This window comes from Streptomyces rugosispiralis (genome assembly GCF_024505145.1).
Classification (GTDB): Bacteria; Actinomycetota; Actinomycetes; order Streptomycetales; family Streptomycetaceae; genus Streptomyces; species Streptomyces rugosispiralis.
The window spans coordinates 1-115,343 of sequence record NZ_JANIAA010000006.1; the positions used below are offsets into that span (position 1 = coordinate 1).

General features: G+C 72.2%; 94 protein-coding genes, 1 tRNA gene, 1 pseudogene and 1 riboswitch. Of the genes and pseudogenes, 53 read left to right on the forward strand and 43 right to left on the reverse strand.

Annotated features, from left to right (window positions below):
• Positions 1 to 603: 603 nt before the first annotated feature.
• On the reverse strand, positions 604 to 876 hold the full coding sequence (locus tag NP777_RS12540) for a hypothetical protein (protein ID WP_256650215.1): 273 nt from the start codon (positions 874 to 876) through the stop codon (positions 604 to 606).
• A gap of 149 nt (positions 877 to 1,025) precedes the next feature.
• On the opposite strand from NP777_RS12540, the gene NP777_RS12545 reads away from it, so the two are divergent.
• Positions 1,026 to 1,631 carry an ArsR/SmtB family transcription factor gene (locus tag NP777_RS12545; protein WP_201852468.1) on the forward strand — a complete coding sequence of 202 codons (606 nt, stop codon included), beginning with the start codon at positions 1,026 to 1,028 and terminating at the stop codon, positions 1,629 to 1,631.
• Positions 1,632 to 1,660: 29 nt separating this feature from the next.
• Here the strand turns inward: NP777_RS12545 and NP777_RS12550 are convergent, their stop codons facing one another.
• Complete coding sequence (locus NP777_RS12550; protein WP_256650216.1) at positions 1,661 to 2,272, reverse strand: DJ-1/PfpI family protein; 612 nt, start codon at positions 2,270 to 2,272, stop codon at positions 1,661 to 1,663.
• A gap of 226 nt (positions 2,273 to 2,498) precedes the next feature.
• Here NP777_RS12550 and NP777_RS12555 point away from each other — a divergent pair, with 226 nt between their 5' ends.
• From NP777_RS12555 to NP777_RS12565, 3 genes are all read left to right on the forward strand, one after another.
• On the forward strand, positions 2,499 to 3,284 hold the full coding sequence (locus NP777_RS12555; RefSeq protein WP_256650217.1) for a GntR family transcriptional regulator: 786 nt from the start codon (positions 2,499 to 2,501) through the stop codon (positions 3,282 to 3,284).
• A gap of 2 nt (positions 3,285 to 3,286) precedes the next feature.
• Positions 3,287 to 4,045 (forward strand): glycosyltransferase family 2 protein, encoded by a 759-nt coding sequence (locus NP777_RS12560; protein WP_256650218.1) that lies wholly within the window; start codon positions 3,287 to 3,289, stop codon positions 4,043 to 4,045.
• Positions 4,046 to 4,137: 92 nt separating this feature from the next.
• Complete coding sequence (locus tag NP777_RS12565; RefSeq protein ID WP_256650219.1) at positions 4,138 to 4,752, forward strand: dihydrofolate reductase family protein; 615 nt, start codon at positions 4,138 to 4,140, stop codon at positions 4,750 to 4,752.
• Between the two features lie 21 nt (positions 4,753 to 4,773).
• Here NP777_RS12565 and NP777_RS12570 read toward each other — a convergent pair whose 3' ends face one another.
• The 4 genes from NP777_RS12570 to phoU form a co-directional block, all read right to left on the reverse strand.
• Entirely contained in the window at positions 4,774 to 5,697 is a 924-nt protein-coding gene (locus NP777_RS12570) for an FkbM family methyltransferase (protein ID WP_256650220.1), read from the reverse strand.
• Positions 5,698 to 6,037: 340 nt separating this feature from the next.
• The gene (locus tag NP777_RS12575) at positions 6,038 to 10,183 is read right to left on the reverse strand and encodes an nSTAND1 domain-containing NTPase (protein WP_256650221.1); all 4,146 of its coding nucleotides are present in this window, start codon (positions 10,181 to 10,183) and stop codon (positions 6,038 to 6,040) included.
• 574 nt (positions 10,184 to 10,757) lie between these two features.
• Positions 10,758 to 10,988 carry a hypothetical protein gene (locus NP777_RS12580; protein WP_256650222.1) on the reverse strand — a complete coding sequence of 77 codons (231 nt, stop codon included), beginning with the start codon at positions 10,986 to 10,988 and terminating at the stop codon, positions 10,758 to 10,760.
• A 447-nt stretch (positions 10,989 to 11,435) separates the two neighbouring features.
• Positions 11,436 to 12,113, reverse strand: a complete 678-nt coding sequence (gene phoU / locus NP777_RS12585; RefSeq protein ID WP_256650223.1) for a phosphate signaling complex protein PhoU — start codon at positions 12,111 to 12,113, stop codon at positions 11,436 to 11,438.
• Positions 12,114 to 12,437: 324 nt separating this feature from the next.
• Here phoU and NP777_RS12590 point away from each other — a divergent pair, with 324 nt between their 5' ends.
• Together NP777_RS12590 and NP777_RS12595 are read left to right on the forward strand one after the other, a co-directional pair.
• Positions 12,438 to 13,733, forward strand: coding sequence for a sensor histidine kinase (locus tag NP777_RS12590; RefSeq protein WP_256650224.1), 1,296 nt, complete (start codon positions 12,438 to 12,440; stop codon positions 13,731 to 13,733).
• On the forward strand, positions 13,730 to 14,410 hold the full coding sequence (locus NP777_RS12595; RefSeq protein ID WP_037960596.1) for a response regulator transcription factor: 681 nt from the start codon (positions 13,730 to 13,732) through the stop codon (positions 14,408 to 14,410). Before NP777_RS12590 ends, NP777_RS12595 begins: the two co-directional genes overlap by 4 nt.
• A 370-nt stretch (positions 14,411 to 14,780) precedes the next feature.
• Here NP777_RS12595 and NP777_RS12605 read toward each other — a convergent pair whose 3' ends face one another.
• A complete protein-coding gene (locus NP777_RS12605) occupies positions 14,781 to 15,491 on the reverse strand; it encodes a DUF461 domain-containing protein (protein WP_256650225.1) in 711 nt (236 codons plus the stop codon).
• Between the two features lie 644 nt (positions 15,492 to 16,135).
• Between NP777_RS12605 and NP777_RS12610 the strand changes: the two genes are divergently transcribed.
• The 6 genes from NP777_RS12610 to NP777_RS12635 all read left to right on the forward strand — a co-directional run bounded on the left by NP777_RS12610 (position 16,136) and on the right by NP777_RS12635 (position 22,931).
• On the forward strand, positions 16,136 to 16,618 hold the full coding sequence (locus NP777_RS12610; RefSeq protein WP_009716930.1) for a CarD family transcriptional regulator: 483 nt from the start codon (positions 16,136 to 16,138) through the stop codon (positions 16,616 to 16,618).
• A gap of 351 nt (positions 16,619 to 16,969) precedes the next feature.
• On the forward strand, positions 16,970 to 17,764 hold the full coding sequence (gene ispD / locus NP777_RS12615; RefSeq protein ID WP_256650226.1) for a 2-C-methyl-D-erythritol 4-phosphate cytidylyltransferase: 795 nt from the start codon (positions 16,970 to 16,972) through the stop codon (positions 17,762 to 17,764).
• Positions 17,754 to 18,245, forward strand: a complete 492-nt coding sequence (ispF, locus tag NP777_RS12620; protein WP_256650227.1) for a 2-C-methyl-D-erythritol 2,4-cyclodiphosphate synthase — start codon at positions 17,754 to 17,756, stop codon at positions 18,243 to 18,245. The genes ispD and ispF overlap by 11 nt, the downstream gene beginning before the upstream one ends.
• 167 nt (positions 18,246 to 18,412) lie before the next feature.
• Complete coding sequence (gene cysS / locus NP777_RS12625) at positions 18,413 to 19,810, forward strand: cysteine--tRNA ligase (RefSeq protein WP_256650228.1); 1,398 nt, start codon at positions 18,413 to 18,415, stop codon at positions 19,808 to 19,810.
• A gap of 159 nt (positions 19,811 to 19,969) precedes the next feature.
• Positions 19,970 to 20,920 (forward strand): 23S rRNA (guanosine(2251)-2'-O)-methyltransferase RlmB, encoded by a 951-nt coding sequence (gene rlmB / locus NP777_RS12630; RefSeq protein ID WP_256650229.1) that lies wholly within the window; start codon positions 19,970 to 19,972, stop codon positions 20,918 to 20,920.
• Positions 20,921 to 21,188: 268 nt separating this feature from the next.
• Complete coding sequence (locus NP777_RS12635) at positions 21,189 to 22,931, forward strand: DoxX family protein (protein ID WP_256650230.1); 1,743 nt, start codon at positions 21,189 to 21,191, stop codon at positions 22,929 to 22,931.
• A gap of 355 nt (positions 22,932 to 23,286) precedes the next feature.
• Here the strand turns inward: NP777_RS12635 and NP777_RS12640 are convergent, their stop codons facing one another.
• From NP777_RS12640 to NP777_RS12650, 3 genes are all read right to left on the reverse strand, one after another.
• The gene (locus tag NP777_RS12640) at positions 23,287 to 24,087 is read right to left on the reverse strand and encodes a nucleotidyltransferase family protein (protein WP_256650231.1); all 801 of its coding nucleotides are present in this window, start codon (positions 24,085 to 24,087) and stop codon (positions 23,287 to 23,289) included.
• Between the two features lie 96 nt (positions 24,088 to 24,183).
• Entirely contained in the window at positions 24,184 to 24,603 is a 420-nt protein-coding gene (locus tag NP777_RS12645; protein ID WP_256650232.1) for a hypothetical protein, read from the reverse strand.
• Positions 24,604 to 24,936: 333 nt separating this feature from the next.
• Positions 24,937 to 26,073, reverse strand: a complete 1,137-nt coding sequence (locus tag NP777_RS12650) for an ABC transporter ATP-binding protein (protein ID WP_256650436.1) — start codon at positions 26,071 to 26,073, stop codon at positions 24,937 to 24,939.
• Between the two features lie 176 nt (positions 26,074 to 26,249).
• On the opposite strand from NP777_RS12650, the gene NP777_RS12655 reads away from it, so the two are divergent.
• The 4 genes from NP777_RS12655 (at position 26,250) to NP777_RS12670 (ending at position 29,285) form a co-directional block, all read left to right on the forward strand.
• Positions 26,250 to 26,322 (forward strand) — tRNA-Thr (locus NP777_RS12655).
• Between the two features lie 238 nt (positions 26,323 to 26,560).
• Positions 26,561 to 26,818, forward strand: a complete 258-nt coding sequence (locus tag NP777_RS12660; protein ID WP_069870670.1) for a LysR family transcriptional regulator — start codon at positions 26,561 to 26,563, stop codon at positions 26,816 to 26,818.
• Positions 26,819 to 27,555: 737 nt separating this feature from the next.
• On the forward strand, positions 27,556 to 28,344 hold the full coding sequence (locus NP777_RS12665) for a helix-turn-helix transcriptional regulator (RefSeq protein ID WP_256650233.1): 789 nt from the start codon (positions 27,556 to 27,558) through the stop codon (positions 28,342 to 28,344).
• A 23-nt stretch (positions 28,345 to 28,367) separates the two neighbouring features.
• A complete protein-coding gene (locus NP777_RS12670) occupies positions 28,368 to 29,285 on the forward strand; it encodes a LuxR family transcriptional regulator (RefSeq protein WP_256650234.1) in 918 nt (305 codons plus the stop codon).
• Between the two features lie 312 nt (positions 29,286 to 29,597).
• On the opposite strand, the gene NP777_RS12675 is transcribed toward NP777_RS12670, so the two are convergent.
• The 5 genes from NP777_RS12675 to NP777_RS12695 form a co-directional block, all read right to left on the reverse strand.
• A complete protein-coding gene (locus tag NP777_RS12675; protein ID WP_256650235.1) occupies positions 29,598 to 30,095 on the reverse strand; it encodes a hypothetical protein in 498 nt (165 codons plus the stop codon).
• A gap of 73 nt (positions 30,096 to 30,168) precedes the next feature.
• Positions 30,169 to 30,807 (reverse strand): MBL fold metallo-hydrolase, encoded by a 639-nt coding sequence (locus NP777_RS12680; protein ID WP_256650236.1) that lies wholly within the window; start codon positions 30,805 to 30,807, stop codon positions 30,169 to 30,171.
• Complete coding sequence (locus NP777_RS12685) at positions 30,807 to 31,892, reverse strand: S-(hydroxymethyl)mycothiol dehydrogenase (RefSeq protein WP_256650237.1); 1,086 nt, start codon at positions 31,890 to 31,892, stop codon at positions 30,807 to 30,809. The genes NP777_RS12680 and NP777_RS12685 overlap by 1 nt, the downstream gene beginning before the upstream one ends.
• 131 nt (positions 31,893 to 32,023) lie before the next feature.
• Positions 32,024 to 33,643 (reverse strand): M4 family metallopeptidase, encoded by a 1,620-nt coding sequence (locus NP777_RS12690; protein ID WP_256650238.1) that lies wholly within the window; start codon positions 33,641 to 33,643, stop codon positions 32,024 to 32,026.
• Positions 33,644 to 34,190: 547 nt separating this feature from the next.
• The gene (locus NP777_RS12695) at positions 34,191 to 35,201 is read right to left on the reverse strand and encodes an NAD(P)-dependent alcohol dehydrogenase (protein WP_256650239.1); all 1,011 of its coding nucleotides are present in this window, start codon (positions 35,199 to 35,201) and stop codon (positions 34,191 to 34,193) included.
• A gap of 100 nt (positions 35,202 to 35,301) precedes the next feature.
• Between NP777_RS12695 and NP777_RS12700 the strand changes: the two genes are divergently transcribed.
• Positions 35,302 to 35,883: a TetR family transcriptional regulator gene (locus tag NP777_RS12700; RefSeq protein WP_256650240.1), complete on the forward strand. Its 582-nt coding sequence runs from the start codon at positions 35,302 to 35,304 to the stop codon at positions 35,881 to 35,883.
• Positions 35,884 to 35,970: 87 nt separating this feature from the next.
• Here NP777_RS12700 and NP777_RS12705 read toward each other — a convergent pair whose 3' ends face one another.
• Positions 35,971 to 36,546, reverse strand: a complete 576-nt coding sequence (locus NP777_RS12705; protein ID WP_037956321.1) for a TerD family protein — start codon at positions 36,544 to 36,546, stop codon at positions 35,971 to 35,973.
• Between the two features lie 174 nt (positions 36,547 to 36,720).
• Here NP777_RS12705 and arfB point away from each other — a divergent pair, with 174 nt between their 5' ends.
• Positions 36,721 to 37,158, forward strand: coding sequence for an alternative ribosome rescue aminoacyl-tRNA hydrolase ArfB (arfB, locus tag NP777_RS12710; protein ID WP_391858490.1), 438 nt, complete (start codon positions 36,721 to 36,723; stop codon positions 37,156 to 37,158).
• A 126-nt stretch (positions 37,159 to 37,284) separates the two neighbouring features.
• On the opposite strand, the gene NP777_RS12715 is transcribed toward arfB, so the two are convergent.
• Entirely contained in the window at positions 37,285 to 37,785 is a 501-nt protein-coding gene (locus NP777_RS12715) for a flavin reductase family protein (protein ID WP_308405106.1), read from the reverse strand.
• 405 nt (positions 37,786 to 38,190) lie between these two features.
• Here NP777_RS12715 and cdgB point away from each other — a divergent pair, with 405 nt between their 5' ends.
• Both cdgB and NP777_RS12725 read left to right on the forward strand, forming a co-directional pair.
• Positions 38,191 to 39,882, forward strand: coding sequence for a diguanylate cyclase CdgB (cdgB, locus tag NP777_RS12720; RefSeq protein ID WP_256650243.1), 1,692 nt, complete (start codon positions 38,191 to 38,193; stop codon positions 39,880 to 39,882).
• Positions 39,883 to 40,068: 186 nt separating this feature from the next.
• A complete protein-coding gene (locus NP777_RS12725; RefSeq protein WP_256650244.1) occupies positions 40,069 to 41,061 on the forward strand; it encodes a carbohydrate-binding protein in 993 nt (330 codons plus the stop codon).
• Between the two features lie 46 nt (positions 41,062 to 41,107).
• Here the strand turns inward: NP777_RS12725 and NP777_RS12730 are convergent, their stop codons facing one another.
• The 3 genes from NP777_RS12730 to NP777_RS12740 form a co-directional block, all read right to left on the reverse strand.
• Entirely contained in the window at positions 41,108 to 42,070 is a 963-nt protein-coding gene (locus NP777_RS12730) for a 1-phosphofructokinase family hexose kinase (RefSeq protein ID WP_256650245.1), read from the reverse strand.
• Positions 42,071 to 42,309: 239 nt separating this feature from the next.
• A complete protein-coding gene (gene nagA / locus NP777_RS12735; RefSeq protein WP_256650246.1) occupies positions 42,310 to 43,569 on the reverse strand; it encodes an N-acetylglucosamine-6-phosphate deacetylase in 1,260 nt (419 codons plus the stop codon).
• Positions 43,569 to 44,501, reverse strand: a complete 933-nt coding sequence (locus NP777_RS12740) for an ROK family protein (protein ID WP_256650247.1) — start codon at positions 44,499 to 44,501, stop codon at positions 43,569 to 43,571. Before NP777_RS12740 ends, nagA begins: the two co-directional genes overlap by 1 nt.
• 291 nt (positions 44,502 to 44,792) lie before the next feature.
• On the opposite strand from NP777_RS12740, the gene NP777_RS12745 reads away from it, so the two are divergent.
• The 3 genes from NP777_RS12745 (at position 44,793) to otsB (ending at position 47,414) form a co-directional block, all read left to right on the forward strand.
• On the forward strand, positions 44,793 to 46,076 hold the full coding sequence (locus NP777_RS12745; protein WP_256650248.1) for an extracellular solute-binding protein: 1,284 nt from the start codon (positions 44,793 to 44,795) through the stop codon (positions 46,074 to 46,076).
• Positions 46,073 to 46,411, forward strand: coding sequence for a DUF3263 domain-containing protein (locus NP777_RS12750; RefSeq protein WP_256650249.1), 339 nt, complete (start codon positions 46,073 to 46,075; stop codon positions 46,409 to 46,411). Before NP777_RS12745 ends, NP777_RS12750 begins: the two co-directional genes overlap by 4 nt.
• A gap of 151 nt (positions 46,412 to 46,562) precedes the next feature.
• Positions 46,563 to 47,414 (forward strand): trehalose-phosphatase, encoded by an 852-nt coding sequence (gene otsB / locus NP777_RS12755; protein ID WP_256650437.1) that lies wholly within the window; start codon positions 46,563 to 46,565, stop codon positions 47,412 to 47,414.
• A gap of 396 nt (positions 47,415 to 47,810) precedes the next feature.
• Here the strand turns inward: otsB and NP777_RS12760 are convergent, their stop codons facing one another.
• Both NP777_RS12760 and NP777_RS12765 read right to left on the reverse strand, forming a co-directional pair.
• A complete protein-coding gene (locus tag NP777_RS12760) occupies positions 47,811 to 49,283 on the reverse strand; it encodes an alpha,alpha-trehalose-phosphate synthase (UDP-forming) (protein WP_256650250.1) in 1,473 nt (490 codons plus the stop codon).
• 202 nt (positions 49,284 to 49,485) lie between these two features.
• Positions 49,486 to 50,433, reverse strand: a complete 948-nt coding sequence (locus NP777_RS12765; RefSeq protein WP_256650251.1) for a glucosyl-3-phosphoglycerate synthase — start codon at positions 50,431 to 50,433, stop codon at positions 49,486 to 49,488.
• A gap of 201 nt (positions 50,434 to 50,634) precedes the next feature.
• Positions 50,635 to 50,776: riboswitch (SAM riboswitch) on the forward strand.
• An 18-nt stretch (positions 50,777 to 50,794) separates the two neighbouring features.
• On the opposite strand from NP777_RS12765, the gene thrC reads away from it, so the two are divergent.
• The 4 genes from thrC (at position 50,795) to groL (ending at position 55,021) form a co-directional block, all read left to right on the forward strand.
• Positions 50,795 to 52,093 (forward strand): threonine synthase, encoded by a 1,299-nt coding sequence (thrC, locus tag NP777_RS12770; protein ID WP_256650252.1) that lies wholly within the window; start codon positions 50,795 to 50,797, stop codon positions 52,091 to 52,093.
• A complete protein-coding gene (locus NP777_RS12775; RefSeq protein ID WP_256650253.1) occupies positions 52,090 to 52,368 on the forward strand; it encodes a MoaD/ThiS family protein in 279 nt (92 codons plus the stop codon). The genes thrC and NP777_RS12775 overlap by 4 nt, the downstream gene beginning before the upstream one ends.
• A gap of 408 nt (positions 52,369 to 52,776) precedes the next feature.
• Complete coding sequence (locus NP777_RS12780) at positions 52,777 to 52,983, forward strand: cold-shock protein (RefSeq protein ID WP_009716982.1); 207 nt, start codon at positions 52,777 to 52,779, stop codon at positions 52,981 to 52,983.
• Between the two features lie 412 nt (positions 52,984 to 53,395).
• Positions 53,396 to 55,021 (forward strand): chaperonin GroEL, encoded by a 1,626-nt coding sequence (gene groL / locus NP777_RS12785; protein WP_256650254.1) that lies wholly within the window; start codon positions 53,396 to 53,398, stop codon positions 55,019 to 55,021.
• A 252-nt stretch (positions 55,022 to 55,273) separates the two neighbouring features.
• Here the strand turns inward: groL and murQ are convergent, their stop codons facing one another.
• Positions 55,274 to 56,227: an N-acetylmuramic acid 6-phosphate etherase gene (gene murQ / locus NP777_RS12790; protein WP_256650255.1), complete on the reverse strand. Its 954-nt coding sequence runs from the start codon at positions 56,225 to 56,227 to the stop codon at positions 55,274 to 55,276.
• Between the two features lie 130 nt (positions 56,228 to 56,357).
• Positions 56,358 to 57,296 carry a MurR/RpiR family transcriptional regulator gene (locus tag NP777_RS12795; protein ID WP_256650256.1) on the reverse strand — a complete coding sequence of 313 codons (939 nt, stop codon included), beginning with the start codon at positions 57,294 to 57,296 and terminating at the stop codon, positions 56,358 to 56,360.
• Positions 57,297 to 57,438: 142 nt separating this feature from the next.
• Between NP777_RS12795 and NP777_RS12800 the strand changes: the two genes are divergently transcribed.
• Together NP777_RS12800 and NP777_RS12805 are read left to right on the forward strand one after the other, a co-directional pair.
• Entirely contained in the window at positions 57,439 to 57,795 is a 357-nt protein-coding gene (locus NP777_RS12800; protein ID WP_020870494.1) for a hypothetical protein, read from the forward strand.
• A complete protein-coding gene (locus NP777_RS12805; protein ID WP_256650257.1) occupies positions 57,795 to 58,067 on the forward strand; it encodes a DUF4031 domain-containing protein in 273 nt (90 codons plus the stop codon). The genes NP777_RS12800 and NP777_RS12805 overlap by 1 nt, the downstream gene beginning before the upstream one ends.
• A 386-nt stretch (positions 58,068 to 58,453) precedes the next feature.
• Here NP777_RS12805 and NP777_RS12810 read toward each other — a convergent pair whose 3' ends face one another.
• Complete coding sequence (locus NP777_RS12810) at positions 58,454 to 59,701, reverse strand: Cmx/CmrA family chloramphenicol efflux MFS transporter (RefSeq protein ID WP_256650258.1); 1,248 nt, start codon at positions 59,699 to 59,701, stop codon at positions 58,454 to 58,456.
• 84 nt (positions 59,702 to 59,785) lie between these two features.
• Positions 59,786 to 60,451 (reverse strand): HD domain-containing protein, encoded by a 666-nt coding sequence (locus NP777_RS12815; RefSeq protein WP_256650259.1) that lies wholly within the window; start codon positions 60,449 to 60,451, stop codon positions 59,786 to 59,788.
• A 56-nt stretch (positions 60,452 to 60,507) separates the two neighbouring features.
• Between NP777_RS12815 and NP777_RS12820 the strand changes: the two genes are divergently transcribed.
• Positions 60,508 to 61,230: a copper homeostasis protein CutC gene (locus NP777_RS12820; protein ID WP_256650260.1), complete on the forward strand. Its 723-nt coding sequence runs from the start codon at positions 60,508 to 60,510 to the stop codon at positions 61,228 to 61,230.
• A 73-nt stretch (positions 61,231 to 61,303) separates the two neighbouring features.
• Here the strand turns inward: NP777_RS12820 and NP777_RS12825 are convergent, their stop codons facing one another.
• Positions 61,304 to 63,406, reverse strand: a complete 2,103-nt coding sequence (locus tag NP777_RS12825) for a HelD family protein (protein WP_256650438.1) — start codon at positions 63,404 to 63,406, stop codon at positions 61,304 to 61,306.
• Between the two features lie 307 nt (positions 63,407 to 63,713).
• Entirely contained in the window at positions 63,714 to 65,363 is a 1,650-nt protein-coding gene (locus tag NP777_RS12830) for a DNA repair helicase XPB (RefSeq protein ID WP_256650261.1), read from the reverse strand.
• Positions 65,364 to 65,529: 166 nt separating this feature from the next.
• On the opposite strand from NP777_RS12830, the gene NP777_RS48070 reads away from it, so the two are divergent.
• The gene (locus tag NP777_RS48070; RefSeq protein WP_308405109.1) at positions 65,530 to 66,444 is read left to right on the forward strand and encodes a VanZ family protein; all 915 of its coding nucleotides are present in this window, start codon (positions 65,530 to 65,532) and stop codon (positions 66,442 to 66,444) included.
• A 48-nt stretch (positions 66,445 to 66,492) separates the two neighbouring features.
• Here NP777_RS48070 and NP777_RS12840 read toward each other — a convergent pair whose 3' ends face one another.
• Positions 66,493 to 69,801, reverse strand: a complete 3,309-nt coding sequence (locus NP777_RS12840; protein ID WP_256650440.1) for a helicase-associated domain-containing protein — start codon at positions 69,799 to 69,801, stop codon at positions 66,493 to 66,495.
• Positions 69,802 to 70,110: 309 nt separating this feature from the next.
• Between NP777_RS12840 and NP777_RS12845 the strand changes: the two genes are divergently transcribed.
• Positions 70,111 to 71,388 (forward strand): hypothetical protein, encoded by a 1,278-nt coding sequence (locus tag NP777_RS12845; RefSeq protein ID WP_256650262.1) that lies wholly within the window; start codon positions 70,111 to 70,113, stop codon positions 71,386 to 71,388.
• 109 nt (positions 71,389 to 71,497) lie between these two features.
• Here NP777_RS12845 and NP777_RS12850 read toward each other — a convergent pair whose 3' ends face one another.
• The 3 genes from NP777_RS12850 to NP777_RS12860 are packed head-to-tail and all read right to left on the reverse strand — an operon-like array spanning position 71,498 to position 74,651.
• Positions 71,498 to 72,370 carry an ABC transporter ATP-binding protein gene (locus NP777_RS12850; protein ID WP_256650263.1) on the reverse strand — a complete coding sequence of 291 codons (873 nt, stop codon included), beginning with the start codon at positions 72,368 to 72,370 and terminating at the stop codon, positions 71,498 to 71,500.
• Positions 72,367 to 73,515 (reverse strand): FecCD family ABC transporter permease, encoded by a 1,149-nt coding sequence (locus NP777_RS12855; RefSeq protein ID WP_391858491.1) that lies wholly within the window; start codon positions 73,513 to 73,515, stop codon positions 72,367 to 72,369. The genes NP777_RS12850 and NP777_RS12855 overlap by 4 nt, the downstream gene beginning before the upstream one ends.
• Positions 73,512 to 74,651, reverse strand: a complete 1,140-nt coding sequence (locus NP777_RS12860; RefSeq protein WP_256650264.1) for a FecCD family ABC transporter permease — start codon at positions 74,649 to 74,651, stop codon at positions 73,512 to 73,514. The genes NP777_RS12855 and NP777_RS12860 overlap by 4 nt, the downstream gene beginning before the upstream one ends.
• 65 nt (positions 74,652 to 74,716) lie before the next feature.
• On the opposite strand from NP777_RS12860, the gene NP777_RS12865 reads away from it, so the two are divergent.
• Entirely contained in the window at positions 74,717 to 75,358 is a 642-nt protein-coding gene (locus NP777_RS12865; protein WP_391858492.1) for an HAD family hydrolase, read from the forward strand.
• A gap of 19 nt (positions 75,359 to 75,377) precedes the next feature.
• Here NP777_RS12865 and NP777_RS47740 read toward each other — a convergent pair whose 3' ends face one another.
• Complete coding sequence (locus NP777_RS47740) at positions 75,378 to 75,686, reverse strand: hypothetical protein (protein WP_308405110.1); 309 nt, start codon at positions 75,684 to 75,686, stop codon at positions 75,378 to 75,380.
• Between the two features lie 168 nt (positions 75,687 to 75,854).
• On the opposite strand from NP777_RS47740, the gene NP777_RS47745 reads away from it, so the two are divergent.
• Positions 75,855 to 76,238, forward strand: coding sequence for a cold-shock protein (locus NP777_RS47745; RefSeq protein WP_014177506.1), 384 nt, complete (start codon positions 75,855 to 75,857; stop codon positions 76,236 to 76,238).
• A gap of 144 nt (positions 76,239 to 76,382) precedes the next feature.
• On the opposite strand, the gene NP777_RS12880 is transcribed toward NP777_RS47745, so the two are convergent.
• The 4 genes from NP777_RS12880 to NP777_RS12895 all read right to left on the reverse strand — a co-directional run bounded on the left by NP777_RS12880 (position 76,383) and on the right by NP777_RS12895 (position 80,380).
• Positions 76,383 to 77,249, reverse strand: a complete 867-nt coding sequence (locus NP777_RS12880; RefSeq protein ID WP_256650443.1) for a 1,4-dihydroxy-6-naphthoate synthase — start codon at positions 77,247 to 77,249, stop codon at positions 76,383 to 76,385.
• Between the two features lie 20 nt (positions 77,250 to 77,269).
• Positions 77,270 to 78,055 (reverse strand): futalosine hydrolase, encoded by a 786-nt coding sequence (locus NP777_RS12885; RefSeq protein WP_256650266.1) that lies wholly within the window; start codon positions 78,053 to 78,055, stop codon positions 77,270 to 77,272.
• 151 nt (positions 78,056 to 78,206) lie between these two features.
• Positions 78,207 to 78,713, reverse strand: a complete 507-nt coding sequence (locus NP777_RS12890; RefSeq protein ID WP_256650267.1) for a hypothetical protein — start codon at positions 78,711 to 78,713, stop codon at positions 78,207 to 78,209.
• Between the two features lie 152 nt (positions 78,714 to 78,865).
• Positions 78,866 to 80,380 carry an MFS transporter gene (locus tag NP777_RS12895; protein WP_391858493.1) on the reverse strand — a complete coding sequence of 505 codons (1,515 nt, stop codon included), beginning with the start codon at positions 80,378 to 80,380 and terminating at the stop codon, positions 78,866 to 78,868.
• A 420-nt stretch (positions 80,381 to 80,800) separates the two neighbouring features.
• Here NP777_RS12895 and NP777_RS12900 point away from each other — a divergent pair, with 420 nt between their 5' ends.
• Both NP777_RS12900 and NP777_RS12905 read left to right on the forward strand, forming a co-directional pair.
• Positions 80,801 to 81,706, forward strand: coding sequence for a DUF3027 domain-containing protein (locus NP777_RS12900; protein ID WP_256650444.1), 906 nt, complete (start codon positions 80,801 to 80,803; stop codon positions 81,704 to 81,706).
• Positions 81,707 to 82,511: 805 nt separating this feature from the next.
• Positions 82,512 to 86,093 carry a sacsin N-terminal ATP-binding-like domain-containing protein gene (locus NP777_RS12905; protein WP_256650445.1) on the forward strand — a complete coding sequence of 1,194 codons (3,582 nt, stop codon included), beginning with the start codon at positions 82,512 to 82,514 and terminating at the stop codon, positions 86,091 to 86,093.
• 59 nt (positions 86,094 to 86,152) lie between these two features.
• Here the strand turns inward: NP777_RS12905 and NP777_RS12910 are convergent, their stop codons facing one another.
• Together NP777_RS12910 and NP777_RS12915 are read right to left on the reverse strand one after the other, a co-directional pair.
• Positions 86,153 to 86,971, reverse strand: a complete 819-nt coding sequence (locus NP777_RS12910) for an SAM-dependent methyltransferase (RefSeq protein ID WP_256650269.1) — start codon at positions 86,969 to 86,971, stop codon at positions 86,153 to 86,155.
• 364 nt (positions 86,972 to 87,335) lie between these two features.
• Complete coding sequence (locus tag NP777_RS12915) at positions 87,336 to 87,617, reverse strand: DUF2530 domain-containing protein (protein WP_256650270.1); 282 nt, start codon at positions 87,615 to 87,617, stop codon at positions 87,336 to 87,338.
• Between the two features lie 190 nt (positions 87,618 to 87,807).
• Here NP777_RS12915 and NP777_RS12920 point away from each other — a divergent pair, with 190 nt between their 5' ends.
• The 4 genes from NP777_RS12920 (at position 87,808) to thpR (ending at position 92,141) form a co-directional block, all read left to right on the forward strand.
• Entirely contained in the window at positions 87,808 to 89,274 is a 1,467-nt protein-coding gene (locus NP777_RS12920; RefSeq protein ID WP_256650271.1) for an NCS2 family permease, read from the forward strand.
• 230 nt (positions 89,275 to 89,504) lie between these two features.
• A complete protein-coding gene (locus tag NP777_RS12925; protein WP_044573694.1) occupies positions 89,505 to 89,966 on the forward strand; it encodes a MarR family winged helix-turn-helix transcriptional regulator in 462 nt (153 codons plus the stop codon).
• Positions 89,967 to 90,000: 34 nt separating this feature from the next.
• Complete coding sequence (locus NP777_RS12930) at positions 90,001 to 91,434, forward strand: MFS transporter (protein WP_256650272.1); 1,434 nt, start codon at positions 90,001 to 90,003, stop codon at positions 91,432 to 91,434.
• 113 nt (positions 91,435 to 91,547) lie between these two features.
• Complete coding sequence (gene thpR, locus NP777_RS12935) at positions 91,548 to 92,141, forward strand: RNA 2',3'-cyclic phosphodiesterase (protein ID WP_256650273.1); 594 nt, start codon at positions 91,548 to 91,550, stop codon at positions 92,139 to 92,141.
• Between the two features lie 194 nt (positions 92,142 to 92,335).
• Here the strand turns inward: thpR and NP777_RS12940 are convergent, their stop codons facing one another.
• Positions 92,336 to 93,331: an aldo/keto reductase gene (locus tag NP777_RS12940; RefSeq protein ID WP_256650274.1), complete on the reverse strand. Its 996-nt coding sequence runs from the start codon at positions 93,329 to 93,331 to the stop codon at positions 92,336 to 92,338.
• A gap of 268 nt (positions 93,332 to 93,599) precedes the next feature.
• Positions 93,600 to 94,151, reverse strand: a complete 552-nt coding sequence (locus tag NP777_RS12945) for a hypothetical protein (RefSeq protein WP_256650275.1) — start codon at positions 94,149 to 94,151, stop codon at positions 93,600 to 93,602.
• 339 nt (positions 94,152 to 94,490) lie between these two features.
• Between NP777_RS12945 and NP777_RS12950 the strand changes: the two genes are divergently transcribed.
• Complete coding sequence (locus NP777_RS12950) at positions 94,491 to 95,495, forward strand: hypothetical protein (RefSeq protein WP_256650276.1); 1,005 nt, start codon at positions 94,491 to 94,493, stop codon at positions 95,493 to 95,495.
• Positions 95,496 to 95,580: 85 nt separating this feature from the next.
• Here the strand turns inward: NP777_RS12950 and serC are convergent, their stop codons facing one another.
• Positions 95,581 to 96,699 (reverse strand): phosphoserine transaminase, encoded by a 1,119-nt coding sequence (gene serC / locus NP777_RS12955; RefSeq protein WP_256650277.1) that lies wholly within the window; start codon positions 96,697 to 96,699, stop codon positions 95,581 to 95,583.
• A 281-nt stretch (positions 96,700 to 96,980) separates the two neighbouring features.
• Here serC and NP777_RS12960 point away from each other — a divergent pair, with 281 nt between their 5' ends.
• The 12 genes and pseudogenes from NP777_RS12960 (at position 96,981) to NP777_RS13010 (ending at position 114,105) form a co-directional block, all read left to right on the forward strand.
• A complete protein-coding gene (locus NP777_RS12960; protein WP_256650278.1) occupies positions 96,981 to 100,133 on the forward strand; it encodes an FAD-binding and (Fe-S)-binding domain-containing protein in 3,153 nt (1,050 codons plus the stop codon).
• Positions 100,134 to 100,349: 216 nt separating this feature from the next.
• Positions 100,350 to 101,984 (forward strand): alpha/beta hydrolase, encoded by a 1,635-nt coding sequence (locus tag NP777_RS12965; protein WP_256650279.1) that lies wholly within the window; start codon positions 100,350 to 100,352, stop codon positions 101,982 to 101,984.
• 226 nt (positions 101,985 to 102,210) lie between these two features.
• The gene (locus NP777_RS12970; RefSeq protein WP_256650280.1) at positions 102,211 to 102,474 is read left to right on the forward strand and encodes a hypothetical protein; all 264 of its coding nucleotides are present in this window, start codon (positions 102,211 to 102,213) and stop codon (positions 102,472 to 102,474) included.
• Positions 102,474 to 102,707 (forward strand): PIN-like domain-containing protein, encoded by a 234-nt coding sequence (locus NP777_RS48490; RefSeq protein WP_391858504.1) that lies wholly within the window; start codon positions 102,474 to 102,476, stop codon positions 102,705 to 102,707. The genes NP777_RS12970 and NP777_RS48490 overlap by 1 nt, the downstream gene beginning before the upstream one ends.
• A gap of 191 nt (positions 102,708 to 102,898) precedes the next feature.
• Positions 102,899 to 103,678 (forward strand): annotated as a pseudogene (locus tag NP777_RS12975) (TIGR03084 family metal-binding protein); the annotation flags it as partial.
• Between the two features lie 254 nt (positions 103,679 to 103,932).
• Positions 103,933 to 105,633 carry an acyclic terpene utilization AtuA family protein gene (locus NP777_RS12980; RefSeq protein WP_256650281.1) on the forward strand — a complete coding sequence of 567 codons (1,701 nt, stop codon included), beginning with the start codon at positions 103,933 to 103,935 and terminating at the stop codon, positions 105,631 to 105,633.
• Between the two features lie 79 nt (positions 105,634 to 105,712).
• Complete coding sequence (locus tag NP777_RS12985; RefSeq protein ID WP_256650282.1) at positions 105,713 to 107,311, forward strand: acyl-CoA carboxylase subunit beta; 1,599 nt, start codon at positions 105,713 to 105,715, stop codon at positions 107,309 to 107,311.
• An 11-nt stretch (positions 107,312 to 107,322) separates the two neighbouring features.
• Entirely contained in the window at positions 107,323 to 109,320 is a 1,998-nt protein-coding gene (locus tag NP777_RS12990; RefSeq protein WP_256650283.1) for an ATP-binding protein, read from the forward strand.
• A gap of 270 nt (positions 109,321 to 109,590) precedes the next feature.
• On the forward strand, positions 109,591 to 110,751 hold the full coding sequence (locus NP777_RS12995) for an acyl-CoA dehydrogenase family protein (protein WP_256650284.1): 1,161 nt from the start codon (positions 109,591 to 109,593) through the stop codon (positions 110,749 to 110,751).
• A gap of 86 nt (positions 110,752 to 110,837) precedes the next feature.
• Positions 110,838 to 112,421: a 4-coumarate--CoA ligase family protein gene (locus NP777_RS13000; RefSeq protein ID WP_256650285.1), complete on the forward strand. Its 1,584-nt coding sequence runs from the start codon at positions 110,838 to 110,840 to the stop codon at positions 112,419 to 112,421.
• Positions 112,422 to 112,534: 113 nt separating this feature from the next.
• Positions 112,535 to 113,425: an enoyl-CoA hydratase family protein gene (locus NP777_RS13005; protein WP_256650446.1), complete on the forward strand. Its 891-nt coding sequence runs from the start codon at positions 112,535 to 112,537 to the stop codon at positions 113,423 to 113,425.
• Complete coding sequence (locus NP777_RS13010) at positions 113,422 to 114,105, forward strand: TetR/AcrR family transcriptional regulator (protein WP_256650286.1); 684 nt, start codon at positions 113,422 to 113,424, stop codon at positions 114,103 to 114,105. Before NP777_RS13005 ends, NP777_RS13010 begins: the two co-directional genes overlap by 4 nt.
• 48 nt (positions 114,106 to 114,153) lie before the next feature.
• Here NP777_RS13010 and NP777_RS13015 read toward each other — a convergent pair whose 3' ends face one another.
• Entirely contained in the window at positions 114,154 to 115,257 is a 1,104-nt protein-coding gene (locus NP777_RS13015) for a citrate synthase 2 (RefSeq protein ID WP_256650287.1), read from the reverse strand.
• Between the last annotated feature and the right edge of the window lie 86 nt (positions 115,258 to 115,343).

Below are 115,343 nucleotides of genomic sequence, written 5' to 3' on the forward strand. Positions count from 1 at the left end.
TCCTGTACGGTGTCCCGCCCGGCCCGCTGTTCCGGGTACGGATCGAAGCAGCCGAGGAAGAGGTACGCATCGAAGTGCGCGACTCCGGCCCCGGCCGACCGGCGGCACAATCCCGCGCACGGACAGCGAGAACGGCCGCGGCCTGCTACTCGTAGGCGAACTCGCGGACGCCTGGGGCGACATCGAGCACACGGTCGGCAAGACGGTCTGGTTCACCGTCAAGGCAACGCAAGCCCAGGGGCGGGCCCAATGACGGTCCACTCCGAGACCAGCAGCAGCTCGGATCTCGACCGGCTCCACCGCGATGAGATCACCGTGGCGATGAACTGGGTCATCCGCACCTGCCAGGACATCATCCGCGACCACAGCCACAAGGCCTTCTGGGTCCCCACCGGAACAGCGACCGGCGCCACCCCGACCACGGAGGATTTGATCGAGTCGGCCCGCACCGACGTCCTCAGCAAGCTCAGGCGCCAAATCGATGGCACCGAGGCCATCATCGGCGACGCGGAACATGAACGCACCAGGCGCCGGGGGTGGGTTGCGCCCGCCCCACGCGTTCAAGGCGCCGCGCCATCGGCGCGGCGGTACAACTGCCACACATCAACGGCGGCGGGCGCCCAACAAGAAGGCGACGTCTATCGAGGCGATCGCGCCCCAGATCCAGCAGATCACCGTGACGTCCGCCGGGGCCAAGGCTGTGGTCAGTGCGCCCAGCCCGATCGTGCCCAGCACCACCTTGGTGTTGCGCTTCGTTGCGAGGGCTGTGCGTAGCGGTCCCGGTTCGGCAAGCCGGTCCGCCAGATAGGCGTCGAACGCTTCCGCGACTTGGTCGTCGATCTCGTCGCGTATCCGAGTATCCAGTGAGTTAGACATGGACAACCCCCTGTGTAAGGGCAAGCGGCATCACAGCCTGTGCGTCCGGCCCGCCTGTCCGCACCTTTGTCCTTACGCTAGCTATTGCAGAGGATTTCTGCAAACAACCTCTGCAACTCTGCAGAGACTCTCTGCAGTAGGGTTGCCGCATGGCTGAGCGTCCTGAGACACGGGTTCTCACCGGCCCGGACCTCAAGGCCTTCTACAAGGCGTTGTCCAACCCGGTGCGCCGAGACATCCTGAGCTATCTCGGCGAGCACGGCGAGGCGAACTCGACCAGCGTCGCCAAGGCGCTCGGCGAGAGCACCGGCACCACCAGCTACCACCTGCGCAAGCTCGCGGAACTCAACCTGATCGCCGAGATCGAGGAGAAGTCCAGCGGCCGTGAACGCTGGTGGAAGTCGCTGATGACGGACATCTTCACGCCTCCAGGGCTCGTTATGACGGCCGACGAACGGGAAGCGGCGGTGAAGATCGGCGCGCTCAAGATGACGCAAGATCTGAGTCTCGTCGTGAGTGCGTACACCGGCTATGACAACTCGGCAGGCTGGAACCAGATCCAGCGCTCCGGCCTGTGGATGACCAAGGATCAGGTGGCAGCGTTTGTCGAGGAGTACCAGACGCTGCTGCGCAAGTACGCGACCGAACCGGGGGATCGTCCTTCGGGCTCCCGCAACATGGCCGTCCGCCTTGTTGTGCTGCCCGACCAGGAGCGTCCCCAGCTCACATTGCCCCCTGAAGCGGACGACGACTAGCGCCGTCCGCCAATCAGCTGCGCAGGGTGTCAGCTCAGGGCGGCTTCCCCCGTGTGGACCGCTCGTAGGGCGCGCTCGACGGTCTCCTCGTTTTCGCCGACCGGGGCCACGTAGTCGAGGACGGCGCGGGCGGCGTCATCCCCGAGGGTGCGGGTGATGACCCAGGTGCCGAGGTACTGGGACGCCAGGCAGCCGCCCGCCGTGGCGATGTTGCCCTCGGCGTGGAAGGGGACGTCCAGGACGGTGACGCCGCTGGCTTCGACGAAGGGGCGGCTCTTGATGTCCGTGCAGGCGGGCATGTCGTCGAGCAGCCCTAGCTTGGCGAGGATCAGTGCGCCGGAGCACTGGGCGCCGATCAGCTGGTGTGACGGGTCGAGGGGGAGCCTGGAGATCAGGCGGTCGTCGGCGACGACGTCGCGTGTCTTCACGCCGCTGCCGATCAGTACGACGTCGGCTTCCGGCACGAACTCCATCGGGCGCTGGCCGGTGACCTCGACGCCGTTCATGGAGGTGATGACCGGCGTCGGCGTCGTGATGAACGCTTCCAGGCCGTCCTTTCGGCACCGGTTGATCAGCGCCGAGGCGATGAAGCTGTCGAGCTCGTTGAATCCGTCAAAGGTGACCACGGCTACCTGCTGCATGACATCTCCCTCGACCTTGACGACGGCAGGGTGGCTCAGCCTCTCAGGTGTGCTGTGGTCGGGGCGCGGGCCAATTGGTGGGTGGTGGCCCTTTTGGTGGCGGTCCTGTAGCAGTTCGGGCAGTCCGTGCAGTCCGGCCGGGCAGTCCGGGCAGTCCTTAAGACGTCTTTAGGACTTACGCTGAAAGTGTCCGCAGCGGCCGTACGACCGAGGACGGTGAGCATCCATGGCCAAGTACGAGCAGATCGCGGATGCCCTTCGCCAGAGCATCCGCGCAGGTCAGCTCGGACCCGGGGAGCGGCTTCCGGCCGAGGACAAGCTCGCGGCGCGGTATCGGACGAGCGTGCCGACGCTGCAGCGGGCGCTGTCGGAGCTGGTGGCCGAGGGGCTGATCGACAGGCGGCACGGGGTGGGGACGTTCGTACGGACTCCGCGCCGGCGGGTCGAGCGGAGCAACGAGCGGCACCAGTGGGAGAAGGACCGGGTCCGCCGGTCCAGGGCGGAGCGGCTGCGGACCGGGTCGACCGAGCACGACACTGGGCTGGAGGTCGGCGACCTCGCCTTTCACGCCGAGTACCGGGACGCGAAGGCCGACGCGGATCTGGCGTCGGTCTTCGGGGTCCCCGTGGGTACGCGGCTGCTGGAGCGGATCTACCGCACCAACTGCCGCGAGGAGGACGCGCCGTTCGCCCTGGTGCATTCGTATCTGGTGCATGACGTCGTGGCCGTCAATCCGGAGTTGCTCGACGCCGCCCATGAGCCCTGGCCCGGCGGCACCCAGAATCAGCTCTACACGATCGGCATCGAGCTGGACCGGATAGAGGAACGGATCACGGCTCGGCCGCCGACCGTGGAGGAGGCCGAAGGGCTCGGGCTCAAGAAGGGGGTTTCGGTGATCGTTCTCAGGAAGATCTGCACGGATATCGGCGGTCGGGTGGTCGAGGTCTCCGACGTGACCTTGTGCGGGGACCGTACGGAACTCGTCTTCACCACGCCCCTGAAGAGGTGGTGACCATGCCCAACACCATCACCGTCATCACCGCCGTCCACGCCCCGGGCGCCGTGCATCTGCCGGACGCCCACAAGTCGCTGCGCGAGCAGGAACTGCCGGACGGCTGGGACTGGCAGTGGGTGATCCAGGAGGACGGCGAGACCGACGCCGTACGTCCCTACGTCCCCGACGACGCCCGCGTCAGCTTCGGCCAGGGCCGGGCCGGCCGGGCCGCGATGGCGCGCACGATGGGGCTCGCCCGCGCCGAGGGCGCGTACATCAAGGTGCTGGACGCCGACGACATGCTCACCCCCGGCGCCCTCGCCCGCGACCTCCGCGCGCTCACCGACCACCCCGATCTCGGCTGGGCCACCTCCCGCGCCCTGGATCTGCTGCCGGACGGATCCACCGTCGGCTTCCAGGGCGATCCGCCGCAGGGGCCCATCGCCCGAGGCGCGGTCCTCGAATTCTGGCGGGCGAACGACCACCGCGCCCAGGTCCACCCCGCCACCCTCTTCGTACGCCGGGACCTGCTCCTCGCCCTCGGCGGCTGGATGGCCCTGCCCGCCTCCGAGGACACCGGCCTCCTCCTGGCTCTCAACGCGGTCAGCCGCGGCTGGTTCACCGCCGAGACCGGTCTGCTCTACCGCAAGTGGCCCGGCCAGGTCACCGGCCAGTCCGCCCACACCGACGCGGCCGAGCGCGCGGCACGCTTCGCGGTGGTCGAGGCGCGGGCCCGGGTTCTGGCCGCCATGGACGGCTGGCGCTACGAGGCACACTGAGAGCCCGCTCGGGTCGGCACCGATGAGTTTGCGCGGCCTCCCCGGTCTGAGAGGAGGAAGAGCTCACCGACCGCAGCCCACGGAGGGGCATCATGAGGAAGATCACCGCCAGCCTGTTCATCTCGCTCGACGGCGTCGTGGAGGCGCCCGACCAGTGGCACTTCCCCTACTTCAACGACGAGATGGGCGCCGCCGTCGACGCGGGCATCGGCGCGGCCGACACCCTTCTCATCGGCCGCAAGACCTACGACAGCTTCGCCGGAGCCTGGCCGGACCGCGAGGCGGCGGGCGGTGAGGACGCCCACTTCGCCAAGAAGCTCGGCGACGCCCGCAAGATCGTCCTGTCGCGCCAGAACCTCAGCTTCACCTGGCGGAACACCGAGCAGCTCAAGGGCGACTTCGCCGAGGCCGTCACCGCGCTGAAGAACGAACCGGGCGGGGACATCGCCCTCAGCGGCTCGGTCTCGGTCGTCCGGCAGCTCATGGCGCACGGCCTGCTGGACGAGCTGCACCTGCTGGTCCACCCGATCGCTGTGCGCAAGGGCATGCGGCTGTTCGACGAGGCCGAGACCACGATCCCGCTGAAGCTGCTCTCCTCCGCCACCTTCAGCACCGGTGTGCTGTACCTCGTCTACGCCCCGGCCGAGTCCACCACCGACGCCACCTACGATGACGCCAGGACCCACCTGCCCCAGGACGGCCAGTAGCCGCCTCCCGGACGGCCACTCTCAAGGCAGCGTCTCCGCGTCGACCCGCGAGAAGACCAGGTCGCTTTCCTCCGTGACCGGCGCCCGCCAGCGGATCGGAACCTCCGGCGGGCGCCGCAGGGCGGCCGGGTAGCTGCCCGCCGCGTAGTCGTTGGGCAGGCGGTAGACGTGGAAGCCGTGGTCCTTGAGCGCGGTCAGCAGGTCCTCGACGGAGTCGCCCAGGTCGGCCATGCGCTGGGGGGTGACCTCGACGGTCAGCTCGGCGTCGGGGCGCAGCTTGTCGAGGAGGGGGACGAGGCCGCGCACCACGCTGCCCTCCGCCCCCTCCACGTCGATCTTGATGACCCTGGCGTTGGCGATCTCGTCCTCGGTGAGGAGGCCGGGCAGCGGCTGGGCCGCGATCTCGAAGGTGGACTCGGCGGGGCCGTCGTAGGGGACGACGCTGTTGGCGCCCATGTTGCGGGAGCTGGCGAGGATGAAGGTCAGCAGCTCGTGGCGGTCGGAGACGGCCGCGTTGAGGGCGCGGATGTTGGTGCAGTCGTTGCGCCGGGCATGGCGCTGGAGGAGCTGGTGGAAGGTCGGCGAGGCCTCGATCGCGACCGCCGTCCCGCTGCGCCCGATGAGGCGGGAGGCGAGGACGCTGTAGTAGCCGATGTTGGCCCCGACGTCCACGAAGACGTCCCCGGGCTTCAGCCGGCGCTGGAGCCACCGCGTCATATGGGGCTCCCAGACGCCGAAGAGGTAGAGGTACCGCTGGATGAGGTCCTGGGTGTCGACGGCGAAAGTGGCGCCGAAGCGCGTACGGGCCAGGCGGTGCAGGGGGCGGTCCCGCAGGGCGGCGTTGAGATGGCGCTCGACCAGGGCCCGCTTGCCCGCGCTCCAGGGCGCGTGACGGACGTACTCGCGGCCGAGGTCGAGAGCGGCCTGGTCGAGCCTGCGGATCACGGGGTCTCCAGGTGGGGGAGGCGTCTTCTGGCGGTGCGTGCGGTCTCGTCCGGTGTCGCCGCACCGGTGCCCAGTGTCCCCCGGACATCCCCCGGACATGCCCGCGGACATGCCCGCGGACATGCCCCCGGTCATGCTTCGGAGCCCGCGGACATGCCCCCGGGGCCCCCGGTCGTGCCCGCCGGGGCCCGGACATGGAAGCGCCCGACCGCTGGCGACGGGGGATGCACCAGCGGTCGGGCTGTACCTAAGAGTAACGCGGCCGCCGGGGTGGCGAAGCCGACTCCTCCCTTGCGGTGAGAAGTTGTGACCGCGATCACGCAACGTTCGCGCAACGTCGCTACCGACCGCACGGGGGCGCGTACGAGAGCCGGGAGAGGTATTCATCCCACTTCTCCGGGGTCAGCACACCTCGCGTCATCGAGCAGATGCGACGCACCGCCTCGTCCACGTCCAGGCTCCACAGCCGGACCGTGTCCGCGCCGCTGGACACCCCGAGCATCCGGCTGTGCGGGCTGAACGACAGGAAATTCCCGGTCTTGGCGTTGGGGCTCAGCGACTGGCCGATGGACGTGGCCTTGGACGGGACGGTGACGTCCCACAGCCGGACCGCGTTGTCGTTGCCGCCGCTCGCGAGCGTGTTGCCGTCCTGGCTGAAGGTCAGCGACACGATCGCGTCGGTGTGGCCGGTGAGCGGGGACCGCAGCCGGGTCACCCTGCCCGGGTCGGTGACGTCCCAGAGCCGGACCGTGTTGTCGTCGCTGCCGCTGGCCAGCGTATGGCCGTCCGGGGTGAAGACGAGCGCGTTGACGGGTCCGAGGTGGCCCGTGACCGGCCCGCCCCGCGGGGTGGCGTGGCGCGGGTCGGTCACCTTCCACATCCGGATGGTGTTGTCCGCGCTGCCGCTGGCCAGCGTGCGGCCGTCCGGGCTGAAGACGAGCGCGTTGACGTAGCCCCGGTGGCCGGTGAGCGGTTTGCCGAGCCGGCGGACATGCGACGGGTCGCCGACGTCCCACAGCTGGATGGTGTTGTCGCTGTACGCCGTCGCCATCATGCGCCCGTCCGGCGTGAAGCCCAGCGCGCCCGCGAACCGGGTCCGCAGGGGGAGGGGCGGCTTGTACGGGACGGGACGGGTCGGATCGGTGACGTTCCACAGCCGCACCTGGCGGTTTCCGGTCATCATCGCGAGGGTGTGGCCGTCCGGGGTGAACGTCAGCTCCCGCACCGAGCCCTCCCCGGGGGCGAACGGCTCGCCCAGCGGCACCGGCCGGTTGGGATCGTCCACGTTCCACAGCCGGACCTTCTCGTCGCGCCCGGCCGTGGCGAGCACCCGCCCGTCCGGGCGGAACACCCCCATCCGGCCGACCATGTCCGACGTCGGGATCGTCCACAGCCGGACCGTGTTGTCGCCGCTCCCGGTGGCGAGGGTCCGCCCGTCGGGGCTGAAGCCCAGGGCGTACATCTCGCCGCTGCTCCCCGCGAGCGGCTCGCCGACCTGCGACGGATACGCCGGATCGCTGACGTTCCACAGGCTCGCCGTGCTGTCCTGGCTGGCGACGGCGAGCATGGAGCCGTCCGGGCTGAAGGACACCGACCAGATGGGGCCGATGTGGCCGGTGAGCGGCGAGCCCAGCGGCTCCGCGCGACGCGGATCGCCGACGTCCCACAGCCGGACGGTGTCGTCCGCGCTGCCGCTGGCGAGGGTCCGGCCGTCCGGGCTGAACGCCACCGAGTGGATCAGGTCCTTGTGGCCGGTCAGCGTCTTGCCGATCCGCTTCGGACGGCGCGGCTCTGCCATGTTCCACAGCCTGATCGATCCATCGTCGCCAGCGGCCGCGAGCGTCCGCCCGTCGGGGCTGAACGCCACGGAGCGCACGGCGGCGGTGGCGCCGGTCAGCGCGCCGATCGCCTTCGGCCGGCCCGGCCGCCGCATGTCCCACAGGCGCACCACGCGATTCTCCGTGGCGGTGGCCAGCGTGCGCCCGTCCGGGCTGAAGGCGAGCAGATAGATCGTGCCGTCGTGGTGGGAGAGGGGCGCGCCGAGCGGGCGCGGATGGCGGGGGTCCCGCACGTCCCACAGGCGGATCGTGCCGTCGTCGCCCGTGCTGGCGAGGGTGTGGCCGTCCGGGCTGAAGACCGCGCTGCTCACCCAGCTCGTATGGCCGGTGAGGGGCTTGCCCAGCGGTTTGGGGCGGGTCCGGTCCCGCACGTCCCACAGCCGGACGGTCCGGTCGTAGCTTGCGGTGGCCAGCAGTCGCCCGTTCGGGCTGAACGAGGTGAGGTAGACGGCGCCGGTGTGGCCGTGCAGCGGTGTGGCCAGCGGCGCGTTCACCACCGACAGCAGCCGGTTCCGGGTGGCCTCGTCGTGCGGCCGCAAGTCGTGCGCCACCAGGGCGAGCTGGGCGGACAGCGACGGATCCGTGTTCTGGAAGCGATCGGCCTCGGTGGCCACCTGCTCGAACACCGCGTCGTCCCGCTGCTGCCACGCGACCACCGCCGTACCGGCGGCCAGCACCGCCAGCACGACCAGGGCCGACACCGCGCCCCGGCGGAGCCACACCGTGCGCTTGCGCAGCCGGACCGAAGCGGCCAGGAACTCCACCGCGCTACGGGTCAGATAGGTGCCGCCGGCGGTCTTCGCCCAGGTGTGGGCCTGCTCCAGCCGGGAGCCCCGGTAGAGCAGGGACGAGTCGCGGTTCGAGCCCTCCCAGGACCGGCCGTCCTCCTCCAGCCGCTGGCGCACCAGATGGTCGTTGCGGTCCTCGTCGATCCAGTCGCGCAGCCGTGGCCAGGCGTGGAGCAGCGCCTCATGGGTGATCTCCACGGTCTCGGCGTCGAGCGTCACCAGGCGGGCGCGGACCAGCGTTTCGAGTGATTCCTGGGTCTTGCCCGGGTCCGTCGACTCCCTCGCGAGCTGGTGCCGCGTCCCCCGCCTGCGGGTGGCCTGGGTGTCCTCGCCCAGCCGGACCAGCCGGAGGAGCAGCAGCCGCGCGGCCGTGCGCGCCTCGGAGTCGAGGCTGGACCAGGCCCGTTCGGCGGTCGCCGCCACCGCCCCCTGGATGCCGCCCGCCGCGCGGTAACCGGCCAGCGTCAGCCGTCCGCCCTTCCGCCGCTGCCAGGTGGCGAGCAGGGCGTGCGAGAGGAGCGGCAGTACGCCCGCGTCATGCGTGCCGCGCGGGCCGTCGGCGCTCACCTCCCGGACGATCAGCTCCGCGAGCCCCGGTTCGAGCTCCAGGCCCACGGCCTTGGCCGGGCCGGTCACCGCCTCGCGCAACTCGGCGGTGGTCAGCGGCCCGAGCACCATGTGCCGGTGCTGGAGCGCGTCGGCCAGTTCGGGGTAGCCCAGGCACAGCTCGTAGAAGTCGGCGCGGATGCCGAGGACGACGAGCACCGGGGGCGGCTCGCCGGGGCCGGCGGGGGTGCAGGCGGCGTGGAGGAGCTGGATGAAGGCGCGCCGGCCGGCCTCGTCGGAGCCGAGCGTGAACGCCTCCTCGAACTGGTCCACGATCACGACGGGGCGGGGGCCGGAGGACGACGACGTCTCGCGGTCCGCCCATGCGGTGACGGCCTCGCGGGCCGCTTGGGCGAATTGCGGGGTGCCGGGTTCGGCGGCCGGTTCGGGTGTGGCCGGTTCGCGGGCGGCCGGATCGTTCGCTGCCGGTTTGCCTGTCGTCGGCGCGTCTGCTGGTGGGCCGTCAGCGGCCTGGCCGTCCGGGTCCGTTTCCGGTTCGTCCGCCGCCGACTCGTCCGCCATGGGGACCACGCGGCCGAGTTCGGGGATGTGGCGGGCCAGCTCCGCGAGCGGGTCGCCGCCCGGCACGAGTTGCAGTACGCCCCTCGCCCGGCCGTCCCCGTCCCCGTCGCCCGGCGCCCCGGTGCGCAACGCGGGCACCAAACCGGCGTTCAGCAGCGAGGACTTCCCCGCCCCCGAGGCGCCCACGAGCACGACCAGGCCGCCCGTCCTCTCCGCCGCGTGCAACTGGGTGACGAGGGCGTCCGTGCTCCGCTCCCGGCCGAAGAACCACCGGGCGTCCTGCCGGCGGTACGAGGCCAGGCCCCGGTACGGGCATACGCCGCCGGGGACCGCCGGGCCCTCGGCCGGGGGCCCTTCCTCCTCTTCCGCGGCGGGCGCGGGGCGGTCGCCGACCGGGTCGGCCAGCGCACGCTCCCACAGCCGCTGCCAGCGGGCCATGTCGTACAGGCCCGGGGACACCGGAACGGGCCGCGACCGCCGCGCGTCGGGTATCAGGACGTGCAGGACGGCCGCGAGGGCGGCGAACTGGGCGGGTACGTTCTTTGCTCGCCGCCAGTCGCTGATCCGCTGGGCGGAGACCCGTACGGGACGCCCCCGCTCGTCGGTTCGCTGGAGCCGGACGACCGCCTCTGCCACGCTCTTGAGGGGAGGGTTGCCGGCCTCCCTGTACAACAGCGCGAGGCGTTCCGCGAAGGCTATGCGTGCCCCCGAGTCGGAACTCAAGGTCTCCACTCCTTACTTCCCCCGCGCTGGTCATCCGGACCGGAAAACTCACTTTATATGGCTGACCAGCGACGAAACCGGCAGCGCGAGACCGGAACCTCCTCGGTGGGAGGCGCAGCTGGCAGGATCATGACGCGATAGCGCAGCCACTACGAGCCGTCCAGCCAGGCCATCAGCTCAGCGCACGGAGAGACAACCCATGGCACCGCATGTTCTCGGTCAGCTTTCGCCGCGGTCACGAGATGGCGGTCACGGGCGCGTCGCGTGAGCCCCGGAGATCCGTGAAGCCGCTCCCGTCGGGGACGGCGGTCGGGTCGACCACGGATCCGGCCCCCTGATCCGCACCGGTACGGCGCGGATCGGTACCGCTCCAGCGTTCGGCACCGGTCCCCACGAGGGGAGGGACCGGCGCCGGACGTTGTGGCGGTTCGCCGTCTCCGCTACGTCGGCCGGGCGGGTGCGTCAGCCGGGCGAGTGCGTCGGCTGAGCGCGTGCGTCAGCCGGGCGGGTACGTCGGCCGGGCGCGTACGTCAGCCGGGCGCGTTACGTCAGCCGGGCGGGTGCGTACGCGGGGCGGCGTGCGTCATCTGGGCGCGGCGGGCCAGTCGTCGGGGCCGCCGCCGTTCCATTCGATCAGCTCGGGGTTGTCGAGGGGCGCGTCCTCTTCCGCCACACCCGCGCGGTGCAGGAGCCGCCGGAGCTCGTCCGGGCTCACCACCACTCCGACGTCGGCGCCGTCGATCAGCACACGGCGGCGGCCGTCCAGCGGTTCGTCCACCACGACGCGAGGCGGGGCCGGGGTCTTGTCCTCCATAGGACCAGGCTCGCCGCTTACGGCGCCGACCGCACCTCGGGCGGGACGTCCCGATGAACGGGGGTGCCGACGAAACCGTGGCCTACGCGCGAGGGCCCGGGACCGATGATCGGTCCCAGACCCTCTGTCATACGGGTGTCATACGGGTGTCATACGGTTCGTATCGGTCGCGCCGGTCAGCCGCAGTTGCCGCCGCACTGGCACGAGCCGCCGGACTGACAGCCGCAGCCGCAGCCCGAGCCGCAGCCGCATGCGCCGACGGGTTGGGTCGGAGCGGGTTCGGGCTTCGAGAGGTCCGCCATGCGTCTCCTCCTCCGGAGAGGTGTCACGTCACCTGTGCTCATGGTGCCGACGACCCGGCGGCCGAGCGCAGGGGCGCGTCGACGGCGCTTCGATGCACACCGCCGCGGACGCTCACGCCCCGTCGCCGCTCGCGCCCCTCGACGGTCACGCCCCCTCGACGTCCCCCTGCTGCGATATCTCGTCGGCGTGCTCGCCGGTGACCAGGTAGACCACGCGCTTGGCGACCGAGACCGCGTGGTCCGCGAACCGCTCGTAGTAGCGGCCCAGCAGCGTGACGTCCACGGCCGTCTCGATGCCGTGCTTCCAGCGGTCGTCCATCAGGTGCTGGAAGAGGGTGCGGTGCAGCAGGTCCATCGCGTCGTCGTCCTGCTCCAGCTGGAGCGCGAGGTCGACGTCCTTGGTGATGATGACCTCGGCGGCCTTCGCCATCAGCCGCTGGGCGAGCTGGCCCATCTCCAGGATCGTGGCGTGCAGATCGTGCGGCACGGCCGAGTCCGGGAAGCGGAGCCGGGCCAGCTTGGCGACGTGCTGCGCCAGGTCGCCGGAGCGCTCCAGGTCGGCGCTCATCCGCAGGCTGGTCACCACGATCCGCAGATCGGTGGCGACCGGCTGCTGCCGGGCGAGCAGGGCTATCGCCCGTCCCTCCAGATCCCGCTGCAGATCATCGACCTTCTCGTCGGCGGCGATGACGCTCTCGGCGAGCTTGAGGTCCGCGTCGAGAATGGCAGTGGTGGCACGGCCGATGGCCGAACCGACGAGCCGGGCCATGTCGACCAGGCCGTCCCCGATCGAATCGAGCTCCTCGTGGTACGCGTCCCGCATCACTGACCTCTTTCACTGACTCTCGGTGACGATCTTTGACAGGCTCTGACAGTTTTCCTGGCAGTCCTCCGTGGCTCATGCCCCGGGGCCCCACACTTCCACGCTCCGGCCGAAACGCGTCCGCTTCCGGCATCGGGCGTTAATCACACCTGATGCACAGGTGAACTCTCGGCAACGCGGCCCAGGCCGCCCCGTGTGGCACCCGCTCGACGAAACGTCCGGAGTGAACCGATACCGACTCCTCGGTGAACTCTCGGCAACGTATGACCGAGGGGATCGTCACGGGGCTGTGGAGGGGTCTCGCCGCCCGCATAACCTGGACGCATGAACGTGAACGCGGCGATCGCCGCAGTGGCGGCGCTCGCCGGGTTGTGCACCGGCGTCATCGCCATGCTGGCGTTCCGCTGGAGCGAGCGTGAACAGGCGAAGCCTACGCGCTCCTCGCTGCATACCGACGCCGTGTTGCCGCCCGGCGTGGACACAGTGCTCTCGGTACTGCGTTCCTCGGCCGTCGTCCTCGACGAAGCGGACGCCGTCGTCAAGGCGAGTTCGGCCGCGTACGCGCTGGGCCTGGTGCGCGGCGGCAAGCTGGCGGTCGAACCGATGCTGGCGATGGCCCGCGACACCCGGCGGGACGGCGAGATCCGGCAGATCGAGCTCGATCTGCCGCGCCGTGGCACCGGCCGGGGCGGCGACGCGCTCGCGGTCTCCGCCAGAGTGGCCCCGCTGGGCTCCCGGCTGGTCCTGCTGCTCGTGGAGGACCTCACCGAGGCCCGCCGGATCGAGGCCGTACGACGCGACTTCGTCGCCAACGTCAGCCATGAGCTAAAGACCCCGGTCGGCGCGCTGTCCCTGCTGTCCGAGGCCGTGATGGACGCGTCCGACGACCCGGAGGCGGTCACCCGCTTCGCCGGGCGGATGCAGGTCGAGGCCACCCGCCTGACCAGCCTGGTCCAGGAGCTCATCGACCTCTCCCGGGTGCAGAACGACGACCCGCTGGAGGACGCCGAGCCGGTCCGGGTGGACGAACTCGTCGCCGAGGCCATCGACCGGTGCCGTCACCAGGCGGGTACCAAACAGATCACGATGGCCACGGGCGGCACCGCCGAGCTGCACGTCTGGGGCAACCGAGGCCAGCTGGCCGCCGCACTCGGCAATCTCGTCGAGAACGCGGTCAACTACAGCCCGGCCCGCACCCGCGTCGGCATCGCCGCCCGCCGCATCCCCGCGACCGGCGGCGACCTGATCGAGATCGCCGTGACCGACCAGGGCATAGGCATCTCCGAGAAGGACCGCGAGCGGATCTTCGAGCGCTTCTACCGAGTCGACCCCGCCCGCTCGCGGCAGACCGGCGGAACCGGGCTCGGGCTCGCCATCGTCAAGCATGTGGCCGCCTCGCACGGCGGGGAGGTCACCGTGTGGAGCGCCGAGGGACAGGGCTCCACCTTCACCCTGAGACTCCCGGAAGCCGGTGCGGCGCGGGACCGGGATCGCTCGCGGAGCGAGACGCGCGAGTCGAGCGAGTCGTACGACACCGGAGACCTCGATGGCGAGGACCACGGTCGGCCGTACGAGACCTTCACCAATGAACCACTCTCAGCCCCGGAGGTCCTTCCGTGACCCGAGTTCTGGTCGTCGAGGACGAGGAATCGTTCAGCGACGCGCTGTCGTACATGCTTCGCAAGGAGGGCTTCGAGGTCGCGATCGCGACGACGGGCCCCGAGGGGCTCGATGAGTTCGAGCGGAACGGCGCCGACCTGGTGCTGCTCGACCTGATGCTGCCGGGCCTGCCCGGTACGGAGGTCTGCCGCCAGCTGCGCGGCCGGTCCAACGTCCCGGTGATCATGGTGACCGCCAAGGACAGCGAGATCGACAAGGTGGTCGGGCTGGAAATAGGCGCCGACGACTATGTGACCAAGCCCTTCTCCTCGCGTGAGCTGGTCGCCCGGATCAGAGCCGTGCTGCGCCGCCGCGGCGAGCCGGAGGAGGTCACCCCGGCCGCCCTGGAGGCCGGACCGGTGCGGATGGACGTCGACCGGCACGTGGTCACGGTCGGCGGCGGCAAGGTGGACCTCCCGCTCAAGGAGTTCGACCTGCTGGAGATGCTGCTCCGCAACGCGGGCCGGGTGCTGACCCGGATGCAGCTGATCGACCGCGTCTGGGGCGCGGACTACGTGGGCGACACCAAGACCCTCGACGTCCACGTCAAGCGCCTCCGGGCCAAGATCGAGCCGGATCCGGGTGCGCCTCGGTACCTGGTGACGGTGCGGGGTCTGGGCTACAAGTTCGAGCCGTAAAACCGGGCCTGAGCCCCGGACCGCCGGACGGAGTCCGGCACAGCGTGCCGAAGCCCGTGAGGCCCGCCAGGGCCGAGCGGTGCGAGGGGCGCACGCGGAAGGGGGGGCTCGAGCCGGATCCGGGTGCGCCTCGGTACCTGGTGACGGTGCGGGGTCTGGGCTACAAGTTCGAGCCGTAAAACCGGCCCGGTCGAGCCGTACGGCCTCGTCGAGCAGTAAGTCGAGCAGTAAGTCGAGCCGTGGACAGACCGGCTCGGACGAGCCGGAAACAGACCGGCTCATGCGCGAGGGCGGCCCTGGAAAGGTCCAGGGCCGCCCTCGCGCATGTCCGGGCGGGTCTCAGGGACCCGCGGAGACCCGCGGACGGGTCTCAGTGACCGCCGCCGTTCGGGGTGGGTTCACCGGAGGCGATGCCGTTCGGGGCGCCGCCGCTCTCCTCGCCGCCGGGCTGGCCGCTCGCCGTGCCGGACGGAGTGCCACTGGGCTTACCACTGGCGGTGCCAGTGGGCGTGCCACTCGGCTTGCCGCTGGGCGTCGCCGAGCCCGAGGGCTTGACGGCCGGCAGCTCGGACGGGCCCCAGCCCTTGAAGTAGCTCTTCGCCGGGACCACGAACGCGGTGATCGGGATGTTGCCGGTCGAGCTGAGGTCGAAGACGACCCGCTGCGCGTCGCCGTCCCGGGTGGCCTCGCGCCCGTCGCTGATGACGGCGGAGGCGTTGCCCTCGCCGCCGAAGGCCACCGAGCCGCCGTGCGGGACCACGACCGCACCCTTGCTGCCCTTGGCCGGGGACAGCTTCACCCGGGCGCTGGTGCCGGGGAGGGTGATGGCCTTGACGGTCTGGTCGTTCTTGCCGTTGTTGAAGATCCGGCCGGTGACGACGGCCGGGCCCTTGGCCGTGCGGTCCGGCTGGGTCACCACGGTGGCGTTCTGGATCTTGATGTCCCCGACGGACGTCGCGGCGTTGTCGGGCTTGACCTCCAGCGTCTGCGCGTCGTTCCCGGCTCCGCAGGCGGAGAGCGGGGCGACCGAGACCACGATGGCGGCTGCGGCGAGGGCGCCGCGTCGAAGGCTGCTGCTCACGGCGGCGGCATCTCCTAGGACGAGGTAAAGGTTGGATCAGCGCGCTTAGATTACCGATCCGCCCTCTTCGGCCCGCACCCGACCCGCCCCAAGGCGATCGGCCCCCGGGGCGGCACGCCCGTACGCTGCCGGTTCGGCCGTGGTTCCGGTGTGGTTCCGCCGTGGTTCGGACATGGTTCCGGCGCGCTTCCCGCATGCGTTACGCCGTCCGTACCGCGCCGTGCCGAAGTCCCGAATATCGGCTCGACCGGCCGCGCGGGAGATTATCGGTAAGGAATCCATGCATGTGCGAGAATTGATCACAGACTTGATCCGCTCTGTGTGATCAACTCTGTGATCAATTCGCGAATCGGGGCCGGGTCCCTCGCTCCTGATCCGAACGGAGTAGCGGAAGTCCATCGACTGGACTCCGGCAAAACGGGACGTACGACCACTCGTCCGGGCTTCTTCCGGCACGTAACGGGCGGGTTTCCGGGTGCCCGGACAGCGGCTCCCACCTGCGAATACCCGGTTCCGCGGGCCTCGCGCAGCACGTTCCTGCCGCACTTGTCAAGCCCCGAGATATGCCCTGACCTGCGAAAACGCCATTCAGAAGAAGGCGTTCCCGTGTTACCCTGGATAGCCACGGAAGGGGTACCTGTCACATGACGTTCAAGGTTGGCGACACCGTGGTCTATCCCCATCACGGGGCCGCGCTGATCGAGGCCATCGAAACTCGCCAGATCAAAGGCGTGGACAAGACCTACTTGGTGCTGAAGGTCGCCCAGGGTGACCTGACGGTTCGCGTGCCGGCGGACAATGCGGAGTTTGTCGGTGTGCGTGATGTGGTCGGCCAGGACGGGCTGGACCGGGTCTTCGAGGTGCTGCGCGCACCGTATGCGGAAGAACCGACGAACTGGTCCCGTCGCTACAAGGCAAATCTCGAGAAGCTCGCCTCCGGCGATGTGATCAAGGTTGCCGAGGTCGTGCGTGACCTGTGGCGCCGAGAGCGTGAGCGCGGACTCTCCGCCGGTGAGAAGCGCATGCTCGCCAAGGCCCGCCAGATCCTGGTGAGCGAGCTCGCCCTCGCCGAGAGCACCAACGAAGACAAGGCCGAGGCCCTGCTTGACGAGGTTCTCGCGTCCTGACAAATCAATGCCGTGGTGCCCGAGTGACTCAGACGTGAATTCCCGCTAAATCGTCTGTCGCCGGGCGCTGCGGCATGCGTACACACCGGACGTCGTTGATCCCCTGAGCGATCTCCTTTGATCCCCCGAGCGATCTCCGAGCGAGCGATCTCTGAGACCCTGGTCATCGAGACCCTGGTCATCGCATCTGGTGCCGATGCGCCACCGCGCGCACGGTGCGCGGTGTTGGTGTGCCGGGCCCGGGCAGCTGGCTCGACCAGTCGTCACGGAAGGGGCCGGTCGGGGCATCGCGCCCGGCACGCTGTGGCCATACCCATTTCGGCTGAGGAAGCAAACCTGAACGCCAACTCAATGTCCGCAACACCGGATCACGGCGGCTCCGGCGCGTCCGGGCGAACCGCCCGCACCGCCGCCGTGATCCCCGCCGCGGGCCGCGGAGTGCGGCTGGGTCCGGGCGCCCCCAAGGCGCTGCGCCCGCTGAGCGGCACGCCCATGCTCGTGCACGCGGTACGGGCGATGGCCGGATCCCGCTCCGTCTCCCTCGTCGTCGTGGTCGCCCCGCCGGACGGCGCCGACGAGGTGCGGCGGCTGCTGGACGCGTATCCGCTGAGCGGCAGCCTCGGCGACACCACCGAAGTGGTGGTCGTGCCCGGTGGTGAGACCCGCCAGGAGTCGGTGCGCAAGGGGCTGGCCGCCGTCCCCGAGACCGTCACCACCGTGCTGGTGCACGACGCGGCGCGGCCGCTGGTGCCCGTGGACACGGTGGACGCGGTCGTCGCCGCCGTACGGGACGGGGCGCCCGCCGTCGTCCCGGCGCTGCCGCTGGCCGACACCGTGAAGCAGGTCGAACCGCGTACCGGGGAGCGGGCCGGCGAGCCCGAGCCGGTGGTCGGCACCCCCGAGCGCGCCCTGCTGCGCGCCGTCCAGACCCCGCAGGGCTTCGACCGCGCCACGCTCGTGGCCGCCCACGAGAAGATCGCCCTGGAGGGCGAGGGCGCCACGGACGACGCGGGCATGGTGGAGCGGCTCGGCGTCGGGGTCGTGGTCGTCCCCGGCCACGAGGAGGCGTTCAAGGTGACCCGGCCGCTGGACCTGGTGCTGGCCGAGGCGGTCCTGGCCCGCAGGAGGGCGAACGATGGCTTCTGACGCGGCGATGCTCCCGCTGGTGGGCGTCGGCACGGATGTGCACGCCTTCGAGAAGGGCCGTGAGCTGTGGTGCGCCGGGCTGCTGTGGGAGGGCGAGGAGTACGGACTCGCCGGGCACTCCGACGGCGATGTGGCCGCGCACGCCGCTTGTGACGCGCTGTTCTCCGCCGCCGGGCTCGGCGATCTCGGCGCCCATTTCGGCACCGACCGCCCCGAGTGGTCCGGCGCGGCCGGCACCACGCTGCTCGCCGAGGCCGCCAGGATCGTCCGGGACGCGGGCTTCGAGATCGGCAATGTGGCGATCCAGGTGATCGGCGTACGCCCGAAGATCGGCAAACGGCGCGAAGAGGCGACGAAGGCGCTGACGGCGGCCGTGGGCGCCCCCGTCTCGGTGTCCGGTACGACCACGGACGGGCTGGGCCTGACCGGCCGTGCCGAGGGGCTCGCGGCGATCGCGACGGCGCTGGTGTTCCGGCGGTAGACCGGGAGTAGAGGCGACCGGGTGGTCCGGGCGGTAGGGACGACCGGCAGTCCGCGGGGGGTACGCGGGCGTGTCCGGAGTATCACCCGCGTCCCGAGTGTCACGCTTCTGTGTCCCCGTGCGGGAAGGGGCACGGGGCACCGTTCACTTCCCACTACCCTTGACGCGTGACTATTCGCCTGTACGACACCAGCGCTCGGCAGATCCGTGACTTCACCCCGCTCAAGCCGGGCTGCGTCTCGATCTACCTGTGCGGCGCGACCGTGCAGGCCGCCCCGCACATCGGGCACATCAGGTCGGGGCTGAACTTCGACATCATGCGCCGCTGGTTCGCTCACCGCGGCTATGACGTGACGTTCATCCGCAATGTCACGGACATCGACGACAAGATCATCGCCAAGTCGGCGGAGCAGAAGCGCCCCTGGTGGGCGATCGGCTACGAGAACGAGCGCGCCTTCAACCAGGCGTACGACATCCTCGGCTGCCTGCCCGTGACCTATGAGCCGCGCGCGACCGGTCATGTCCCCGAGATGATCGAGATGATGCGGGAGCTGATCGACCGGGGTCATGCGTATGCCGCCGAGGGCAATGTCTACTTCGACGTGCGCTCGTTCCCCGAGTATCTGAGGCTCTCCAACCAGGATCTGGACGGTTTGCGCCAGCCCTCGGGCGAGGGCGAGACCGGTAAGCGCGACCCACGCGATTTCGCCATGTGGAAGGCGGCGAAGCCGGGGGAGCCCAGCTGGGAGACCCCGTGGGGACGCGGCCGCCCTGGCTGGCATCTGGAGTGCTCGGCGATGGCGCACAAGTACCTCGGGCGCGCCTTCGACATCCACGGCGGCGGCGTCGACCTGATCTTCCCGCACCATGAGAACGAGATCGCGCAGGCCAAGGCGTTCGGCGACGACTTCGCCGCCTACTGGGCGCACAACGCCTGGGTGACCATGAGCGGCGAGAAGATGAGCAAGTCGCTCGGGAACTCGGTGCTGGTCTCCGAGATGGTCAAGCGCTGGCGTCCGATCGTGCTCCGCTACTACCTGGGCACCCCGCACTACCGGTCCATGATCGAGTACAGCGAGGAGGCCCTGCGCGAGGCCGAGTCGGCGTTCGCGCGGATCGAGGGCTTCGTCCAGCGCGTGGTCGAGAAGGCCGGGAACGTGGAGCCCGCCACCGAGGTGCCGCCCGCCTTCGCCGAGGCGATGGACGACGACCTCGGGGTGCCGCAGGCGCTCGCGGTCGTCCACACCACCGTCCGCCAGGGGAACTCCGCCCTGACCGCCGACGACAAGGAGGCGGCCGTCGCCCGGCTCGCCGAGGTGCGGGCCATGCTGGGCGTGCTCGGCCTCGATCCGCTCGATGAGCACTGGGCGGGCGGATCGGATCGCGGTGAGGATCTGCACGGCGTGGTCGATTCCCTCGTCCGGCTGGTCCTGGAGCAGCGGCAGGCCGCGCGGGCCCGTAAGGACTACGCGACGGCGGACGCGATCCGCGATCAGCTCCAGCAGTCGGGTCTGGTGATCGAGGACACCCCGTCCGGGCCGCGCTGGGAGCTGGGCACCCGCTGACCTCGCTTTTTGTGCCGCCCGCCGCGTCGGGCGGCACACTTGTGACCGTACATACGACCGTACGAGCACGAACGTACGACCGTGGACGTGTGTGACGTTCGACGTTTTCCGTTGCCGTTTGCCGAGCAGCGCTGAGCAGTGAAGAGACAGGTGACATTCATGGCCGGCAACAGCCAGCGCAGGAACCGCCGTACCAGCAACAAGAAGGGCGCGACGGTCGGCAGTGGCGGCAAGCGGCGCCGCTCCCTCGAGGGCAAGGGGCCCACCCCGCCCGCCGAGATGCGCAAGGGGCACGCCAAGCAGCGGATGGCCAACGCCCGCGCCCGCCAGGCCGCCAAGCGCCCCGTCCCGCGGCGCGGCGGCAAGGGCACGAACGAGCTGGTGGTGGGCCGCAACCCGGTGGTCGAGGCGCTGCGCGAGGGCGTTCCGGCGAACACGCTGTATGTGCAGCAGTTCATCGACAGCGACGACCGGGTGCGCGAGGCGCTGAAGATCGCGGCCGACCGCGGCGGCATCCACCTCATGGAGGCGCCCAAGGCCGAGCTGGACCGGATGACGAACGGCCTGAACCACCAGGGCCTGGTGCTCCAGGTCCCGCCGTACGAGTACGCCCACCCCGAGGACCTGAGCGCGGCCGCCTTCGACGAGGGCGAGGACCCGCTGATCGTCGCCCTCGACGGCGTCACGGATCCGCGCAACCTGGGCGCGGTGGTCCGTTCGGTGTCCGCCTTCGGCGGCCACGGTGTGGTCGTGCCGGAGCGGCGCGCGGCCGGGATGACCGCGGGCGCCTGGAAGACCTCCGCGGGCACCGCCGCCCGCACCCCGGTCGCCCGCGCGACCAACCTCACCCGGACCCTGGAGGCCTACCAGAAGGCGGGCCTGACGGTGGTCGGGCTGGCGGCGGACGGCGATGTCGAGCTGCAGGACCTCGAGGTGCTGGACGGCCCGGTCGTGATCGTCGTCGGCAGCGAGGGCAAGGGGCTGTCGCGGCTGGTGGGCGAGACCTGCGATCTGCGGGTGCGGATTCCGATGCCGGGCGGCGCGGAGTCGCTGAACGCGGGCGTGGCGGCGGGCGTCGTGCTGTACGAGGCGGCGCGGCGCCGGGCCTGACCCTGGTGTGGGCGGCGCGGCGCCGGGCCTGACCCTGGTGTGGGCGGCGCGGCGCCGGGCGTGAGCTTGGTTGGGCGGTGCGGCGCCGGGCGTGACCCTGCTGGTGTGGGCGGTACCGCCGTCGGGCGTCCCCGGAGTGAGCGGTACCGCCGCCGGGCGTGCCTCTGGCCGATGATCTTGACGGGCCTCGGACAGATCGGGACGTCCCCGGCAGTGTCTTTCCCGTCCGTCACTCGGTTAGTTGGGCGTGGAGACCAGAAAAGCCCGCATGCCTTCGCCCCTGGCGGGACGCGCGGGGGGATTCGACGACGAACCACAGCTGACCATGGCCAAGGTGCCATGCGATCCTGCGCAGGTCGCCGTCAATGCCCCGAGCTTCCGGGTGCAGCTCAGCGTCCCGGTCGTCAGCGACACGCTGACGGACACGGCCCGGCTCGCCCGCGTCCCGGCGCCCGGCCGGCGTCGGCCGCCCGTGGTGTGGAGCGGCCGCACCCGCCCCGGCGGGGACACCGCGGCGACCCGGCTGCTGCAGGCCGTGCGGTACTCCTCCGAGGGTCTGACCGACAGTCTGTCCGATGGCCTGAAAGATGGTTTGGGCCGTTCCAGAAAGGGCGAGGGCGCCGAGGACGTGGGCGCCACGCAGGTGCTGCCGAGGATCGCCTTCGACGACGACACGGCGCCCACCGTCATCGGCCCCCGCAACCCGCGTACGGAGTCCGTGCCCCGGTCGTCCGGCGGGCGGCGGCGTCCGGGCGCGGACGGCCCGGCCGAGGCGGGCGGGGCGCGCGGAGCGGGCGGGGCGAGCGCGGTGGCCAGGGCGGCCGGGGCGGAGCGGCGCGGCGCGTCCTCCGGACGGCCGGGCGCCCTCGACGGCGAGCGGGACGCGTCGCGGCGCGCCGCGGTGCCGCGCCCGCGCCGCCACTCCGAATCCGTACGCCACGCCTACTACCCCGGGCGCCGGATGAACCTCGGCGTCGTGCTGCTCCCGCTGCGCATCTTCCTCGGCTTCATCTCCATCTACGGCGGGATGGGCAAGCTCTCCGACCCCGTCTACTTCGACGGCGGCGAGCGCGGCTCGATGGTCACCTGGCTGCGCAGGCTGCACCCCTGGCCGATCGCCGAGCCGCTGCGCGACCTGGCGCTGGCGCATCCGGTGGGCGCCGGGCTGACCGTGGCGTTCCTGCAGATCGTGGTCGGGGTGCTCACCGTGCTCGGGCTGTGGCAGCGGCTGGCCGCCTCGTTCGGCGCGCTGCTGTCCGCCGCGCTGATCGTCACCGTGAGCTGGCGTACGGTGCCGGTCTACGACGCGCCCGACATCATCTACCTCGCCGCCTGGAGCCCGCTGATCATCGCGGGCGCGCCGGTCTACTCGGTGGACGGCCGCCTCGCGGGCGAGGCGTGGCGGCGGCTCGGCCCCCGGGCCGAACTGTGGGAGCTGCGGCGCCGGGTGCTGCGCCGCGGCGGCGTGATGGCGATGGTGGTCGCCGGGCTGACGCTGCTGGTGGGCTCGATGCTGGGCGCCGCCGTACGGTCCTCGGAGGTCGTGAAGGCGCCGGAGCCGAGCGATCTGCCGACGAACAACCTGCCCGGCTCGCCGCTGCCCAGCAAGCCCGCGGAGAGCCCGCGCGGCGGGCAGCGCGGGACGGTGGGCACGGGCGGCCGTTCGCCGGGCGCGCTGTCGCCGCGCGAGCGGCTGTCGCACCGCCCCGAGCCGTCCGCCTCGGACTCCTCGGCGTCGACGTCCTCGTCCGGGGGGCCGAGCGCGACGGATTCGGCGTCCGGCACGTCCGGCCGCCCCAGCGGCGCGTCCCGGGCCCACTCGGGCCTGGGCACCACCCCCCGCTCCCCGCGCCACCCCCTCGCCCCGACGGCGCCGGGCCCGACCTCGCTGGGCGGCGCCGGCGGTGGCCTCTCCGCGGGTGGTCCGGAGGGCGGCCCCCCGGAGGACAACGCATACAACTACAGCGACCCAGCCGCCGAGGAAGCCGCCCTCGGCGGCCTCCTCGGCTGAACCACGCCCCCGCTCCCGCGCCCCGCGCCAGGGCGCCCACCAACGCCCACGACGGCGCCGGGCCCAGACGTGTGCGGCGGTTGTTTCCGCTCCCCGCCCCTTCCCGCCCCTCCCCGGCACCTGACGGCATGCGGCTCCGCCGCGTGCGGGGCTTCGCCCCAGACCCCGTACCCCAGGGCCAAAACCCCTGCCACGCGGCGAAGCCGCATACCGATACCGCGGTAAGGAACGGGCCGGGGAAGACCGTCGGCCCCGCCGCGGGCGCTGTCGGGATGGGCTCCGACGCCGAGTCCGCAGCCCGGCACCGCCCGCGGCGGACGCTGACCCGCGCCCACCCCTGCCCGTGCCGTGAGGCTCAGTCGTGTGGCACAGGCGTCGTGTCGAAGGGGCCGTGGCCGTGGGGTGGGGGGCCGGCGGCCAGTTCCTTGGCGGCCTCGGTCAGGTCCTTGGCCGTGTCGATGGCCCGCCAGTACGCGCCCTGGGGCAGCGGAAAGCCTGCCAGCCGGCGTTCCCGCGCCAGGCGCGGGAAGGTGGTGCGCTCGTGGTCGCCCCGGTCGGGCAGCAGCGCGGTGAAGGCGGCGGAGAAGACGTAGACGCCCGCGTTGATGAGGTACGGCGAGGGCGGCGACTCGATGAAGTCCAGGACGTGGCCGAACTCATTGGTCTCCACCGCCCCCCACGGAATGCGCGGCCGGGCGAGGGCGAGCGTGGCGGTCGCGCCGCGCTCGTCATGGAAGTCCGCCATGTCGCGGAGCGAGAAGCGGGTCCAGATGTCGCCGTTGGTGGCGTACCAGGGCTGGTCGGGCTCCGGAAGCCGGGCGGCGGCGAACTTCAGGCCGCCGCCGCGCCCCAGCGGCTCCTTCTCGACGACGGTCCGCACCCGCAGCGGCAGATCCGCCGCCTCGAGCCAGTCCTGGAGAACGGCGGCGAGGTGGCCGCAGGAGACCACGGCGTCGGTGACGCCCTCGGCGGCCAGCCAGGCCAGTTGGTGGCCGATGATCGGAGTCCCGGTGCCCGGGATCTCGACCATCGGCTTGGGGCGGTCGTCGGTGTACGGACGCAGCCGTGAGCCCTGGCCTCCGGCCAGGACGACGGCCTGTGTGGGGCGTGCGGTCTGGTGGTGATGCCCGAGCCTGCGCTCGTCGTCATCGCTCATGAACCGCACCATATGCGGTGCGGGGACCGCCGCAGGGGGAGCCGGAGCGGGAACAGGGGCGGGAAGGAAGGGCCCGGCGGTACGGCGGGGGTGCGGTCAGCGGTACGCCTGGGTGGTCCCGGACGCGAACGAGGTGTCGCAGACGGGCCGTGCGTACGCCTGGGCGCGGCTCACACCGCCGTACTTGGCGACCGCGGCGCGCCCGAGCGCTCGGGCGATGGAGGCGCAGTGCTTGGCCAGCGAGGGCCGTTCGGCCGTCGCCACCTGGAGGTGGGTGAGCGCCACGGAGGGGTTCTTCTCCTGGAGCTCGGCGAGCAGCCGGTCGCGCAGCAGCTCATGCGGCGCCCGGTGGGCGGCATGGGTGGACGCCCGGTCGGAGGAGGCGGTGAGGATCTGCGACTCGGCGCTCGGCGAGGCCCAGGGGACGCGGGTGACCGCGAGGGTGCCGGAGAGGACGAGCACGACGGGGAGGACGAGGGCGAGCGTTCTGCCGATGCGGCGGGCTGCGTGGTTCACGGGGTGGTTCCTCGCGGGTGGGTGGTACCGGGTGGGTGGTACGGAACTGCGTACGCGCTGATCGTAGCGAGGAGCGACGATTTGGCGACATTCCGTCACCGGGGCGGGTGATGGAAACCCACTCCTGGCGTTCGGAGGGTTGACGCTCGGGGGCGAAATGCTCGAAATGTCGGGGAATTTATCGACAACGCAACACCGCGACGCGTTCCATGCCCACCCAACGCGACGGCACAACGTCACGACGCGTTCCATGCCCACCCAACGCGACGGCGCCGCCCGTCCGCGGGGAGCGGACGAGCGGCGCCGTCGGGACGAACTGACGGGCCGGTGGCCTCAGTCGCTGAGCCGCTCCCCGGACGAGGTCGAGAAGACGTGCGTCTCACCCGGCCGCGGCACGACGTGCAACTGGGCGCCCTTCTCCGGCACCTGGCGGCTGTCGACCCGGATCACCAGGTCCTTGCTCTCGCCGCCGACGTCGGCCGAACCGAAGATGTAGCCGTCCGCGCCCGTCTCCTCGACGACGTTGACGGTGATCGCGAGACCGGCCGGGGCGTCGTCGGCCGCCTTGGACAGCGTCTTCGCCGCCCCGCCGTTCGCCTCCACCACTTCGAAGTGCTCGGGCCGGACACCCACGGTGACCGTGCGGTCGCCCTTGTCGGACGCGGCGCTCAGCGCCTCACGCGAGACCGGGACGACGCTGTTGCCGAACTTCACACCGCCGTCGGTGATGGGCACCTCGACCAGGTTCATCGCGGGCGAGCCGATGAAGCCCGCGACGAAGAGGTTGGCGGGGCGGTCGTACATGTTGCGCGGCGAGTCGACCTGCTGCAGCAGCCCGTCCTTGAGCACCGCGACCCGGTCGCCCATGGTCATGGCCTCGACCTGGTCGTGGGTGACGTACACCGTCGTGATGCCGAGACGCCGCTGGAGGCTGGCGATCTGGGTACGCGTCTGCACACGCAGCTTGGCGTCCAGGTTGGACAGCGGCTCGTCCATGAGGAACACCTGCGGCTCCCGGACGATCGCCCGGCCCATCGCGACACGCTGCCGCTGACCACCGGAGAGCGCCTTCGGCTTGCGCTCCAGGTACTCGGTGAGGTCCAGGATCTTCGCCGCGTCCTCGACCTTCTGCCGGATCTCGGTCTTGTTGACGCCCGCGATCTTGAGCGCGAAGCCCATGTTCTGGGCGACGGACATGTGCGGGTAGAGCGCGTAGTTCTGGAACACCATGGCGATGTCCCGGTCCTTCGGCGGCAGATGGGTGACGTCCCGGTCCCCGATCCGGATGGCACCGCCGTTGACGTCCTCCAGCCCCGCGAGCATCCGCAGGGAGGTCGACTTCCCGCAGCCGGAGGGGCCGACGAGAACGAGGAACTCGCCGTCCTCGATGGCGATGTCGAGCTGGTCGACAGCGGGCTTCTCGGTGCCCGGGTACACCCGGGTTGCCTTGTCGTACGTGACCGTGGCCATGGTGATCTGTCCCTTCACCGGCAGGAACGTGCCGGACGATCCGAGTAAAGGAGGGGTCTAGTCCACCGGAGGTGGATTGGCGTGACGCTATACCGGCGAGGGCGGCCATGTCTCTAGCCAGGACCCGAGAATTTTCGAACGGATCATCCGCCGGGGCCGGGTACACTGCAGGGGACGCCGACTTAGCTCAGCTGGTAGAGCACCGCTCTTGTAAAGCGAAGGTCGTCGGTTCGAACCCGACAGTCGGCTCTCGAAACCGCAGATCACCCATGTGACTCTGCGGTTTTTCATTGCCGCGAAGCCCTCCGGGGCCGCCCCGGGGCCGTGGGGCGGTGGCCGGTGTGCCGGTCGGGCGGCGAGGGCGGGGCTCGGGGCCGGCTGAGCGCATGGGCTGGTCATGTTGCCCCTTGCAGCTTCCTGCATCCGCTGTTGCCGATCGGGATTCGATCCGTTGATATGGCCTGCACGCGGATATCAGGGGGAAGAAATGCATGAGCGTGAGTTCCGTGCCTTCGTATCCATCGCCGAGATCGGCCGCATGGATGAGGCGGCGAAGGCACTCGACTATTCACAGCCGGCCATCAGCTACCAGATCAAGTGTCTTGAACAAGCCTTGGGCGTGCGGCTTTTCACGCGGGACTCCACCGGTACTCAGCTGACCAAGGCGGGACGTGCGATTCTGCCGTCCGCGCGGGCCGTGCTGGCGCTCATTGATGACATGAAGGACGCGTGTGCGGCGGCCTGAGACGGCTTGTCACCGGAAGCACCGCGGCGTACCCGGTGGGCCGGTCTCGGCCGATACGGGGTGGATCACACCCTTGCGCCGCGTCCGCGACCGTGCATGGACAGCGCTGTCATCGGTGTAAAGCGCGTCACAATCAGGGTGGGGCGATCCGGTGCGGGGTGTGCCGTCGGATGCGATGAAACCCCAAGTGACCTGCCATTTCTTGGCGTTGGATGGTGGTGGGCGAGATTAGCGGACCGTGTCGGGGCGGCGTGAGCATATAGCTGACAGCAAGCGGTCACCGTGCGCCGTCGTGGTTGCGCACCGTGCTCCCGCCGATGCGCTGCGCGCCCGGAGCGCGATCGTCCGAGCTGTGTTTCCGGACGGATCTGCAACTTGATGTCAATCCCGCGACCCGGATGCGGAGCGGGGTCGGTTTCGGCCCCTGACGTGGCCGATTTATCCGAACGTTATCAACTATGATGCGTTGACTGAGGCGCGGTCGGCGAACTAATCTCGCCGCCGCACGGCCTGGGGGGCGGCCTTGCGGAGATAATGCACGCTGGTTAACGCGCACTTGAACGTACGTGAATGTACGGCGATGCAGGGGGGAGCGGGCAGTTCCGATGCCCGTGTCATTCGTGGATTAAAACGCTGGGGAAATCGTCGGGTGTCTCGCGGTCGCGGCTCGGCCGTGCGGCCGCTCGGCGTTCATCGACGGGTGCGCGGCAGGTCTGTCGCGTACCAATGGGGGAGTCATGTCAGAACTGTCGAATTCGAGTGGAAGATCCGACGGCGTAGAAGAGACGCTCAAGCAGGTATGTGAACTCATCGAATCGGCGGTGACCCTGCACCGCAGTATTCCGCCGCAGCCCTCGCCCATGGTGCTCGTCACCGATGGCGTGGCGGTCGCGCAGGCCGTCGGGCCGCTGCTGGCCGGTGCCAAGTACAGCGTCAGCGTGATCGTGCCGGGTGCCCTGGAGCGGGCCAAGCCGATGCTCGCGATGATGGGGCGGTTCGCCGCGGTGGCCAAGTCCGGCGTCACCGTCCGGCTGCTGTGCACTCCGCAGGTGCTCGCGGTCCCGCATGGCATCCTCGCCGCGGTGCGCGCCGGGCAGCTGGGCTTCGACGTCCGGGTCACCGACGCCGAACTGCACGGCACCGTCATCGTCGACGGCAAGGCGGCGTTCGGGCGGTCCGGGCCCGAGCGCGACGGCCGTTACGCGACCGTCAACACCGACCTCGCCTCCGTACGCGCGCTGTATCTGATGTTCGCCGGGGCCTGGGGCAGCGCGATGCCGGTGCGAGAACATCTGCGGCTGGCCGAGCGGCTCCGCTCGGACTCCATGCGAGTGATCCTCGAGCGGCTCAGCGAGGGGCACACCGACGACGTCGCGGCCAAGAAGATCCAGATCTCGCTGCGCACCTACCGCCGCCATGTGGCGACGATCATGCGGGACGTGGGCGCGAGCTCCCGCTTCCAGGCGGGTGTGCGCGCGGTCGAGCTCGGGCTGCTCTCCGCGGCGGACCGCGAGCTGGTGGATTGACCGAATTCACGGGGGTGAGGGCAATGAGGGTTCCCACGTCGGCGGGGGCGGGGGTCCAGCGACAGCACGATGAAGACGACGGGGACGACGGGCCCCGGCACCCGGGGGCCGACGGGGACTCCGGGACCGACAGGGGCTCCGGGGACGACGGGGACTCCGGGGACGACGGGCACCTCGCGGACGACATCACCGAGGAACTCCTCGCGGTTCGCGCGCTCATCGAGTCCACGGTGGTCAAACACCGCGACCGGCAGCTGCGGAACTCATGGGTCGCGGCCGTCGAGGCGGACGACAAGGAAGTGCACGCCGCCGCGCGGGACCTGCTGCGCACGGCCACGGAACGGGTGGACGTGGTGCTGGCGGCGGAGGCCGCGCATGTGCATGTGCTGCACGGTGCGCTCGACGGCTGGCTGCGGTCGGGCGGCGACACCGTGCGCACCCGGATGCTGTGCGCCCAGAACACCGTGGACCGGGGCTTCGTACAGCGCCATGTGGGGGACGAGAACGCCCTGGAGGTCCGGGTGGCGCGCATACCGCTGCTCGCCGCCCTTATCGTGGACGGCCGGGCCGCGCTGGTGTGCGCGGACTCGGCCGCGGGCCGGCGCGCCTCCACCCTCCGGGACTCGGGCGTCATCGAGACCCTCCAGACGCTGTTCGACGGCATCTGGCGGACCGCGCTGTCGGTCAGCGAGCGCATCGAGCTGGGCGAGCGGTCGCGCGGCGAACTGGTGCGGCCGATCCTGGAACGGCTGCGGCTGGGGGCCACCGACGAGGTCGCGGCTCGAGAGTTGGCGGTCTCCGTTCGCACATACCGCCGCTATGTGGCCGAAATCATGGCGTTGCTGGGGGCCAACTCACGGTTTCAGGCGGGGGTACGGGCGGCCGAATTGGGACTGCTGCCCATGACGCCGTCCCAGGACCCGCCGAAGCCATGGCGATGATGGCCGGAAACGGCGAGCGGAGTGGGGCCTCCGGTGGCCGGAAACGCCGGTGATCGGAGAGGTCCCGCTCGGGTCTGGCAGCTTCCTGTAGCGCCCTTTGCGGAGGGTTCTCGGCGGTCGATACATATGGCGACGAGGGAATTCAGCCCCCGTGCCGCGGCGCGGGGGAGTTTCCCCGCCGGCGGCATTCAACCCCCGAGAACGCTGCCGGGGCGGAGGTTCGGCGACGGTTTCCAGCCGCACCGGACCTCCGCGAAGCCTCGCCGGACCCTCCGCGAAGCCTCGTGGGATACCGCGGGACCTCGCCGGTCCTCAGACGCGCGGAAAGCGAAACTGCAAATCCCACACCACGGGGTTGTCACCGAGCCCCTCGTGCAGATCCGTGAGATCGGCGATCAGATCGTGCAGGAAGTCGCGGGCCTCGCGGCGCAGCGCCGCGTGGTTGAAGGTCAGCGGCGCTTCCTCGGCCGGCACCCAGTCGGCGGTGATGTCCACCCAGCCGAAGCGGCGCTCGAAGAGCAGCCGGTCCGTCGATTCGGTGAAATCCAGCTCGGCGTGGACCGGGGTGGCCGAGCGGCTGCCGCGCGGATCCCGGTCGAGCCGTTCCACGATGTCGCACAGCGCCCAGGCGAAGTCGAGCACCGGCACCCATCCCCAGGCTGTGGACAGCTCACGGTCCGTCTCCGTATCGGCGAGGTAGACGTCGCCGCAGAACAGGTCGTGCCGCAGGGTGTGCGGGTCCGCGCGCCGGTAGTCGGTCTGCGGCGGGTCGGGGAAGCGGCGGGAGAGGGAGTAGCCCAGGTCGATCACGCGGTCGATGGTGTCATGGGGTGTGGGGCCGCCCGCCCGGCGGGCGGCCCCACACTCGCCGTTCGAGCGCGGCTCAGTGCCCGCGCGCGATCCACTCCTCCAGGTGCGGGGCCTCGTCCCCGACGGTCGTGGAGTCGCCGTGGCCGGTACGGACCACCGTCTCCGGGGGCAGCGTCAGCAGCCGCTCCCGGATCGACTCGATGATCGTCGGGAAGGACGAGTACGAGCGCCCGGTGGCGCCCGGACCGCCCTGGAACAGGGTGTCCCCGGAGAAGACCGTGGTCAGCGCCGGTGCGTACAGGCAGACGGCGCCGGGGGAGTGGCCGGGGGTGTGCAGCACCCGCAGCCGCGTCCCGGCCACGGTAAGGACGTCACCGTCGGCCAGCGGCTTGTCCGGGGCGCGGTCCGGGTGGCGCATCCGCCACAGCACCTCGTCCTCCGGGTGCAGCAGGATCGGCGCGCCGGTGCGCTCGGCGAGCGCCGGGGCCGCGTCGATGTGGTCGTCGTGGCCGTGGGTGGAGATGATGCCGAGCAGCCGGCGGTCGCCGACGGCGTTCGCGATGGCGTCGGCGTCATGCGCGGCGTCGATCACGTACACCTCGTGGTCGTCGCCGATCAGCCACACGTTGTTGTCCACCTCCCAGGTGCCGCCGTCCAGCGAGAAGGTGCCGGAGGTGACGAGGTGGTCGACGCGTACGGGCGGAGGGGTCATCAGAACATCACCACCGAGCGGAGCACCTCACCGCGGTGCATCTTGGCGAACGCCTCCTCGATGTCCTCGAGCCCGATCGTCTCGCTGACGAACGCGTCCAGGTCGAGGCGGCCCTGCTGGTAGAGGTCGATCAGCATCGGGAAGTCGCGGTCCGGCAGACAGTCCCCGTACCAGGAGGACTTGAGCGCCCCGCCGCGCCCGAAGACGTCCAGGAGCGGCAGCTCCAGCTTCATCTCGGGGGTGGGGACGCCGACCAGGACGACGGTGCCGGCCAGGTCGCGGGCGTAGAACGCCTGCCGGTAGGTCTCGGGGCGGCCCACGGCCTCGATGACGACGTCGGCGCCGTTCCCGTCGGTCAGCTCGCGGACGGCCTCGACGACGTCGGAGCCCTTGGCGTTGAGGGTGTGGGTGGCGCCCAGCGAGCGGGCCCACTCCAGCTTCCGCTCGTCCAGGTCCACCGCGATGATCTTCGCGGCCCCGGCCAGCCGCGCCCCGGCGACCGAGGCGGCGCCGACCCCGCCGCAGCCGATCACGGCGACGGAGTCACCGCGCTGGACGTTGCCGGTGTTGAGCGCGGCGCCGATGCCGGCCATCACCCCACAGCCGAGCAGCCCGGCCGCGGCGGGTGAGGCCGAGGGGTCGACCTTGGTGCACTGCCCGGCGGCCACCAGCGTCTTCTCGGCGAACGCGCCGATGCCGAGCGCCGGGGTCAGCTCGGTGCCGTCGGTCAGGGTCATGGGCTGCTTCGCGTTGTGGGTGTTGAAGCAGTACCAGGGGCGGCCGCGGCGGCAGGCCCGGCACTCATGGCAGACCGCGCGCCAGTTGAGGATCACGAAGTCGCCGGGGGCCACCTCCGTGACGCCTTCGCCGACGGACTCCACGGTGCCCGCCGCCTCATGGCCGAGCAGGAAGGGGAACTCATCGTTGATCCCGCCCTCCCGATAGTGCAGATCGGTGTGGCAGACGCCGCACGCCTGGATGCGCACCACCGCCTCGCCGGGGCCTGCGTCCGGCACCACGATCGTCTCGATCCTGACCTTCTCGCCCTTGCCGGGGGCTACCACGCCGCGTACCTGTTGAGTCATGACAGCAGCGTAAGCGCCGACCAGCGGCTACGACAGGGATGACGAGGCCCGTCCGGAACACGCCGCACCGGTCGGTCGGAACGGGCCGCACCGGTCCCCCGGTGCGGCCCGTCATCGCTGCGGCGGACCGCTTACTTCACGTTGATCGCGGTCCAGGCGGCGGCGACCGCCTTGTACTCGGTGGAGTTGGCCCCGTAGAGGTCGGAGGCGGCGCTGAGGGTGCCGGTGCGGGCGCCCGCGTACTTGGTCGTCGAGGTCCAGTACGTGGTCAGGGCCCGGTACCAGATCTTGATGGCCTTGTCCCGGCCGATCCCGGTGACGGTCGAGCCGTCGTAGGTCGGGCTGTTGTAGCTCACGCCGTTGATCACCTTCGCGCCGCTGCCCTCGGACAGCAGGTAGAAGAAGTGGTTGGCGGGGCCGGAGGAGTAGTGGACGTCGATGTTGCCGAGCGTCGAGGACCAGTAGTCCTTGGACGCCCCGTCCTTGCTCGGCTTGTCCTGGTAGCGCAGCGGGGTGCCGTCGCCATTGATGTTGATCTTCTCGCCGATGAGGTAGTCACCGACGTCCGCGGAGTTGCCCGAGTAGAACTCCACCGCGGTGGCCATGATGTCGGAGGTGGCCTCGTTGAGACCGCCGGACTCACCGCTGTAGTTGAGGTTCGCGGTGGCCGCGGTCACACCGTGGCTCATCTCGTGGCCGGCCACGTCCATCGCGGTCAGCGCGTTGGCGTTGCCCGAGCCGTCGCCGTACGTCATGCAGAAGCAGGAGTCCTGCCAGAAGGCGTTGACGTAGTTGTTGCCGTAGTGGACGCGGGAGTACGAGCCCACGCCGTTGTTCTTGATGCCGTTGCGGCCCAGGAACTCCTTGTAGAAGTCCCAGGTCTCGGCCGCGCCGTAGTGCGCGTCGACGCCGGCGGTCTGGCGCCCGCCGCCCCATACGTCGTCCGCGTCGGTGAACAGGGTGCCGGTTCCCGAGCTGCCCTGGTTCAGGTCGTACGTCTTGTGGTTGCCCCGGGTGGAGTCGGTGAGGCTGTAGGTGGAGCCGCTCTTGGTGGTGCCCAGGGGCACCGTGCCGCTGTACTTGCTGGTGCCGGTGCCGGTCTCGACGCCCTCCCACTGGGACAGCTTCTTGCCCGTGGTGGCGTCGGTGACGACGTGCAGCTCGCTCGGGGTGCCGTCGGCCTGCGTGCCGGTGACGACGGTCTCCCAGGCCAGGACGGGCTTGCCGGTGGCCGCCCAGACCACCTTCCGCGGCGACTTGGCCTTCTCGCCGGTGGTCGCCTTCGGCGCGGCCTTCAGCGCGGTGCCGGAGGCGGCCGAGGAGGCCACGGCGGCGTCGGTGCTCTTGACCGCTATCCGCGCGTCGGTGGCCTTGTTGACGGAGTGCGCACCGCTGGTCTTCTCGTGGACGACCAGGTCGCCGCCGAGGACCGGCAGCCCCGCGTAGGTGCGCTCGTAGCGGGTGTGAACGGTTCCGTCCGCGTCCTTGATGACGTCGCGGACGAGGAGCTTCTCCTTGGCCCCGAGCCCGAGGGACTCGGCCTGCGCGGAGGCGTCGGCCTGGGCCGCCTTGATCGCGGTGGCGCGCTCGCCCACGGTCAGCGGAAGCGCCGTGGCGCCCGCCTCGCGGGAGTGCTCCGGCTGGGCGCTGGCCTGGCCGGTCTGCACGCCGATGACGACCATGGCGGCGGAGGCGACGAGCGCCGCCACGCGGACGGTCTTCTTACGGGGGGAGGAAGCGATGGGTCTCACTCGGTCTCCTTGCCTTGGGGCCGCCGGGTCGCGGCCCTGCGTAGGGGGTACGGCCGGCCATGGGTGGGCCGTCCGGTCGAGCAGGAGTGGTGCGAGCGGTGCGCAGAGAGGTGCATGAGAGCCTTACCGCGGAGTCAGAAGACGCGCGGGCGGGCCGACCAGAGATTGTCATTGAACGATCGATTGGGATAGGCGCGTAACAAGAATTTGACTCGACGTTGTTCAAGTGGGGGCGAATTCGGTCAGCGAGGCATGAGGCAACAACGGCCGGTTGATGCCGACTTATGCCGCTACGTCATGCCCCTGCCGCATCGGTGCCTCCGGCCGGGGGCGGGGTCGGGCCCCGGCCGACCGCCCAGGTGACGAGCGCGGCGGGGCGATCGGCAGGCGCGGCGGGCGGAGTTGCCGTGCGTTGCTGGGTACGCGACGAGAAGGCGATCTGTGCGCGGGGCGCGGGCGCGATCCGGCTTCCCGGGGGCGTGACCCGGCTTCCCGCGGGCGCGACCCGGCTCCCCGGAGGCGCAACCCGGCTCCCCCGGGGGCGCGGTCAGAACTCCAGCACGGCCCGGTAACGCGCGCGTCCGTGGCGGACGTGGTCGAGCGCCTCGCCGATGCGCTCGACCGGGAACGTCTCGACGGCCGGGCGGATGCCGTGCCGCGTCGCGAAGTCCAGCATCCGCCGGTTCTCCTCCGCCGATCCCACGACGCCGCCGACCAGCCGCTTCTCGCCCGGCAGCAGGCTCAACGGGTGGACGCTGAACGGCTCATGGGGAACGCCGACCACGGACAGCGTCCCCTGCGGGCGCAGCGCCGCCAGGTACGCGTCCCACGGCAGATCGGCCGAGACGGTCGAGAGGATGAAGTCGAACGAGCCCGTGGCCCGCTGGAGTCCCTCCTCCGCGACGATGAACTCATGGGCGCCGAACCACCGGGCGTCGTCCGCCTTCGCCGCCGTCGAGGAGATGGCGGTCACATGGCAGCCCCACTTGGCGAGGAACTGGAGCGCGAGGTGGCCCAGGCCGCCCACGCCCACCACGGCGACCCGGTCCGTGGGCCGCACCCCGTTCCGGCTGATCGCCGAGAAGACCGTGATCCCGGCGCACAGGAGCGGCGCCGCGTGCTCGGGGGCGAGGGCGTCGGGCAGGGGCTGGACATACCGCCAGTCGCTCGCCCGTACCCGGGTGGCGAACGCGCCGCGGTCGCCGCGCAGCGCCGTGTCGTCCTTGTGCGGGCACAGATACTGCCGACCGGTGAGGCACCACTCGCAGGTGAAGCACGCCCCGGCCATCGCGCCGACGCCCACCCGCCGGCCGACGGCCAGCCGCGTGCCGTCGACGGCGCTGCCCACGGCCTCGACCACGCCGACCGCCTCATGCCCCGCGACCAGCGGGAACCGGGAGAGGCCGTATACGTCGTCCACCAGGCCGACGTCGGTCTGGCAGACGCCGCAGTGCGTCACGGCGACATCGACCTCCAGGGGACCCAGGGGCTCCGGCTCGTAGTCGAGCGGCCGTACCGGGCCGCCGGCCCGCTCCACCGCGTACGCGCGCACGGTCATGCGTCCCACCTCATTTTCTAACTAACTAGTTGGTTGGATTTTTGGCACGCTACGCGCCCATGGCCGCGCTGGCAACTAACCAGTTGGTAACCTGACCCCCGTGTCTCCCCGGAAAAGCGATGCCACCCGCCGCCGTCTGCTCGACGCGGCCACCGCCGACTTCGCCGCCCATGGCATCGCGGGCGCCCGGGTCGACCGCATCGCGGCCGACGCGGGCGTCAACAAGGCGCAGCTGTACGCCTACTTCGGGGACAAGCTCGGCCTCTTCGGCGCCGTCTTCCGCCTGCACGCCGACGCCGTCGTCAACGCCGTGCCGTTCACGGCGGACGACCTCCCCCGGTACGCCGTGCGGCTCTACGACGCCGCCTTGGAACGCCCGGAGCTGGTCCGCCTGGCCGCCTGGGCGAGGCTCGAAGGGGTGGTCACCGACAACCAGGTGACCGAGTCACCGGCGGTCACCGTCAAACTCCAGGCGATCGCCCAGGCCCAGCGCGACGGCCGTGTCACCGCCTCGATCGAACCCCAGGACGTCCTCGCGCTGGTGCTGGCCATGGCCCTGACCTGGTCCGCCGTCGGCCTGTCCGCCACCGCCGCGCCCGGCGACCCGTCCGCGGCCCACGACCGCCGTAAGCGGGCCCTGGCCCAGGCGATCTCGGGCGCGTTCGGCGCCGGACGGGGCTGACCGGACCGGGTGTGTTTTTCGCCGTGGACACGGCAAGGGCCGCCCCGGGTGCGGGGCGGCCCTTGGTGGTGGTGCGCTGGTGGAACCTCAGACGTTGACGCCGAAGTCCTTGGCGATGCCCACCAGGCCGGAGGCGTAGCCCTGGCCCACGGCGCGGAACTTCCACTCCGCGCCGTTGCGGTACAGCTCACCGAAGACCATGGCGGTCTCGGTGGCGGCGTCCTCGCTCAGGTCGTAGCGGGCGATCTCGGTGCCGCCGGCCTGGTTGACGATGCGGATGAAGGCGTTCCGCACCTGGCCGAAGTTCTGGCTGCGGGACTCGGCTTCGTAGATCGAGACCGGGAAGACGATCTTCTCCACGTCGGCCGGCAGACCGGCCAGGTTGACGTTGATCTGCTCGTCGTCGCCCTCGCCCTGGCCGGTGACGTTGTCACCGGTGTGGACGATGGTCTGGTCCGGCGTGGACTTGTTGTTGAAGAACACGAAGTGCTGGTCGGAGTAGACCTTGCCCTGCGTGTTGACTGCGATGGCGCTCGCGTCGAGGTCGAAGTCGGTGCCCGTGGTGGTGCGGACGTCCCAGCCGAGGCCGACCGTGACGGCGGTCAGGCCCGGTGCCTCCTTGGTGAGCGAGACGTTGCCGCCCTTGGACAGGCTTACAGCCATGGGGAGTCCCTTTCGTGGTCTCGATGGTCCGAGGCGACGGGCGAAGCCGTCGTCACCCTCCACAACGCCATGAATGGCCCGACAGGTTCCAGCTCTCTTTACTTTCTTTGCCAAACCCTGATGTCCGGGTGCGACGAGATAACAAGATGACGCCGCCGGGGTCGTCAGGCGACCATGGGGGACATGCCCGCGCCCTATGTCATCCGAGGTTCGGTCTTCTTGCCGGAGGCCGAGTTGATGTGGCGTTTCTCGCGGTCCTCCGGGCCCGGCGGACAGCACGTCAACACCAGTGACAGCCAGGTCGAACTGCGCTTCGACCTCGCCCGCACCGAAGCGCTGCCGTCCGTATGGAAGGAGCGCGCCCTGGAGCGGCTGGCGGGCCGGATGGTGGACGGGGTGGTGACCGTACGGGCCTCCGAGCACCGTTCGCAGTGGCGGAACCGCGAGACGGCCGCCGTAAGGCTCGCGTCACTCCTCGCGGAGGCGACCGCGCCGCCGCCCAAGCCGCGCCGCCCCACCCGGATCCCCCGGGGCATCAACGAGCGGCGGCTGCGCGAGAAGAAGCAGCGGAGCGAGGTCAAGCGGGGGCGTACGGGGCGGGGCTGGACGTAGCCCCGGGCCGTACGTCAGCCCCGGCCGACCGGCCACCGTTCCCCGGGCCGACCGTCAGGCCCGGCCGACTGTCAGACCCGGCCGCCTCGCCGCCGTTCCCCGGCCCCCATGTGTCTCCGGCGCCCCTCACCCCAGCGTCCGGTAGCGCCCCCTGAAGTACGTCAGTGGCCCGCCCTCCGCGGCCGGTGCCGCCGCGGCGAGTACCCGGGCCACCACCAGGGTGTGGTCCCCGGCCGTCACCCGCTGCTCGGTGCGGCACTCCAGCGTCGCCAGCGCGCCCACCGCGAGCGGCGCGTCCGTATGCTCGCCCCGCACCACGGACATGTCCTGGAACAGCAACTTGTCGCTGATGCGCCCCTTCATGGCGAATCGTCCCGCGAGGTGCCGCTGACCTTCCGACAGGACCGATACCGCCCAGTGGGGCTGTCGCTCCAGAAGCTCGTCCATCCGGGACCCGTTGCGAACGCTCACCATCACCAGTGGCGGGTCAAGTGACACTGACATGAACGCGGTAGCCGTCATGCCGACGTCCTCGCCGCGCGGCCCCTCCTCCGGGTCGTGCGCGGTCACCAGCACCACGCCCGCGGTGAACCGCGACAGCGCGGTGCGGAACTCGTCCTCGCTCACCCCACCAGCATGGGGGACGGCGGGCTCGGCTGGGCTGGAAGGAGTCGTCGTGAACACCCTTCGACGCTAACCGCCCCCGGCCGGTCCCCGCATCGGGCCCGGGGACCACTCCGGGCGTAGGTCGCGGGCCGTAAGCCGGGCGCCGGAACAAGGGGTGTCGGGGCTCCCCGGGAGGCCGCCTTGCAAGGCCAGGCGGCCTCGTTCCGGGATTTGCGATCACAAAATTTTGGAGCGCTCCCATCCGCTCTGTTGAAGAAGTGAACACGGTCTGTGACATGAGTCACAGCAGGCAGTAATTGTTGACCCTGTGTACCGAGTGGGCAGCTCGCTGTGATTCAGTGGCCGTGGCAATCGGACGACAAGACGCCAGGAGTTTGCTGTCGAGGTCTCGGGGGAGTGCGATCGATGGAGACCGAGTCGGAGCCGTATATCCGCCTTTCGACCCTGCGCCGGCTGCACCAGGTGGTCGCCGATCTGAACACCGCCCGCAGCCTCGCGGACACGCTTCAGGCCGTCGCCGACGGTGTCATCTCCGGGCTCGGCTTCGAGCTGTCGGCCGTCAACCTCGTCCGCCCCGACGGGGACCTCGTCGTCGCCGCCGTCGGCGGCAGCGCCGGGGCAGAGGCGCTGATGGCCGGGCGGGTCGGATCGCGCTGCTCCTGGGAACGCCGGCTGTCCATGGGCGAGCGCTGGGGCGATCTGCGCTTCATTCCGTACAGCGAGGGCTGGGTTCTCGACGACGACGACGTCCCGCAGTGGCACACCACGGGACCCGCGCCCCGCTTTCCCGACGAATGGCATCCGATGGACCGCCTGTTCGCCCCGCTCCACGCGGCGGGCGCCTCCGGCGGCGAACTCATCGGCGTCCTGTCCGTCGACAAACCGCGCAACGGCCGCCACCCCGGCGCCTGGGGCCGCGAGGCCCTCCAGATGTACGCCTTCCACGCCGCCGTCGCGATCGGCAACGCCCGGCTGCGCGGCAATATGCAGCGCGCCCTGCTGCGCCTGGAGCGCGAGCAGCAGGCGCTGCGCGCCAGCGAGGAGTCCTTCCGGCAGGCGTTCGAGTACGCGCCCAGCGGCATGGCCATCGCCGAGATGGGCGGCGATCAGCACGGCCGGCTGCTGCGCACCAACGACGCCCTGTGCCGGCTGCTGGGCCGCCCGGCCTCCGCGATGCGCCGCTTCTCCTTCTCCGACCTGGTCCACCCCGAGGACATCGGCACCCTGCTGCGCACCTCCGCCGAGGGCGGCCGCGCCGAGCTGCGGCTGGCCCGCCGCGACGGTTCGTACGTCTGGGTCTCGCTGCGCAACTCGGTGGTGGCCGACGCCGCCGACGGCCCGCGCTTCCTGCTCACCCATGTCGAGGACATCGAGGAGCGCAAGCGCCATGAGCTGCAGCTCGCCCACCGCGCCAGCCATGACTCCCTGACCGGCCTGCCCAACAGCGCCGAGCTGCGCGCCCGGCTCGCCGCCCGGCTGTGCGCCACCCCGCCCCGGCCGGGCGGGGGGTACGAGGGCGGGGGCGCCCCGGACGGCGGTGTCGCGGGCGCCGGCGGGGTCTATGTGGACGCGGCGGGGCATCTGCACGGCTTCGACGAGTTCGAGTTCTTCGGCACCCCGCCCCCGGTCGAGACCGCCCCGTTCGACGGCCATGTGCACACCGTCCCGCCCAACGAGGACTCCGACGTCGACGACGGCCACAAGGGGCTCGCGGTGCTCTTCTGCGACCTCGACGGCTTCAAGTCCATCAACGACCGGTTCGGGCACCACGCGGGCGACGCCGTGCTCATCGAGGTCGCCCGCCGGCTGACCAACGGGGTACGGGAAGGGGACACGGTCGCCCGCCTCGGCGGTGACGAGTTCGTCGTCCTCGCCGACGGCCTCGGCCGGGCCGACGCGGCCGACCTGGCGGTGCGGTTGCGGAACGCGATCATTCCGCCCATCCGGGTGGACGGCCGGGCCGTCCGGGTCGGCGCCAGCTTCGGCATCGGCTGGGCGGGCTGCGGAATGTCGGCCGAAGAGGTGCTGCACTCCGCTGACCAGCGGATGTACATCGAGAAGCGGTCCCGCTCCAAGGAGCGCCGCCGGGCCGGATGAGGTAGGGGGGCGGTCGGTCGCGGTAGGCTGCGCCGATGCGGCCCTGCCGCCCACAGTGAACCGATCGTGAATATTGGCCATCCGGACAGCACACGCCCTGTTGAGGCCCTCTCGACCCTGATATGAGCTGTCGTGGCGCGTTCTGATCCTGCGCCGATGGCCATATGCATAGGGGAGTGACGAGGGATGACGGCCGGCAACAACGGCTCGGGCACACCGGAGAACGACGACCCGTTCGCCTACCTGTATCGCTCGGAGGGCGATCAAGGGAACGAGGGCGGTCAGTCGGGCCAGCCGGGTGCCGCCCCCCGCACCGGCGGCTATGGCTACCCCGGCCCGGCCCAGCCGGGGGTCCCCCGCACCTCGTACAACCAGGTCCGCGCGGTGGGTGAGCGCACCTACGGCCAGCAGATCCCGAACCAGCAGCCGCAGGGGTACGGCCAGCAGGGCGGCTACGGCCGGCAGAACGCGCACTACGCCGCGCCCGAGACCCTGCCCGGCGGCGCGCCCCGCCAGCCCGGTGCGGCCGCCCCGCGCGGCGGCCATGGCGGAGGCGGCCGGGGCCCCAACAACAAGGGGCTGCTCATCGGCGCGATCGCCGTGGTCGCGGTGGTCCTCGTGGGCATCGGCGTCGCCATGATCACCAACGGTGACGACAACAAGGACGACCAGGCCGACCCGACCGGCCAGCCCACGGCGGGCTCCAGCGTCCGGCCCAGCGAGCCCTCCGGGCCCTCCAAGGGTCCGGGCGACGACAAGCTGCCCACCGAGGACGCCGCGAAGATGAAGCTGACCGGGGGCGCGACCGCCGCGAGCGACATCAAGGGCGCCAAGGCCGCGGGCGGCACCTATGTGGGCGGGCTCAACACCCCGGGCTCGTCCGCGACCTGGAGCGTGGACGTGGCCAAGGCGAAGTCCTACCGGCTGTACGTCACCTACGGTGTGCCCGGTGAGGACCAGAGCATGTCGCTGACGATCAACGGCAAGAAGGAGACGCGGCCGCTCAACATGAAGAACTTCTCGGGCGCGTCGAAGGGCGACTACGAGAAGGGCTGGACCGAGACCTGGTCGATCGTCCAGCTCACCGAGGGCACCAACACGATCAGCGTGTCGTGTGACCCCGGTGACAAGTGCGACGCCAACATCGATCAGATGTGGCTCCAGAAGGACAAGGGCTAGGAGCTGTCCGGCGGGTCGTGACGCCTGTGGCGGGCTCGCGGTGGACTCAGGCCGCCGCCGGGTGCTCCGTCACCTCGACCCGCGCCAGCGCCTCGTCGTAGACCGCGCGGTCGAACTCGCCCGCCACCGGAGCCCTTACGGCCGCCGCCGACAGGGCGACCGCGCGGGCCAGCCGGTCCGGCCACGGCGCCTCCTCGACCAGCCCGGACAGCAGGCCCGCGACCGCCGCGTCCCCGGCGCCCGTCGGATTGCCCGTCAGCCGGCGCGGCGGGGTGGCGCGCCAGGCGCCGTGGGCGGTGACCATGAGCATGCCGTCGGGGCCCAGTGAGGCGGCCACCGCACGCGCCCCGCGCCGCCGGGCGTCGCGTGCGGCGCGCAGCGGGTCGGTGGAACCGGTGAGCCCGGCGAGCTCGTCGGCGTTGGGCTTGACGAGATGGGGGCGGGCGGCGATGCCCCGGCGCAGCGGTTCGCCGCTGGTGTCCAGCAGGGTGGGCACGCCCGCCGCGTGTGCCTCCCGGATGAGCTGGGCGTACGTCCCGACGGGAACCCCGGGCGGCAGGCTGCCGCACAGCGCGACCGCCGACGCCTGGCGCAGCAGCCGGCCGTAACCGTCCATGAAGGCGGACCACTCGGGGGTGGTGACGATCGGGCCCGGCTCGTTGAGCTGAGTGGTGTCGCCCGTGGCGGCGTCCACGACGCCGATGGTGCGGCGGGTGGTGCCGGCGATCGGGACCAGCGCGTCGGTGATCGTGCCGCGAGATGCCCCGGGGCCGCCGCCGGGCGTGGCGATGCCGGCGAGCAGCCGCCGCAGCACCTCGCCGGTGACCCCGCCGACGAAGCCGGTGACGACGGCGTCATGGCCCAGCGCGGCCAGCACCCGGGCCACGTTGAGGCCCTTGCCGCCGGGCCGTTCGGTGACCTCGGTGACGCGGTGGGTGGTGTGCGGGCGCAGTTCCGGCACCCGGTAGGTGACGTCGAGGGCGGTGTTGAGCGTGACCGTGAGGATCACCCTGGCATCCCCTCTCCCGTCCCCCCGCCGGACGGAGACTCCTGTGCTGAATGCGACTGTGTGCCGAGCCGTACCCGTGCCGGGCGTACTCGAGTCGTGCGTACCCGAGCCGTCCGTGCCCGTTCCCGTGCCCGAGCGATCATGCCAAAACGAGTGGCTTCGGCACAGACCTCCGCGTCGTTCCGGACAGCGTCGGACCCTGGCGACACTGCGTCACTCCGGCCTGAAATCAGGGCACTTCAGCCCAGTTCGGGAGGGACCACCCAAGTGCCCCGGCGCATCACGCCCCGCAGCCGGAAGTCGTCGTCGAGCACGACGAGATCGGCGTCCTTGCCGGGTTCGAGCGAACCCACCCGGTCGGCGATGCCCAGCACCCGGGCGGGGGTCGCGGACAGCGCCCTTACGGTCGCCTCGACGCCGAGTCCGTCGATCGTGACGGCCCGCCGGAAGGCCCGGTCCAGGGTGAGGGTGGAGCCCGCGATGGAACCGGCCGTCGGCCCGTCGCTGATCCGCGCGACACCGTCCTTGACCTCGACCTCCATGGGGCCGAGTGGATAGCGGCCGTCGTTCATGCCCGCCGCGCCCATCGCGTCGGTGATGAAGGCGACCCGGTCCGCGCCCGCCCGGTGGAACGCCAGCCCCAGGACGGCGGGGTGCAGATGGGTGCCGTCGTTGATCAGCTCGACGGTGATCCGCTCGTCCTCCAGCAGCGCGGCCACCGGGCCGGGGGCGCGGTGCAGCAGCGACGGCATGGCGTTGAACAGGTGGGTCGCCACGGTCGCGCCCGCCTCGACGGCCTCCAGCGTCGCCTCGTACGTCGAGTCGGTGTGGCCGACGGCCGCGAGGACCCCGCTGTCGGCCAGCAGCCGTACGGACTCCAGCCCGCCCGGCAGCTCGGGGGCGAGGGTCATCATCCGCGCGGTGCCGCGCGCCGCGTCCACCAGCTTGCGCACATCCGCCGGGTCGGGTGCGCGCAGCAGCGAGGGCTGGTGGGCGCCGCAGCGGTGGGGGGAGATGAACGGCCCCTCGAAGTGGATGCCCGCCAACTCGCCCTGCTCCACCAGCTCCGAGAGGGCGGCGGCCTGCCGCGCGAGGTCGTCCAGATCGCCGGTGACGGTGGAGGCGAGCATCGTGGTGGTGCCGTGCCGCCGGTGCGTACCGATGGCGGTCAGGGCCTCCTCGGGGGTGCCCGCCGAGAACGAGGCACCGCCGCCGCCGTGCACATGGAGATCCACGAAGCCGGGGACGATCCAGCCGCCCGCCAGGTCGAGCGCCCGCTCGGCGCCGGAATCCGCGAGGCCGGACGCGGAATCCGCCGCGGGGCCGGCCGCCGGCCCGGCCGCCGGTCCCCCCGCCGGTCCCCCCGCGGGTCCGGCCGCGGGTCCGCCCGCCGGTCCCGCCGCCGTGATGCGCGTGCCCTCGACCGTCACCCGTCCGTCGTCGACCACGCCGTCCGGCAGGACCACCCGGGCGCCGGTGAGATGCGTTCGCTGGACCATCAGGCGGTTACCTCCGTGGAGAGTCGGTCCCAGGCGAGCAGACCCGCGCCCAGGCAGCCGGCGGTGTCCCCGAGGGCCGCCGGGACGATACGGGGGAGCTGCTGGAAGGTGAGCCGCTCCTCGACCGCGGTGCGCAGCGGCGCGAACAGCGTCTCCCCCGCCTCGGCCAGCCCACCGCCGACGATCAGCACACCGGGGTCCAGCAGGGTGAGGGCGGTGACCAGGCCGTCGGCGAGCGCGTCCACCATCTCCCCCCACACGGCCACGGCCCTGGGATCGCCGGACCGGACGGCCTTGGCGCAGTCGGCGGCGTCCGCCGCCGGATCCCCGCAGGCGTCGGCCCAGGCACGACCCACCGCGGCCGCCGAGGCGAGCGTCTCCAGGCAGCCGGACTGACCGCAGCCGCAGGCGGCGCCGCCCGGCCGGACGACGATATGGCCGATCTCGCCGGAGGAGCCGTGGGCGCCGGGGTCGATGCGCCCGTCGACGCCGATGGCGCCCGCGATGCCGGTGCCGACGGAGACGAACAGGAAGCGCCGTGCGCCCTCGCCCGCTCCTATGCGCCCCTCGGCCAGTCCGCCCATCCGGACGTCATGGCCGAGCGCGACCGGGATCCCGCCCAGCCGCTCGGTGAGCAGCGCCCGCAGCGGGACGTCGCTCCAGCCGAGGTTGGCGGCGAAGACGGCCACCCCGCGGTCCTCGTCCAGGACCCCGGGCACGCCGACCCCCGCGGCCAGCGGGGGCGCGCCGAACCGCCGCTCGCCGATCTCGCGCAGCTCGGCGGCGAAGTCGAGGATCGCGGCCACGACCGCCTCGGGTCCGCGCTCCCGCCCGGTGGGCCTCCTGGCCTCGTGGAGGAGTGTGGTGTCCGCCCCGACCAGGGCGGCTTTCATACCGGTGCCGCCCACATCCAGGGCGATGACGTGTCTCACATGGACCAGTCTCGCGCGATCCACCATGAGAGGTCTAGTCCACTCGCCGCTTCTCGTTGGGAGATCACGCCGTTGCCCGGAGCGGAGTTGGCATGAACCGATGCTTCCGTTTGTGACTGGGTGACACATCCCACTTACGCGTGTAGCACCCCGCTCACCTGGGCAATTGGGGTCCGATACCGAAGCGATATGCGCGTGGTGTAGACCTTGTGGAGGTTTGCAAGGCAGACTCGCTCGACCTCGGGGGAGGACCCTTGGGTATGAAACAAGCCATAGGGTGGGAAAACAGCGGTGCAGCGGCGACGGTTCTTGGGTCTGACAACGGCGGGGGTCGCGGCGGTGGCGACGGCACCAGGACTCACGGCCTGTGGCAGCGAAGGCTCCGGCTCCGGCGGTGACGTCACCTTGAAGGTGGTCGCGGCCGACTACGGCGACAGCACCGCCAACAGCTCCCAGAAGTACTGGAACAAGGTGACCCGCGCCTTCGAGGCCAAGAACGGCGGCCTCAAGGTCGACGTCGAGGTCTACAGCTGGACCGAGGTGGACCGCCGGGTGGCCGAGATGGTCAAGAGCGGTCAGGCCCCGGACATCGCGCAGATCGGCGCGTACGCCGACTACGCCGCGCAGGGCAGGCTCTACCGCGCCGACGAGATGCTCTCCATCCCCACCCAGGCCGCTTTCATCACCGCGATCGCCCATGCGGGTGAGGTGCGGCGGGTGCAGTACGGGGTGCCGTTCGTGGCCAGCGCCCGGCTGCTCTTCTACAACAAGGAGCTCTTCGACCGGGCCGCGATATCCGCCGCCCCCACCGACTGGGACGAGCTCAAGGAGGCGGCCGTCCGGCTCAAGGCCAATGGGGTGAAGATCCCGTACGGGCTGCCGCTCGGCCCCGAGGAGTGCCAGGCCGAGACCATGATGTGGATGCTCAGCGGCGGTGGCGGCTACACCGACACCAACGGCAGCTACACCATCGACTCCACCGAGAACATCGAAGCCTTCGAATGGCTGCGGGACGAACTCGTCGGCGCGGGCCTCACCGGCCCCGGCTCCCCGGCCCGTACCAACCGCCAGGACACCTTCGACGCCTTCGCCCGCGGCGAGGTCGGCATGCTCAACGGCCACCCGACCCTGATGCAGCAGGCGTCCGGCCGCGGCATCTCGTACGGCACCGCGCCGCTGCCCGGCCGCAGGGGCAAGTCCCCGTCGACGATGGGCGTCGCCGACTGGCTGATGGCCTTCAAGCAGAACGGCCACCGTAAGGAGATCGGGAAGTTCCTCGACTTCGTCTTCACCGAGAACAACGTGCTGGACTTCGTCACCGAGTACGACCTGCTGCCGGTGACCACCGCCGTCGAGCAGACGATGCTCGGCGACCGTGAGTACAAGCGGCTGTGGCGGTTCCTGGACGAGCTGGAGAGCGCGGAGTTCTACCCGGCCGACAAGACCTCCTGGGCGGAGGTCAGCAAGCTGATCAAGCAGAAGATCGGCTCGACGGTGGCCAAGGGCGGCGATCCGGTGAGCGTGCTGGGCCAGATCCAGCGGGAGGCCGACGCCATGGAGAATGCGGGGGCATGACAGTGGACACGCCCGGCCCCGGCCCTTCCGACGACCCCGCCGACAAGGCCGAGGACCATGAGCCGGGTGCGGGTGCGGGTGCGGGTGCGGGTGCGGATGCGGATGCGGATGCCGGGCTGTCCGAGCGCGACCTCGCCGTGCTCGCCGTGGAGCGGCGCGGCTGGCCGGGCCCCGGCGCCAAGGAGCGGGCGATACGGGAGCGGCTGGGCCTCTCCCCGACCCGCTACTACCAACTGCTGAACGCGCTGCTGGACGACCCCAGGGCCCTGGAGCACGACCCGGTGACCGTCAACCGGCTGCGCCGGATCAGGGACGAACGCCGCGAACGCCGCTGACGCGCACCGGCCGGGCACGCGCGAGCCGTTCACCGGCCGGGCATGCGCGAGCCGTTCACCGGCCCGGCGCCCGGGGCGTTCACCGAGGGGACGTCCGGGGGAAGCCCGCCGTGCCCCCGGGCCCGGTAGGGTCACCGCCATGGGCAGCGCTATGGGAAGTCACCCCGTCCCCGTACCCACCACCTCCGCCGGCCGTGAGGGTCTCGCCGCCCTCCTCGAACGGCCCGGACGCGCCATCGTCGGACTCGACTTCGACGGCACCCTCGCCGAGATCGTCCCCGACCCCGACCAGGCCCGCGCCCACCCGGGCGCCGTCCCCGCGCTCTCCCGGCTGGCCCCGCGGATCCGCTCCGTCGCGGTGATCACCGGACGACCGGCCGAGATCGCCGTACGGTACGGCGGGTTCGCCGGGGCCGAGGGACTGGACGGGCTCGTCGTCCTCGGGCTCTACGGCGCCGAGCGCTGGGACGCGGGCAGCGGCGAGGTCCAGGCGCCCGAACCGCACCCCGGCGTCGCCGCCGTCCAGGCCGAACTCCCCGCCGTCCTCGAGGAACAGGGCGCCTCGCGCGGTACGTGGATCGAGGACAAGGGCCGCGCCGTCGCCGTCCACACCCGCCGCGCCGAGGACCCCCAGGCCACCTTCGAGCGGCTGCGCGCACCGCTGCACGCGCTCGCCGAACGCCATGGGCTGATCGTCGAGCCCGGCCGCCTCGTGCTGGAACTGCGCCCGCCGGGCATGGACAAGGGCGTCGCGCTCATCGACCACGTACGGCGGACGGGCGCGGAAGCCGTGCTCTACGCGGGCGACGACCTGGGCGACCTGGCCGCGTTCGCGGCGGTGGAGCGGCTGCGCGAGGAGGGCGTGCCGGGGGTGCTGGTGTGCAGCGGCAGCACGGAGGTGACCGAGCTCGCCAAACGGGCCGACCTGGTGGTCGACGGCCCGGCGGGCGTGGTGGACCTGCTGTCGGCCCTGGCGGACGCGGCCGGCGGCGAAGCCGCCTAGAACTCGGCCGCAGCGCTTGGCCCCCGGGGCCCTGGCCTGGCACCTTGGCCGCGCCTGGCCCCCGGGCCGTGCCCGTACCCCGGGGCGCGCCCGTAACCCCGGGCCGCACCTGGCCCCCGGGCCGTGGTCAGGCCGGGCCGTGCCTGGCACCTTGGCCGCGCCCGTACTTCGGGGCGCGCTCGTAGGCCGGGCCGCGCCCGTAACCCCGGGCCGTGCTCGTAGGCCGGGCCGCACCTGGCCCCCGGGCCGTGCCCGTATCCCCAGGCCGTGCCCGTACCCCGGGCCGTGCCCGTACCCCGGGCCGTGCCCGTAACCCCGGGCCGTGCCTGGCGGGCGGATCGCGTTTGGTGCTCAAGTCGCGGTGGTCACCTGGACCAAGCCGTCATCCCGAAGCTGTCACAGCGCCCGCAGTTGCGCCAGGAACCAGGCCTGTGGCGGTAGCGCGGTCGCCGCGGCGGCGAGTCGCTTGGTGCGGTCCGCGCGCTCGCCGTCGCTCATGCGCAGCGCCTCGTGCAGCGCCCGGACCGTGCCCTCCACGTCGTACGGGTTCACCACCAGCGCGTCCTCGCCCAGCTCGGCGTACGCGCCCGCCTCCCGGGACAGCACCAGCGCGCAGCCCCGCTCGGAGACCACCGGGACCTCCTTGGCCACCAGGTTCATCCCGTCCCGGATGGGGTTGACCAGCGCCACGTCCGCCAGCCGGTAGGCCGCGAGGGACCGGGCGAAGTCGTCCTTCACATGCAGGGCGACCGGGGTCCAGCCCTCCGTGCCGTACTCCTCGTTGATCTCGTCCGCGATCCGTCGCACCCGCTCGGTGTAGTCGCGGTAGACCGCGAGGTCCTGGCGCGAGGGGTAGGCGAAGGCCACGTGCACCACGCGCTCCCGCCACTCGGGGCGGGTCTCGAGCAGCCGCCGGTAGGCCAGCAGCCCGCGCACGATGTTCTTGGACAGCTCGGTGCGGTCCACCCGGACGATCGACTTCCGGTCCGGCCCGATCTGTGCCCGCAGAGCGCTCAGCCGCTCCTCCACATCGGCCTGCCGCGACCGCTCCCGCAGGAAGTCCGCGTCCGCGCCCAGGCCGTGGACGCCCAGCCGGGTCTCCCGGCCCTCGAAGCGCACGGCGGTCGCCATACCGCCACCGTCCCCGTCCCCGTCCCCGTCCCGGATGACCTCCGCGCCCAGCACCGCCGCGCAGCAGTCGGCGAAGGCGTTGGCCCAGCGCTCGGTGAGGAACGCGGCGCGGTCGCCGCCGAGGATGCCGCGCAGCACAGCGGCCGCGACGTCGTCCGGAAGCAGCCGGTAGTAGTCCGGCGGGGCCCAGGGGGTGTGGGAGAAGTGACCGATCCGCAGATCGGGGCGGCGCTCGCGGAGCATCGCGGGCACCAGCGCCAGGTGGTAGTCCTGCACCAGGACGACGGCCTCGTCCACCGCCTCCTGGGCGAGCGCGTCCGCGAAGGCCGCGTTATAGCTTTCGTAGGCCGCCCACTGCTCGGCGAACTCCGCGTCGAAAACCGGCTCGACCGGGGTCTGGTAGAGCAGATGGTGGACGAACCACAGCACCGAATTGGCGACGCCGTTGTACGCGGCGGCGAAGACGTCCGGCGCGATGTCGAGCATCCGCACCTGCTGGCCCCCGGTGTCACCGGGGTTCAGATGGCTGTCCCCGGCGCGCCGGGCCGCCTCGCGGTCGCCCTCGCCCAGCGCCGCGCACACCCACACCGCGTTCGCGTCCGGACCGATCGCGCTGAGCCCGGAGACCAGCCCGCCGCCGCCGCGCCGGGCGGTCAGCGAGCCGTCCTCGCCCAGGGCGTACGAGACCGGGCCGCGGTTGGACGCGACCAGGATCGGGGCGGTGCGCGGAACTGCCATGTCGCGAGCCTAGCCAGGCGCGGCCCCGCGCAAACGTACGTACGGTTTCTTGCCCCGTAGGTGCTATTCCGTTTCCGGCCACGCAAGCGCCAGGACGCGAACCTCCGTGCGCGCCGAGCCGTGCCCGCCGAGCTGTGCGCGCCGAGCCGTGCCCGCCGAGCTGTGCGCGCCGAGCCGTGCCCGCCGAGCCGCTGTCCCGGCGTCACGCCGCGCGCCGCACCGGGTACTCCGGGATCTCGATCATCGGCGGCCGCTCCTCGGTGTCCACCGCCGTGGTGCGCGGCTCGAAGCCGTTCTCGCCCCGGTCGAACTGGGTCAGCCGCGGCCGCACCAAGTGGCCCCGGGCCAGCCGCAGCTGCGCGGTGCGGTAGATCGCGGCCGCCATCCGGCCGAGCGCCTGCCCGTCCTGGTGGCGGTGTTTGCGCACCCCGATGTCCACCTGGCCGAGCGCGTCCAGCCCCACCGTGTGCAGCGCGTCCACCAGCAGCCCCAGCTCGACGCCGTAGCCGACCGGGAAGGGCAGCCGCTCCAGCAGCGAGCGGCGCGCCGCGTACTCCCCGCCCAGCGGCTGGACGAACCCGGCCAGCTGGGGCCAGTGCAGATTCAGCAGCGGGCGGGCGACCAACTCGGTGACCCGGCCGCCCTGGCCCGCCAGCTCGCCCAGCGGGCGGTCGTACATGCCCTTCACCAGCCGCAGCGTGGGGTCGGTCAGCAGCGGACCGACGATCCCCGAGACAAAGCGCGATTCGAATTCCCGCAGGTCGGCGTCGATGAAGCAGACGATGTCGCCGCTTGTGGCGAGCAGGGACCGCCACAGCACCTCGCCCTTGCCGGGCAGCGCGGGCAGCCGGGGCAGCAGCGAGTCGCGGGGGACGACGGTGGCGCCCGCCGCCGCGGCGACCTCGGCGGTGCGGTCAGTGGAGCCGGAGTCCAGCACCACCAGCTCGTCCACCAGCGGCATCGCCTCGCCCATCAGCTCACGCCGGATCGTGTCGGCGATCTCGCCGACCGTGGCCTCCTCGTTCAGGGCGGGCAGGACCACGCTCACCGTCGTCGCCGCGGTCCGCTTCGCGGCCAGCAGGTGATCCAGTGGACGGTCGTCGGCCGACCAGGAGCGATGCTTCAGCCAGCGCTCCACCTCATCCAGCACCTGTGTGTCTCCCCTGCTGTGATCGCTTGTGATCGCTGTGACCCATCTCGCGCATCGGACGGCTAGCTCAACCATCCGGGCCTTCGGTTACAGTCTTGAACAACGCACATGGCCGTCGTATGTCGGGGTCGACCTCGATGTTTACCGACGTACCGATGACGCTCGTGCCGACAAACGCCCCGGGCCCGCCCGGCGCCATACCGCTCATCCAGAGGGGCAGAGGGAACGGCCCGTTGAAGCCCCGGCAACCCTCCAGCTGATCTCGCATTCCGCAGCGAGGCTCCCAGCTCGGGAAGGTGCCAATTCCGTCTTGTGGCGAAATGCGTCACGAGGAAGATGAGGAGAAAGGGCCTCGCCATCCATGGCTGTGCAGTCAGTAGAAAGCTCAACCACTTCCTCCGCCTCCGCCTCCGGCGCCTTCGGTCCCGCCGTCGCATTGTCCTGCCGGGAGTGCGGTGAGCGGTTCGATCTGGGTCCGATCTTCGCGTGTGAGGCCTGTTTCGGGCCGCTCGAGGTCGCGTACGAGCTCCCGGCCGACGACCCGGAGGGGCTGCGCCGGCGCATCGAGGCCGGTCCGAACAGCATCTGGCGCTACGCCCCGCTGCTGCCCGTCCCGGCGGACGTGGCGGATCTGCCGAGCCTGAACCCCGGCTTCACCAAGCTGGTCAAGGCCGACAACCTCGCCCGTGAGCTCGGTGTCACCGGTGAGCTGCACATCAAGGACGACTCCGGCAACCCGACCCACTCCTTCAAGGACCGGGTCGTCGCCATCGCCGTCCAGGCCGCCCGCACCTTCGGCTTCACCACCCTCTCCTGCTCCTCCACCGGCAACCTGGCCGGTGCGGTGGGCGCCGCGGCCGCCCGCGCGGGCTTCCACTCCTGCGTCTTCATCCCGCACGACCTGGAGGCGGGCAAGGTCGTCATGGCCGCGGTCTACGGCGGTGACCTGGTCGGCATCGAGGGCACCTACGACGACGTCAACCGCTTCTGCAGCGAGCTGATCGGCGACCCGGTGGGCGAGGGCTGGGGCTTCGTCAACGTCAATCTGCGGCCGTACTACGGCGAGGGCTCCAAGACCCTGGCGTACGAGATCTGCGAGCAGCTCGGCTGGCGGCTGCCGGACCAGATCGTCGTCCCGATCGCCTCCGGCTCCCAGCTCACCAAGATCGACAAGGGGCTGAAGGAGCTGATCGCGATCGGTCTGGTCGAGGACCGGCCCTACAAGATCTTCGGCGCCCAGGCCGAGGGCTGCTCCCCGGTCTCCGCCGCCTTCAAGGCCGGCCATGACGTCGTCCGGCCGCAGAAGCCGCAGACCATCGCCAAGTCGCTGGCCATCGGCAACCCCGCGGACGGCCCGTACGTCCTGGACATCGCCCGCCGTACGGGCGGCGCGGTGGAGGACGTGAACGACGAGCAGATCGTCGACGCCATCAAGCTGCTGGCCCGCACCGAGGGGATCTTCGCGGAGACCGCGGGCGGCGTGACCGTCGGCGTGACCAAGAAGCTGATCGAGGACGGTCTGCTCGACCCGTCCCTGACGACCGTCGTGCTCAACACCGGCGACGGCCTCAAGACCCTCGACGCGGTGGCCCCCACCACGGGTCCCTCCGCCATCATCCGCCCCACCCTTGACTCGTTCCGAGAGGCTGGCCTCGCATGAGCGTCAACGTCCGAATCCCGACCATCCTGCGCACCTACACCGGTGGCCAGGCCGAGGTCCCGGCCGAGGGCGGGACCCTCGCCGAGGTCCTGGCGGACCTGGAGAAGAACCACGCGGGCATCTCGGCCCGCGTCCTGGACGACACCGGCAAGCTCCGCCGCTTCGTGAACGTCTACGTCAACGACGACGACGTCCGCTTCGCCGACGGCCTGGCCACGGCGACCCCGGACGGCGCCGGGATCTCGATCATCCCGGCGGTCGCGGGCGGCTGCTGACCCCGCGTCCCCCTCCTCACCTTTGGCATCGCCCCGTCCGGGGACAACCGGACGGGGCGATTCCGTGTGTGGAATCGCGATACAGTTGCCCGGATTCCCCGACGGCTCCGGGGTCGGAGCCACATATGAGAACTCGTCAAGTTGTGCGTAAAGTGTGAGCGCGAATTGTCGGGTTGGTTCCTTATGTCCGGCCCGGATTGCCCGAACTTCACATAATTTCTCACTTTTAACCGTTCGGCCGTGCCCAGAATTCTCGTCCGATTGACCTGTTGCAGAGGGCGTTGGGACGGATACATTCAGCGGCGGTCGACGCGTTCCGGCGCACACCCCCCACATCCGGGGGGTGAGGTCTGACCCGGGTCCGCGGAGTGCGGTCCTGCGCAAGGGCCAGCAATAGGGGAGTTAGGAATGGCTCAGGGCACCGTCAAGTGGTTCAACGCGGAGAAGGGGTACGGCTTCATCGCGGTCGACGGTGGTGCGGACGTGTTCGTCCACTACAGCGCGATCCAGATGGACGGGTACCGCACCCTCGAGGAAGGCCAGCGGGTCGAGTTCGAGATCTCGCAGGGCCAGAAGGGCCCGCAGGCCGACATGGTCCGCGTGGCCGTAGGCTGACGCGCCGACGCGACGCAGCTGAAACGAACAGTCAGAAGGGTCCGTGTCCCGAACGGGGTACGGACCCTTCGGCATGCCCCGGGCCATGACCTCCTGCCGCCCTGCTGCCCCTTCGGGCGCTTGCGCCCACCCGTCACCCGGCCGCCACCCCTCGAGGATGCCCTTCGGGCGCTTGCGCCCACCCGTCACCCGGCCGCCACCCCTCGAGGATGCCCTTCGGGCGCTTGCACTCTATAGGTCCGAGTGCTAATCATTGGCGTTAGCACTCTGACGTTGAGAGTGACAGAAGGACCGGGTCGGTGAGGCCCGCCAGGCCATGCGGGGTAAGGAACCGCGCGGCAGGCAGGTCGTCCGTCGCGGGCGCCAGCGCGGTCCGGAGCAATCCACCCCGTCTCTGGGAGGACCACTTCACATGGCCAAGATCATCGCGTTCGACGAGGAGGCGCGGCGCGGCCTCGAGCGCGGGATGAACCAGCTCGCCGACGCCGTCAAGGTCACCCTCGGCCCCAAGGGCCGTAACGTCGTCCTCGAGAAGAAGTGGGGCGCCCCCACGATCACCAACGATGGTGTGTCCATCGCCAAGGAGATCGAGCTCGAGGACGCGTACGAGAAGATCGGCGCCGAGCTGGTCAAGGAGGTCGCGAAGAAGACGGACGACGTCGCCGGTGACGGCACGACGACCGCGACCGTCCTCGCCCAGGCGCTGGTCAAGGAGGGCCTCCGCAACGTCGCCGCGGGTGCCAACCCGATGGCGCTCAAGCGCGGTATCGAGAAGGCCGTCGAGGCCGTCTCCGCCCAGCTTCTCGAGCAGGCCAAGGACGTGGAGACCAAGGAGCAGATCGCCTCCACCGCCTCCATCTCCGCCGCCGACACCCAGATCGGCGAGCTCATCGCCGAGGCGATGGACAAGGTCGGCAAGGAAGGTGTCATCACCGTCGAGGAGTCGCAGACCTTCGGGCTCGAGCTCGAGCTCACCGAGGGCATGCGCTTCGACAAGGGCTACATCTCCCCGTACTTCGCGACGGACATGGAGCGTATGGAGGCGTCGCTCGACGACCCGTACATCCTGATCGTCAACTCCAAGATCAGCAGCGTGAAGGACCTCCTCCCGCTGCTCGAGAAGGTCATGCAGTCGGGCAAGCCGCTGCTGATCATCGCCGAGGACGTCGAGGGCGAGGCCCTGGCGACCCTGGTCGTCAACAAGATCCGTGGCACCTTCAAGTCCGTCGCCGTCAAGGCCCCGGGCTTCGGTGACCGCCGTAAGGCCATGCTCGGTGACATCGCCATCCTTACCGGTGGCACCGTCATCTCCGAGGAGGTCGGCCTCAAGCTGGAGAACGCCGGTCTCGACCTGCTCGGCCGGGCCCGCAAGATCACGGTCACCAAGGACGAGACCACGATCGTGGACGGCGCCGGCGACACCGACCAGGTGCAGGGCCGCGTCAACCAGATTCGCGCCGAGATCGAGTCCTCGGACTCGGACTACGACCGCGAGAAGCTCCAGGAGCGCCTGGCGAAGCTGGCCGGCGGCGTGGCCGTCATCAAGGCCGGTGCCGCCACCGAGGTCGAGCTCAAGGAGCGCAAGCACCGCATCGAGGACGCGGTGCGCAACGCCAAGGCCGCCGTCGAGGAGGGCATCGTCGCCGGTGGTGGCGTGGCCCTGCTCCAGACCGTCTCGGTCTTCGAGAAGCTGGAGCTCGAGGGCGACGAGGCCACCGGTGCCCAGGCCGTGCGCCTGGCCCTGGAGGCCCCGCTGAAGCAGATCGCGGTCAACGCCGGTCTCGAGGGCGGCGTCGTGGTCGAGAAGGTGCGCAACCTGACCCCGGGTCACGGCCTCAACGCCGCGACCGGTGAGTACGTGGACCTGATCGCCGAGGGCATCATCGACCCGGCCAAGGTCACGCGCTCCGCGCTGCAGAACGCCGCGTCGATCGCCGCGCTGTTCCTCACCACCGAGGCCGTCATCGCCGACAAGCCGGAGAAGGCCGCCCCGGCGGGCGCTCCGGGCGGCATGCCGGGCGGTGACATGGACTTCTGATCGACTCGGCGCGTTCGTTCGCCGGTCGGTCATACCGTCCGAGACGTCGGGGCGGCACCCTCTCCCAGGGGTGCCGCCCCGACGGCGTACCCGGGCCCCGACGGCGTATCCGGGCCCCGACGGCGTATCCGGGCCCCGACGGCGTATCCGGGCCCCGACGGCGTATCCGGGCCTTGTGTGGATGCGGGGCCTGTGCGGATGCGGCCCCGTGCGAGTGCGGGCCCCGTGCGGATGCGGGGCCCGGTCCCGGGCTCACGCCGTGGCGGCCTCCAGGGCGGCGCGCAGCCGGCCGTGCGCCTCGGCCAGCAGCTTCTCGGCGGTCGGGGCGTCCACCTCGCCCAGGATGGTGAGGATCGCGTTCTTCACCTCGCCGTCCGTGGCCGTCAGCGCGCTCTCGATCCGTTCGTCGGAGGCGCCGGTCGCCAGGAAGACGATCCTCCGCGAACGGGCCCGCAGCTTGTCGTTGGAGGCGCGCACATCGACCATCAGATTCCCGAAGGTCTTGCCCAGCCGGATCATGGTGATGGTCGAGATCATGTTGAGCACCAGCTTCTGGGCCGTGCCCGCCTTCAGCCGGGTCGAGCCGGTGAGCAGCTCCGGCCCCACGACGATCTCGATGCCGTGGTCGGCCGCGGCGGCGAGCGCCGATCCGGCGTTGCAGGACAGCCCGACGGTGAGCGCGCCGCGCCGCCGGCCGTGCTCGACCGCGCCGACGGCGTACGGGGTGCGGCCGGAGGCCGAGACGCCGACCACGGTGTCGTCGGGGCCGATCCCGAGCAGATCGAGGTCCCGGGCGGCCAGCTCCCCGCTGTCCTCCGCGCCCTCGACCGAGGTCACCATGGCGTCCGGGCCGCCCGCGATCACCCCGACGACCTGCTCGGGCCGGGTGTTGAAGGTGGGCGGGCACTCGCTCGCGTCGAGCACCCCGAGCCGTCCGGCGGTGCCCGCGCCCGTATAGAGGAGGCGGCCGCCACGGGACATCCGTGCGGCGATGGCGTCGATGGCGGCGGCGATGCGGGGGAGCTGACCGGCGACGGCGGTGGGGACGGCGGCGTCCTCCGCGTTCATGATCCGGGCGATCTCGAGGGTTTCGAGCCGGTCGATCTCGGCGAGTTCGGGGCGGAACGCCTCGGTGGTCAGGGTGTCGAGCTGGGCGCGGAGCCCCGCGGAGCCCGCGGAGTCGGCTGCGGAGTCGGCGGTAGTCATGGTGAAGCGGCTCTTTCCGGTACGTCGGCGTGGGGGTGGGGGTGGGGGTGACGGTGACTTGGCAGGGCAGTCACCGGGCGGAACAGTGACCGGTATCGGGGTGGGAGCGCGAGGGCGGGACCGGCCGGGCTCAGCGGTGCCCGGGACGCGGATCGTGGCGGTGCGCGAGCGCCTCGTACGACGCGGCGAGCGCGGGCGCCGCCGATTCGTATGTCCGCTGGGCGACCCCTATGAACAGGCAGTCCACCACCAGCAGTTGGCTGGTCCGGCTGGACATGGCCGCCGGGCGCAGCTCGCTCTCGCGGGCGGTGGAGGTGGTGAGCACCAGGTCCGCGTACTGCGCGACCTCGCCGTCCGGCCGTCCGGTGATCGCGACGGTGGTCGCCCCGTGCTCGAAGGCCACCCGCAGCGGTTCGATGACGTCCGTCGTGCGCCCGGAGTGGGTGATCGCGATGGCGACGTCGCCGGATCGCAGCTGGACCGCGTTGGTGACCGCGAGGTGCGGATCGGCGTGGGCGTGGGCTATCAGCCCGATGCGCAGCAGCTTCTGGACCAGGTCCTGGCCGACGAGGCTGGACGCCCCGATCCCGTAGACATCGATCCGGCGGGCGGCGGCCAGCGCCGAGACGGCCGCCTCGACCTGGCTGGTGTCCAGCCCGGCGGCGGTGTCGGCGAGACACTGCTGCTCCTCCCGCGCCAGCTTGGTGACCACGTCGGCGATCGGATCGTCGACCGCGATGTCCGCGGTGACGGCCGGGGCCCGGCCGGCGGCCTGCTGGGCGGCGAGCGCGGCGAGCGCGAGGCGCAGATCCCGGTATCCGGGGTAACCGAGCAGCCGGGAGGTGCGGACGACGGTGGCCTCACTGGTGCCGGTCCGCTCGGCGAGCCCGGTGACGGTGAGCGCCGCGCAACCGGCCGGATCGCCCGCCACGGCTTCGGCGACGCGCTGCATGGAGCGGGTCATGGAGGGACCTAATGTGCGGACCTTGGCGGCTAGGGCGGCCGGAGCGGGTGGGGCAGGCGGGGTGGGCGGTGTGGGTGGGGTGGCGTCGGGTTGCGGAGGAGGCATGAAAGTTTCCTTCAGGTCGCTTCTCACCAGCGAAAACTATTTCCGGCCACGGTGCCCGTCAACCCTCCGGACGACCACGCGGCGGGTCGGCGTGGCCGAAGCGAACAGGCGACAGGAGGAAGCAAAGGTGACAATGGGACCCATGAAGCTCGAACAGGCACTGCACGCGGCCCGCGCTCTCGTCCTGGCCGACCTCGCGGCGGGGGAGGTCGCCCGCGCCGACATCGTCTCGCTGGTCGAGGACGCGATCGCGCACCGGCGGTGGTGGGTCGAGCAGTGGCCGGAAGGCGTCGCGTATGTGGCCGGTCTGGTCGCCCAGGACGTCCAGGACGCCCTGCTGGAACGGTACGGCCGCTGGCCGCTGTGCCCCGTCTGCACCCAGGGCGGCGACCTCCACGCCCTCGACGTGGAGCCCGAGTTGGGCCCCGACCCGCACTGGGTCTGCGGCAAGACGGCGGTGGCGGTGGCGCCCGTGGGATCGCTGGGCACCACCCTCTGATGGCCGTCCTGATCGACCCGCCCTCGTGGCCGGGCCACGGCCGCCTGTGGTCCCACCTCGTCAGCGATGTCTCCTACGCCGAACTCCACGCCTTCGCCGCCCGCATCGGCGCCCCGCGCCGGGGCTTCGACCGTGACCACTACGACGTGCCGAGCGAGCTGTACGCGAAGGCGGTACGGGCGGGCGCGGAGGAGGTCGGCAGCAAGGAACTCCTCCGCCGCCTCAAGGCCGCGGGCCTCCGCCGCCCCAAGCGGGCCGCGAACGCGGACTGACCGGGGCGGGCGGGCCCATGGGCTGCACTGCCCATGGGCTGCGCTGTTGTCCGGGGGCTGCGTTGCCTGGGGCCTGCCGCTGTTGTCCGCGGGGCTCGCGCTGTCCGGGGGCTGCGCTGCCCACGGCCCGCCGCTGCTGTCCGCGGCCCGCGCTGCTGCCCACCGGCCGCGCTGCCGGCCGCCCGGTGCGGCCGCCCGGTGCGGCGGCCCGGTGCGGTGGCCCGGTGCGGTGGCCCGGTGCGGCCGCCGCGCCCTCGCCGTGCGCGGGTCCGCGCGGTGCCGCGCTGCCGCTCGTGCCCACGAGCGGCTGAGGGCGTGCCCCGCGCGGGCGGAGTGACCGCGCCCGCGCGGAGTGACCGCGCCCGCGCGGCGGAGGCGGGGCCTCTTCAGCGCGCCGTGCGCGACGGGTCGGAGGCCAGGTCGTGGTGGGGGGCTTCCGTACCCGCCGGGGCGGCCGACGTGGCGATCACGCGCGAGGCGCCCGTCGCCCGGTGCAGCCGTATCGCGGCCACCGTCGTCACCGCGCCCGTACCGGCGAGGGCCGCGCCCGTCCAGGCCACGGCCGGGTAGCCCCAGCCCGCGTCGATGACGAGGCCGCCGAGCCACGGGCCCACCGTGTTGCCGATGTTGAACGCGGAGGTGTTGGTCGCGCCCGCGAGCGTGGGCGCGGCGTTGGCGAGGTTGAACATCCGGGCGTTGAGCGCGGGCGCGGTGAAGAAGGCGGTGAAGCCGAGCATCAGCGCCAGGCTCACCGCCGCGACCGCGCTGTGCGCGGTCAGCGCCAGCGCGCTCAGCACGACCGTCGAGGAGACGATGCCCCAGAACATCGTGCCGAACAGATGGGCGTCCGCGATCCGCCCGCCGATCACCGTACCCAGCAGCGCGCCGACCCCGAACAGCGCGAGCACGGTCGGCACCCAGCCCTCGTCCAGCCCGGCCACGTCCGTCAGCAGCGGCCCGAGGTAGGAGAACAGGCAGAAGACCGCGCCACCGCTCAGCGCGGTCGCGGCCAGCGCCAGCCACACCTGCCGGTCGCGGTAGATGCGCAACTCGGCCCGCAGCCGCGGCTGGTCGTCCCCGGTCGGCACCTCCGTACGCGGTACGAGTGCGACGACCCCGACCAGCCCGAGCACCGAAAGACCGGCCACCGCCCAGAAGGCGGCCCGCCACCCCGCGTGCTGCCCGAGGAACGCCCCGGCCGGGACCCCGGCGATGTTCGCGATGCTCAGCCCGCCGACCATCACCGCCATCGCCTTGGCCCGCGCGTTCACCGGCACCAGCGATACGGCCACCGCGGCGCCCACGGCCCAGAACCCGGCGCACGCGAGCGCGCTCACCACCCGGGACGCGAACAGCACCCCGTACGACGGCGCCACCGCCCCCGCGATCTGCCCGAGCCCGAACACCGCGAGCAGCGCCATCAGCGTCGTCCGCCGCGGCAACCGCAACGTGGCCGCCGCCAGCACCGGCGCCCCGACCACCATCCCGATCGCGAACGCCGATATCAGCAGCCCGGCCGTGGGGATCGACACCCCCATGTCCCGCGCGACGGGTTGCAGCAGCCCGGACAGCATGAACTCGGAGGTGCCGAGCGCGAACACGGACAGTCCGAGGACGTAGACCGCCAGGGGCATGCGGGAGCGAGCGGAATCCGCTGAGGAGGAGGGCATGCCGGGCTCAACGTCGTGCGACGCCCCCCGCATTCCTGAGTTCACCCGTCACGCACCGAGCAGCTCCAGCTCAGTGGCCATGTTGTGGCGGGCGGCGGCCTCCCAGCGCTGATGTCCGACGGACGTACGGAACAGCTGGGACAGCCCCAGCAGATGGCGGAGGACATTGGCCCGGCCCTCGCGGAAGGCGTCGTCGGGGACGAATCCGTACTCCTCGCGGACCGCCGCCGCGTAGGCGCCGTAGTCGTCGGGGGAGCCCGCCAGGACGGCGAGGTCGGCGTCGCAGAGGACCTCGCCGTTGGTGTCGCCCTCGGCGGGGTCGTGGTCGCGGGTGACGAGGACGAGGCGGACGGTTTCGGCCACGTGGGGCTCCGGAACGCCGGCCTCCGGGAGGGCGCGTTCGGCGAGGCGGGCGCTGCGTTCCTCGTTGGTGGAGCGGTCGGGGAGGTAGACGGCGTCGTGGAACCAGGCGGCGAGGCGGATCGCGGCGGGGTCGGGGGCCTCGGTGTGCTCCAACAGCTCGTCCACCCGGTCCAGGACCGCCAGCAGGTGATCGGTGGTGTGGTAGCGGCGCTGGGGTTCGGCCCAGCGGGTCAGGAGGTCTTCGCCGTAGGGAACGGGAGACGGGGTCGTGGTGTCGCGGGCGTCGGCGAGGAGGTCCGTCCAGCGGGTGAGCAGGGCGTCATGGGCCGGGTGGCGGCCGGGTGCGGGCATGGGCCAATTGTGGGGTACCGGTTTGCCCTCTTGCACGGTGTGGCAAGCTGTCCTGCATGTCTAGACCATTGCTCGAGGTGATCGCCCTGACCCCTGCGGACGCGATCGCCGCACAGGCCGGAGGGGCGGACCGCCTCGAACTGGTCACCGACATGGCCGCCGACGGGCTCACCCCGTCCCGTGAGACCTTCGCCGCCGTTCGGTCGGCCGTCGATCTGCCGGTGCGGGTGATGCTCCGCGCGGCGGACGGCTTCGCGACCGGAAACGCGTTCGACGCGCTGTGCGAGGCCGCCGTCGCGCTGCACTCGGAGGGGGCGGACGAGTTCGTCCTGGGCTTCCTGACCGACGACGGCGGGGTGGACCTGGCCGCCGTGACCGCGCTGACCGAGGTCGTGGGCGCGGGCGGCGGCGTGGACGAGAGCCGCTGGACCTTCCACCGGGCCATCGACCGCGCCGCCGATCGCGACGGACTGCGCAAGCGGCTCGCGGATATCCCCGGCCTCGACACGTATCTCACCGCCGGGTCGGCGCACGGCGTGGACGATGGTCTGCCGACCCTGACCGACGAGGCGGCGCGGACCGGTACCCCGGGCTATGCGCCGCGCATCATGGCGGGCGGCGGCCTGCGCCTCGACCACCTGCCCGCGCTGCGCGCCGCCGGGATCGACGCCTTCCACATCGGCGGCGCGGCCCGCCCCGGCGGCTGGTCGGGCCCGGTGGACGCCACCGCGGTCGGCCAGTGGCGCATGGCCTTGGACGCACCGGTTCCGGTGGCCTGAGCGGGCGGCCGCTGCCGGACCGCGCCTTATCTCCGTCAGGCCACCGCCGGATCCCGCCCCGCCCCCGGCGACGTCAGGCGGCCAGCCGCTCCGGCAGCGGCGCCCCGTGGATCACCGTCAGCCCGGACACCGCGCGGGTCAGGGCCACGTACAGGCGGCGCAGGCCCGTGCGTTCGTCGGGTTCGCCGTCGACCACGGCGGCCGGTTCGTCCAGTACCACGTAGTCGTACTCCAGGCCCTTGGCCAGCGTCGCCGGGACGAGGGTGAGGCGGGACTCGGCGCTGGTCTCCTCGCCGGGGGTGAGGCGGGGCAGGCCCGCCGCGTCGAGGGCCTGGGCCAGGGCCGGGACGCGGGCGTCGGCCGCGATCAGCCCGATCGAGCCTTCGTGCCGCAGGGCCTCGTGGCAGGCGGCGATCACGGCCGCGTCCAGCTCCGCCGGGTCCACGGCCCGTACGGAGAAGTCACCCGCCGCCTCGCGGATCGAGGTGGCCTCCGACAGGCCGGGGGCGATCGCGGGCAGCAGCCGGGAGGCGTACGCGATCACCTCGCGCGGCACGCGGAAGCCCTGGGTCAGCTCCTCGATCCCCGCTCCCTCCTTGCCCAGGTGGATCAGGGCCTCCTCCCAACTGGCCGTCGCCCACGGGGTGGTGCCCTGGGCGATGTCGCCGAGCACGGTCGCCGAGCCGGTGCTGCAGCGGCGGCCGACCGCGCGGTACTGCATGGGGGAGAGGTCCTGCGCCTCGTCCAGGACCACATGGCCGAGGGACGGGGTGCGCTCGATGAGATCGGCCGCCTCGTCGATCAGCACCAGGTCCGCCGGGGACCACTTCGCGGACTTCACACCGCGCGCCGGCTTCGCCCACAGGACGGTCTTCTGCTCGTCGGCGTCGAGGACGCCGTCCGCGTGCTCGGCCAGGAAGTCGGCGTCGGAGAGCAGCCGCAGCACCAGCTTGGCCGGGTCGACCGGCGGCCAGATCGCCTTGACCGCCGCCTTCACGGCGGGGTTACGGGCCACCGAGTCCTGGACCCGGTCGTCGGGCGCCTCGCCCGCCTGCTCCATCCGGACCAGCACGGTGTGCGCGATGCGCCGCGGAAGCGCCTCGCGGGCCGCGCCGTAGCGGATGTCGCGGGTGAGCAACTCCTCGACGATCTCCTCGAGTTCATACGCGGGCACCCGCCAGCGGCGTGAGCCGCGCACCACGACGCACGGCTCGGTGGGGCGGGTGACATACGAGCGCAGGGCGCGGCGCAGCACCTCGGCCAGCCGGGCGTCGCCCTTGACGCGGGCCGCGTCGGCGGAGTCGGCGCCCCGCGCCACCGCGCCCAGGGACGGCCGGGTCACCAGGTCCTCGACGGTCGCCTGGGCCACCTGCAACTCGCCCAGGGCGGGCAGGACCTGCTCGATGTAGTGGAGGAAGGAGCGGTTGGGGCCGATGACCAGGGTGCCGGAGCGGGCCAGCCGCTCGCGGTGCGCGTACAGCAGATACGCCACCCGGTGCAGCCCCACGGCCGTCTTACCGGTGCCCGGCGCCCCCTGGACGCAGATGGTGCCGCCGATCCCCTGGCGGACGATCTCGTCCTGCTCCGGCTGGATCGTCGCGACGATGTCCCGCATGGGGCCGACGCGCGGGCGCTCGATCTCGGACTGGAGCAGCTTGCTGGTCTGCTCCCCCTCGGAGGGGTCGGAGAGCCGTTCGTCCTCGTACGCCGTCAACTCGCCGCCCGTGTAGCCGAAGCGGCGGCGCAGCCCGATGTCCATCGGCGCCTTCTTGGACGCCTGGTAGAAGGGCTGGGAGACGGGGGCGCGCCAGTCGATGACCATGGGGTCGCCGTCCGCGTCGTGCACATGGCGGCGGCCGATGTAAAAAGTGTCCGTCGAGCCGCCTCCGGCGGCGGGGAGCTCCCCCGCGGCGCCCTCCGCAATCGCCGCGCCCGGCGCGTGCAGATAGTCGAGGCGGCCGAAGAAGAGCGGGGTGTCGGCGAGGTCGGCGAGGGCCTTGATGCGCTCGCTGACCTGGTGGTGCAGGGCTTCGGCGTTGACCCAGTTCGCGGCGACGTCCCGGAGGTCGAGGGCCTCGACGTCGGCGCGCATGGCGCGCAGCGCGGCGCGGGACGCGGTCAGATGGGCGCGCTCCCGCGCGAGGGGGTCCAGCTGGTCAGGGGCGTGCGAGGGCACGGCGTAGCCTCCGGCGAGCGAGTACACAAGCGAGTGCACAAAACGGATGCGCGGTACGTATGCGGCGCGCGGTACGAGATGCCGACCGGTTTCCGTCCGGACGGCGGCTCTCCCCGTTCGGAACGCGGGAGGCGGCAAGACCGGCGATTGTAGCCAGGGCATGTCGGGGAGGCGAATGAATTATGACGGGGCCGGGGGAGCCGCCCTCGGGGGGAGTTCTCGAGCATCGCGCGCACCACGGGCAGAGCCGCCCATCACCAGTCCCTCATGACAGAAGTCAATGGGGGACCGGTGATGGTCCGGTACGTCAGGCGTCCTCGTCCGCGAGCAGTTCGCTGGCGTCCACGATCCGGTACGCGTACCCCTGCTCGGCCAGGAACCGCTGGCGGTGCGCCGCGAAGTCCTGGTCGATCGTGTCGCGCGCGACCACCGAGTAGAAGACCGCCGGATGGCCGTCGGCCTTCGGGCGCAGCACCCGGCCGAGCCGCTGGGCCTCTTCCTGGCGGGAGCCGAACGTGCCGGAGACCTGGATGGCGACCGTGGCCTCGGGGAGGTCGATGGAGAAGTTGGCGACCTTCGAGACGACGAGCACCGACAGCTCGCCCTCCCGGAAGGCGTCGAACAGCTTCTCCCGCTGGGCGTTGGTGGTCTCACCCTTGATGACGGGCGCGTCCAGATGCTCGCCCAACTCGTCGAGCTGGTCGATGTACTGCCCGATGACCAGCGTCTGCTGCCCCTTGTGCCGGGCGACCAGCGCCTCGGTGATCCGCCGCTTGGAGTCGGTCGTGGCGCAGTAGCGGTACTTCTCCTCGGTCTCGGCGGTCGCGTACGTCAGCCGCTCGGTCTCGGTCAGATTGACCCGGACCTCGACACAGTCGGCGGGTGCGATGTAGCCCTGCGCCTCGATCTCCTTCCAGGGCGCGTCGAAGCGCTTCGGCCCGATGAGGGAGAAGACATCGGACTCCCGGCCGTCCTCCCGGACGAGCGTCGCCGTGAGCCCGAGCCGCCGCCGCGCCTGCAGATCGGCGGTGAACTTGAAGACGGGCGCGGGCAGCAGATGCACCTCGTCGTAGACGATCAGGCCCCAGTCGCGGGAGTCGAACAGCTCGAGGTGCGGATAGATGCCCTTCCGCTTGGTGGTGAGCACCTGGTACGTGGCGATGGTGATCGGGCGGATCTCCTTCCGCGTACCGCTGTACTCACCGATCTCGTCCTCGGTGAGCGAGGTGCGGCGCACCAGCTCGTGCTTCCACTGGCGGGCGGAGACGGTGTTGGTGACCAGGATCAGCGTGGTCGACTTGGCGGTGGCCATCGCACCCGCCCCGACCAGCGTCTTTCCGGCGCCGCAGGGCAGCACGACGACGCCCGAGCCGCCGTGCCAGAAGCCCTCCACGGCCTGCGTCTGATACGGCCGCAGCGCCCAGCCGTCCTCGCGCAGCTCGATGGGGTGCGCCTCGCCGTCCACATAGCCGGCCAGGTCCTCGGCGGGCCAGCCCAGCTTCAGCAGCGTCTGCTTGATCTGGCCGCGCTCGGAGGGGTGGACGACGACGGTCTCCGGGTCGATCCGGGCGCCGACCAGCGGCTGGATCTTCTTCGACCGCAGGATCTCCTCGAGGATCGGGCGGTCGCTGGTCTCCAGGACCAGCCCGTGGGTGGGGTGCTTGAGCAGCCGCAGCCGCCCGTACCGGGCCATGGTCTCCGCGACGTCCACGAGGAGGGCGTGCGGGACGGGGTAGCGGGAGTACGCCACGAGGGCGTCCACGACCTGCTCGGCGTCGTGCCCGGCGGCGCGGGCGTTCCACAGCCCGAGCGGGGTCACCCGGTAGGTGTGGATGTGCTCGGGCGCTCGCTCCAGCTCGGCAAAGGGCGCGATGGCGCGGCGGCAGGCGTCCGCCTGCTCGTGATCCACCTCGAGCAGGAGCGTCTTGTCGCTTTGGACGATGAGGGGTCCATTCACGCGCCTGGGTCCTTTCGTGCTGGCCGGCCAAAGAACCAGTGTCCCCCATCGAGGAGGCGTGGCGGAGAGCCACAGGGATACTCCGGGCGGCTACGGGCAAGCGGCGAAGACGGAAACGGACCGACGGAGCGGCGGCGACAGAGCCATGGGCGGGAGGCGAGTCCCTGTGATCAGCATCGCTGGATGGGAGATCCGGCGGACGGCGGACAAGAGGACGACGGTAGAGCGGACGGCGGAGAAGAAGCCGCAGGCGGGGTCCCGGACGACGGGGGGCCGGAAGAAGGCGAGCGGGCAGGGCCGGAAGAAGGCGGCGGGCGGTCAGAAGAAGGGGCCCGGGACCGCGAAGTCGCCGACCGCGAAGACGCCGACCGCGAAGACGCAGAGCGAGAAGACGCAGAGCGAGAAGTCGCCGACCGCGAAGGCACGGGCTGCGGGGGCCCAGTCCGCGAAGGGGCCCGGGACCGCGAAGTCGCAGACCGCGAAGACGCCGACCGCGAAGGCCCGGCCCACCACGGGCCGGACCACCAAGGCCCCCGAGCCCCAGGCCGCCCCCGAGAAGGCGCTGCTGCAGCGCACCTCGTTCGGCGCACGCGTCGCACGGGCGATGGTGCTGCTCCTGGCGTTCGTCTGCATGGTCGGCTTCGCGGCGGCGCTCGCCAAGGCCACGCTCGTGCCCTCACCCGGCTCCGTCGACCTCGTCCACACCAATCTGCGTCCGGGACGCTCGCTGCGCGCCTACGTCGACCAGCCCGCCTTCCAGGACACGGTGAAGCAGATCGGCGGCAATGTGCTGCTCGGCGCGCCCTTCGGGGTGCTGCTGCCGATGCTGGTGCCGAAGGCGCGGGGCGCGGTGCGGGTGGTCGTGGTGACGGCCTTGGTGATGGTGGCCGTCGAGACCGTTCAGGGGCTCATCGTCGAGGGCCGGGCCTTCGACATCGACGACGTCATCCTCAACACCTCGGGCGCGCTGATCGGCTATGTCGTGGTCGGCCGCTGGCTGGGCCACGCCCTCCACCCCCGTCGCCGCCACTGGTGGCACCGGTGGACCCGGCGCGGGACCGAGGCACCGCCCGCGGCGTGAGCCGTCCCTACGCGCCGTGGCCCCGCCCCGCCCCAGGCTGATTTCGGCCTAGGTGGCGTCCTCGGCCAGTTCGGCGGCGCCCGTGATGCGGTGCAGGGGGTAGGTACGGACCTCGTCGGCCGTGTGGTCGTACGCCGTGACGAAGCCGCCCTCGACCCGGACCGGGGCGATCACGCGCTGGGTGGCCGCGCCGTTCGCGTTGACGTAGCCGATCCAGACGTTGGAGCCGGTCAGGGCCGCGGCCTGCATGGTGGCGAGGGTGTCGGCGGAGGTGGTGCGGGGCAGCCGGTCGCCACTGGTGGCGGATCCGGCACCGGCACCGGGCCGTGAGCCGGATCCGGCCTCCGGGCCCGCCCCCGCTCCGGCCGCGGCCGCCGGTTTGTGGGGCGCGGTCGCGGCGAGGTCCCCGGCGCGGATGGCGCGCACCGCCGCGCCCAGCAGGGTGGCGTCGGGCACCGGCGGGCCCTCCGGGACCGGGGCGGGCGGCTTACGAGGCGGAGTGCGCTGGGCTTCGGCCCGGCTGACCAGCACATCGCCCTCGGCGGACTCGGCGGCCGGGGCGTACCCCATCGCCCGCAACCCCTCCAGCAGCGTGTCCGGCGGCGCCTGGGCGGCCAGCACGGTGGGGGCGAGCCGGCGCAGCCGCAGCCCCGCCGAACGGCGGTCGGCGAGGATCTCGGCGAGCAGCGCGTCGTCGTCGCAGCGCAGATACGCGGAGGCGGCGCCGATGCGCAGTCGGCCGTGCTTACGGGCCACGTCGTTCACGAGGTAGGTGAGCGGCTGGGGCACCGGGGTGCGGGAGTGCGCGGCGAGGAAGGTGTGCACATCGTCGGCGGTCCGCCCGGCGTCCAGCGCGCGGCGTACGGACTCGGGTGTGAAGCGGTAGACGGTCGCGCCGCCCTTGGACTCGACGTCGGCGAGGATGCCCAGGGTCTCGGCGAGCGGCCGTTCCAGCGGGCCGGGCGCGACGGCGGTCAGGTCGGCCTGGAGCAGGACATGGGCGAGGGGCTCGGGGAGCAGCGGCGCGAGCAGCCGGGCGGCCTGTGCGGACGCGAGGTCGCTCTCGGCGGCCGTCGGCTCGTCCGGGTGGCGTTCCAGCAGGGCGCGGCCGTGCGAGGAGAGCGCGCCCCGGCCGGTGACCCCGAGCATTTCGGCCTCGGTGACGGCCCAGCGGGCCAGCCGCGAGCGCAGGTCCTCGCCGGTGGGCGAGGCGGCGGTGGGCGAGGCGGCGGTGGAGGCGGCCCCGGGGGCGGCCCCGGGGGCGGCTCCGGGGGCGGGCCCGGACGGGAAGGTCCCGGGGGCGGACCCGGAAGGGGTGGCCGCACCGGGGGTGGCCGCGGTGGGGGCCGGGGCCCCGCGGTGGCCGGTCGGCCGCTCCCACCGCAGCCGGGCCAGCAGGACGTCGGGGGCGGCCGCGGCACCGTGCGGCAGGGTGGCCAGGAGTTCGAGGACCCGGCGGCGGACCTCGGGGGCCGGGGAGCGGTCCAGTTCCGGGCCCAGCGCGGCGAGGGTGCGGCCCCTGCTGTCGCGGCCACCCACCAGGCCCGATGTACGGGTCGCGGGCAGCCAGGCGGCGGCGAGCCGGGCCCAGCGCTCCTCGGCGGGCAGCCGCAGCCAGTCGTCGTAGGCGGGGGTGGGGGCGTAGCGCTCGTCGGGCTCGCCGTCGGAGGCCACCAGCCCGGCCGCGTACGCCAGCTCGATCCAGAAGGCGGCCACCGGTTCGGACACGTCGAGCGCCACGGCGGTCCGCTTGAGGTCGCGGACGCTCAGCCCGCCCGCGCGCAGGACGGGCGGACCGGCGGTCTCCCACTGCCCCAGCAGCTCCTCGACGGTGGCCAGGGCGGTGAAGGTCTGGCCCGCGGCGGTGTTGTCCACAACCTGTGGATCGTGGTCGGCGGTGGGCGAGAGCGGCGGGGCGAACGGCTCGGGGGCGCGGTGCGCCCGGCCGTGGCGCAGATGCAGGGCGACCTCGCGGGGCAGTACGACATTGCGCGGGCCGGACGGCAGCAGCAGCCCGTGGTCCAGCAGCCAGCCGACGGGCGGGGTGGGCGAGACGACGGACGCCTCCCCGTACGGCGGCCCCCAGGTCAGCTTGGCCAGCACGGCCGCCGCGCCCGCCGGCGCCCCGTCGAGCAGCGCCGCCATCCGGGCGCGGTCCCGGAACAGCCCGGCCAGGGCCGCGGCCGCCGTGACGGGGTCGTGGGTGGGCGACTGCCCGGCCGCCGCCAGCAGCTCCTGGAGCCGCCCCGGCGACATCCCGGACGTGGCCTCCTGCACGGTCGGGCCGAGCCCGGTGGGGGAGGGCGAGGTGGGCGAGGGGGCGAGCAGCTCCCGAGCGGTCCGGACGAGCCGAAGCCGATCGTCCCCACCCCAGATCAGGGCCTGCTCGCGAAGGGTGGCCACGGCCCGCGGCAACTCGGCGACGATCGCGGCCCGTTCCTCGGCACTCAGCGGGGCGCCGACGCCTGGGGTGGTCCTGGCGTCGGGGGCGGTCGCGGCGGCCGAGGCGGTTCCGGTGGTTCCGGTGGTTCCGGTGGCCGAGGCGGTCCCCGCGGGTGAGGCGGGCCCAGCGGGTGAGGCGGTCCCCGCGGGTGAGGCGGGCCCAGCGGGTGAGGTGGACCCGGGCCCCTGCGCGGCCCCGGTGTCTGACGTGGCGCCGACGCCCGGGGTGGTCCCGGCGGCTGAGGTGGTCCCCGGGGCCTGAGTGCCCCCGGCACTACGGGCGTCCCTTGGATCCCGAGCGTCGCCGGGGCCCACGGCGTCCCCGGAACCCCGGAGTTCCTCCGCGTCGCGGGCGTCCCCAGTCCCCTGTGGGCCTCCGGCCTGCTCCGGGCCCCCGGCCGCCTCCGGGCCCCTGGCCCCCTGCGGCTCCCCGGCCTGCTCCGGGCCCCCGGCCTCCTGTGGGCCCCCGGCCTCCTGTGGGCCCCCGGCCTCCTGTGGACCCTCGGCCGCCTCCGGACCCCTGGCCTGCTCCGGACCCTCGGCTCCCTGTGGGCCTCCGGCCTGCTCCGGGCCCCCGGCCGCCTCCGGGCCCCTGGCCCCCTGTGGACCCCCGGCCCCCTGCGGACCCCCGGCCCCCTGCGGACCCCCGGCCCCCTGTGGGCCCCCGGCCGCCTCCGGGCCCTCGTCGCCCGTCATCAGGTCCCGCAGGGTCTCGTATGGGCAGGGGTCGGGCGCGACGGCCAGGGCCTCGGCGGTCTGTTGCGCGAATCGGTCGAGGCGCTCCACGGCTCGTACCACCGAGGCGCGGGTGCCCGCCCGGGTGGCGAGCTGGGTGAGGTCGTTCGGGACCGGGGAGAGCAGATCGGGGCGGGCGCGCAGCAGGGCGGCGAGGGCGTCGTCGGGCCGGGTGCGCAGCTCCTCGGCGAGGGTGCGCGGCGCCCCGCGGCCGCGGTCGCCGTGGCCGTCGTCTCGTGGGCCGCCGCCCCGGGGGACGCGATCCTGCGGACCGCTGTCCCCGTAGCCGGTGTCTGCGGGCAACTCATGCCTCCCGGTTGCGCGAGCTGGTCTCTTCGGGCATGTCAGCCCTCTCGATTCCATGAACTGCTCATTCGATCCACAGTACCCGCGGGGTGCGGGACGCAGGGGATGCGGCGGGATTCCGGTTCCGCGCGGTACCGTCGGAGCCGATTGATACGCCGACGGTGCGCATTCTCAGGGGTCTTGGTGGGGATCGAGAGCGAGAAGCTCGTCTACGACTATCTGAGCCGTGTCGGGGACCTGGCTCAGCAACAGGGTCTGTCGTCCGGTGAACGTATGCGGCTGGTCTCCGGGCTCCGGGCCGATATCGACCATCGCCGGGCCACCGCCACCGGAGGGGCGGACAGCCCGGCCGGGGTGAAGCGGATCCTGTCCAGACTGGGCTCACCGGCCGAAGTGGTGGCCGCCGCGGGCGGCCGGGACCCCGACCCGGGATCGGGGGGCATGGGTGGTGCGCCCAGTACGGAGGGCAGCGGTCCGGGCGGCGGTGCGCCGCCGCGAGGGCCCGCCGGGGCGGCGCGGGCGGCCCGGGACAAGCTGGCCGGGCTCGCCAAGAGCAGCGGTCTCACCGGTAAGGTGCCCGCCCCGCGCGAGGAGGACGGCCCGGGGGCGCCCGGCACCGGCCGGAACGGGAACGGCCCCGCCCCGGGCGACGGCGCCCCCTCCCTGATCAAGCCGAGGCCCGCCGCCCCCGCCACACCCCCGTCCAACGTCGCCTCGCCCCCGCACCTCGCGGGCGAGGACGAACTGGGTCCGGGCGAGTCCGACATGGACTGGTGGCACGTCGAGCCGGGCCCGTTCGCCCAGCCCGAGCAGCGCGACGCGCAGTACGGCGCGGTCGAGGGGTTCACCGGCGGGATCGAGATCCCCGAACTGCTCGGTAAGGGCAAGTCGGCCGAGCAGGAGCGCCAGGAGCGGCGCGAGGCCGAGGAGAAGGCGGCGGAGGAGAAGGCCGCCGCCGAGGCCGAGGCCGCCGCGGAGGCGAAGGCGAAGGCCGAGGCCAAGAAGGCGGAGGCCGGAGGCAAGCCGCGGAGCGGGCTGCGCCGTGTGCTGCTCGGGCCCGGTAAGGCGGGTAAGGCGGCCGATCAGCCCGCGGGCGGGGGCGGCGTCCCCACATGGCTGTCCGGGCTCGGCCCGGTGCTGCTGGTGGCGGTCGCGCTCCTCGTGGCGGGCGCCGCCCTGGGCAACATCATCCCGATCGCGTTCGGCTGGGTGATCGCGTACTACAGCACCTACCGCCGCTCCCCGGCGGAGGCCAAGTGGGCCGCCCTGGGCATGCCCGGCCTGGTCGCGGCCGGGGCCGCGATCTGGCTGTACGGCCGCGCCGACCACAAGTGGGGCGAGGCGATCCCCGAACACGGCTGGAAGGACGCCCTGACCGAGACCTGGCCCTATGTCGTCCGGGGCGCGGCCATCGCCTCGGTGCTCTTCCTGCTCTGGCGCGCCGCCAAGCGCAAGGGCTGACACCGGGCGCCGGCCCCGGGCGCGCTCAGCCTCGCGCCCCCGGGCGTGCTGAGTCTCGGGCGCGCTCCGTCTCGCGCCCCCGGGCGCGCTCAGCCTCGCGTGGGCGCGCTCAGCCTCGCGCGGCCTGCCAGGGCGCGCCCGGGACGACCAGGGGGCTGCCGGTCACCGGGTCCGGGACGACCACCGAGTCGAGGCCGAAGACCTCGTGCACCAGCTCCGCCGTGACGACGTCCCCCGGGCGGCCGCGTGCCACGACGCCGCCGCCCTTCATCGCGATCAGATGGTCGGCGTAGCGGGCGGCCTGGTTGAGGTCGTGCAGGACGGCGACGACCGTACGGCCGCGTTCGTGGTTGAGCTGGCGGACCAGGTCCAGCACCTCCACCTGGTGGGAGATGTCCAGGTACGTCGTCGGCTCGTCCAGCAGCAGCAGGTCGGTCTCCTGCGCGAGCGCCATCGCGATCCATACGCGCTGCCGCTGCCCGCCCGACAGCTCGTCCACCGGGCGGTCGGCGAGCGCCGTCACATCCGTGCGCTCCATGGCGTCCGTGACGGCCCGTTCGTCCTCCTCCGACCACTGCTGCCACCACCGCTGATGCGGCTGGCGGCCACGGGAGACGAGATCGGCGACGGTGATCGCCTCGGGCGCGACCGGGGTCTGCGGAAGCAGCCCCACGGACTGGGCGATCTTCTTCGTCGGGATGCGCGAGAGATCCGTGCCGTCGAGGAGCACGGCGCCGCCGCGCGGCCGCAGCAGCCGCCCCAGGGCGCGCAGCAGGGTGGACTTGCCGCAGGCGTTGGGGCCGACGATGACCGTGACCTCGCCGTCGGGTATCTCCAGGTCCAGCCCGTCCACGACGGTGCGGTCCTCGTACGCGAGGGTCAGCTCGCGTGCGGTGAGCCGGTTCGGCCGGTTCGCGGCGGCGGCTTCCGCCGGTCCTGCCTCCGGGCTCGTTCCTCCCGTTGTGGACGCCGAAGCGGTCATGCGGCGGTGCCTCCCTTACGGCCGCGTCCTCCGGAAGACAGCAGCAGGTGGATCAGATACGGGGCGCCGACCGCGGCCGTCAGCACACCCACCGGCAGTTCGGTCGGCGCGAACAGCTTGCGGGCCAGCAGATCGGCGGTGACGACGATGAAGGCTCCGATCAGGGCCGAGCACAGCAGCGGGATCTGGGCGGTCCTGGTCATCCGGCGGGCGATCTGCGGGGCGAGCAGGGCCACGAAGTCCACCGGGCCGGCCGCGCCCGTCGCCATCGACGCGAGGACGACGCCGAGGGCCACCAGGCCCAGCCGCACCCGCCCGAGCCGTACGCCCAGCGCGGTCGCCGTGTCGTCGTCCATGGACACCGTGCGCTGCGCCCGCGCCGCCCACAGCACGCCCGGCAGCAGCACCAGCAGCGCCCAGCCGAGCGGAGCGGCCTCGTTCCAGCCGCGTCCGTTGAGCGAACCGGTCATCCACACCTTCGCCTGCTGGGCCACCAGATAGTCGCCCTTGGTCAGGAAGAGGTGGGTGATCGAGCGCAGCGCGACGGCGAAGCCGATGCCGATGAGCACGAAGCGGGCCGCCTGGAGCCCGCCGCGCCAGGCGAAGACGTACACCAGCCCGGCGGCGGCGAGACCGCCGAGTACGGAGAGGTACGGCAGAACGGCGTAGGAGGCGACCCCGTAGGTCATCGCGCCCACGGTCACCGCGCTCGCGCCCTGGCTGACGCCGATGATGTCGGGGCTCGCGAGGGGGTTGCGGGCCACCGTCTGGATCAGCGCGCCCGCGATGCCGAAGGCGGCGCCGACCATCAGGCCGAGCGTCATCCGGGGCAGCCGCAGCGTGCCGACGACGAGGTCGTTCGGGGTGGCCGGACCGAGGCCCCACTGGGTGTGCAGAACGGCCTTCACGGCGCCGCCGGGGCCGACGAAGCTCTCGCCGACGCATAGATACGTCACACAGACGGCGGCGGTGGCCAGGGCCAGCCCGATCGCGACGAGGGCCGAGCGGCGGTGCAGCAGGAACGATCCGCCACGTCCGCCGGGCCCGTTGCCCTTGCTACGGATCAGGTTGCTCTTGACGCGGATCAGGCCGTACCCGGCCGGGCGGACCGTACGGACGTCGGTACGGCTCTCCGTCGCGCTCACGCGGCCACCGCCTTCCGGCGCACCAGCGTGACCAGGAACGGCACCCCGATCAGCGCGGTCATCACGCCCGCCGGGACCTCGCTCGGCGGGAAGACGACCCGGCCCACCACATCCGAGACCAGCAGCATCACCGGGCCGATCAGGGCGGCCATCGGCAGCACCCAGCGGTGGCCGGTGCCGACGATCGCGCGGGCGATATGGGGGACCGCGAGGCCGATGAACGCGAGCGGACCGGCGGCGGCCACCCCGACGCCGGTGAGGATCGTGGCGCCGAGGGCCGCGACGATCCGTACGGCCGCCACGTTCTGGCCGAGCCCCTTCGCGACGTCCTCGCCGAGCGCCAGCGCGTCAAGACCGCGTGCCACCGCGATCACCAGCACCGTGCCGACCAGCAGGAACGGCCAGATCTGGCCGACGATCCCGGTGTCACGCCCGGCGAGCGAGCCGATCTGCCAGAAGCGGAACTCGTCCAGGGCCGCCGCCTTCGTCGTCAGCACGCCCGTCGTCACGGACACCAGCAGGGCGTTGATCGCGGCGCCGGAGAGCGCGAGTTTGACCGGGGTCGCGCCGCCTCGCCCGCTGGTGGCGATGGCGTAGACGGCGACCGACGCCAGCCCCGCGCCCGCGAAGGCGAACCAGACATAGCCGCTGAGCGTGTGCACCCCGGCGAAGGCGATCGCGAGCACCACGCCCACCGAGGCGCCCTGGCTGATGCCGAGGATGCCGGGGTCGGCGATCGGATTGCGGGTGACGCCCTGCATCACGGTGCCCGCCATGGCGAGCGCCGCGCCGACCATCAGCCCGATGAGGGTGCGCGGCAGCCGCAGGGACCGCACGATGTCGGCGGCGTCGCTGGAACCGCCGTGCAGCAGCGCGTCCAGGACCGCGCTCGGCGCGATCTGGCGGCTGCCCACGGCGAGGCTCAGCAGAACGGCGAGCAGCAGGGCGACGACGGCCGCGGCCGTCCAGCCGAGGCGGCGGCGGACCAGGGAGGCGCGGACGGGTGCGGTGCGGGCCGGGGAGGCGCGGACGGTGGAGTCGTGGACCGGGGAGTCGCGGACGGGGGAGTCGTGGACCGGGGAGTCGTGGACCAGGGGTGCTCTGGGAGGGCGGTTGCTGGTCCGGTCGGCGGTCATCGCGTCCGTTCGCTCGTCGCTACGAAGTTAGGCGAGGCTAAGTGTATGGGGTGGGCCAAGGCACAATGGCGGGCATGTCTTCGCACTCCGCTCTCACCGTCGGCTTCGACCTCGACATGACCCTCATCGACTCCCGGCCGGGCATCAAGGCGGCGTACGAGGCGCTCTCGGCCCGGACCGGCACCTACATCGACTCCGACCTCGCCATCACCCGGCTCGGCCCGCCGCTGGAGCAGGAACTGGTGCACTGGTTCCCCGATGAGCGCATCGAGGAGATGGGCGACCTCTACCGCGAGCTCTACCCGGAGTACGCGATAGCGCCCACCCCGGCCATGAAGGGCGCGCGGGAGGCGATCGAGGCCGTGCGGCGGGCGGGCGGCCGGGCCATCGTCGTCACCGCGAAGCACGAGCCCAACGCCAAGCTGCACCTGAGCCACCTGGGCATCGAGGCGGACGCGGTGATCGGCTGGCTGTGGGCCGAGGCCAAGGCGGAGGCGCTGCGGGAGTACGGGGCGACGGTGTACGTCGGGGACCACACGGGTGACGTACGGGGCGCCCGTACGGCCGGTGCGCTGTCCGTGGCGGTCGCCACCGGGCCCTGCGCGAAGGACGAGCTGCTCGCGGCCGGCGCGGATGTCGTGCTGGACGATCTGACGGCGTTCCCGGCCTGGCTGTCGGGTCACATAGGTGATCGCACGGCGGGCTGAGCCGCCCGGTTCACCCGGTTCACCCGGACGGCGGTACGGGTGGCCGCGACACCCGGGCGGCGGTCGCGGCCTCCCGCCGCTGTGCCGCGATGGAGCGCAGCAGCCCGACGGCGGCGAGCGCGAAGCCGACGCCCATCAGCATGCATACGAAGTACGCCACCGAGGGCAGCGGATCCGCGCCCAGAAAGAGCGGTGCGACGGTGACGAGCGTGGCCACCGCTCCGATGGCGAAAACGATGACGCCGGACCGGACGAGCTTGTCACCGGGAAGGGGCGCCTCTCGGAGGTGGCCGGGGGAGCCGCCGCGGTGCGGGGTTTCATTACTCACCGGACCAGGGTAGATCCGTGCCAGAGCGCGCATAGGAACCACCCGGGTACGTCTTGTCACCAGGCTCGGGACCATTAGCCTTGGTGGTGGCGGGTCTTACGACCCGCTCTAGTGCTATCGAGAGCTGTTTTTCCGTGTTTTCCGACGAGCGACGAGGACGAGACAGACGTGCCTACCGGCAAGGTCAAGTGGTTCAACAGTGAGAAGGGCTTTGGCTTTCTCTCCCGCGATGACGGTGGCGACGTCTTCGTTCACTCGTCGGTGCTTCCGGAAGGCGTCGACTCACTGAAGCCGGGACAGCGCGTCGAATTCGGCGTGGTGGCCGGAAATCGCGGGGATCAGGCATTGTCCGTCACCGTTCTCGATCCGACTCCCTCCGTCGCGGCCGCCCAGCGCCGCAAGCCGGATGAGCTGGCGTCCATCGTCCAGGATCTGACCACCCTGCTGGAGAATGTGACGCAGCAGCTCGAGCGCGGCCGCTATCCGGACAAGGCACATGGCCACAAGATCGCGGGCATGCTGCGCGCGGTGGCCGACCAGCTCGACGTCTGACCGGGGCTGGGCTGAGCCCGGTCTGAGCCCGGTCTGAGTCCGACCTGAGCGGCCCGGTACGCATCGGCACATACGACATCCCGTCGGCGGAGCCGGATGGAATTCCATCCGGCTCCGTTTGGCGTGCGGCCACTCGCCGAAGCGTCAGACCGCGTCCAGCGCCCCGGGGGCGAGGGGCGGTACCAGCCCCTCGGCCGCCGCGCGGGTCAGCAGCCCGCGCACCGCGGCGTAGCCGCTCTCGCCGAGGTCGGCGGTGAACTCGTTGACGTACAGCCCGATGTGCTGATCGGCGACGGCCGGGTCCATCTCCTGGGCGTGCTCCAGGACATACGCCCGCGACGCCTCCGGGTCGTCCCAGGCCATCCGCACCGACCTCCGGGCGGCGTCGGCGAGTTCCCGCAGCCGCTCGGCGCCCAGTGACCGCTTGGCGATGATCGCGCCGAGCGGGATCGGCAGACCGGTGGTCCGCTCCCAGTGCTCGCCCATGTCAGCCAGGCAGTGCAGCCCGTAATTCTGATAGGTGAACCGGGCCTCGTGGATGACCAGCCCGGCGTCGACCTCGCCGTCCCGCACCGCGGGCATGATCGCGTGGAACGGCAGCACCTTGATCTCGCCGACCCCGCCCGGCACCTCGGCGGCGGCCCACAGCCGGAAGAGCAGATACGCGGTCGAACGCTCGCTCGGCACCGCGACCGTCTTCCCCGCCAGTTCCTTGCCGGTGAGCTGCTGCCCCTCGCCGGGCCGCCGCGTGAGCACCAGCGGACCGCAGCCGCGGCCGAGCGCACCGCCGCAGGGCAGCAGCGCGTAGTCGTCCAGCACCCACGGCAGTACGGCGTACGACACCTTCAGTACGTCGAACTCACCGCGCTCGGCCATCCCGTTGGTGATGTCGATGTCGGCGAAGGTGACATCGAGCGCGGGCGCGCCGGGGACGCGGCCGTGGGCCCAGGCGTCGAAGACGAAGGTGTCGTTGGGGCACGGGGAGTAGGCGATCTTCAAAGGCTCAGTCAGGGGCTCGCTCAAGGGCTCAGTCACTGCCGGGTTCCTTTCGGGTCAAAGGTCCAGGTGCCGAGGAGGGGGGCGATGGCCGCGAAGGCGCCCGTGAGCGCCTCGAGCGCCTCCCCGATCCGCCAGGCCGCGCGGTCGCGCGGTCCGACGGCGTTGGAGACCGTCCGCACTTCCAGGGCGGGCACGGACTGGGCCGCGGCGGCCTCCGCCACGCCGAAGCCCTCCATGGCCTCGGCGACGGCGCGCGGATGGCGGCGCAGCAGCTCGGCGGCCCGTTCGGCGCTCCCGGTCACGGTCGACACGGTGAGCACGGTGCCGCGCACGGCGTCCGTCGCCTCGGCGACGGCGGCGACGAGCGGGGCGGGCGGGAGGTGTTCGACGGTTCCGAAGCCCAGGTCGGTGACGGCGGTGAAGCCGTCGGGGGTCTCGGCGCCCAGGTCGGCGGCGACGATGGCGTCGGCGATGACGACGGAGCCGAGCCGCGCGGCGGCGCGCTCCGTGGTGGCCGCGGCGGGCCGCGCGGTGGTGAAGCCGCCGCCGATACCGGCGGATACGGCGAGGTCGTAGGGGGTACGGGCGACCGCGGCCGCGGTCAGGGCGGCGGCGGTGCCGGCCGCCGCGGCCGCCGGGCCGACCCCGGCGGCCAGGACGTCCAGGGTGGGCGGCGGCCCGGTGGGCGGCGCCGGGCTCAGCCGGTGGAGCACCCCGCCGGGGACGGGGAGTTCGGCCACCTCGGGGGCCGTGGCGCCGACGCCCCGTACGACGGCGTCCCGTTCGGCGGGTACGGCCGTGACGATCAGTACGCGCATGGGTGACTCCCCCTTGTCACACACAACCCTGTCACGGCGTGGCCGGTGGCCCGGTAGGACCGGGCCCCGTGCGTCGTCGGCGCTCGATCCGGAGTTCCGCTCGTCAGGAGTTCGGTCAGGGGTCCGGTCAGGAGTCTCGTCAGCAGTCCCGTCAGGAGTCCCGTTCCAGCGTGAAGCGCCAGATGCCCTTGACGCCCTGGCTGCTCTTGCCGAGCTCGGCGACCGTGATCGTGACCTTCTTCTCGAGCGTGGTCTGGCCGGTCTGCGGGTTCTGCCGGGCGAAGAGCGTATCGCTGTCGAAGCTGCGGTACGTCTCCTTGCTCGCCTCGGCCATGACCGGGTTGTTGGCGATCAGGCCCCAGCTGGACTTGGCGATCTCGGGGTCCACCCCGAGCCGGACCTTCTCCCCGGCGGTCACCTTGATCGTCTTCTCGGGCTTGGCGGACAGGCAGTCCTTGAACTTCTTCGAGCTCAGGTCCTTGCCGTCGCCGTAGCAGCCGTTGCTCGCCTCGGCCGTCACGGTGTTCGAACCGACCGTCACCGTTGCCAGCGGGGTCGGCTTGTCGCAGGCGGAGAGGGCGACGAGCCCGAGGGACACGGCACAGGCGGCGGTGACGGCGCGGCGGCCTTTGCCCCTGGAAAACAGCGCAGCGGTCATGCGGGCAGGCTATCTGGCCGCACCGATCGCCTCGCGCGCGGGTACGACTCGCCGATGGCGGTCCCCGCCGGGGATGGGTGTGGCCCGGAGCTCCGGGAACTCACGCCACCCGTGGGTACGGCGAACTCATGCCACCTGTGGGTACGGCGAATTCACGCCACCCGCGGATACGGCACCCCCTGCCGGGAGGCGCTCAGCAGCCCGCGGACGCTCAGCGCCGCGCCCAGCGCGATCACCGCCGCGGCGACCGCCATCCCCAGCACCCCGTGCAGCGGCAGCACGATGCCGATGGCGCCCCCGACGACCCACGCCATCTGGAGCGTCGTCTCGGACCGTGAGAACGCCGAGGTGCGGACCTCCTCCGGGACGTCACGCTGGATCAGCGCGTCCAGCGACAGCTTGCCCAGCGCCTGCGAGATCCCGGCGGTGGCGGCCACGGCGGCCACCGTCACCGCGCCGTAGAGGGCCGCCGACACGATGAGCACGGCCAGGGCGGAGCTCAGCACCACCGCGATGATCAGCTCCGGGCCGCGCGTACGCAGCCAGGCGCCGATCGCGGTGCCCAGCGCGTTGCCGCCGCCCGCGCAGACCGCGGCCAGGCCGAGCGAGATCTCGGGGCCGAGCCCGCCCAGCGGCTGGTCGCGGAGGAGGAAGGCGAGGAAGAGGGTGAGGAACCCGGACAGCGCCTTCAGCGCGGCACACGCCTGAAGGGCGTGCAGCACGGAGGGGCCGACCGTACTGAGGCCGGGCCGCCGGGACCGGCGCCGCCAGAAGGCGATCCGGGAGACGGCCCGGGAGAAGGCGGTCCTGTCCCCGCCGCCGAAGGCGGCTCCTCCGGCCGCCGGGGCGGGCCTGGCCCCGCCCACCCTGGCCTTGGGCTTGCGCACCGTCACCGGGAGATGCAGATGGCGCTGCCCCGAGGTCAGCTGCGCCCTGGCCTCGCCCTTCGCGGAGTCCACCTTGTGCGGCAGGGTGAACGACAGGAATGCGCCCAGCAGGAAGATCGCGGACGCCCCGTACAGCGGCCAGCTCGGCCCGATCTGATGCAGCCCGGCCCCCAGCGGGGCTGCCGCGCCGGTCGCGAGCAGCCCGGCCAGGGTGACCCGGGAGTTGGCCTTGACGAGGGAGAAGTGGGGTGGGAGCAGCCGTGGCACGACGGCGGAACGGACGACTCCGTACGCCTTCGACGCCACCAGCACGCCCAGCGCCGCCGGATACAGCTCGAGGCCGCCGCCCGCCACCGCGCCCGCCATCGTCAGCGCGAGCACCACGCGGGTCAGCATCGCGACCGCCATCGCCGCGCGGCGGCCGTGCGGAACGCGGTCGAGCAGCGGGCCGATGACGGGGGCGAGCAGCGCGAACGGCGCCATGGTGATGACCAGGTAGAGCGCGACCCGGCCGCGGGCCTCGTCGGTCGGGACCGAGAAGAAGATCGTGGAGGCGAGGGCGACGGTGATCAGCATGTCGCCCGCCGAGTTCACCGCGTGCAGTTCGATCAGCTTGCCGAGCCCCGACTCACCGGCGCCGTGGGCGTGGGTGGCCCGGCGGATGCCGCGTCCGGCCGCGGTGAAGGGGAGGCGGAGCGCGGCGGGGGCACGGAGCGCGTGGACGACCCAGCGGCCCGACCTCTTGGTCGAGCCGCCGCTGTACCACCGTGTTCCTGCCACCTGACCATGGTGCAGCCAACGCGGCCGAAGCGTGAGACCTTCGGCGGCTTTCCGGATGGCGGCGCCGTCGACAGGGATCGGCAACACGCCGCTGTCCAGCGGAAATGCGCTTGCGCGGAGGCGGGCGGGGAGGGGGCCCACGGCGTCGTGACGGGGAGCGGGGATGAGACGGGGGTAGGGCCGGTGCGGCCGGACAAGGTAGCGTGCGTAACCGCGCCACCGAGGGTCGTTCCTGGCCGTGTGCCGAGTAGCCATCCCGCAGAATGGGACGTACAAGGTGCGCCCGAAGGCCGGATGGGCGCGGACGTCGACGCGGCCCCATGGTCCGCTCCGTCCGCGGTCCCGCGACGGCCGTACGGCTGGCGCACCAGGTCAGACGGCTGCGACGGCGTGGAAGAGAGAATCGATCCTGTGAGTGCGATGCGAAGCCGTACCCCCGACCGCCTGTGCGCCGAGGCGATCGAACTCGCCCGCGAGGCGGCCGTGGAAGCCGCCCGTCCGGGGCAGGTGGGCGAGTATCTGGGCGCTGTCGCCGAGGGCGACCGCGTGGTCACGCATCTCTTCGAGAGCCCCGAGCCGGGCTATCGCGGCTGGCGCTGGGCGGTCACGGTGACCCGCGCCTCCCGCGCGAAGGCCGTCACCCTGGACGAGACGGTGCTGCTCCCCGGGCCCGACGCGCTGCTCGCGCCGGAGTGGGTGCCCTGGAGCGAGCGGCTGCGCCCCGGCGACATGGGGCCGGGCGATCTGCTCCCCACCGAGGCCGAGGACCTGCGCCTGGAGCCCGGCTACTCGGGCGAGGACAGCCCGCCGCCCAACTCCGTGGTCTCCGAGGAGATGCAGCAGCTCGCGGCGGTGGAGGAGGCCGATGTGACGGCCGGTGCCCCCGCGGCGCAGACCGCCGCGCCCGCCACCGGCTCGATCGCGGCAGTCGCCGAGGAACTGGGTATGCGGCGCGCCCGGGTGCTGTCCCGCTACGGCCTCCACGTCGCGGCCGACCGCTGGGACGAGGCGTACGGCCCCAAGACCCCCATGGCCCAGGCGGCCCCCGGCACCTGCGCGAGCTGCGGCTTCCTGGTGGCCCTCGGCGGCTCGCTGGGGCAGGCGTTCGGAGTCTGCGCGAACGAGTTCAGCCCGGCGGACGGCCGCGTCGTCTCCCTCTCCTACGGCTGCGGCGCCCACTCCGAGGCCGCCGTCATGCCCAAGCCTCCCCGCCCGGCCGAACCCGTCGTCGACGAAACCGTCGTCGAACCCCTCCCCCTCCACCCGGACCGCACGGGCGGCTCCGTCGAGCCGGACCTGCCGACGGAGGACCTGGGCCACAGCTGAGGCATCCCGCGGGGCTCCCCACGACGCCCCGGCAAGACCCGCACGGAACGCCCCCTGGCCCCGCCGCTACGGAACGGCCCCTTGGCCAGGCCGTCACGGAACGGCGTTCCTGAGCCCGCCGCTTACGGAACGGCGTTCCCGGCCCCGCCGCTTACGGAACGGCGTCCCGGCCAGGCCGCTGCGCAACGGCGGCCCCGGCGCACGGTCGCCGCGGCGGCTGCGAACGACCGTCCGGGCGGGGCGCGCACGTCCGGGCTCATCGCGGCGCCAGCGCCCAGGGGCACCCATGGGGTGTGGTGCCCGGCGGATCTTGCCCCTACCCGCCCCTTCCCGCTACCAGGGGCTCCGCCCCTGGACCCCGGGGTCTGGGGGCGGGCCCGCACGCGGCGGAGTCCCTACGCCGTGGAGCCGTGTATCGATGTCGCGGGAAGGGGCGATGTTCCGGTTCGGGGGCTGGGGCGGATGCCCCCCCACGCGGCGGAGCCGCATCGATGCTGTCGGGAAGGGGCGGGGAGGGGAGCGGCCCGCCGCAGGCGTCACTCCTCCGCCTGTGTGCCCGAGGCAGGGGACTGGTGGGCCAAGGGCTCATGGGCGCCAAGGTGAGGGGGAGAATCCGGTTGTGTGGGGCCCGGGGCGTCGTTTGGGGGCGGATAGCGGTACGTTCGCGGCTAGCAAGGGCGGCACGCTTGGAAACGGCGAGCGCGGTGGGGTGATGCGCACCGCGGGGGACTCGGCGGTGTGGCGCCGAGGCGCAGGACGGACCCCGACCAGGAACTTCCGGAGGCGAGACGTGAGCAGCACGGCGATGGTGCGAGGCGCGACCGAGGACGCGGACCCGTTCGGGACCGCGCGGCTGCGGCGCGGCGTGCTGGACGCCTGGGCCGCGTCGCCCGCCCGGTTCCGGGAGGACGCCAACGCCGAGGAGGATCTGGCGCTGGGCGGCCACCGCGACCGGCTGGTCGTCGAGCTGGCCCAGAACGCGGCGGACGCCGCCGCCCGCGCCGGGGTACCCGGCCGGCTGCGGCTGACCCTGCGTCCCGCGACGGACGGCGAGCCCGCCGTGCTGGCCGCCGCCAACACCGGGGCGCCGCTGGACGCGGCCGGGGTCGAGTCGCTGTCCACGCTGCGGGCGTCGGCCAAGCGTGACGAGCCGGAGGGCGCGGTCGGGCGGTTCGGCGTCGGCTTCGCGGCGGTGCTCGCGGTGAGCGACGAGCCCGCGGTCGTGGGCCGCGCCGGCGGCGTGCGCTGGTCGCTGGCCGAGGCGCGGGAGCTGACCCAGCGGGCCACCGCCGCCGGCCCCGGCCTCGCCGAGGAGCTGCGCCGCCGGGACGGCCACGTACCGCTGCTGCGGCTGCCGCTGCCCGCCGAGGGGAGCGCCCCGGAGGGCTACGACACCGTCGTGGTGCTGCCGCTGCGCGACGGCGCCGCGTGGGACGTCGCGGAGCGGCTGCTGGCCGGGATCGACGACGCGCTGCTGCTCACCCTCCCCGGTCTGGCCGAGGTCGTGGTCGAGACCGTCGAGGGCACCCGGACGCTGCGCCGCCGCGAGGACGGCCCGTACACCGTCGTCGAGGACAGCGGCGCCCGCGGTACGACGCGCTGGCGCACCGAGAGCGCCGGCGGACGGCTGGAGCCGGAGCTGCTCGCCGACCGCCCGGTGGAGGAGCGGCTGCGCCCGGTGTGGTCGGTGACCTGGGCGGTTCCGGTGGACGCGGAGGGCGCGCCGACGCGGCCCGCGACCGCCCCGGTGGTCCACGCCCCGACGCCGACCGACGAGCCGCTGGGCATGCCCGCGCTGCTGATCGGGTCCTTCCCACTGGAGCCCACCCGCCGCCACACCGCCCCCGGGCCGCTCACGGACTTCCTGCTGGACCGCGCGGCTGAGGCGTACGCGACGCTGCTGCGCGACTGGCATCCGGTCTCGGTCGGCTCGATCGACCTCGTCCCGGGCCAGCTGGGCCGGAGCGAGCTGGACGGGGAGCTGCGCCAGCGGGTGCTCGAGCGGCTGCCGAGGGTGCCGTTCCTGCCCAGCGCCGCCGCACCGGCGGTGGGCGTGGGCACGGAGGACGCGGCCGTGGCCGAGGCCGTGGCGGGCTGGCTCGGCTCGCCGGAGGCGCTCGGCCCGGACGCCGCCCAGGGCGGCCCCGCCGCGGAGGAGCCGGCCGCCGCCCCGGCCGCGCCCGCCCCGGCCGACTGGGACGACGACGTGCTGGCGCGCGGCGGCGCCGAGGGCGAACCGTACGCGCTGCGGCCCCGGGACGCCGAGATCGTCGAGGGCGCGGGCGCGGAGACGGTGGAGGTGCTGGCCGAGCTGTTCCCGACGCTGCTGCCCGCGGGCCTCGAGCGCCGTTCGGAGCTGCGGGTGCTGGGCGTGGCCCGGGTGCCGCTGGGCGAGCTCATCGACCGGCTCGCGGGCGTGGAGCGCGCCCCGGCCTGGTGGCGGCGGCTGTACGACTCGCTGGGCGGTATCGACCCGGACCGGCTCAGCGGGCTGCCGGTGCCGCTGGCGGACGGCCGGACGACGATCGGGCCCCGGCAGGTGCTGCTGCCGCTGCCGGGCGAGGCCGACGGCGACCTGGACGGGCTCGGCCGCGGGGGCGTTCTGGACGGCCCGCACGGCCCGCACGGCCCGGACAGCATCGGAATCGCCGATTCCGCCGTCACCACCGAGCCCGCCGGACCGGTCGAGTCCGCCGGACCGGTCGAGTCCCCCGGAGCCGCCGATTCCGCCGCGTCCGCGCGGACCCCCGACCACGGCGCCGCGGTCAGCGATACGCATCGCACCCTCGCCCGCCTCGGTCTGAAAGTTGCACATCCGGACGCCGCCCATCCGCTGTTGGAGAAGCTCGGCGCCACCCCCGCCACGCCCCGCGCCGTGCTGACGACCCCGCAGGTTCGGACCGCCGTCGCGCATTCGCTGGAGGCGGAGGACGAGTACGACCCGTTCGCGGAGGAGGGCGAGGGCGGCCTGGGCGCGGCGCTGGACGCCGACACGCTGGCGGACACCGTCCTCGGCCTGGTCCAGCAGGCCCGGCTGGCGCCCGGCGACGAGCCGTGGCTGGCCGCGCTCGCGCTCCCGGACGAGGACGGGGAGCTGGCCCCGGCCGGTGAACTGGTCCTCCCCGGCGGCGCCTTCGAGCAGGTGATGCGGGAGGGCGAACTGGCCGCGTGCGACGCCGAGCTGGCCGAGCGCTGGGGTGAGCAGCCGCTCGCCGCGGTCGGTGTGCTGGCGGGCTTCACGCTGGTCAGGGCCACCGATGTGGTGCTGGACCCGGATGAGCTGGAGCCGCGCGAGGGCGACTTCACCGAACCGGACGACGTCGGTGTGCTGGACGCCGTCGACGTGTGGTGCGAGGACGTGCTGGACCGGCTGCCGGAGACGCCGGTGCCGCCGGTGGCCACCGAGATCGTGGCCGTACGCGACCTGGACCTGGTCGACGACGACGCCTGGCCGCGGGCGCTGGCCATGCTCGCCCAGCCGCCGCTGCGCGACGCGCTGACCGCGCCGGTGCGGGTGCTGCTGCCGGACGGCACGACGGAGACCGTGCGCTCGTACACCGCGTGGTGGCTGCGCGGTCATCCGGTGCTGGACGGCCGCCGCCCCGCCGGGCTGCGCGCGGCCGGGGGCGATCCGCTGCTGGCCGGGCTGTACGAGGCGGTGGACGCGGCCGGGTTCGAGGACGAGCAGGTGTTGCGGGCGCTGGGCGTACGGACCTCCGTGGCCGCGCTGCTGGACGAGCCGGGCGGCGCCGCCGAGCTGCTGGCCCGCCTCTCCGACCCGGACCGCGAGGTGACCCCCGCCCAGCTGCACGCCGTCTACGGGCAGTTGGCCGACCTGGACCCCGAGCGGGTGACGCTGCCGGACGAGCTGCGCGCCATCGTGGACGGCGAGCCGACGGTGGTCGAGGCGGGCGAGGCGCTGGTCGCGGACGCCCCGGACCTGATGCCGCTGGCCGAGGCGGACGGCCGGGCGCTGCTGCCCGTACGGCCCACACGGGCGGCGGAGCTGGCCGAGCTGTTCCAGGTGCGGCGGCTGAGCGAGGCGTACCCGGCGCGGGTGACCTCACAGGGTGATCCGCACGAGGTGCCCGAGGCGGTCCGCGAACTCCTGCCGGGCGCCCCCCTGTTGTACATCGAGCACGAGGAACTGCTGATCGAGGGCTCGGGTGACGGCGAGGGCGCGGGTGAGGGGCCGGGCTCGGGCTCGGGCGAGATCGAGCTGGACTGGCGGTATGTGGACGGCACCCTGCACGCCTCGACGGTCGAGGGCGTCGCGGCCGGTCTGTCCTGGGCCGCCGGCCACTGGGCGCGCCGGTTCGAGGTGGCGGCCCTGCTGGAGGATCTGACCCGTACGGAGGAGCTGGCGCGGGCCCGCTGGTTCGACTGACGGGCGCGCTTACGGGGTGTGTGCGCGGGCCTTGCCCCGGGGCAAGGCCCGTTCCCGGGTCAGGGCTTGCGGGCCACGCCCGCGAAGATCCACAACTCCTTGGCCTCCGCCTCGGCCCTGGCCCGCTCGCTCTCGGGCTTCCAGCGGTGGGGCATCACCACGCCCGGGTCGACCAGCTCCAGCCCGTCGAAGAAGCCAAGGATCTCCTCCTGGGTGCGTCCCTGCACATGGATGCCGCTGCTGCGGTAGAGGTTGGTGACCGCGTCCGAGACCCCGGGGCGGGGGTCGAGCGCGCCGTGCGAGAGCACCAGATAGCTGCCCGAGGCCAGGGGCTCGACCAGTTGGCGCACGATCTCGTACGGCTTCTGCTCGTCCGCGATGAAGTGCATGATCGCATTGAGTGACAGGGCGACCGGCCGGGACAGATCGAGGGTGTCGTTCAGGTCCTCGGCGGCAAGGATCCCCTCGGGTTCGCTGACGTCCGCGTGGATGTAGGCGGTGCGGCCCTCGGGTGTGGAGAGCAACAGGGCCTGTGCGTAGGCCAGCACTATCGGGTCGTTGTCCGCGTAGACGACCCGGGAGTCCGGGGCGGCCTTCTGGGCGACCTGGTGGAGGTTGGGCTCGGTGGGGATGCCGGTGCCGATGTCCAGGAACTGGCGTATGCCCGCCTCGCCCGTCAGCCAGCGGGTCGCGCGGTGCATGAATGACCGGTTGGCGCGAGTCCACGGCTTGACCTCGGGCCAGACGGCCTCGACCTGTTCGGCGGCGTGGGTGTCGACCGCGTAGTGGGTCTTTCCGCCCAGGAAGTAGTCGTACATGCGGGCCGAGTGCGGCTTGCTGGTGTCGATCTCATCGGCACGAAAGCGGTTACCGGTCATATCCCTCACATTACTGGTGAGTTGACGACCACAAGACGGTAGTTCCCGAACAAAGTGCCCGCCGTGAGGCTTCCACAACATTGTGAACGGACCGTGAAGATCGTACAGTTGACCCACCCGGCTCCGCCCGCGCGTCCCCGCGGCGGAGCCCTCATCTTTCTGCGCGCACCACAGACGGGTGAGCGGGTGCGTCGCGAGGAGGGGAGCGCGCCCGTGCACCAGGCCAGGGCGCCGGGCCGCCCCCGGGAACGGCGGACGGTCCGGCGCCGCGCCGTCGAGGAGTGCCGCCTTGTGCGCGCCCGGGGCGGGCGCGTCGGCGGTCCCGCACGTCAGCGGTTCCGCGCGTCAGCCGTCGTTCCGCGCGTCAGCCGTTCCGCGCGTCGGCCGTCCGCGCGTCGCCGTTCCGCGCGTCGCGGCGGATCGCCGCGTCCCGGGCCCGTACGTACCAGACGCCGAGCAGTCCGAGCCCGCCGCCGGCCAGGCAGGTCCACAGCCACCACAGATGTCCGTGCTCGTGGAACCAGCCGTAGAAGGGCAACTGGACGAGGAAGAGGACGAACCACGCGATCGTGCCGCCGGTGATCGTGGCCACGACATTGCCCTCGAGGGGCGCCGGCGCCTCGTGCTTGGGGGTCCACTTCGTCATGGCCACAGCTTAAGGGGGCCGGTCATGGGCCCGGCCGGGGCCGTGCCGGACCTCACAGGGGCCTCGCCGGGGCCGGTTTGGTGATCGGGCGTTGATAGTTTCATACTGAATACTTCTGGGTCTGAGTGGAATGTCTTGTTCGATCATCCAAAGGACCCGCCGTTGATGTTCACGCACACTGAGGTCCTTCATGTCCCCCTCGGCCACCGCGCCGGTCGACGCCGGTAAGCAGGCTCCGACTCCCCCCGCCAACGGCATCGACAAGTTCTTCAAGATCAGCGAGCGTGGTTCCTCGATCTCCCGGGAGATCCGGGGCGGACTGGCCACGTTCTTTGCGATGGCCTACATCGTCGTACTGAACCCGATCATCCTCGGAGCCGGTACGGACAAGTTCGGGCATCAGCTCAACAACGGCCAGTTGGTCACCGCCACCGCCCTGATCGCGGGCCTGACCACGCTGCTCATGGGGATCATCGGCAACGTCCCCATCGCGCTGGCCGCGGGCCTCGGCATCAACGCCGTGGTCTCGCTCCAGCTCGCGCCCAAGATGAGCTGGCCGGACGCGATGGGCATGGTGGTGCTCGCCGGTCTGGTGCTGATGATCCTCGTCGCCTCGGGGCTGCGGCAGCGGGTGATGGACGCGATCCCATCAGGGCTGCGGCGGGCGATCGCGATCGGCATCGGTCTCTTCATCGCCCTGATCGGTCTGGTCGACTCCGGCTTCGTCAGCCGTAACCCCGACGCCGCGCACACCACCGTCCCCCTCGGCCTGGGGGTGGCCGGACGGCTCCAGGGCTGGCCGGTGCTGGTCTTCGTGGCCGGTCTCGCGCTCACCTTCATCCTGATCGTCCGCAAGACGCGCGGCGCGATCCTGATCGGCATCGTCACCATGACCGTGGTCGCGATCGTGATCAACTCCCTGGCCCACATCCCGGACGCCCAGTGGGGGCTGACCATCCCCTCCGTGCCGGACAAGGTGGTCGACACCCCGGACTTCGGCCTCGTCGGAAATGTCAGCCTCTTCGGCGGCTTCCATGAGGTCGGCCTGCTCACCGGCTGTCTCTTCGTCTTCACCGTGCTGCTGTCCGGCTTCTTCGACGCGATGGGCACGATCATCGGCGTCGGCGAGGAGGCCGGGCTGACCGATGAGCGCGGCCAGCTTCCGGGCATGGGCCGGATCCTGATGATGGACGGCGTCGCGGTCGCGGGCGGCGGCTTCGGCTCGGCCTCGGCCAACACCTGCTTCGTGGAGTCCACGGCGGGCGTCGGGGAAGGGGCGCGCACCGGACTCGCGAACGTGGTGACCGGCGGCCTCTTCCTGCTCGCGCTGGTCTTCACCCCGCTGGCCAAGGTGGTGCCCTCGCAGGCCGCGACCCCCGCGCTGGTGGTCGTCGGCTTCCTGATCATGGCGGCGAACGTCAAGGAGATCGACTGGAGCGATTTCACGATCGCGGTCCCGGCCTTCCTGACCATGATCTCGATGCCGTTCACCTACAGCATCACCAACGGGATCGGGCTGGGCGTCCTCTCGTTCCTGCTGCTGCGCATCGCCACCCGGCGGACCCGGGAGATCCCCTGGCTGCTGGGCGTGGTGGGGCTGTGCTTCCTGGTGTACTTCCTGCTCAACCCGATCGAACAGGCACTCGGCGTCTCCTGAGCCGAGCTCGGCCCCGCGTGGGCCGAGTCGTCGTCCCGCCCTGGTGTACGCCGTCCCGCCCGGCGCATAAGCGTTCCGCCCCGAGCGCCCCGGACCCATCCGTGGTCCTGGGCGCTCATGCGTGCCGCTATACGTCACTACCCGGAGTCAACTCACTCGTTCGGGTGAAATAGAAATAGGGAAGTCACCAGGGTTTTCATTAGACGAGGTAATGAGTTATGCTAAAGACCATGCCGGATCTGTCCCGCCCCCAGCACCAGGCGGAGGCGCCCCCCGATGACGCGGCCGCCGTGAGTGCCCTGCGGTCCGGAGTGATGCGTCTCTCGCGGCGGCTCAAGCACCAGCGGGTGGACGAATCGCTCAGCCCGACCGAGATGGCGGTCCTGGGCACGCTGGCCCAGTGCGGCTCCGCCACCCCCGGCGAGCTGGCCCGCAAGGAGCACGTCCAGCCGCCGTCGATGACCCGCATCGTGGCGCTGCTGGAGGCCAAGGGACTGGTCAGGCTCGAGCCGCATCCGGAGGACCGGCGGCAGAAAGTCGTCTCGCCGACCGAGCGGGCTGAGGCCATGCTCGAAGAGAGCCGACGCAAGCGCAACGCCTGGCTGGCCGAGCTGGTCGGGGAGCTGACCGAGGACGAGTGGGACGTGCTGCGCGCCGCCGCGCCCGTGCTGGAGAAGCTCGCGCATATGTAAGAACTGACCCGAGGCAGCCAGGAGGCGAACGCACTTGAGTACGGGACCCGGAGCAGACTCCGCACCCGCACCGAAGAACCCCGCAGACTCCGGAGACCCCGGAGGTCCGGGAAACCCGGGCAACTCCGGAATCCCCGTATCCGACCCCGCACCCGCCGTCACCGCGGGACGCACCCGGGGCGGGACCTTCCGTTCGCTGAGGATCCGCAACTACCGCCTGTTCGCGACCGGTGCCATGATCTCCAACACCGGCACCTGGATGTCGCGGATCGCCCAGGACTGGCTCGTCCTCAGTATCACCGGCTCCTCCACCGCGGTCGGCATCACCACCGCGCTGCAGTTCCTGCCCATGCTGCTCTTCGGCCTCTACGGCGGGGTCATCGCGGACCGATGTCCCCGGCGCCGGCTGCTGCTGTTCACCCAGACCGCGCTGGGGCTGTGCGGGCTCGCCCTCGCCGCCCTCACCCTCAGCGGCCATGTGCAGGTCTGGCACGTCTATCTGATCGCGTTCCTGCTCGGCATGGTCACCGTCGTCGACAACCCGACCCGCCAGGTCTTCGTCAACGAGATGGTCGGCCCCAAGGACCTGCGGAACGCGGTGAGCCTCAACTCCGCGAACTTCCAGTCCGCCCGGCTGATCGGCCCGGCGGTCGCCGGTGTGCTGATCACCGCCGTGGGCAGCGGCTGGGCCTTCCTGATCAACGGAGTCTCCTTCGCCGCCCCGATCATCGGGCTGCTGCTGATGCGCACCAGCGAGCTGTACAAGGTCGAGCGGGCGCCGCGCGGCAAGGGACAGTTGCGGGAGGGGCTGCGCTATGTGGCCGGGAACCCCGATCTGATCTGGCCGATCGTGCTCGTCGGCTTCATCGGAACCTTCGGCTTCAACTTCCCGATCTGGCTGAGCGCCTTCGCCGACGATGTCTTCCACGCCGGGCCGGGTACGTACGGCCTGCTCAACACCCTGATCGCGATCGGCTCGGTGGCCGGCGCGCTGCTCGCCGCCCGGCGCGTGGTGGCCCGGCGGCGGCTGCTGGTCGGGGCCGCGCTGATGTTCGGCGTACTGGAGATGGTCGCGGCGGCCACCCCGTACTTCTGGCTCTTCGCGGCGCTCATGGTGCCGATCGGGATCTTCAGCCTGACCTTCAACGTGACCGCGAACTCCAGCGTCCAGCTCGCGACGGATCCCGCGATGCGGGGCCGGGTGATGAGCCTGTTCATGATGGTCTTCGTCGGCGGTACGCCGATCGGCGGCCCGCTGGTGGGCTGGCTGACCGACACCTGTGGCGCGCGTATCGGCTTCGCCGCGGGCGGCCTGATCTCGGCGGCCGCCGCGGCCGCGGTGGGGCTGATCCTGGTCCGGGCCGGCGGCCTGCGGCTGAAGCTGGATCTGCGCCGGGGCCGCCCGCATGTGATCTTCGTGCCCCGGACCCCGGAGCCGGAGGACAAGCCACTGGCCGCCACGGCCTGAACCGCCTCTTCCGCCTTGCCGGGGCTCCGCCCCGGGCCCCGCTCCGCAAACTCCCCCAGCTACCGCTGGGAGGTGCCCCCTGGCGGGGCTGAGTTGTGCGGGAGACTGGGCGGATGAGACTGTTCGCCGCCGTGTTGCCGCCGGAGACGGCCGTCGCCGAACTGGCCGCGCGGGTCGAGGCGCTCCGGGGGCTGCCCGGGGCGGACGGGCTGCGCTGGACCGAGCGGGAGGGCTGGCACTTCACGCTCGCCTTCTTCGGCGAGGTGGCCGAGGACGTGGTGCCCGAGCTGCGCACCAGGCTGGCCCGCGCCGCCCATCGGCACCACCCCCATGAGCTGCGGCTCGCGGGCGGCGGCCGGTTCGACGACCGGGTGGTGTGGGTGGGCGTCGACGGCGACAGCGAGGCCCTGCGGCGGCTGGCCGACTCCGCCGAGGCGGGGGGCCGGCGGGCCGGGGTCCCGATGGACCGGCACCGCCCGTACCATCCGCATCTGACCATCGCCCGCGCCCGCTCCTCGCGCCACGGCTCCCCGCGCCACACCTCCGCCACCAGCCTCGCGCCGTACGTGGACGGGCTCACCGACTTCGCGGGCCGGGAGTGGACCGTGGGCGAGCTCAGCCTGGTGCGCAGCCATCCACCGGCCCCGGGCGTCCCCGGGCAGCAGCCGCGGTACGAGGTGGTCGCGGCCTGGCCGCTGGGGCACTGAGCGGTCCGGCTAATCTCGAGGTGTGGACCCGAAGACCAGAAACATGATCATGAGTGGCGCGCTGGTGCTGATTCTCGTCGTCGTCGCGGCGGCGGCCGCCCTCGGAGGCTGAGAACGGAAAGAGGGGGGTGTGGGCCGCCTGCGGCCCACACCCCCCTCATGGCTCTCGCCCTCGGCCGCCAGGAGCCGCTCGGCTACCAGGCGAACGCCTCCGGCGACGGACCCGGACCCGGGAAGATCTCGTCCAGCTCCGTCAGCACCGCCTCGTCCAGCTTCAGCTCCGACGCCCGCACCGCCGACGCCAGCTGCTCGGCCGTGCGCGGACCCACGATCGGGCCGGTGACCCCGGGCCGGGTGAGCAGCCAGGCCAGGGCCGCCTCGCCGGGCTCGATGCCGTGCTTGGCCAGCAGGTCCTCGTACCGCTGGATCTGGTCGCGCACCGTCGCGTTCTTCAGCGCGTCGGCGCTGCGCCCGGACGTGCTGCGCGAACCGCCGCCCTCGCGCTCCTTGCGGAGCGCGCCGCCGAGCAGCCCGCCGTGCAGCGGCGACCAGGGGATGATGCCCACGCCGTAGCCCTGCGCGGCCGGGATGACCTCCATCTCGGCGCGGCGCTCGGCCAGGTTGTACAGGCACTGCTCGCTGACCAGCCCGTACGAGCCGCGGCGGGCCGCGGCCTCATTGGCCTGGGCGATGTGCCAGCCCGCGTGGTTGGAGGAGCCCGCGTAGACGATCTTGCCCTGCTGTACGAGGACGTCGATGGCCTGCCAGATCTCGTCCCACGGGGTGGAGCGGTCCACGTGGTGGAACTGGTAGAGATCGATGTAGTCCGTGCCCAGCCGCTTGAGGCTGGCGTCCACGGCCCGGCGGATGTTCACGGCCGAGAGCTTGTCGCTGTTGGGCCAGGGCTCACCCTCGGCGGCCATGTTTCCGTACACCTTGGTCGCGAGGACCGTCTTCTCGCGCCGCCCGCCGCCCTTGGCGAACCAGCTCCCGATGATTTCCTCGGTGCGGCCCTTGTTCTCGCCCCAGCCGTACACATTGGCGGTGTCGAAGAAGTTGATGCCCGCGTCGAGCGCGGCATCCATGATCGAGTGGCTGTCGGTCTCCTCCGTCTGCGGACCGAAGTTCATGGTGCCGAGGACGATGCGGCTGACCTTGAGACCTGTGCGTCCGAGCTGCGTGTACTCCATGGGGATCAGCCAAGCCGTTGGAGTGCGCTCTAATCAAGGGGGGTGGGCCGGATGCTCGGTCATCGGCGGCGGCAGGGTCCCGGCCGGGAATTCCCGGTGGAAAACCCGAAAGCCCGCTTTTTGGCCCCCCGTGCGGTCAAAAAGCGGGCGTCTTGGGGTTTCGCGGCCCGGGTCGGATTTCGATCGAACTCCAGTTGAACTCCAGTCGAGCGTGCTCGCCGGAGCCGGCCGCTGAATATGGTCGCCAAATGCGACCGGTCTTTTCGGATTACCGGGCGGCGCGGGATTTCATAAAGCCGAGAACGCCGAGGGCCAGGGCCATCAGGGCGCCGATGAGGGCCATGTAGAGCCCCGGTCCCGCGGTCATGTCGTACAGCTTCGCGGCCTGCTCCGCCGCCTTCTCCGCGACCTGCTGCGACACCCCCTCCTCGTCCTTCAGCTTCTGGGTGACCAGCCGCTCGGGGTCCGCCATGTTGATGACCGCGACAATGGCCATGGCCAGCCCCAGAACGCCGCCGACCAGGTAGAGCGCCGCCTTCTTGGTGACCATGGCGGCGATGAACAGGACCGCCGCGACCAGGGCGATGATCAGCGTGATGATGCCGTCGCCGTCCATGCCCTTGATGCCCCCGGTGGCGCCCTCGGCGTCGGAGATCACCCAGTTCACCATGGAGCCGACCAGCGCGATGACCGAGCCGACGATCGCGAAGATCGCGATCTTCTTGGACGGCGCGGCCGGTGCCGCGCCATGGTTCGGGGCACCGGCGGAATGCGTGGGCGGTGCGGTTTGCGCATAAGAGGACTGGCTGTATTCGCTCATGGGCTCAGACCGTAAGCGGGGCCTTTCCGCATTGCAATGCCGCCGCCCGCTATGCCGTCAATGACCGATAAATTTCTCGCCGAAATAATCCCCGGATGAGGTCAAATAATCTCGGGGTTATTTGGGAGTGGCCGCCCGCGCAAATAATTGACAGACGTTATCTGCCCGTGATCGCGGAAGTCATGCGCGATCACGGCGGAAGTCATGCGCGGTCATGGAAGTCATGCCGGAGCGGAGGGCGGGAACCCCTGTCCGGGCGGAAGCCATGCGTGGCCGGAGCGGTCTCCTCGGCGTGGTCCCGGCGCCGGACGCCCCCGGCGGGATGGCAGGCTTGGGCCCATGCGTCCGCTTCCGTTCGTACTCGGTGCCGCCGCGCTGCTGACCGTGTCCGCAGCCGCCCCGGCCGCCGCCGACGACTCGTCGTCGCCGTCCCCGTTCACGATCCAGGATCCACGGATCACCGAGTCCAGCGGCCTCGCCGCGAGCCGTCTCCACCCCGGCGTCTACTGGACGCACAACGACAGCTCGGACGGCCCGTACGTCTACGCCGTGGACAGCAGGACCGGGAAGACGGTCGCGCGGGTCACCCTGCGGGGGATAGGGGATCCCCGCGATGTGGAAGCGATCTCGATAGGGCCGGACGGCAATATCTACGTCGGCGACATCGGCGACAACCTGGGCGGTCAGTGGTCCCATGTGTGGATCTACCGCTTCCCGGAGCCGAAGCGGCTGAAGGACGTCACCGTCACCGCGACCCAGTTCACCGTCAAGTACCAGGGCGGGCCGCGCAACGCCGAGGCGCTGATGGTCCATCCCAAGACGGGCCGCGTCTACATCGCCAGCAAGAGCGACGAGGACGGCGGGCTGTACGCCGGACCGGCCACGCTGAGCCCCTCCGGGGTGAATGTCTTCCAGCGGGTCTCCGACATCGACATGGAGGTCACCGACGGGGCGTGCTCCCCGGACGGCACCCGGCTGGTGCTCCGCGGCTACTTCTCGGCCGCCGAGTACCGCTGGCGGAACGGAAAGCCGACGCGGCTGAAGGAGGAGCCGGGGCTGCCGCTCCAGCGGCAGGGCGAGTCGGTCACCTTCACCCCGGACGGCGGCACCCTCATGTACGGCACCGAGGGCGTGGGCTCCAAGGTGACGCCGGTGGACCTGGGCGGGGAACTGCTGCCGGACGCCACGGCGAAGGAGCAGAAGAAGAACGGGGAGTACTCCGACCGCGTCGACGGCAAGCTCACCGACGGCGACAAGAACGGCAACCTGGTCAAGGCCGGGTTCACCTTCGTCGGCGCGCTGGTGGTCTTCCTCGGCCTGCGCAGGCTCTTCCGCCGGAGCTGAATCGCGTCCGGGTACGCGAAGGGGCCCGCGGCCGGTGATCGGCCGCGGGCCCCTGACGCTCGGAGGGCGCCCTCGGAGCGAGTGCTCAGAGGTGCTCGATGACGTAGTCCACGCACGCCGTCAGCGCCTCGACGTCCGCCGGGTCCACGGCCGGGAACATCGCCACCCGCAGCTGGTTGCGGCCCAGCTTGCGGTACGGCTCGGTGTCCACGACGCCGTTGGCCCGCAGCGCCTTGGCGACCGCGGCGGCGTCGATCTCCTCGTTGAAGTCGATCGTGCCGACGACCTGCGACCGCTTGGCCGGGTCGGCCACGAACGGGGTGGCGAACTTGGACTCCTCGGCCCAGCCGTACAGCGTGCGCGAGGAGGTCGCGGTGCGGCGCACCGCCCAGTCCAGACCGCCCTGGCCGTTGATCCACTTCAGCTGGTCGTCGAGCAGGAAGAGCGTCGCCAGCGCCGGGGTGTTGTACGTCTGGTTCTTCAGCGAGTTGTCGATCGCGGTCGGCAGCGAGAAGAACTCGGGGACGTGCCGGCCGGAGGCGTGGATCCGGGCGGCACGCTCCAGCGCGGCGGGCGAGAAGACGCCGATCCACAGACCGCCGTCCGCCGCGAAGGACTTCTGCGGCGCGAAGTAGTAGACGTCCGTCTCGGCGATGTCGATGGGCAGACCGCCCGCGCCGGAGGTGGCGTCCACCAGCACCAGCGCGCCCTCGTCGGCGCCGGCCACCCGCTGGATGGGCATGGCGACACCGGTGGAGGTCTCGTTGTGGGTGAAGGCGTAGACGTCCGTGCCGCTCTCGGCGCGCGGCTCGGGGTGGGTGCCGGGGTCGGAGGTGATCACCGTGGGCTCCTCGAGCCACGGCGCCAGCTTCGCCGCCTTGGCGAACTTCGAGGAGAACTCGCCGAAGGAGAGGTGCTGGGACTTGGTGTCGATCAGCCCGTGGGTCGCGATGTCCCAGAAGGCGGTGGATCCGCCATTGCCCAGGATGACCTCGTACCCTTCCGGGAGTTGGAAGAGCTCGCGCACCCCTTCGCGTACGGCGCCGACCAGGTTCTTGACCGGGGCCTGGCGGTGGGAGGTGCCCAGCAGGGAGCTTCCGGTCGCGGCCAGGGCGCTCAGCGCCTCGGTGCGCACCTTGGAGGGGCCCGAGCCGAAGCGTCCGTCGGCGGGCTTGATGTCATCGGGAATCCGGATCTCAGCCACGAGCCGAAGCCTAATCCGTCGGCCGCCGCGGCCCGACCGTCCGTCCAGCGGGTGAGACGGTATGTCCACATCCTGTTGACGCTCGAGGATGTGCCGGTATAGGGGCCGATCGCGGGACATGGCAGCCGTAAGGCGGCCATGCGAGTCATGCGGTCCATGCGAGTCATGCGGGCCATGCGGTCCATGTGGGCCATGCATGGCGGCCATGAGGCGGCCACGAGGCGGCCATGAATCGGAATGGGACATTCTCAAGGGCCGCCTCGCCGTGGACCATGGAGGGCATGGCTGATCACCACGCAGACGAGCTGGAGCAGGCGCTGCGACGAGCCGTTCGCGGGGACGTCTCCTTCGATACGGCGAGCCGGGCCCTGATGACCATGGACGCGTCGAACTACCGGCGGGTGCCCGCCGGGGTGGTCGCGCCCCGCGACGCCGACGATGTGGCGGCGGTGCTGGCCGTGTGCCGGGAGCGCGGGGTGCCGGTGGTCCCGCGCGGCGGCGGGACCTCGATCGCGGGCCAGGCCACCGGGCTCGGCGTCGTCCTCGACTTCACCCGCCATATGAGGGGCATCCGCTCGCTCGACCCCGAGCGGCGCACCGCCGTCGTCCAGCCGGGCGTGATCTGCGACGACCTCCGTACGGCGGCCGGCGCCCATGGGCTGACGTTCGGCCCCGACCCGTCCACCCACAGCCGCTGCACCCTCGGCGGCATGATCGGCAACAACTCCTGCGGCTCCCACTCCGTGGCCTGGGGCACCACCGCCGACAACGTTCACGAGCTGGACGTCCTCACCTACGGCGGGGAGCGGGTGCGCGCCGCCCAGGGCCTCCACGACCTGCCCGCCCGGCTCCGTGACGGCATACGGTCCCTGGCCGGTCAGCATCTGGCCCTGCTGCGCACCGGCTTCCCCGAGCTGCCCCGCCGGATCTCCGGCTACGCCCTGGACGAGCTGCTGCCCGAGAAGAACGCCGACCTCGCCCGCGCCCTCACCGGCAGCGAGGGCACCCTCGGCGTGATGACCGAGGCGACCGTAAGGCTGGTGGAGGCGCCCGGCGCCCGCGCCCTGGCCGTGCTCGGCTACCCCGACGAGAGCGCGGCGGCCGAGGCCGCGCACACCCTGCTGCCGTACGGGCCGCTGACCGTCGAGGGCATGGCCGCCGACCTGGTCGCCGGGACGACCGGGCTGCCCAAGGGCGGCGCCTGGCTGTTCGTGGAGGTCGGCGGCGCCACCCGCGAGGAGGCGCTCTCCCGCGCCCAGGAGGTGGCCCGCGCCGCCGCCGAGGCGACCACGGACCACACCGTGGTCGCCGACCCGGCCGGGCAGCGCGCCCTGTGGCGGGTGCGCGAGGACGCCTCCGGGACCGCCACCCGACTCCGTACTCCGGGTGGGGCGGACGGCAGCGAGGCCTGGCCCGGCTGGGAGGACTGCGCGGTGCCGCCGCCCCGGCTCGGCGCGTATCTGCGCGACTTCCGCGCCCTGATGGCCCAGCACGGGCTGCGCGGGACGCCGTACGGGCACTTCGGGGACGGCTGCATCCACGTCCGTATCGACTTCGACCTGCTGACCGAGCCCGGCATCCGGGTCTTCCGCGCCTTCTCCGCCGACCTCGCCGATCTCGTCGTCGCCCACGGCGGCTCGCTCTCCGGCGAACACGGCGACGGCCTGGCCCGCGCCGAGCTGCTGCCGCGCATGTACGGGACGGAGATGGTCGGCCTCTTCTCCCGCTTCAAGGACCTGTGGGACCCGGAGGGCGGCCTCAACCCCGGCGTCCTGGCCCGCCCGCAGCGCCTGGACCAGAACCTGCGCTTCGATCCGCTGCCCAGGCGCCCGGTGGACGTCGAGTTCGGCTATCCGCACGACAAGGGCGACTTCTCGGCGGCGGTCCGGCGCTGTGTGGGCGTCGCCAAGTGCCGTAACGAGTCGGTGTCCGGCGCCGGGGTGATGTGCCCGTCGTACCGCGTGACCGGCGAGGAGAAGCACTCCACCCGCGGCCGCGCCCGGCTGCTGCACGAGATGCTCGCGGGCGAGGTCGTCCAGGACGGCTGGCGCTCGGAGGAGGTACGGGACGCCCTCGACCTGTGCCTGTCCTGCAAGGGCTGCCGCAGCGACTGCCCGGTGGAGGTCGACATGGCCACCTACAAGGCGGAGTTCCTGCACCACCACTACGAGGGCCGGGTGCGCCCCGCCGCCCACTACTCGATGGGCTGGCTGCCGGTCTGGCTGCGCGCCGCCGCCGCCCTGCGGTCGGCCCCCGTGCTCAACGCACTGGCCGGGGTGAGCCCGCTCGCCACCCTGGCCAAGCGCATGGGCGGCATCGCCCCCGAACGGGACATCCCGGAACTGGCCAGCGAGCCCTTCACCCGGTGGTGGCGAGAGCGGACCCGCGCGGCGGCGGCACGAAGCGCCGAGCCCGCGGCGGGGCCCGGGGCTGGGTCCGGGGCCGGATCGGGGGCTGGATCGGGGGCTGGATCGGGGGCTGGATCGGGGCGGCGGCCCGGCGGACTCCTGGGCGGGGCCGGGGGCGCTACGTCGGCCCCGGCGGGGCGGGCGGACGCGGCGGGACGGGCGGACGCGGACCAGACAGCGGGGGTGGCGGCCCTGGGCCAGGAGGCGGGCCGTGCCACGGGGGCACCCGCAGGGCCCGCGGCCCAGGACGGGGAGGCGGGCCGTGCCACGGAGGGACCGGCAGGAGGACCCGCGGCCGCAGGCCAGGCGGCCGGGCACGGGCGGACCGTCGTCCTGTGGCCGGACACCTTCACCAATCATCTCTCCCCGTCCGTCGGCCGGTCGGCGGTCGCCGTACTGGAGGCGGCGGAGCTACGGGTGGTCGTCCCGCCCAAACCGGTCTGCTGCGGCCTGACCTGGGTCTCCACCGGCCAACTCGACCGCGCCCGCGCGGTCATGCGGCGCACCCTGGACGTCATGGCCCCGGCCCTGGACGCCGGGCTGCCCGTCGTCGGCCTCGAACCCAGCTGCACCGCCGCCCTCCGCACCGACCTCCCCGAACTCCTCGGCGGCGACCCGCGCGCCGCGCGGCTGGCCGAGTCCGTGTCGACGTTCGCCCAGGCGCTGGAGCGGTACGCCCCCGACTGGCAGCCGCCGAGGGTGGACCGTCCCGTGGTCGGCCAGACCCACTGCCACCAGCACGCCGTCCTCGGCGACGCCGCCGAGCGCCGCCTACGCGAACGTGCGGGCCTTACGGGCGCGTTGAGCGGCGGCTGCTGCGGTCTGGCGGGCAACTTCGGCTTCGAGGACGGGCACTACGAGGTCTCGGTGGCCTGCGCCGAGGAGCAACTGCTGCCATCCGTAAGGGCAGCGGAACCCGGCACGGAGGTCCTGGCGGACGGCTACTCCTGCCGCACCCAGCTGAACCAACTGGCAGGCCGGAAGGGACGCCACCTGGCAGAGATCCTGGCGGAACGGCTGCCCTGACCCACGAGCCCCGCCGCCCACGGTCCCGCAGCCTTTTCCGGGCACGGGGCCGTGGGTGACCGCGAGCGGTCGGTCTGGTGCAACTGAAGGGCTACCGACGGCTGTTGCGTCATACCCCGGAGGTAGGGGAGGTACAGCCCGGCGGGGGATCCGTACGCGTATCCGGTTCCTGAAAGATCTTTCCTGTCCGAACATGCGACCGGAAGGATCGATATTGTGCGCAGACAACGTCTCGCGCCCCTGTTGGCCGTGAGTGTCACGGCAACGCTGGCTCCCGCGCTCGCCACCTCGACGGCCACCGCCGCTCCGGCCGTCACCCCGTCGACTGCCTCCTCGACCGCCCCCACGGGCGAGCTGGACCGGTATGTGAAGCAGAAGCCGCGGTGGAAGCGGTGCGAAGGCGACTCTCCGGCGGAGTTGGAGTGCGCCACGATCAAGGTCCCACTGGACTACCGGGTTCCCGGGGGCAAGCGGATCGACTTGGCCATATCCCGGATCAAGAGCACCGCGCCCGGTAAGCGGCACGGTGTCCTGTTCTCCAACCCCGGTGGCCCGGGAGGACGGGGGCTCTACATGCCGCTGGGGATGCAGGACAAGCTCCCCGAGTCGGCACAGCAGAAGTACGACCTCATCGGCTTCGACCCGCGCGGTGTGGGGCAGAGCAGCCCGGTTTCCTGCGATCTGGAGCCGGAGGAGGAGAACTGGCTTCGGCCGTACAAGGAGGAGACGTTCGACAAGGACGTCGCCTGGGCGCGCGAGGTCGCGAACAAGTGCAAGGAGAAAGCGGGCGATACGCTCCCGTACTTCACCACGCGCAACACCGCGCGCGATATGGATCTGATCCGGTCGATCCTCGGTGAGAAGAAGATCTCGTACGTGGGTTACTCGTACGGCACCTACCTGGGTGCCGTCTACACCCAGCTCTTCCCGGGCCGTGCCGACCGGTTCGTGCTGGACAGCGCGGTCGATCCGGCGCGTGCCTGGCGGGGGATGATCCAGTGGTGGGCGGAGGGCGCCGAGCCCGCGTTCGACCGGTGGACCGAGTGGGCCGCCGAGCGTTCGGAGAAGTACGGCCTCGGTAAGACCCCGAAGCAGGTCGACCGGACCTTCTGGGATCTGGTCGCGCAGGCCGACGAGAAGCCCATCGAGGTAGACGGGCAGCCGACCACCGGTGATGACATCCGCAGCGGTATGCGAGAGGCGGTCTTCAGCCCGAAGTACGCCACCGAGGGGGTCGTGGAGCTGAAGAAGGCCGCAGCCGGCAAGCCCGCCTCCGCCAAGAAGCTCGCGGCGTTCGCCGGATCCGAGGGGGCCGGGACCGCGGGCGCCGCCGCCGATGCCGCCGAGGTGCCGTCCGACAACATGACGGCGAGCTTCTGGGCCGTGGTGTGCGGCGACAACTCGGCCGCGTGGTCCCGCGATCCTGAGAGCTACCGGCAGGACGCCATCGAGGACAAGGGCCGTTACCCGCTCTACGGTGACTTCGCCTCCAGCATCAAGCCCTGTGCGTTCTGGGACAAGTCCATGGAACCGGCGACCGAGGTGAACAACAAGGTCGGCTCCCTGGTCGTCCAGAACGAGTGGGACTCGCAGACCCCGCTGCCCAGCGGCCAGGCACTGCACGCCGACCTGAAGGGCTCGAAAATGGTCACCGTCCTCGGCGGCGAGGGCCACGGCGTCTACCCGAACGGCAACGCGTGCACGGACGGCACGGTCACCGACTACCTGCTCACCGGCAAGCTCCCGGCCAAGGACGTGACGTGCGAGGCGACGGCCGACTCGAACGCGGAGGCACGGAAGAACCAGAAGCGGGACGTACTCCCCGGGTCCCCGCTCCCGGAACGTTTCTGAGCCCGGTCGCATGGCCCATCGCCGTATGGCCCATTGCCGCATGACCCATTGAAGACGGGGCGGGACCTCCTGGCGGGGGTCCCGCAGCCCCGCCCCCGGGACGGAACCGTGGGCGTAGGAACAGTCCAACACTCCTACGGGTGAACCGTGGGCCGACTGTGCGCCGCACCCGAGATCGCTCTCGCTGGTGTCCGAGGCCCGGCCTACCGTGGGGTGAACAGGCGCCGTGCTCCGGCCGGTCAAGCGCGGCCGGCCCTCGATCCCGTTCGTGGCGGTCGTCGAAGCGTATGTGCTCCGGTCGCTGCGCGATTATCTGAGCATGCCCAAGATCCGCGAAGCGGCCGAAGCGGTGCCCTTGGCGTTCGGCGACGAGTACGGGCTGGCCACCCGCCGGATCGCCACCGACGGTGTCGACATCTTCGTGGAAGACGGGGGCGGCGACCTGGCCCGTGCCCGCGACGGTCAGCGGCCCATCAGGAGGGATGGCTGATCCGCCACCTCGGCGAGGTATACGCCGACGACGAGCAGCACGTTCCGGATGAGGAGTGGATCGCCCATGGATTGGGCCAGGGGTGGGCTCCGCTGACCCAGGACGAACGCATCCGGTACCGCGCACATGAGCGCGGGGCTCTCGCCGACGGGGACCAGCCTCTGTTCTATCTGAGCAAGAAGGACCTGCTGATCGTGGACAAGGTGCGTGGGCAAAGTTCTGCGGCAACCTGAATGTTCAGCGTTCCGAGTCGATCAGCACTAGTCGGCGTGCCCTGACGGGCCGTCCCAACCAGCTGAATCATGCAAGCGTGCTTGATTGTTTCTCGCCGCGCTGCCACCCTCGCTCGACGAGACGTCAACAAGAGGCGTCGACGAGGCATGAGGAAGCCGACACACGGCTGGCCCGACGACGGGAGCGACGCGTGTCCGAGACGGAGGCTCTGCTCGGCGATCTGCGGGCGGAGGGGGACGAGTTGGACGGCCTGGTGGCCGGGCTCGGGGGCGCGGCGTGGCGGACGCCGACGCCCGCGCCCGGGTGGACCATCGCCCATCAGATCGCCCATCTGGCCTGGACCGATGAGCGGGCCGTACAAGCCGCCGAGGACCCCCAGGGGTTCGCCGACGAGGTGCGCCGGGCGTGGGCCGCCCCGGACGCGTTCGTGGACGAGGGCGCGGAGCGTGGGGCGGCCGAACCGCCCGAGGTGCTGCTGGCCCAGTGGCGCGAGGGGCGGGAGCGGTTGCTCCGGACGCTGGCCGCGCAGCCGCCGCGCGCCCGGCTGCCGTGGTACGGGCCGCCGATGAGCGTGATGTCCATGGCGACCGCCCGGTTGATGGAGACCTGGGCGCACGGCCAGGACGTCGCCGACGCGCTGGGCGTGCCCCGGACTCCCACCGCCCGGCTGCGCCATGTGGCCCGGATCGGGGTCCGGGCGCGGGGCTACGCGTACGCGGCGCGGGGGATGGAGCCGCCCGCCGACGAGTTCCGGGTCGAGCTCACCGCACCGGACGGGGAGTTGTGGACGTACGGGCCGCAGGACGCGGCCCAGCGGGTGACCGGGCCCGCGCTGGACTTCTGCCTGCTGGTGACCCAGCGGGCGCACCGTGACGACCTGGCCCTACGGGCCGAAGGGCCGGACATGGACCGCTGGCTGGACATCGCCCAGGCGTTCGCGGGCCCGCCCGGCAAGGGCCGCGCCCCGGGGCAGCGGACGGGCCATACGGTCGGTGGTGCGGAACGCTTGGTGGCGGGCAGCCCTGAGCACCCGGCGGGCGGTAGTCCGCTCGGTGGCCGCCCGGCAGGCGCCGCCGCGGGAGGCGACCGTGTGCCCGGCGGCAGCCCGTCAGGTGACCCGGCGACAGGTGACCGCGCGTCAGGCCACCCTGCGACAGGCGGCAGCCCGTCCGGCGGTAGTCCGCTCGGTGGCCGCCCGGCAGGCGCCGCCGCGGGAGGCGACCGGTGACGGCGGCGTCCTCACCGCTCCGGATCGGCAACGCCTCCGGCTTCTACGGCGATCGCTTCGACGCGTTGCGCGAGATGCTCACCGGTGGGCCCCTGGACGTGCTGACCGGTGACTACCTCGCCGAGTTGACCATGCTCATCCTGGGCCGCGACCGCGCCAAGGACCCCGCGCGGGGCTATGCCACCACCTTTCTGCGCCAGCTCGAGGACACCCTGGGGCTCGCCATGGAGCGCGGCGTACGGCTCGTCACCAACGCGGGCGGGCTCAATCCGGCCGGGCTGGCGGACGCGATCCGCAAGCTCGCCGAGCGGCTCGGGATCGGCTGCCGGGTGGCCCATGTCGAGGGCGACGACCTGCTCGGCGCCCACGACTGGGGGGCGGGTGTGGTCACCGCCAACGCCTATCTCGGCGGCGCCGGGATCACGGCCTGTCTGCGCGGTGGCGCGGACGTGGTGGTCACCGGGCGGGTGACGGACGCCGCGCTGGTGACGGGCCCGGCCGCCGCGCACTTCGGATGGGCCGCCGACGACTGGGACGCGCTCGCCGGAGCCGTGGTCGCCGGGCACATCCTGGAGTGCGGTACCCAGGCGACCGGCGGCAACTACTCCTTCTTCGCCGAGCACGACGTCCGCCGCCCCGGCTTCCCCCTCGCCGAGATCCACCCCGACGGCTCCAGCGTGATCACCAAGCATCCGCACACCGGCGGCGCCGTCACGGTCGGGACCGTCACCGCCCAGCTCCTCTACGAGACGGCGGGCGCCCGCTATCCGGGCCCGGACGTCACGGCCCGGCTGGACTCGGTGCGGCTGGTCCAGGACGGCCCGGACCGGGTGCGCGTCCACGGCGTACGGGGCGAGGCGCCGCCCCGCACCCTCAAGACCGGGCTGACCCGGCTCGGCGGCCACCGCAACGAGGTGGTGTTCGTGCTCACCGGCCTGGACATCGAGGCCAAGGCGGCGCTCGTACGGGACCAGATGGAGGGGGCGATGGCCAAGCGCCGCCCCGCCGAGGTCCGCTGGGCCCTCTCCCGTACCGACCACCCCGACGCGGCCGTGCAGGAGGAGGCGAGCGCGCTGCTGCGGCTGGTGGTGCGCGACCGGGACCCGGCGGCGGTGGGGCGGGTGATCAGCGGCGCGGCCGTCGAACTGGCCCTCGCCAGCTACCCCGGCTTCCATGTCACCGCCCCGCCCGGAAAGGGCTCCCCTTACGGCGTCTTCGAGGCCGTCAGCACTCCGGCCGACACCGTGCCGCACACCGCCGTACTGCCCGACGGCTCCCGGCTGTCCGTTCCCCCGGCGCCCACCACGCCCGCCGCCGTAGGCCCGGTGGACGAGGCTCCACCGCCGCCCCCGCTGCCGCCGGGCCCCACCCGACGCGCCCCGCTCGGCGCGGTCGCCGGGGCCCGCAGCGGCGACAAGGGCGGCAGCGCCAACATCGGCGTCTGGGCGCGCGGTGAGGACGCCTGGCGCTGGCTGGCCCACACTCTCACCACCGACCGGCTGCGGGAGCTGCTCCCGGAGACGGCCGAACTGAACGTCACCCGCCATCCGCTGCCCCGGCTGCGGGCCCTGAACTTCGTCGTGGACGGTCTGCTCGGCGAGGGCGTCGCCGCGCAGGCCCGCTTCGACCCCCAGGCCAAGGCCGTCGGCGAATGGCTGCGCTCCCGCCATCTGGACATACCGGAGGTACTGCTGTGACCCCCCGTTCCGGCCCCCGGGCCACGGCCGTCGGCGATGGGCCGCCCGCTCGCCGCCTGGACATACCGGAGGTACTCCGGTGACCGTGCTCGCGTCCGCGCTCGACCCCGCAGGCGCCGACCACGCGGCCCATCGGGAGGCGATGCTCGCCAAGCTCGCCGAGTTGGAGGGCGAGCACGCCAAGGCGCTCGCCGGGGGCGGTGAGAAATATGTCCAGCGCCATCGCAAGCGCGGCAAGCTGCTGGTCCGCGAGCGGATCGAGATGCTGCTGGACCCGGACACCCCGTTCCTGGAGCTGTCGCCGCTGGCGGGCTGGGGCAGCGACTATCCGGTGGGGGCCTCGATCGTCACCGGCATCGGGGTGATCTCCGGTGTGGAGTGCCTGATCAGCGCCAACGACCCGACCGTGCGCGGCGGGGCCAGCAACCCCTGGACGCTCAAGAAGGCGCTGCGCGCCCATGAGATCGCGCACGCCAACCGGCTGCCGCTCGTCAGCCTCGTCGAGTCCGGCGGCGCCGATCTCCCGTCCCAGAAGGAGATCTTCATCCCCGGCGGGGCGATGTTCCGCGATCTGACCCGGCTGTCCGCCGCCGGAATCCCCACGATCGCCGTGGTCTTCGGCAACTCCACCGCCGGAGGCGCGTACATCCCCGGGATGTCCGACCACGTCATCATGGTCAAGGAGCGCTCCAAGGTCTTCCTGGGCGGTCCGCCGCTGGTGAAGATGGCCACCGGTGAGGAGAGCGACGACGAGTCGCTGGGCGGCGCCGAGATGCACGCCCGCACCTCCGGGCTCGCCGACTACTTCGCCACCGACGAGCCCGACGCGCTGCGCCAGGCCCGCCGGGTGGTCGCCCGTCTCAACTGGCGCAAGGCGCACTCCGATCCGGGGCCCGCCGAACCGCCGAAGTACGACGCCGAGGAGCTGCTCGGCATCGTGCCCAGCGATCTGAAGGTCCCGTTCGATCCGCGCGAGGTGATCGCCCGGATCGTCGACGGCTCGGACTTCGACGAGTTCAAGCCGCTGTACGGGCGCAGCCTGGCCACCGGCTGGGCCGCGCTGCACGGCTATCCGGTCGGGGTCCTGGCCAACACCCAGGGGGTGCTGTTCAGCGAGGAGTCGCAGAAGGCCGCGCAGTTCATCCAGCTCGCCAACCAGCGCGACATCCCGCTGCTCTTCCTGCACAACACCACCGGCTACATGGTCGGCCGGGACTACGAGCAGGGCGGGATCATCAAGCACGGCGCCATGATGATCAACGCCGTCTCCAACTCCCGGGTCCCGCATCTGTCGGTGCTCATCGGCGCCTCGTACGGCGCCGGTCACTACGGGATGTGCGGCCGGGCGTACGACCCCCGCTTCCTCTTCGCCTGGCCCAGCGCCAAGTCCGCCGTGATGGGCCCGCAGCAGCTCGCCGGGGTGATGTCGATCGTCGCCCGGCAGTCCGCCGCCGCCAAGGGGCAGCCGTACGACGAGGAGGCCGACGCCGCGCTGCGCGCCATGGTGGAGCAGCAGATCGAGTCCGAGTCGCTGCCGCTCTTCCTCTCCGGGCGGCTCTACGACGACGGCGTCATCGATCCGCGCGACACCCGCACCGTGCTCGGCCTGTGTCTGTCCGCCCTGCACACCGCGCCGGTCGAGGGCGCGCGTGGTGGCTTCGGCGTCTTCCGGATGTGAGTGAGGAACCCGTGATCCGTTCCCTCCTGGTCGCCAACCGCGCCGAGATAGCCCGGCGTATCGCCCGCACCTGCCGTGACCTCGGCATCGCCACCGTCGCGGTGCACTCCGACGCGGACGCCGACGCGCCCCACGCGCGCGAGGCCGACTCCGCCGTAAGGCTGCCGGGCGACGCCCCGGCCGACACCTATCTGCGCGGCGATCTCCTGGTGCAGGCCGCCCTGGCCACCGGGGCCGACGCCGTCCACCCCGGCTATGGCTTCCTCTCGGAGCACGCCGACTTCGCGCGTGCCGTAAGGGGAGCGGGGCTGGTGTGGGTGGGGCCGCCGCCCGAGGCGATGGAGGCCATGGCCTCCAAGACCCGCGCCAAGGAGATCATGCGCAAGGCGGGCGTGCCGCTACTCGATCCGCTCGACCCGGCCGAGGTCACCGTTGGCGATCTGCCCGTGCTGGTCAAGGCGGCGGCGGGCGGTGGCGGCCGGGGCATGCGGGTGGTGCGCGAGCTGGCCGCGCTGCCCGCCGAACTCGACTCCGCCCGCGCCGAGGCGGCCTCCGCCTTCGGCGACGGTGAGATCTTCGTGGAGCCCTATATGGAGGGCGCCCGCCATGTCGAGGTCCAGGTGCTCGCCGACACCCATGGCACCGTATGGACCCTCGGCACCCGCGACTGTTCCCTCCAGCGCCGCCACCAGAAGGTCATCGAGGAGGCCCCGGCCCCTGGCCTTGACGAGGAACTGCGGCGCACCCTGGCCGAGTCGGCGGCGAACGCGGCGCGGGCGATCGGCTACGAGGGCGCGGGCACGGTGGAGTTCCTGGTCTCGCCCTCGGGGCGGGCGTACTTCCTGGAGATGAACACCCGCCTCCAGGTCGAGCACCCGGTCACCGAGGAGATCCACGGCCTCGACCTGGTGGCGCTCCAGCTGCGGATCGCGGAGGGGGAGCGGCTCGACGCCGAGCCTCCGGCGCCCCGGGGGCACGCGATCGAGGCGCGGCTGTACGCCGAGGACCCGGCGCGCGACTGGCGGCCGCAGACGGGGATCCTGCACCGGCTGGAGATCCCCGGGCTGCGGGTGGACTCCGGGCCGGACGGCGGCGACGCGATCGGCGTCCACTACGACCCGATGCTGGCGAAGGTCATCGCCGTGGCCCCCACCCGGGCCGAGGCGGTGCGGCGGCTGGCCCATGGGCTGGAGCGGGCCCGGATCCACGGCCCGGTGACCAACCGGGAGCTGCTCGTACGGGCGCTGCGCCACCCGGAGTTCGAGGCGGGCCGTATGGACACCGGGTTCCTCGAACGTCATCTGCCCGAGCTGACCGCCCCCTCCGATGACGACGAGGCGGCCCCGCTCGCCGCCCTCGCCGCCGCCCTGGCCGACGCGGCGCGGCGGCCGGCGACGGCGACGGTGGCGGGGCGGCTGGGCGGCTGGCGCAACGTGCCCTCCCAGTCGCAGCTGAGGAGCTACCGCGCGGAGCCGGGCGGCATCGAGCACGAGGTGCGCTACCGCCTCACCCGCGACGGGATGCTCGCGGAGGGCTTCTCCGACGTCCGGCTGCCGGCGGCCGAGCCGGGGTGGGCCGCCGAGCCGGGGCGGGGCGCCGAGCCGGGGCGGGACGCCGAGCCCGGACGGGACGCCGAGCCGGCGCGGGTCGTCCTCGTCGTGGCCGGGGTCCGGCGGACGTTCGAGGTGACGGCCTATGGGGACCGCCGCTACGTCGACACGCCCCGGGGCGGCCATGTGTTCACCGCGCTGCCCCGCTTCCCCGACCCCACGGCCCGCACCGAACCGGGCTCGCTGCTGGCGCCCATGCCGGGCACGGTGGTGCGGGTCGCCGAGGTGGCGGTCGGGGACCGGGTCGAGGCCGGTCAGCCCCTGCTGTGGCTGGAGGCCATGAAGATGGAGCACCGCGTGACGGCGCCCGCCGCCGGGGTGCTCACCGCCCTGCACGCCGCCCCCGGCCGCCAGGTCGAGGTCGGAGCCCTGCTCGCCGTCGTGGCGGCGGGGGAGTGACCCGGCCCCGTAGTACACCGTGCGGTCCGCACCGTCCGTACGGACCGTACGGCCCGCACGCCGCGCACCGTCCGCACGCCGTCCGCGCGCCTCGCACCGTCCGCGCGCCTCGCACAGTCCGTACGGGCCACACCGTCCGTACGCGCCGCGCGGGACCACCGCGGCCAGCGACGCGACGCAGCACAGCCGGACCGCACAACGCACCGCAAGGGGCCCGCACAGCACAGCGCGCGTGGCCCGCACAACGCACGTACGTGGGAGGAGCCGTCCATGACCAGCCCGCACACGCCCGTGGACACCCCGGAGCGCGTCGCGCTCCGCGCCGCGGTGTCGTCCTTCGCCAAGGGACACGCCCCGGGCGGCCCCCAGGAGGGCGAGGGGGCCGCCGAACTATGGGCCGAGGCAGGAAAGCTGGGCTACCTCGGCGTCAACCTCCCCGAGGAGTATGGCGGCGGGGGCGGCGGCATCACCGAGCTGTCCATCGTCCTGGAGGAGCTGGGCGCGGCGGGCTGCCCGCTGCTCATGCTCGTCGTCTCGCCCGCCATCTGCGGCACCGTCATCGCCCGGTTCGGCACCGCCGAGCAGAAGGAGCGCTGGCTGCCAGGTCTGGCCGACGGCAGCCTCACCATGGCCTTCGGCATCACCGAGCCCGACGCCGGATCCAACTCGCACCGCATCACCACCACCGCCCGCCGGGACGAGGGCGGCGGCTGGATACTCAACGGCCGTAAGGTCTTCATCACCGGTGTGGACAAAGCCGACGCGATCCTTATTGTCGGCCGCACCGAGGACGCCAGGACCGGGAAGCTCAAGCCCTGCCTGTTCATCGTCCCGCGCGAGACCCATGGCTTCTCCCACCATCACATCCCCATGGAACTGGCCGCCGCGGAGAAGCAGTTCGAGCTGGTGCTGGACGACGTACGGCTGCCCGCCGACGCGCTGGTGGGCGACGAGGACGCCGGGCTGCTCCAGCTGTTCGCGGGGCTCAACCCGGAGCGCATCATGACGGCGGCGTTCGCGCTGGGCATGGGCCGCTACGCGCTCGACAAGGCCGTGGACTACGCCCGCACCCGCCAGGTGTGGAAGGAGCCCATAGGCGCCCACCAGGCGATCGCCCACCCCCTCGCCCAGGCCCATATCGAGCTGGAGCTGGCCCGGCTGATGATGGCGAAGGCGGCGTACCTGTACGACGCGGGCGATGACGCGGGCGCGGGCGAGGCCGCCAACATGGCCAAGTACGCGGCCGGGGAGGCCGCGGTGAAGGCGGTGGACCAGGCCGTGCACACCCTCGGCGGCAACGGCCTGACCGCCGAGTACGGGCTGGCGCGGCTGATCACGGCCGCCCGGGTGGCCCGGATCGCCCCCGTGAGCCGGGAGATGATCCTCAACTACGTCTCCCACCAGACCCTGGGCCTGCCGAAGTCGTACTGAGCGGGTGCCCGGACCACCGCGGTCGTACGGACCTCGTGGAGGGGGCAGAACGGACAGGTAGGTCCATCGAGCTGAGGGGAACGGCCATGGTGCTGCGCAGCGAGTATCCCGATGTACCGCCCGTCGATCTGCCCATCCACGACGCCGTACTGGCCCGCGCCGCCGAGGAGTTCGGCGATCTGACCGCGCTGGTGGACGGCGTGACCGGGGCGGCCCTGAGCTATGTCGCGCTGGACCGCGCGGCGCGCCGGATCGGGGCCGCGCTGGCCGAGGCGGGGGTGCGCAAGGGCGATGTGGTGGCCCTGCACAGCCCCAACTCGATCATGTACCCACCGGCGTTCTACGGCGCCACCCGCACCGGGGCCGCGGTCACCACGGTGCATCCGCTGGCCACGCCGGAGGAGTTCGCCAAGCAGCTCCGGGACGCGGCGGCGTCCTGGATCATCACCGTCTCGGCGCTGCTGGGCGTGGCCCGGCAGGCCGCCGAACCGGCGGGCGGGATACGGGAGATCTTCGTGTGCGACGAGGCGAGCGGCCATCGCTCGCTGCGCTCGATGCTGAGCGGCACCGCGCCCGAACCGGTGGTGGAGATCGACCCGGCCGAGGACATCGCCGTCCTGCCGTACTCCTCCGGCACCACCGGCACCCCCAAGGGCGTGATGCTCACCCACCGCAACGTGGCCACCAACCTCGCGCAGGTGGAGACGCTGGTGCCCAACCGGCCGGGGGAGCGGGTGCTGGCCGTTCTGCCGTTCTTCCACAGCTACGGCCTTACGGCGCTCATGAACGCACCGCTCCGCAACGGCGGCACGGTGATCGTGCTGCCCCGCTTCGAACTCGACACCTTCCTCGCGGCGATCGAGAAGCACCGCGCCCAGGCGCTGTACGTGGCCCCGCCGATCGTCCTCGCGCTCGCCAAGCACCCGGCGGTGGACGGCCATGACCTGTCGTCGGTGCGGTACGTGCTGAGCGCGGCGGCCCCGCTGGACGCCCGGCTCGCGGAGGCGTGCGCCCAGCGGCTCGGCGTACCGCCGCTGCTGCAGGCGTTCGGGATGACGGAGCTGTCCCCGGGCTCCCATCTGGTGCCGCGCGACGCGAAGAACGCCCCGCCCGGGACCGTCGGGAAGCTGCTCCCCAGCACCGAGATGCGCATCGTGGACCCGGACAACGGCGCGGACCTGGCCGTGGGCGAGGACGGCGAGATCGTCATCCGCGGCCCGCAGGTGATGAAGGGCTATCTGGGCCGCCCCGGGGACACCGACGCGATGATCGACGCCGAGGGCTGGCTGCACACCGGCGACGTCGGACATGTGGACGCGGACGGCTGGCTGTATGTGGTGGACCGGGTGAAGGAGCTGATCAAGTACAAGGGCTATCAGGTCGCCCCGGCCGACCTGGAGGCCGTGCTGCTCGCCCATGAGGCCGTCGTCGACGCCGCCGTGATCGGCGTGACGGACGGGGCGGGCAACGAGATCCCCAAGGCGTATGTGGTGCCCAGGCCCGGGACCCGGATCTCGGAGGACGACCTGATCGCGTACGTTGCCGGGCAGGTGGCCCCGTACAAGAAGGTGCGCCGCGTGGAGTTCACGGACGCCGTGCCGCGTTCGGCCACCGGCAAGATTCTCAGGCGTGAACTGCGCGCCAGGGAAAGGAGTTCGACCGCCCCATGACCGACGGCCCCACGACCGGCCCCACGGCCGACCGCCCGCTGACCGACGACCGTAAGGCCGATGGTTCCATGACCGATGGCTCCACGACCGACGGCTCCACGACCGACGGCTCCATGGCCGACGGCCCTACGGCCGATGCGCCGAAGGCTTTCGTACGGTCCGCCTTCGCGCGGGGTATCACCACGCTCACCCTGGACTCGCCGCACAACCGCAACGCCCTCTCCTCGCGCCTGGTCGCCGAGTTGCGCGCGGCGCTGGCGACGGCCGGGCGGGACGACCGGGTGCGGGCGGTGCTGCTCACCCACACCGGCACCACCTTCTGCGCGGGCGCGGATCTGAGCGAACCGCCCTCGGCTGCGGGGGCGTCCGGGCTGGTGGAGCTGTTGCGGTCGATCGTGGAGCTGCCCAAGCCGGTGGTCGCCCGCGTCACCGGGCACGTACGGGCCGGTGGGCTCGGGCTGCTCGGGGCCTGCGACATCTCGGCGGCCGGGCGCGGCGCCAGCTTCGCCTTCACCGAGGCGCGGCTCGGCCTCGCCCCGGCCGTCATCTCCATGCCGCTGCTGCCCCGGCTGGACCGGCGCGCGGCGGCCCGCTACTACCTCACGGGCGAGCGGTTCGACGCCGCAGAGGCGGCCCGCATCGGGCTGGTGACGCTCGCGGACCCGGAGGGGGACGCGGACGAGGCGCTGGCGCCCGTGCTCGACGGGCTGCGCCGGGGCTCCCCGCAGGGCCTGGCCGAGTCCAAGCGGCTGGTGACCGCCGATGTGCTGCGCGCCTTCGACCGGGACGGCGAGGCGCTGGCCGCGCTGTCGGCCCGCCTCTTCGCCTCCGAGGAGGCGCGTGAGGGCATGACGTCGTTCCTGGAGCGGCGCGACCCGGCGTGGGTGCGGCAGACGGCTTCCGACGCGGGGGCGATACCGGACACGGGGACGGCTCCGGACACGGGGGCGGCGGGGGACAGGGGGGCCGTAGGGAACACGGGCTCCGCCGGGGCGTCCCGATGACCCCCCGTACGGCCTTGCGCGACCCCAAGCAGGACCGCAGCCGCGCCACCCGCAGGCGGCTGCTGGAGGCCGCCGTGGCCTGCCTCGCCGAGCGCGGCTGGGCCGGTTCCACGGTCGCGGTGGTCGCCGAGCGGGCCGGGGTCTCGCGGGGCGCGGCCCAGCACCACTTCCCGACCCGTGAGGACCTCTTCACGGCCGCCGTCGAGCATGTCGCCGAGGAGCGCTCGGCGGAGCTGCGCGCACTCGCCGCCCCGCACGGGGAGGGCCGCGTCCCCGCGGTGGTCGAGGCGCTGATCACCCTCTACACCGGCCCGCTCTTCCGGGCCGCACTCCAGTTGTGGGTGGCGGCCTCGTACGAGGAGCAGTTGGGTGCCCGGGTGGCCGCCCTGGAGGCGAAGATCGGCCGGGAGACGCATCGGATGGCGGTGGAGCTGCTGGGCGCCGACGAGTCGGTGCCGGGCGTCCGGGAGGCCGTCCAGGGCCTGCTCGACATGGGACGGGGCCTGGGTCTGGCCAATCTGCTGACGGACGACGGCCACCGCCGGGAGCGGGTGGTGGCCCAGTGGTCGCGGATCCTGGAGGGGATCCTGACCCCGCGGGACCCGGACGACCACCCGGCCGGCGATCACCCGGCCAACGACCACCCGGCCAACGACTACCCCGCCCCGGCCGCCTCCTGACCTGCCGCGAGGCGTAACCCGCCGCGAGGCGACCTACCGCGAGCCGGCCTACCGCGAGGCGGTGTCCCCGTAGCCGTCGACCTCGTGCGGGCTGCGCGTGCCCGGACCGACGTACCGGGCCGACGGCCGCACCAGACGGCCGGTCCGCTTCTGCTCCAGGATGTGCGCGCTCCAGCCCGCCGTACGGGCGCAGGTGAACATCGAGGTGAACATGGGCGCCGGGACCTCCGCGAAGTCCAGCATGATGGCCGCCCAGAACTCCACGTTCGTCGCCAGCACCCGGTCCGGCCTGCGGTTGTGCAGCTCGTCCAGGGCAGCCCGCTCCAGCGCCTCGGCGACCTCGAAGCGCGGTGCGCCCAGCTCCTTGGCGGTGCGCCGCAGCACCCGCGCCCGCGGGTCCTCGGCGCGGTAGACCCGGTGGCCGAAGCCCATCAGCCGCTCGCCCCGGTCCAGTGCCTGCTTGACGTAGCGGGTGGCGTCCCCGGTGCGCTCGATCTCCTCGATCATGCCGAGCACCCGGGAGGGCGCACCGCCGTGCAGCGGCCCCGACATGGCGCCCACCGCGCCGGAGAGCGCGGCGGCCACGTCGGCGCCGGTGGAGGCGATGACGCGGGCGGTGAAGGTGGAGGCGTTCATGCCGTGCTCGGCAGCCGAGGTCCAGTACGCGTCGACGGCGGCCACATGCTTGGGGTCCGGCTCACCGCGCCAGCGCCGCATGAAGCGCTCCACGATGGTTCCGGCCTTGTCGATCTCCCGCTGCGGAACCATCGGCTTCCCCTGGCCACGGGCCGACTGGGCCACGTAGGACAGGGCCATCACCGCCGCGCGGGCCAGGTCCTCACGGGCCTGCTCCGCGTCGATGTCCAGCAGCGGTTTGAGGCCCCAGACGGGCGCGAGCATGGCCAGCGCGGACTGCACATCGACCCGGACGTCCCCGGAGTGGACCGGGATGGGGAACGGCTCGGCGGCCGGCAGCCCAGGGTTGAAGGCGCCGTCGACCAGCAGACCCCATACGTTCCCGAAGGAGACATGGCCCACCAGGTCCTCGATGTCCACGCCTCGGTAGCGGAGCGCGCCGCCTTCCTTGTCGGGTTCGGCGATCTCCGTCTCGAACGCGACGACTCCTTCGAGTCCGGGTACGAAGTCGGACATCAGGCGGCTCCTCATGATGCGGACGACGGTCGGCGGCGGACGGTGCCGGAAAGGTTACGCGGCCGCCTGACACGGCTCGCGGTCCG

Excerpts from the sequence above, each read along its gene's own strand:
- NP777_RS12540 (WP_256650215.1), bottom strand. The coding sequence starts at position 876 with ATGTCTAACTCACTGGATACTCGGATACGCGACGAGATCGACGACCAA.
- NP777_RS12545 (WP_201852468.1), top strand. The coding sequence starts at position 1,026 with ATGGCTGAGCGTCCTGAGACACGGGTTCTCACCGGCCCGGACCTCAAG.
- NP777_RS12550 (WP_256650216.1), bottom strand. The coding sequence starts at position 2,272 with ATGCAGCAGGTAGCCGTGGTCACCTTTGACGGATTCAACGAGCTCGAC.
- NP777_RS12555 (WP_256650217.1), top strand. The coding sequence starts at position 2,499 with ATGGCCAAGTACGAGCAGATCGCGGATGCCCTTCGCCAGAGCATCCGC.
- NP777_RS12560 (WP_256650218.1), top strand. The coding sequence starts at position 3,287 with ATGCCCAACACCATCACCGTCATCACCGCCGTCCACGCCCCGGGCGCC.
- NP777_RS12565 (WP_256650219.1), top strand. The coding sequence starts at position 4,138 with ATGAGGAAGATCACCGCCAGCCTGTTCATCTCGCTCGACGGCGTCGTG.
- NP777_RS12580 (WP_256650222.1), bottom strand. The coding sequence starts at position 10,988 with ATGGAGGACAAGACCCCGGCCCCGCCTCGCGTCGTGGTGGACGAACCG.
- phoU (WP_256650223.1), bottom strand. The coding sequence starts at position 12,113 with ATGCGGGACGCGTACCACGAGGAGCTCGATTCGATCGGGGACGGCCTG.
- NP777_RS12590 (WP_256650224.1), top strand. The coding sequence starts at position 12,438 with ATGAACGTGAACGCGGCGATCGCCGCAGTGGCGGCGCTCGCCGGGTTG.
- NP777_RS12610 (WP_009716930.1), top strand. The coding sequence starts at position 16,136 with ATGACGTTCAAGGTTGGCGACACCGTGGTCTATCCCCATCACGGGGCC.
- ispD (WP_256650226.1), top strand. The coding sequence starts at position 16,970 with ATGTCCGCAACACCGGATCACGGCGGCTCCGGCGCGTCCGGGCGAACC.
- ispF (WP_256650227.1), top strand. The coding sequence starts at position 17,754 with ATGGCTTCTGACGCGGCGATGCTCCCGCTGGTGGGCGTCGGCACGGAT.
- rlmB (WP_256650229.1), top strand. The coding sequence starts at position 19,970 with ATGGCCGGCAACAGCCAGCGCAGGAACCGCCGTACCAGCAACAAGAAG.
- NP777_RS12635 (WP_256650230.1), top strand. The coding sequence starts at position 21,189 with ATGCCTTCGCCCCTGGCGGGACGCGCGGGGGGATTCGACGACGAACCA.
- NP777_RS12640 (WP_256650231.1), bottom strand. The coding sequence starts at position 24,087 with ATGAGCGATGACGACGAGCGCAGGCTCGGGCATCACCACCAGACCGCA.
- NP777_RS12650 (WP_256650436.1), bottom strand. The coding sequence starts at position 26,073 with ATGGCCACGGTCACGTACGACAAGGCAACCCGGGTGTACCCGGGCACC.
- NP777_RS12660 (WP_069870670.1), top strand. The coding sequence starts at position 26,561 with ATGCATGAGCGTGAGTTCCGTGCCTTCGTATCCATCGCCGAGATCGGC.
- NP777_RS12665 (WP_256650233.1), top strand. The coding sequence starts at position 27,556 with ATGTCAGAACTGTCGAATTCGAGTGGAAGATCCGACGGCGTAGAAGAG.
- NP777_RS12670 (WP_256650234.1), top strand. The coding sequence starts at position 28,368 with ATGAGGGTTCCCACGTCGGCGGGGGCGGGGGTCCAGCGACAGCACGAT.
- NP777_RS12680 (WP_256650236.1), bottom strand. The coding sequence starts at position 30,807 with ATGACCCCTCCGCCCGTACGCGTCGACCACCTCGTCACCTCCGGCACC.
- NP777_RS12685 (WP_256650237.1), bottom strand. The coding sequence starts at position 31,892 with ATGACTCAACAGGTACGCGGCGTGGTAGCCCCCGGCAAGGGCGAGAAG.
- NP777_RS12695 (WP_256650239.1), bottom strand. The coding sequence starts at position 35,201 with ATGACCGTGCGCGCGTACGCGGTGGAGCGGGCCGGCGGCCCGGTACGG.
- NP777_RS12705 (WP_037956321.1), bottom strand. The coding sequence starts at position 36,546 with ATGGCTGTAAGCCTGTCCAAGGGCGGCAACGTCTCGCTCACCAAGGAG.
- arfB (WP_391858490.1), top strand. The coding sequence starts at position 36,721 with ATGGGGGACATGCCCGCGCCCTATGTCATCCGAGGTTCGGTCTTCTTG.
- cdgB (WP_256650243.1), top strand. The coding sequence starts at position 38,191 with ATGGAGACCGAGTCGGAGCCGTATATCCGCCTTTCGACCCTGCGCCGG.
- NP777_RS12725 (WP_256650244.1), top strand. The coding sequence starts at position 40,069 with ATGACGGCCGGCAACAACGGCTCGGGCACACCGGAGAACGACGACCCG.
- nagA (WP_256650246.1), bottom strand. The coding sequence starts at position 43,569 with ATGGTCCAGCGAACGCATCTCACCGGCGCCCGGGTGGTCCTGCCGGAC.
- NP777_RS12750 (WP_256650249.1), top strand. The coding sequence starts at position 46,073 with ATGACAGTGGACACGCCCGGCCCCGGCCCTTCCGACGACCCCGCCGAC.
- otsB (WP_256650437.1), top strand. The coding sequence starts at position 46,563 with ATGGGAAGTCACCCCGTCCCCGTACCCACCACCTCCGCCGGCCGTGAG.
- NP777_RS12760 (WP_256650250.1), bottom strand. The coding sequence starts at position 49,283 with ATGGCAGTTCCGCGCACCGCCCCGATCCTGGTCGCGTCCAACCGCGGC.
- thrC (WP_256650252.1), top strand. The coding sequence starts at position 50,795 with ATGGCTGTGCAGTCAGTAGAAAGCTCAACCACTTCCTCCGCCTCCGCC.
- NP777_RS12775 (WP_256650253.1), top strand. The coding sequence starts at position 52,090 with ATGAGCGTCAACGTCCGAATCCCGACCATCCTGCGCACCTACACCGGT.
- NP777_RS12780 (WP_009716982.1), top strand. The coding sequence starts at position 52,777 with ATGGCTCAGGGCACCGTCAAGTGGTTCAACGCGGAGAAGGGGTACGGC.
- groL (WP_256650254.1), top strand. The coding sequence starts at position 53,396 with ATGGCCAAGATCATCGCGTTCGACGAGGAGGCGCGGCGCGGCCTCGAG.
- murQ (WP_256650255.1), bottom strand. The coding sequence starts at position 56,227 with ATGACTACCGCCGACTCCGCAGCCGACTCCGCGGGCTCCGCGGGGCTC.
- NP777_RS12795 (WP_256650256.1), bottom strand. The coding sequence starts at position 57,296 with ATGCCTCCTCCGCAACCCGACGCCACCCCACCCACACCGCCCACCCCG.
- NP777_RS12800 (WP_020870494.1), top strand. The coding sequence starts at position 57,439 with ATGAAGCTCGAACAGGCACTGCACGCGGCCCGCGCTCTCGTCCTGGCC.
- NP777_RS12805 (WP_256650257.1), top strand. The coding sequence starts at position 57,795 with ATGGCCGTCCTGATCGACCCGCCCTCGTGGCCGGGCCACGGCCGCCTG.
- NP777_RS12810 (WP_256650258.1), bottom strand. The coding sequence starts at position 59,701 with ATGCCCCTGGCGGTCTACGTCCTCGGACTGTCCGTGTTCGCGCTCGGC.
- NP777_RS12815 (WP_256650259.1), bottom strand. The coding sequence starts at position 60,451 with ATGCCCGCACCCGGCCGCCACCCGGCCCATGACGCCCTGCTCACCCGC.
- NP777_RS12820 (WP_256650260.1), top strand. The coding sequence starts at position 60,508 with ATGTCTAGACCATTGCTCGAGGTGATCGCCCTGACCCCTGCGGACGCG.
- NP777_RS12850 (WP_256650263.1), bottom strand. The coding sequence starts at position 72,370 with ATGACCGCTTCGGCGTCCACAACGGGAGGAACGAGCCCGGAGGCAGGA.
- NP777_RS12860 (WP_256650264.1), bottom strand. The coding sequence starts at position 74,651 with ATGACCGCCGACCGGACCAGCAACCGCCCTCCCAGAGCACCCCTGGTC.
- NP777_RS12865 (WP_391858492.1), top strand. The coding sequence starts at position 74,717 with ATGGCGGGCATGTCTTCGCACTCCGCTCTCACCGTCGGCTTCGACCTC.
- NP777_RS12885 (WP_256650266.1), bottom strand. The coding sequence starts at position 78,055 with ATGCGCGTACTGATCGTCACGGCCGTACCCGCCGAACGGGACGCCGTC.
- NP777_RS12890 (WP_256650267.1), bottom strand. The coding sequence starts at position 78,713 with ATGACCGCTGCGCTGTTTTCCAGGGGCAAAGGCCGCCGCGCCGTCACC.
- NP777_RS12900 (WP_256650444.1), top strand. The coding sequence starts at position 80,801 with ATGCGAAGCCGTACCCCCGACCGCCTGTGCGCCGAGGCGATCGAACTC.
- NP777_RS12905 (WP_256650445.1), top strand. The coding sequence starts at position 82,512 with ATGGTGCGAGGCGCGACCGAGGACGCGGACCCGTTCGGGACCGCGCGG.
- NP777_RS12910 (WP_256650269.1), bottom strand. The coding sequence starts at position 86,971 with ATGACCGGTAACCGCTTTCGTGCCGATGAGATCGACACCAGCAAGCCG.
- NP777_RS12915 (WP_256650270.1), bottom strand. The coding sequence starts at position 87,617 with ATGACGAAGTGGACCCCCAAGCACGAGGCGCCGGCGCCCCTCGAGGGC.
- NP777_RS12920 (WP_256650271.1), top strand. The coding sequence starts at position 87,808 with ATGTCCCCCTCGGCCACCGCGCCGGTCGACGCCGGTAAGCAGGCTCCG.
- NP777_RS12925 (WP_044573694.1), top strand. The coding sequence starts at position 89,505 with ATGCCGGATCTGTCCCGCCCCCAGCACCAGGCGGAGGCGCCCCCCGAT.
- thpR (WP_256650273.1), top strand. The coding sequence starts at position 91,548 with ATGAGACTGTTCGCCGCCGTGTTGCCGCCGGAGACGGCCGTCGCCGAA.
- NP777_RS12940 (WP_256650274.1), bottom strand. The coding sequence starts at position 93,331 with ATGGAGTACACGCAGCTCGGACGCACAGGTCTCAAGGTCAGCCGCATC.
- NP777_RS12945 (WP_256650275.1), bottom strand. The coding sequence starts at position 94,151 with ATGAGCGAATACAGCCAGTCCTCTTATGCGCAAACCGCACCGCCCACG.
- NP777_RS12950 (WP_256650276.1), top strand. The coding sequence starts at position 94,491 with ATGCGTCCGCTTCCGTTCGTACTCGGTGCCGCCGCGCTGCTGACCGTG.
- NP777_RS12960 (WP_256650278.1), top strand. The coding sequence starts at position 96,981 with ATGGCTGATCACCACGCAGACGAGCTGGAGCAGGCGCTGCGACGAGCC.
- NP777_RS12995 (WP_256650284.1), top strand. The coding sequence starts at position 109,591 with ATGACCAGCCCGCACACGCCCGTGGACACCCCGGAGCGCGTCGCGCTC.
- NP777_RS13000 (WP_256650285.1), top strand. The coding sequence starts at position 110,838 with ATGGTGCTGCGCAGCGAGTATCCCGATGTACCGCCCGTCGATCTGCCC.
- NP777_RS13005 (WP_256650446.1), top strand. The coding sequence starts at position 112,535 with ATGGCCGACGGCCCTACGGCCGATGCGCCGAAGGCTTTCGTACGGTCC.
- NP777_RS13010 (WP_256650286.1), top strand. The coding sequence starts at position 113,422 with ATGACCCCCCGTACGGCCTTGCGCGACCCCAAGCAGGACCGCAGCCGC.
- NP777_RS13015 (WP_256650287.1), bottom strand. The coding sequence starts at position 115,257 with ATGTCCGACTTCGTACCCGGACTCGAAGGAGTCGTCGCGTTCGAGACG.